Source organism: Streptomyces gilvus (assembly GCF_022513565.1).
In the GTDB taxonomy this organism is placed as follows: Bacteria; Actinomycetota; Actinomycetes; order Streptomycetales; family Streptomycetaceae; genus Streptomyces; species Streptomyces gilvus.
In genome coordinates this window covers 1-113311 of the sequence record NZ_JAKWBE010000025.1, presented here as the reverse complement: position 1 = coordinate 113311, position 113311 = coordinate 1, and the positions used below count along the sequence as shown (strand labels likewise).

The window sequence follows — 113311 nt, the reverse complement described above, 5'->3', positions numbered from 1 at the left end:
CGGACCTCGCGGTCCTGGACCGCAGTTGGGAGAAGTTCCTCGCCACGAAGGTGCTGCTGGCGGTGGCGGGTCTGTTCTTCGGCCCGTTCCTGTTCGCGGTCGTGTGGACGCTGGGCTTCGGCCACAGCCCGATCATCCCGGTCTGGCTGGCGCTGATGTTCGGTGCCGTCTTCTTCTTCCTGCCCGACCTGGAGGTACGGCGGGACGCGGCGGAGAAGCGGCGCGACCTGAGGCGGGTGATCGGCGCCTATCTGGACCTGGTCTCGATGAGCCTCGCCGGTGGCCGCGGTCTGCCCGAGGCGCTGATGGCGGCGGCCGAGGTCTCCGACGGCTGGGCCAACCAGCGCATCCGCAACGCCCTCGCCGACGCCCGTATCACCGGTGTCAGCCAGTGGCAGGCGCTCGGCGCGCTCGGCGAGGAACTGGGCGTCGAGGAGCTCAAGGACCTCTCCGCCTCGCTCGCCCTGGTCGCCGACGACGGTGCCAAGGTCCGAGAGTCCCTCGCCTCCCGCGCCGAGACCATGCGGCACCGCGAACTCGCCGAGATCGAGGGCAGCGCGGGCGAGAAGTCCCAGTCGATGCTCGTGGCCCAGCTGCTGCTGTGCGCGGGCTTCCTGGTGTTCCTGATCTTCCCCGCGGCGATGCGGGTGTTCCAGGTGCAATGACGAGATCCCGTACCACCAGCGCCATCCAGCCGGCGAACCGCTTCTGAGAGGAACAACTCACCATGAACACAAGGAACTTCACCACCGGCATCCCGGCCGTGGACTTCCTCGTCACCTTCCTGCAGGGCCGGGTGCAGCGCGCCCGCTCCGGCGAACTGGACCGCGGTGCCTCCGCGGTCGAGTGGGTCATCATCTCCGCGGTCGTCGTGGCGATCGTCGGCGTCGTGGCCGCCATCATCAACGCGGCGCTGAGCGACGGCGCCAACAAGGTCGGCAACTGCATCAAGGGTGCCCAGGCCAGCGGCACCTGCTGACAACGGGATGTTTTCACGACGGGGTTGAAGAGGATGCGGGCACACGTGGGCAGATGGACGCGCCGCAGGGTGGGGGCCGTACGAGAGGCGGCGGCAACCCGCGGCGACTCCGGCATGACCGCGATCGAGTTCGTGCTGCTCACGCCGGTCCTCTTCTTCATGATCTTCGCGACCGTGCAGTTCGCGCTGTACTTCTTCGCCGACCACGTGGCGCAGGCGGCGGCCCAGGCCGGCGCCCGCAAGGCCCGGGCCACGGCTCATGACGAGCCGGGCGGCTGGCGGGGCGAGGCAGGGGACGTGGTGGACAGCTACATCCGCCAACTGGGCCCGCAGCTCGTGCTGTCGCCGGACGTGAAGATGCTGCAGCCGGAGCAGAACACGGTGGGTGTGGAGATCACGGCACGGATCCCGACGGTCTTCCCCGGGCTGAACCTGACCGTGCACGCGCAGTCGGAGGGACCGGTGGAGCGGTTCGTGCAGGACAACGGGGGGAACTGATGAAGGGCCCGGAGAGCCTCAGAGGCGACGACCGGGGACTGTCCACCATCGAGGTGGTGATCCTCGCCCCGGTGATGATCCTGTTCATCCTGGTGCTGGTGGCCTTCGGTCAACTCGTCGACGGGCGTGGCGCGTTGGACGGCGCGGCGCGGGACGCCGCCCGCGCGGGCTCGATCCAGAAGGATCACGGGACCGCGATGGCCGAGGCACAGAAGGCGGCGGAGGCGGACCTCTCGGACGTCTGCTCCGGCCCGGTCTCCGTCGTACAGACCAGCCAGGGCTTCGAGCCGGACACCATCTTCACGGTCGAGGTCAGCTGTCAGGTCCGGGGCCTGGCGATGCTCGGCCTCGACGTCCCCACGACCCTTACGTCCAGCTTCAGTTCGCCCCTGGACCCCTTCCGGAGGACGGCGTGAGGAATGTCGTGCGCACATGGTGGTCCGCGCGCCGGGCGCGGCTCGACGACCGCGGCTCCGGCGCCGGCGCGGTCATCATCTTCGCCATCGTCTTCCTGTCCCTGTCCGCCTTCGTGATCGACGGCGGCCTGTCCATCTCCAAGCGCGAACGGGCCGCCGACATAGCGGAACAGGCGGCCCGTTTCGCGGCCCAGGACATCGACCGGGAGGCGCTCTACGACAACGCGGGCGGCCCCGCGCCGATCAACTACCAGGACTGCGACGCCCGGGTGAAGACCTTCGCCCGGCAGATGGACATGTCCGGCGCGGACATCGCCGCGACCCACTGCGTGGCGGCCGACGCCGAACAGGTCCAGGTAGAGGTCCAGTTGACGTACACGCCGGTCTTCACGGGGATGTTCTACGGCGGTGACGTGGTCGTTCACGGCCAGGCGGTGGCGCAGAACGAGGTCGGCTGAGGCGCGGGCCTCAGTGGTGCGGGTGTCGGTGCCCGGGTCCGGCCCCGTGTTCGTGCCCAGGTGACCCACCGCAGGTGTCGGTGGGATCAGGAGTGGGCGCGGGATCGGTCTCCGTGGGCGGGGTGACCGGGGGCGTCTCGCCGTCGTCCGGCGGGGGAGTGGTCTCGTCGACGGGCGGCGGGCTGTAGGTGGCCGGGGGCGTCGGTTCGTCGCTGGTTCCGCCCGTGGGCGGGGGAGCGGGGTCCGTCTCCTTCGGTACGGTCGTCGGCGTCGGCGTCGGGGCGGGCTCGCTCGGTGCGGCGGTCATGGGTACGTCCGTGGACGCGTCCCGGGGCTCCGAGACGGCCGTACCGGCGGCTGCCTTCGTCGCGGCGACCAGGTCCACCGGTGTTGAAGTGCCCGCAGCCTCCCCGGACTTCACCCGCCCCTTCTTCACCGACGGTCCCACCGGCGCGTCAGTCCCCGGCGTCCGCAGCGCCGGTCCGTCCGCCACCGGGATCCGGCCCGACGGAGCGGTGGGCGAGCCGCCGGTGTCGAGCACGAGGACGAGGACGGCCGCACCCACCACGACCACCCCGGCCGCGGCGGCCACGGGCTTGGACCCACCGCCCAACGCGTGCCGCACCCCGTGCAGCACGCCCTGGGCGCCCGTCGCGGAACCCGCCGTGGCGAAGGCGAGCAGGAACTTCCCCGCGCCGCCCATCGCCAGCACCAGCAGCGCGGGCCCGACCAGCGCGGGCAGGCGGTCGTTGGCGCTCATCAGTGCCGCGAGCCGCGCCCGGCAGTCCTCGCAGCCGTCCACATGCCCGAGCAGCCGCTCGGACTGGCGCGCGGAGGCCGCTCCGCGCACGTACGCCGGCATCCGAGCCCAGTGCACCTGGCACGCGGGATCGTCGGGCGCCCCGGTCTGCGCCCGCAGGAACGCCTGCCGCATACCCTCGCGCGCCCGGTGCAGCAGGACGGCGGTCGCCCCCTCCTTGGTGCCGAGCTGCGGCCCGATCGCCGCCAACGGCTGTCCCTCCGCCTCGGCCAGCCACAGCGCCTTCACCCACCGCTCGGGCAGCTGCTCCAGCACCCGTACGACGAGGTCCACGGAGGACACCCGCTCGGCCGGATCACCGCCCTGCGCGGGCACCTGCACCTGCTCGCCGCCGTGCGGATCCCGCGGAGTCTCGCGTACGGCGGTACCGGCGGCGGTCGCGAGATGGCGGACCGTCGTCATCAGGTACGCGGGGACGTTCTCGATCTCGTGCCCCTGGGCCAGCCGGCGCCAGACCCGGAAGTGAGCCTCGGCGACGAGGTCTTCGGCGGCATGGGCGTTGCGGGTGAGCGAGCGGGCGTACGCGACGAGGCGGGGTTGCTGCTCCTCGTAGACGCGGGCATACGCGGCCGTGGAACCGTCGGGCATGGCGGAACGCTCCAGTTGCTGCCTGCTGGGGGCGGGACGGGGCAGAAGGTTTGTAAGCCTAGATGGCCAAACTTTCAATCAAAGTTTCGCGAGCACCGTAAAGTGACGCACGTCACGCCGGAATCTTCCGTACCGGCGTAATGCGATCGCCACTTGCGTGCTCCAAGAAGTGCAAGGACTCACCGGCACCGCCGCCCGCGCCCGACCCCGACGGAGACCGCTCGTGTACATAGCCCTCGAACAGCCCACCGGCGCCCATCTGCTGACGCCCGACGACGAGGAACTGGCGGTCCCCGTGACCCTCCGCTACAGCTCCGAGGACCCGCTGGCCGTGCACCTCGTCTTCCCCGCCTGGATCTCCCTGGACGAGGAGGAGGTCACCTGGACCTTCGCCCGCGCCCTCCTGGAGGAGGGCCTGGACACCCCGGCCGGCCTCGGTACGGTCCACGTCCGTCCGTACGGCCCGACCGGCACGACGGTGGAGTTCCGCGCCCCGGAGGGCGTGGCGGTCGTCCGCTTCCGGACGTCAGACCTCCGCACGTTCCTCCACCGCTCCTACACCGTCACGGAGCCGGGCGGTGAACCCCTCCGGCCGGCGCTGGACCGGGGACTGGCGACGCTGTTCGGGGCGGCGTGAGGCGTCGGTCGGCCTGCCTGTGACCCTCAGTCTGCCTGGCTGTGCCCCTTGCCGCCGCCACTGGCCTGTCCCTCCGGACGGACTGCGTCCTCGGCCTTCTTCGCCAGGTCGACGTCGAGCTTCCTGAACTCCCGTACGACCGTGTCGGACATGTCGGCCAGGGCGTCCAACTGCTGGCCGATGTCCTCGCGTCCGTCCTCCCAGTTGGACTCGAAGTCACCGAGCGCGTCGTTGACACTGCCGTCGCCGATGTCGTCGCGGTAGGACTCGAAGAGCTTCTTGGTGTGGTTCAGTCGGGACTTGAGTGAGCGCAACTTGCCCCCGTACTCCTCGAGTTCGCTGAGCGGCAGCGCGAGGTCGCTCTTGCCCTTGCCCTTGCCCATGCGTCCGTCCCCCGTTCCGGCGATCTCGTAGTCTGGGCGCCACCGTACAACTCAACGATGTTGGCACGAGCGATCGAAAAGACTTAACGAAACGGGGGAACCGGATCCGTCATGGCCCGCTACATGGAGGCGCTGACCGTCGAGCGCGGAGGTTTCCGGATCAAGGTCCCCGAGTCGTGGTGGGAGTTCGACGTCCGCCCCGAGTCGCGCGACGACTCCATCCGCCTCATGGTGAGCGAACGGGTGCGGCAGCACCCGGAGTTGGCGCCGCACCGGGACACGTACGTCACCTTCCTGCGGAAGGCGGCGGCGGACGCGTGGAAGTCGGGTGCCCTGTACTGCGGTTGCATGGCGGAGAGCTTCGGCGGCGAGACGCCGATCACGGGTTCGGTGACGGTGTCCCTGGTCGGCGGCCGCACGCGTGAGGGCGCACCCCTGTCCACCGACCCCGCCGCGATCGCCGCGGGTCTCGCGCCCAAGGAGGCCAGGAAGGAGGGGGACTCCTGGCGGAAGGTGACGACGGTCGAGATCCCCGGCGTGGGCCCGGCGGCCCGCACCTACGGCATCGAGGACATCGCCGTGCCGGACGACGCCCTCAACCGCACCCTCCGCGCCGTCCTCATGCAGACGTTCATCCCCGTCCCCGGCCAGGAGGGCAAGGTCGCCCTGGTGGCGGGCAGCAGCCAGGTCCTGGACCTGGCCGACTCGTTCTTCGACATCTTCGACGCGATCACGTCGACGTTCCGCTTCACGGGGTGAGCCGGGTTGGGGCGGGTTGTGCCGGTTGAGCCGCGCCAGGAAACCGGGTTGACCGGGATCACGGCCGGACCTCCTTCACCTCGAACGTAAGTGCACGGTAAGTTCGCGTGTGCATACGGGTGTTGACGACGATGTGCGCGTGACGGGGGTTGCGGAATGGCGGGGCAGCGGCCACGGGACTGGTATGTCCTGGACCTGGACAGGGACCCGACACCGGGTGACCCGGACCGCGTACGGACGCTCGCCAGAACGCTGCACGAGTTCGCGGAGGACGTCTCCGGCGCGCTGAAGGTCGTCAAGAGCATGGCGGACGACGACGCGACACTGCAGTGGGCCGGCAAGTCCGCGGACGTCTTCAAGGAGGAGTTCTCCGGCGTCCCGAAGAACCTCAAGAAGCTGAAGAAGTCGTACGAGATGTGCGGCGACGCCCTCGCGGCGTACTGGCCCAAGCTGGAGCGTGCGCAGGCACTGGCGGACAAGGCGCTGGCGAAGGGCCGGGAGGCGCAGCACGACCTGTCCTCGGCCAAGTCCCGTCTGGCGTCCGCCGATTCCTGGGTGACCCGGGCCACGAAGGAGGCCGACAAGTACAAGGACGACCCCACCGGCAGCAGGTCCGCCGCCGACAGGCCCGACGAGTCCAAGGTCCGCGCCGCCACCCGCGACGCCCAGGCCGCGAAGTCCGCCCACACCAAGGCCCAGTCCGCCGTCACCGACGCCCAGGACGCCCTCTCCGCCGCCAAGAAGATGGCCGAGGACGCCCGCAGGATGCGCGAGGACGCGGCCCGCGAGGCGAAACAGAAGATCGACGACGCCTCGGACGCGGGCATCCAGAACCGCTCGTGGTGGGAGGACGTCGGCGACTGGTTCGAGGACAACTGGGACACCATCGTCACGGTCTGCAAGGTGGTCGTGACGGTCGTCGGCATCATCGCGATGATCATCGGAGGCCCGATCCTGGGCGCGATCGTCCTGGTGGCGGCCCTGGTCGTCCTGGCGGACACCCTCTACAAATACTCCAAGGGCCAAGCGTCCCTGTGGGACGTGGGGTTCGCGGCGCTGGACTGCATACCGGGGGGCAAGGGGATCACTTCGCTGGGGAAGCTGGCGAAGGGGATGAGAGCCTTCGGCAAGACCGGGCTGAAGGGCATGGCGCTCGGTGTCCGGGGCTTCGGCAAGACCGCCCGTGTCCTGGGCCGCCAGATGAAGAAGCTCATCACGCGCGGCGACCCGGTCGACCTGGCCACCGGCGAGCTGGTCATGTCGGCGACCGACGTGATGCTGGACGGTGTTCTTCCCCTCGTACTGGAACGCCACCACCGTACGAGCGTCCGCAGTGGCCGCTTGCTGGGGCCTTCCTGGACGTGCACGCTCGATCAGCGTCTGCTGCTCGACGACGGGGGCGTGCGGCTCGCCGTTGACGACGGCATGGTGCTGCACTACCCGGTCCCGGATCCGGACGTTTCCGTACTGCCGGTGGAAGGACCCGCCTGGCCGCTGAGTTGGGACGCGTCCGTCGAAGGCGGACTCGCCGTTCACCATCCGGAGACGGGCCGCACGTTGCGTTTCCGGCCGCTGCCGGACCACGCGTCGGCTGAACTTCCGCTGTCCACGATCAGTGACCGGAACGGCAACACCGTCACCGTGACCTATCGGGCGGACGGAACGCCTGCGGAGATCACCCATCACGGCGGTTACCGCATAGCAGTGACCTGCGAGAATGGCAGAATTACGGAACTGGCCCTGCACAGTCACCCCGAACGGCCGACCCTGGTCCGTTACGGTTACGACGACCACGGCAATCTCTCGGCCGTCCACAACTCCTCTGGGTTGCCCCTGCGGTTCGCCTATGACGACCACCGGCGCCTCACGCGCTGGGAGGACCGGAACCACGTCTGGTATAGCTTCGAGTACGACCGCGGCGGCCGCTGCGTGGCCGGCCACGGCATGGACGGATTCCTCTCCTACACCTTCGCGTACGACGACGAAGCTCACCGCACCGTCGCAGTCGACTCGTTGGGTCACGCCACGCACTACCAGTTCAACGATGCCTACCAACTCATCCAGGAGACCGACGCGTTCGGCCACACGGTCACACAGGAGTGGGATCACCGAGACCGTTTGCTGCGCCGCACAGACCAACTGGGCCGCTCGCTGACCATGGAGTGGGACCAGGCGGGCCGTCTCACCTCCGTCCAGCTGCCCGACGGCTCGGTCTCCACCACTCGCTACAACGACCTCGGCCTGCCGGAGGAGATCACCGAGTACGACGGTGCCGTCCTGCGGCAGGCTTGGGACGAACACGGCAACTGCGTATCACTGACGACCGCCGACGGGGCGACCACCGTCTTCACCCGCGAGCCGACAGGTGCCCTGGCCACGCTGACCGACGCGACGGGCGCCGTCCACCGCTTCACCAACAATCCTGCCGGACAGCCGACTTCCGCCACCGACCCGCTCGGCGCGACCTCCACCTACACCTACGATCCCTTCGGTCGGTGCGTCGCCGTCGTAGACCCGCTGGGTGGCCGGACCCTGCGAACCTTCTCCCCCGAGGGACTCCTGACCTCGCGAACGGGAGCCGACGGCAGCGTGGAGAGCTGGACCTACGACGGCGAGGGCAACCAACTCACCCACACCGACCCCCTGGGCCGCAGGACCACCTTCGCGTACGGCCCCTTCGACCTGCTCACCTCGCGCACGACGCCGGACGGCGTACGCCACACGTTCACCCACGACACGGAGTTGCGGCTGCTCCAGGTGACCGACCCGCGCGGGCTGACGTGGGACTACCACTACGACGCGGTGGGCAACCTGGTCTCCGAGAAGGACTTCGACGGCCGCACGCTCTCCTATACCTACGACCCGGCACGCCAGTTGCTGAGCCGCACCAACGCCTTCGGCCAGATGGCCGAGTTCGGCTACGACGAGGTCGGCAACCAGATCCGGGCGACGCTGGACGGCAGGACGACCACGTACTCCCACGACCGCGCCGGCCGGCTCGTCCAGGCAGTGGGACCGGACGCCACCCTCGTGTACGCATACGACCGGGGCGGCCGTGTCACCGCCGAGGCCGTCGACGGCAGGGTCCTTTCCACGGGCTATGACGTCCTGGGCCGCCCAGTGAGCAGAACCACACCGAGTGGTGCCGTCGCAGCGTACGGGTACGACGCGGCAGGACGTCGTACGGGCCTCCGAACCGCTGATCGCACCCTGGCGTTCGCCTACGACCACCTCGGCCGAGAGACGACCAGGTGGACCGACACCGGCGTCACGTTCGCACTCGCCTGGGATGCCGGGGACCGGCTCACCGCGCAGCAGCTCACCTCGCCCAGCAGTACGAGTCCTCTCCCGCACCGCAGCTACACGTACAGGCCGGACGGCCACGTGACCACGCTCGACGACCGAACGGCAGGACGCCGCACGTTCGAACTCGACGCCGAGGGACGGGTCCTCACCGTACGGGCGGAGGGCTGGACGGAGTCGTACGCCTACGACGAGCAGGGAAACCAGACACGCGCCGCTTGGCCGGACCGCTACTCCACCCAGGAAGGGCGTGGTGAACGCGTTCACCACGGCAACCGCGTCCTGCGCGCCGGAGGCGTCCACTACGAGTACGACGCCGCCGGACGGGTGGTGCTGCGCCGTCGCACACGGCTGTCGCGCAAACCCGACATCTGGCGCTACACCTGGGACGCGGACGACCGGCTCACCTCGGTGGTCACCCCCGACGGCACGGTCTGGCGCTATGCGTACGACCCACTGGGCCGCCGTGTCGCCAAGCGGCGTCTGAGCGCCGACGGGCGGAGTGTGACGGAGGAGACCTGGTTCACCTGGGACGGTCCGCACCTCGTGGAGCAGACCACGGTTCGCGCCGACTCCGCAGAGGTGTCCACCCTGACCTGGGACCGCGACGGTACCCGACCACTGACCCAGACGCAGCGCATGACGCTTGCCGACGCGCCGCAGGACGTCGTCGACGAGCGGTTCTACGCCATCGTCACCGACCTCGTGGGGACTCCGACCGAACTCGTCACGGACGACGGTGACATCGCCTGGCGCTCGGACGCCACGCTCTGGGGCCTGACCGCGCTGGACGGGGCGTACGACACGTCCACCCCCCTACGCTTCCCCGGCCAGTACTTCGACCCAGAGACCCAGCTCCACTACAACTTCTTCCGGTACTACGACCCGGTCGCCGCGGCCTACATCAGCGCGGACCCCCTCGGTCTGGAGGCGGGCCCGAACCCGCGCGCCTACGTACCGAACCCCCTGTCATGGCTCGACTACCTGGGCCTGCTCACCTGCGCCGAGAACGCCGACCTGCTGGCGAAGAACCTGGCGCGGGAGGGACGGGCGAAGAGCGCGGGCGAGGCGGCGGCTCACCTTGTGCCGTCGGGCATGAAACGGAACGGTGCGGCAGACGCTCGGGCTCTGCTGGAGAAATATGGGGTCGATATCAACGATGCCGCGAACGGGGTTCCGCTGGGGCATCCGCGGCCGCACAACTTCACGCATCGCAAGGTGTTCCTTGAGCGTCTCAATACGCATCTTCAGGTCATGACGGAGCGAATGACGAACAAGGGGTACGGAGCGCGTGCCATCCGCGGTGCGCTCCGTCGGGAATTGCGTTCCATCGGACAGCAGGTCCAGGGGGAACTGGCGGGTGGGCAACCGTCGGCGAATGCGGTATGGACGGCACCATGATGGGTGGTACCGGCGCAACAACGGATAAGGATGAGGTCGCAATGGCTGACGCGCCAGAGACGAGTATGTCGGTGTTCCGGCTGCTGCCGAGCTTGAGTGAATACCGACACCTGCAACTCAACAGTTTCGATTCGCGTCAGCTCATGCGCTGGCAGGATGGAGGAAGTGAGGCAGATCGGCTTGCTCAGCTGCGTGCCGGATGGACGGGTGAGAAACGCTGGGCCATGAGCGACTTCCCCTCCGGTTATCCGGGCGCTCCGGTGCTCAGTCGACGTCTCACGGAGGACTTCGGAGAGGATTTGTCGACTGCTGGCAGCCTGGTGCCTGTTGAGATCGATGGTGCGAGGGGCGACGAGTATTTCCTCTACATCGTGGACGCGGTGGTCGACTGTCTGGATCTCCGTAGGTCATCCAAGCCGAAGCGGCTGGATGGCGAAGTCAAGAAGCCGGTGTATCGTCCCGAGGCACTGCCGATGCATCTGCCAGCCTTCCGCTTGCCACAGTTTCCCACCGCCGTCCAGTGGAACAGCTGGGCGGCCGCCCGACTGGTCGAGCTCACCGGCGACCAGATCGAGGCACGTCTCACCTGGTCGCAGGATCCGGCGGCGAAGCCGCACCCCGATCCATGGGGCTTCTGAGGGCCGCGACGAACGCAGTGAAGGATCCGGCGGGGATGGAGAGGACGCCTCGGGAGGGGGCCTTGGAGTCGCGGATGGTTATGTGGTGCGGCGGATTGCCTCACAGCTCTTTCGCGAGGCTGCGGATGAGCGTCCGAAAGCGGCTGAGTTGTGCGTCGGCGTCGACGAACACCGTGCCATCCCCGCGTACACCATGTTGCTTCCAGCGCCGCCCAAACCGTCGAGGTCGAAGGGGAGGACGCGGACAGTGATGTGGTCGGCTTCGGAGAATTCCAGAATGCAGGTGAGTTTGACGAATATGGAACGTGACGTGATGACTGACGAGACCAAGGAGAGCCTGACGGTGTATCGGCTCCTGCCGAGCCTCAGCGAATACCAGGGCCTGCATCCTAATGGTTTCGATATCCTGCGGACCATGCGTTGGCAACGTGTGGGGGATGAAGCGGACCGGCCCACTCGGTTGCGTGCCGAATGGTTGGGCGAGCGATCCTGGTCCAAGAGCGAGTTTCCCTCAGGCAGCCCGAGCGCTCCAGTGCTCAGCCGCCGCCTCGTCGAGAGTCTCGGAGACGGGCTCCTGGCAGCCGGCAGTCTCGTACCGGTCGACATCGACGGTGCGAAGGACGACGACTACTTCCTCTACCTGGTGGAGCAGGTGGTCGACTGTCTGGACCTGCGCAGATCGTCCAAGCCGAAGACGGGGAGCGGCGAGGTCAAGAAGCCGGTGTACCGTCCGGAAGCCCTGCCGGCGCATCTGGCGGCCTTCCGCCTGCCGCAGTTTCCCCGTGCCGTCCAGTGAACGGCTGGGCGACCGACCGGCTCATCGAGCTCACAGGGGACCAGATCGAGGCTCGTCTGACCTGGTCTCAGGACCCGTCGGCGAAGCCTCACCCGGATCCCCGGGGATTCTGAACCGGTCGGGTCAGGCCGACGGACGTGCGGAGTCGGTCTTGAGAGACAAGACGAACGCCGTGAAGGACTTGGTGGGGAAGGAGAGGACGCCTCGGGCAGGGGTCTTGGAATCGCGTATCGCTACTCGTGTGCGCAGGTTCGCAATTTCTACGCAGTCGTTGCCCTCCCCGCCGCCTGAGAAGGACGACTTCCGCCACTGAGCGGGGGTGGTCATGGCTGGGTCCTCACAGTTCCTTGGCCAACCGGTGGATGAGGTCACGCGACCGCTGAGGGTCGAGTGATGCTTCCCTCACCCTACGGAAGAGTTTCCGAAAGTGCTCCAGTTGGGCCTGGGAGTCGACGAAGGCCGTGCCGTGCGGGGCGTCACGAACCACGGTGTCCAGGTGCGGGACGGCTCCTCCGAGGTACACCATCGCGCTTCCGGCGCCGGCGAAGTCGTCAAGGGTGAAAGGGATGACCCGTACGGTCACGTGGCCCGCCTCGGACAACTCCAGGACGCGGGTCAGCTGGGCTCGGAACGCGGGCCGGCCTGCCACCTTGATGCGGAGAGCGGCCTCATGAATGAGGGTCTCGTACGGGATGGGATCGGGACCCTCGATGATGGCCTTCCGCGTCATCCGGTGACTTACCCGGTGCTCCACCTCGCTCTGCGGGAACTCGGGGTTCATGTAGGAGAAAAGGGCCCGCGCATAGGCCTCGGTCTGGAGGAGTCCGGGTAGGTGGTTGACCGCCACGTCGTGGCGGAACCGTGCGTGGTGATCCAACTCGGCGAGGTCGAGGTAGGCGGCGGGCAGGACACCCCTGTATTCCTCCCACCACCCCCGGGTGCGGTCGGCGGCCATGGCGACCAAGGCACGGATCAACTCTTCATTCGAGCAGGCGTAGTTGGCCGCGAGTCGGCGGACGCGCTCCTCGCTGACGCCGGCCAGAAGGATCCTGCGGGTTTCACCCGTACTCTGCAGCACGTTCTGCATATCCCGATTCCGGAACCCCACGACTTCGCGGTACTCAACGGGGACCTGACGTAGATCGAACCGGTCGAGCGGCGTGTGGACACGTTGTTGCGGGCGGAAACGGGTGAGGGGACGTACCTGCTGGTCGTCGAGTCCCAGGGGAAACGGGACGAGGACAAGCGAAGCAGTTGGGCGTACTACCTCACGTACCTGTAAGCGAAGTACCGCTGGGAGCCTGTGTTGATCGTGCTGACCCAGAGCACGTCCACGGCGCGGTGGGCTGCCCGGCCCATCCGCCTGGGGCTGCCGGGGTGGCACTCGCTGACGGTGCGGCCGCTGGTGCTGAGCCCGGAGAACGTGCCGCTGATCGCCGACGAGGCAGATGCTCAGCGCGATGTCTTTCTCGCGGCCTTCTCGACGATGATTCATGGGAAAGGGCCGGGCGCCGCTGCCATACTGAAACCGCTGGCTGCGGCCTTGGCGATCACCGATACCGACAGTGCGGGGATGCTCGCGCAGTTTGTGGAGTCGTGCCTGGTCGACGACCGGGCCAGGCAGATCTGGAAGGAGCTGATGATGCCGGTCAACTACTTCTTCCGGCATGAAGTCGCTGAGAAGACCCGTGAGGAGGGCCGTGAAGAGGGACGGCTCGAAGATCGTGCGTTGATGGTCCTGCGGATCCTTGAGTGGCGGGGCATCGATGTGCCCGATGCCGTCCGTGTGCGGGTGGAAGGGTGCTCCGACATGGACCAGCTCACGGTCTGGGCGAGGCGGGCGGTGCAGGTGAGTGCGGCGGCGCAGCTGTTCGATGCCTGAGCTGTGGCGGACGCGGTGTGGAGACACCGCTCCATGAGGTGACCGAGGCGGCCGACCTCTTCGAAGCCGGCCGCTCGTACGTCAGCGGTTGATCGCCTGGATTTCCTGGACGTTCATGTCCTGGGTGGTGTCGAAGGTGCCGTCGGGGAGGTCGCCCCTCGTGCCGCCCGTGCCCTGCCAGGAGATCTGCCAGGTGATGCTGGCCTTCAGGTGGTAGGGCGTGCCGTTCGTGGCCTTGAGGTACGTGATGCCGCAGGGCGGGGTCTGGTTGGCGTCGCCCGGCTTGTACTCCGTGCCGATCGAGCCGTCGGCGTTGATGGTGCAGTCGCCGGAGGCCGGGAAGGTCGTCGCGTCTCCCGTACCCGGGTCCAGGTGGAGGGCGACCGGCTTGGCGGTCGTTTCGGCCCAGAGGTTGGTGCGGGGCAGCTCCGCGCGGACCTTGACCGCCTGGAAGGTGCCCTTGTCCAGCCAGACCCAAGTGGGCAGGTTGACCGTGGACTTGGCGGTCGGCTTCAGCTCGATCTCGGTGTCGGGGACCTTGATCTGGTTGTAGGCGTAGTCGGCGAGCATCTCCGGCGTGGGAGCGTGGGGCACCTTGGGAACGACGTTGGCGTCCTGCCAGAACATGATGCGGCCGCAGTCCCAGGAGTCCGGGTCGTTCGCGTCCGGTGCGACGCTGCGCCAGAAGTAGCCGTCCTTGCCTATGTTGTAGTTCTTGTAGCCATCGGCGACGCTGTTGGTGTCGTCGAAGTTGTTCTCCGGCTTGCCGTCCTGGTAGTGGTCGGTCCACAGGCCCTTGCCGTACCAGGACTCGTGAATGCCGACGTCACCATTGCCGTCGGTACGGTCCACGAAGTCCTTCAGTTCCTGGCCGGTGAACACGGGCTCGTACCAGCAGGCGGGGGGCTTCCAGCTGACGTCCACGGATGAGATGGCACCGCGCTTGCCGCCGGTGGGGCCGCTGACCTGACGGACCTTGATCGTGGAGTAGGTGGCGGAGGCGTAGATGTCGCTGCCGTTCTTACCGCCGGAGGAGTTGGAGGTGCCGGGGGAGCCGGAGGACGGGGGCGGGGTGTCGTTGGCGTGCGCGGTTCCGGCGCCGATCAGCACAAGGGTGACGCCGGCGGCCGGGAGCAGGCGTCCGAGGAGCGCGAGCCGCGTCACTTCTGGCACTCCTTCGCCCGCTCCGTGACATCCACGACCGATGTCTTCCAGATCTTGGTGGAACCGCTGGGCGGGAAAACGAGCAACTGGTACTTCACATAGCTGTCCGCGTTCTCGTCGGTGTAGAGGATCTTGCCGGTCTTGATCTCCTTGCTGAAGGACTTGCCCTGGTTCCGGCAGAAGGTGACGAGTTCACGCTTGCCGCCGCTCAGTGAGGTGACGTTGGCGTCGTAGTACTTGTCCGTGCCAGTGACCGTCCAACTGCCCTTCACCCAGGCCTGGATCTGCGACTTGGCATACTGTGCGGCCTGGCCGTTCGAGTAGTACTGGTAGGCCGGGTCGTTCGGATCCTGCTGGGCGATGCCGTGCTTCAGGGCCCGGATGAAGTTCTCCGCACCGGCGAGCGCCGCCGCCTGTTTGGCGTCGGACGGCGTCTCGAAGTCGAACACCAGGTGGAAGTCGCTGGGAACGCTGACGTCGGGAGCGTTCGCGTCGGACGCGGAGGCCGAAGCCGACGGGCTGCTGGAGCCCGTGTCTGCTCCCTTGATGTCGTCCGAGGACGACTTGTCGTTTCCGCCGCACCCGGTCAGCAAGAGTGCCGCCGCCACGGTGAGTGCGGCGGTTGTGGTCGTCAGTGCGTGGCGTGCCACGGTGTTCTCCCCCGAAGTCGGCTGTGTGCAACGGGGAACGAAGTTAGCAGGGGCGGGTAAGGGGGCCTTGAGCGGCGGTGGGGGATTGTGTGGGGAATGTGAGGAGTGGGGGTGTCGCGGACGCGAACGGGCCGATGATCCGGGGGAGGGGAGACCGGGGTGGGGACAGGGGCAGGTCTCAGTCCCGTATCCGGGCTGCGGCCTTGTGAATACGAGTCCATAAGATCTCTGTAGGCTCAGTACACCCAGGCAACCCACCCGCGCACCCGCACCCGCACGTCCCGCAGCACGCACAGTCACCGTCCGCACACGACCCCAGGACACCCGCCATGCCACGACGCCGCACCTCCAGCTCGTCCAGCTCGACGGGCAGGTCAACCGGCAACTCGACGGGCAGCCCGGCAGCGAACTCGTCGGCTCCCAGGAACCGGACCCCGCAGCCCGTCCGCATCCGGCGTCGCACCTTCGGGGACTTCGTCAAGGCGTTCTTCGCGTTGCTCGCGCTGCTCGTGCTGGTCGTCGGCGTGCCGGGTGCGCTCGCCGTCACCATCGGGTGGCCGCTGCCCAGCGGGGCGCCCAGCCTCGACTGGCTGCAGCAGGAGATCACCGTCTGGACGTTCATCCACATCCTGACCGTGGTGGTGTGGCTGGCCTGGGCGCAGTTCACCGCCTGCGTGCTGGTGGAGGTGAAGGCCGCGCTCAGCGGGGTCGGCGTGCCCGGGCGGGTGCCGGGGGCCGGCCCGAGTCAGATCCTCGCCCGGCAGCTCGTCGCCGCGCTGCTGCTCGTCGGCGCCACCGCCGCCAGCCTCACCCCGGGGCTGTCGCAGCTCGGCCACAGCCTGGAGGGGAACCAGAAGCCGACCGTGGCCGCCGCGCAGGCGACGCCCGGTATCTTCGCCCAGCAGCAGGAGCAGGCCGCGCACACCGCCGCCGCCCTCGCCGAACAGGCCTCCCACGCACAGGCCGACGTCGGCGCCAACGCCAGGCAGCACGGCGAGACGAAGTACTACCGCATCCAGCCGCCCGAAGGCCGTCACCATGACTCCCTCTGGGAGATCGCGCAGCGGCACCTCGGCGACGGACGCCGGTACAAGGAGATCTACGAGCTCAACAAGGACCGGGTGCAGCCGGACGGTTCCCGGCTGTCCGAGGCCAGTCTGATCCGGCCCGGCTGGATCATGGAGATGCCCGGTGACGCGCACGGCGGCGAGCTCGTCGAGATGCCGGACGCCAACGCGCATGTCTCGCCCGAGGCGCAGCAGCAGATCCACGACTACGCCAAGTCCGGTGCGCACGCGCAGCAGCAGGAAAGCGGTGGTCAGCAGGTCTCGGTGCCCCAGCAGCGGCCCGAAGCACAGCAGCAGGACCATCACCAGCAGCAGGCCACCGCTTCCGAGTCCGGCTCCCACTCCCACTCCGACTCCTTCGGTCTTTCCGAGGCCCTTCTCGGCGCCCCCCTTCTCGCCGCCGGCCTCCTCGGTGCCCTCGGCCGGCGCCGTCGGCAGGCGTTGTGGCAGTCGGCGTTCGGTGCCGTCGGTGGGCGGCGCGGTATGGAGCCGCCCACGCCGACCGGGGACGCCGCCGACGCGCAGGACGCGCTCCTCGTCGGCGCCGACCCCGAGGCCGTACGACTGCTCGACCGCTCCCTGCGCGGGCTGGCCGCACAACTCGCCGGGGAGTCACGGCCGTTGCCGACCGTGTACGCCGCCTGGCTCACCAACGGCGACCTGCATCTGCAGCTCGCCCAGCCCGCCGGGAAGCCGCCCGCGCCCTGGCAGCTCGGGCAGGACCAGACGTTCTGGATGCTGGCCCGCAGCGACGCCGAGCGGTACGAGGACGTCGACACGGCCGCGCCGTACCCCGGCCTCGTCAGCCTCGGGACCATGGACGACTCCCGGCTGCTGCTCAATCTGGAAGCCGTGCCGGGCATCGTCTCGCTGAGCGGGCGCGAGGCCGACCGGGCGGCCGTCTTCGCCTCCGTGGCCGCCGAGTTGGCGACCAACGGATGGTCGGACCGGATGACGATCACGCTCGTCGGCTTCGGGGAGGATCTCACTCCTCTCGCTCCCAACCGGCTCCGTCACCTCGACGGCATCGACGACCTGATCGAGACCATGGAGGCCGAGACCCGGCAGCGGCGCGGGGCCCTCGGGGCTGCCGGCCACGACTCCGTGCTCACCGGGCGTACCGGGCCCGCCCAGCACACCCGTTGGGCGCCGCACCTCGTCCTGCTCGCCGCGCAGCCCTCGCCCGAGGACGCCGTCAAGCTCGCCGAACTCGCCTCCGACGCCAGCCGGTTGGGCATCGGCTACCTGGTCGGCACCGAGACCGGCGATCTGCCCGGCGCCGCCTGGGAGATGGAGATCACCGGCGCGGGCAAGCTGCTCGCCCCGCTCCTCGGGCTCGAACTCGACGCCCAGCTGCTGCCGTCGGCCCAACAGCGGGCCGTCGTCGAGCTGTTCGTCGAGGCGGACCCCGAGCGCGATCCCCAAGGGCCCACGCCCACACCGCCGTTCCTCGTCGACATCAGCGAGCAGGGGCGGCCCGCGGTGTACGCGCGGCTTGTCGGGTCGTACGAGATCATCGGGCTGGAGACCCCGGACGGGGAGCGCAGCGCGCTGCTGCACGAGGCGCTCGCCCTGTTGCTGCTGCACCGCGAGGGCGTCCATCCGCGGGTGCTGGCCTCCGCGTTGTGGCCGCGGGGCGTCACGGAGGACGTGCGGGACGCGTTGCTGGAGCGGCTGCGGGTCTGGCTCGGTACCGATCCGGACGGCAGCCCCCGGCTGTCCGCCGACGCCACCGGGCGGCTCGTGCTCGCCAAGTCCGTCGTGTCCGACCTGGACGTGCTGCGCTCGCTGTACCACGAGGCCACCCAGGGCAAGGGCGTCGACAGCCGTGTCGTACGGGGGCGTCTGCTCACCGACGCGCTGGTCCTGGTCCGCGGTCCGCTGCTCGCCGACCGGCCCGAGGGTCGCTACCGCTGGCTCACCCACGAGATCATCGACGCCCAACTCCCGTTGCTGGTCGCCGACATCGGGCTCGCGCTGTCCGCGTTCCACCTGGAGAAGGACCGCGCGGAGAAGGCCATCGAGGCCCTCGACGCGGCCCTCAACTCCGCGCCCGCGGACGAGCGCCTGTGGAACGAGCTGCTGCGCGCCACCCACGCCACGGGTGACACCGACCGGCTGAAGTCGCTCGCCGCCGACCTCGTCAACCGCAGCGGTGCCCGCGGGCTGCCCGCGCGCACCGAGGCCCTCCTCGACGAACTGCTGCCGTCCTGGCGCACCGGCGTCGCCGCGGTGGGATGAGCGCCGGGGTGAGCACGGGGGCGCTGATCGCCGCTGCCGCGCTGTGGGGCGGGGCGGCGGGGTCGCTGCTGCCGAGGGCCGCGTACCGGTTCTCGGTCCCGTCGGGGGAGAGCTGGCGCGAGACCTGTCCGGGGGAGCACCGCATCGGCGGACGGCTCGGCGGATGGCTCGGCCGGGCCCGCTGCGGGCAGTGCGCGGACGCCGTCGCCGAAGCATCCGCCTGGTCCGGCGGAGCCGTAGAAGAGACTGCCCGGGACGCCGGACCAGGCTCCGCGCACCCCCGACAAGCCGATACAGCTGACGGGGATGCCGATACAGCGGCAGGGGCAGCTCAGACAGCCGCGCCGGCGCCCACGTACGGCCCCCGTACCCCCGCCCTCGTCCTCGCCACCGCCCTCGTCTGTGCCGCCCTCGCCGCCGCCACCGGGACGCGGCCCGAGCTCGCGGTGTGGCTGCTGCTCGCGCCCGTCGGGGTGCTGCTGGCCGTCGTCGACTTCCGGGTGCAGCGGCTGCCGGACCCGCTGACCCTGCCCCTCGCGGCGGCCGCGCTCGTGCTGCTCGGGCTCGTCGCCCTCGTACCGGAGCACGCCGGTGACTGGCCGACCGCGCTGTTCGGCGCCCTCGCGCTCGGCGGCGCCTTCTTCCTGCTGTTCCTCATCAACCCGGGCGGCATGGGCTTCGGGGACGTGAAACTGGCGCTGGGGCTCGGGGCCGTGCTCGGGTGGTACGGGTGGGCGACGGTGATGCTCGGGACCTTCGCCGCGTTCCTGCTCGGCGCGCTGTACGGCGGCGCGCTCGTCGTGGCGCGGCGGGCCGGACGCAAGACGGCGATCGCGTTCGGGCCGTTCCTGATCGCGGGGGCGTTCCTGGGGCTGCTCATCGGGGCGTACGCGGCCTGACGTCGGGGTTGTCGGAGGGCTGGCGTAGGCTGGTTCGGTCCGTGCACCGCGGACGCAGCCGTCCACAACCCTTGACGAAAGGGACGCCCGGTGACCGAGAAGGCCGACCTCCAGTCCGTGCTCGACCGTGCCGCCGCCGGTGGACGCATCACGCCGGAAGAAGCGCTCGACCTCTACCGCGACGCCCCCCTGCACGCGCTGGGCGCGGCCGCCGACGCCGTACGCCGCCGTAAGTACGCGGGCACCGAGCACATCGCGACGTACATCATCGAGCGGAACATCAACTACACGAACGTGTGCGTCACGGCGTGCAAGTTCTGCGCCTTCTACGCCGCCCCCAAGGACACGGACAAGGGCTGGACGCGCGACCTGGACGACATCCTGCGCCGGTGCGCGGAGACCGTCGAGCTGGGCGGCACGCAGATCATGTTCCAGGGCGGCCACCACCCGGACTACGGCGTGGAGTACTACGAGAAGCACTTCAAGGCCATCAAGGACGCCTTCCCGCAGCTGGTCATCCACTCCCTCGGCGCGTCCGAGGTCGAGCACATGGCCCGTATCTCCCAGGTGTCGGTGGAGGAGGCCATCACCCGTATCCACGCGGCCGGCCTCGACTCCTTCGCCGGCGCCGGCGCGGAGCTGCTGCCGGAGCGGCCGCGCAAGGCGATCGCCCCGCTGAAGGAGAGCGGCGAGCGCTGGCTGGAGATCATGGAGACCGCCCACCGGCTGGGCGTGGAGTCCACGTCGACCATGCTGATGGGCACGGGCGAGACCAACGCCGAGCGGATCGAGCACCTGCGGATGATCCGTGACGTGCAGGACCGCACGGGCGGCTTCCGGGCTTTCATCCCGTACACCTACCAGCCCGAGAACAACCACCTGAAGGGCCGTACGCAGGCCACGATCTTCGAGTACCTGCGGATGATCGCCATCGCCCGCCTCTTCCTGGACAACGTCCAGCACATCCAGGGCTCCTGGCTGACCACGGGCAAGGAGGTCGGCCAGCTGTCCCTGCACTACGGCGCCGACGACCTCGGCTCGATCATGCTCGAGGAGAACGTCGTCTCCTCCGCCGGCGCCAAGCACCGCTCCAACCGCCTGGAGATCATCGACCTGATCAGGAAGGCGGGGCGGGTTCCCGCCCAGCGCACGACGACCTACGAGCACATCGTCGTCCACGACGACCCGGCGAACGACCCGGTCGACGAGCGCGTGATGTCCCACATCTCCTCGACGGCGATCGCGGGCGGCACGGCCCACCCCGAGCTGAAGCTCCTCGCCTCCAACTGACCCGCCCGTCTGGACGATTCAGTGCTGACGATTCACGCGGCGGACGAGGTCCGGTACGGCACGGAGACGGTCAAGGGCGGTGCCGTGGCGGTCGAGGGGGGCAGGATCGCCGCGGTGGGTCCGTCGGAGGAGCTGCTGGAGCGGTTCCCCGGGGCGCGGGTGCGCGCGTGGCCGGGGGTGCTGGGGCCGGGCCGCGTCCACGAAGGGCCGCTGCCGGACGCCCCGAGCCCCCGCGAGCGCGTCCACGCGGTCCTGAAGTCGGGAGCGACGGCCGTCCTGCGGGAGTACGTCGACTCGCCCGAACTGCGCGCCGCGGCCGCCCGGAACGAAGTGCTGGTCCTGGCCTCCGCGCAGGCACCGGCGATCACCGTGCACGGCCGGGCGGACCTGGCCGTCTTCGACGGGACCGGCGCCTGCTTGGCGACGGTGTGCGCCGGTCGGCTGGTGCACAGGCGCCGTTAGAGCACTTGGGTCGCCTCAGCCCGCGAAAGCCTTCCCGAAAGCGCCCGAACTCTGCTTCACCCCACTGCAGTCGGTCGCCGCGTCCGAGCCGCCGCCCTTCGCGCACTGCTGGTCCCGGAACGTCGACCACATCGACACCCAGGCGACCCCCTTCTCCTCGGCGAACGTCCGCACCTGCGCCGCGTCGGAGAGGGTGAACGTCTCGCCGGCGACGTCGTTGACCCCGATCATCGAGGTCAGCGCCATGCCCTGCCAGGCACCGGCGGCGGAGAGCCCGAACACCTTCCGCAGCTGCGTGTGCGCGGCCTTCGCCGAGGTCAGCGCGTAGTCCCCCATGTCCCCGGCGTACGACTCGCCGTAGTTCATGGTCATGATGTTGACCGTGGAGACCTGGACGTCGTACTTGTTCGCGGACTCCAGCAACGCCAGGCTGTCGGAGTCCAGTCCGGACGGCATCACGGGGAGTGTGAAGGAGACCTCCAGGTCGGGCCGTTCCTTCTGCAGCGCCGCGATCGCCTGCGACCGCAGTGCGACCGTGTCCGCGTCGGTCAGTTCGTCGCCCTCGATGTCGAAGTCGGCCTGGCTGGAGCCGGCGGCGTCAAGTGCCGTGGCGTAGGCGGCCGTCAGCTTCGAGACGCTGTCGCAGGTCGTCGCCAGCTCCTTGCCGGAGGCTCCGCCGAAGGAGACCCGGACCGTCCCACCGTCCGCCGTGAGCTTCGAGATCCGGGACTTCACCGCCGTGTCCGCGATCGCGTCCTCCCCGTTCCACTTCGGCGTGCAGTCACTGCCGTCGGAGATCACGAAGGCCAGGTTGTACGTCGACGGCGACCCGCTGGAGTCGTTGGCGGAGGCCTCGGTCGCGCTGACGTAGGGGGCGTAGGAGGTGTCGCCGGCCGCCTGTCGGGAGGGCGACGCACTGGTCCGTTTCGACGGTCCGGGTGCCGCGTCCGTCGTACCGCCGGAGCCCGCGGAGCATCCCGCCGTGGCCAGGGCAAACAGACAAGTGAACCCGGCGGCCGGCCTCAGCAAACTCCGCATGGACATGCACCCGCTCTCGTGATTTCCGTCTCAGGTCCGAAACAAAGCCCTATTCAAAAGGAGAACGTCTCACACGAAGCTTGTGCTCACGAACTCGGGAAATCCATGGGGAGTTCATGGGAGACGTGGTATAAAGCGGGCCAACCGGGCGGAACGAAGGGGATGTTCGGCGCACTCCTCCCGAGGTGAACCGCGCAGGCATTCACAGAAACTCTCAGTCGGGGGACAGGGTGGGAGCCTTCTCATATGTGTCTCACAAGAAGTCGAGTATCGATCACATAAAGCCTGCCTAATGTCTGGGGAATGCATTCCGAGCCTGCCATCGAAAACCGCGCGACCACGGGCGGTCGCCGCCGCAAACGCGGCAACGGGTCCGTCGAGGGGCCCGTGTTCGTTGACAACTCCGGACGCCGTTCCAAGCTGCTGAAGCGGTTCGGCCTCCTCGTGGGCGTCCTGTGTCTCGGGTACGCCGTCGTCCTGGGCCTCGCCTTCATGGGCATCGGCACCTCGGTCACCCCCTCCTCGCTGCTGCCCTTCCAAGGCGGCCAGGCGGGCCCGGGCGGCAACGGCCCCGCCGGCTACCGGCAACAGGGCGGCATCGGCAACCAGGGCGCCCGGCCCAGTGACCTCCCCTCGGTGCCGCCGTCCGGCACGCCCACTCCGTCCGCGTCCGCGACGCCCACTGCGTCCCCGTCCGCCACCGCGGCCAACTGACCGGAGCGCACAGCCACATGACCACGACGACGTCCCCACGCGGCCGCCGGCGCGCCCCCACCCGTATCGAACGGGCGGCGGGCAAGGCCGCGGCCCTGCAGAAACCGCGCGTCATCCTCGCGCTGCTGCTCCTGCTCGCGCTGACCAGCATCATGCTGCTCGACGGCTATCTGCGCGCCGAGGTCGGCGGCGACGAGCGGGTGCGCGAGGGAGCGAGTTCCAGCAAGGTGCCGGACAGGATCCTCAACGGCGGCCCGATCCTGACCTTCCGCGGCGGACAGGCCACCACGCTGTCGGTGCCGGACAAGACCATCGCCCTCACCTTCGACGACGGCCCGAACCCGACCTGGACGCCCCAGGTGCTGGCCATCCTGAAGAAGTACGACGTCCCCGGCACGTTCTTCCTGGTCGGCTCTATGGTCTCGCGCTACCCGGGCATCGTGAGGACGATGGTCCGGCAGGGCAACGAGGTCGGCATCCACACCTTCACCCACGTCGACCTCTCCTACCAGAGCGCCACCCGGGTCAACCGTGAGATGACGCAGACCCAGCTCGCGCTGGCGGGTGCGGCCGGCATCACCACCACCCTGTTCCGGGCCCCGTACTCCTCCGAGACCGACGCCATCGACAACTACAGCTGGCCCGTCTACCAGCGGCTCGGCAAGGACGGCTACACCAGCGTCTTCGTCGACACCGACAGCGACGACTGGAAGAAGCCGGGCGTCTCGAAGATCGTCCAGTGGGCGACGCCGAAGAGCGGCAAGGGCGCGTCGGTCCTCATGCACGACGCGGGCGGCGACCGCTCGCAGACGGTCAGGGCGCTGCCCGAGTACATCGAGAAGATGAGGGCGAAGGGCTACACCTTCACCACCATCAGCGGGGTCATCGAAAAGGACAACGCCAAGAACCGGCCCGGGGGGACGACGGTCGCGGGAGGCGCCGAGGGCGCCACGGGGGCGCAGTCCGCGAACGGCCCGGGCACGGCGGCGAACAGCAGCGGCTCGAACGGTGCGAGCCCCTCCCGGCTCCAGGCCGCCCACCGCACCGCGACCGGCACCACCCTGTACGAGGGCAAGGCGCTCGTGTTCGCGGTCGCCGTCGCCGAGTGGACCGTGCCCACGCTGTCCGTGGGACTCGTCATCGTGGGGGTGGCCGTCATGGGCCGCTTCGGGATGATGCTGATCCTCGCCCGGCGCCACTACCGGCAGCGCAACAGACGCCGCTTCGGCTGGGGACCGACGATCACCCGCCCGGTGAGTGTGATCGTCCCGGCGTACAACGAGAAGGAGTGCATCGCCAACACCCTCGCATCGCTGGCGAAGAGCACCCACCCGATCGAGATCATCGTGGTCGACGACGGCTCGACGGACGGCACCTCCGAGATCGCCCGCAACGCCGCCATGGACCTGGGCATGGACAACGTCCGCGTCATCCGCCAGGAGAACGCGGGCAAGCCGGCCGCCCTCAACAACGGTGTGCGCAGCGCCAGTCACGACATCGTCGTGATGATGGACGGTGACACGGTCTTCGAACCGGACACCGTACGGCAGCTGGTGCAGCCCTTCGCCGACCCCGAGGTCGGCGCGGTCGCCGGCAACGCCAAGGTCGGCAACCGCGACACGGTCATCGGGGCCTGGCAGCACATCGAGTACGTCATGGGCTTCAACCTCGACCGGCGGATGTACGACCTGCTGCGCTGCATGCCGACCATCCCGGGCGCGATCGGCGCGTTCCGCCGGGAGGCGGTGCTGGGGGTCGGCGGGATGAGCGAGGACACCCTGGCCGAGGACACGGACATCACCATCGCCATGCACCGCGCTGGCTGGCGGGTCGTCTACCAGGAGCACGCACGCGCGTGGACCGAGGCGCCGGGGTCCCTGAAGCAGCTGTGGTCCCAGCGCTACCGCTGGTCCTACGGCACCATGCAGGCCCTGTGGAAGCACCGCAAGTCCCTGACGGACAAGGGGCCTTCGGGGCGCTTCGGCCGGGTCGGGATGCCGCTGGTGGTGATCTTCCAGATCGTCACGCCGGTCTTCGCCCCGCTGATCGACGTCTTCACCGTCTACTCGATGATCTTCGTCGACTTCCAGGCGGCGCTGTACGCGTGGCTGGCGGTCCTCGGCGTCCAACTGGTCTGCGCGGCCTACGCGTTCCGCCTGGACCGGGAGAAGTACCGCTACCTGCTGATGATGCCGCTCCAGCAACTGGCCTACCGGCAGATGATGTACCTCGTCCTCATCCACTCCTGCATCACCGCCCTGACCGGCGGCCGCCTGCGCTGGCAGAAGCTGAAGCGCACGGGCGAGGTCGGGACGCCGGCGGGGGTGAGCTGATGGGGGCGCACAGCAGGGGTGCGGTCAGGTCGGGTGCGGAGGGTGCCGTCAGACCGGGTGCACCGGCGGACACGGCTCCGTTGCCGCAGGCCGAGTCCCCGCCACCGGCGAAGGCCTCCGGCCGGGACCGTTACTTCGACACCCTCCGGGCCCTCGCGCTGATCCGTGTCGTCACGTACCACACCTTCGGCTGGGCCTGGGCCGGCATGGTCTTCCCCTCCATGGGGATCATGTTCGGCCTGGCCGGCACCCTGATGGCGAAGTCCCTGGAACGCCCGGCCGGCAAGGTGATCAGGAGCCGGCTGCGCAGACTGCTGCCGCCGTTCTGGTTCTGGGGCTTCTTCGTCGTGCTGGCGATGCTCGTGCACGACTGGATGCCGGGCTGGGAGATCGTCTACTGGGTCGTGCCGCTGGGCGATCCGCCGGGCAACGCGTGGGGCGAGCAGGCCTGGGAGATCCTCTGGTACCTGCGGACGTACCTCTGGTTCGTCCTGCTCTCCCCGCTGCTCCTGCGCGTCTTCCGGCTCGCCCCGATCCCCGTCCTGTTCCTGTCCCTCGCCCCGATCCTGGTCCTGAACTTCGTCTGGGCCGGCCCCGACAACCGCTTCGGCAGCGCCCTGTGGGACCTGTCGACGTACCTCTTCTGCTGGATCCTCGGCTTCGCCCACCGCGACGGTGTGCTGCGCCGGCTGCGGCCGGCCCTGGTCGTCGTGCTCTCCCTGACGGCGGTCGGGTACGGCGGCTGGTACGCCTTCGCCCACCAGGCCGACGCCGGCACCTACGACCTCGACGAGATCCCGCTCGCGCAGGCCTTCTGGTCGGCGGGTTACGTCCTGCTGCTGATGTGGGCCAAGGCGTACTTCAGGATCGACTTCGCCTGGCTCACCCGCTTCCGCCGCACCGACCGGCTCGTGACGGTCTTCAACGCGCGTGCCGTGACGATCTACCTCTGGCACGAGATCGCGCTGGTCCTGGCGGTCCCGCTGATCGACCGGTTCTGGAACGTCCCCGCGTTCGAGAAGTGGCTCCCGCTGGACAGCCAGTGGTTCATGTTCGGCATCGGCTGGATCCTGATCGCGGGGTTCGTCCTCGCGTGCGGATGGGTGGAGGACGTGGCCGGGAAGAAGAAGCCGACGCTGCTTCCCTGAGGGCGGGCTGCAAGAATGGCCGCGTGACCCGCGCATCCCTGGACAAGCAGCCGCACGAAGTCGCCTCGATGTTCGACCACGTGGCGGAACGGTACGACCTGACCAACGACGTGCTCTCGCTCGGCCAGGACCGGGCGTGGCGCAGGGAGGTGGCCAGGGCCGTCGACGCGCGACCCGCGCAGAAGATCCTGGACCTGGCCGCCGGTACGGCGACCTCCTCGCTGCCGTTCGCCCGCACGGGCGCGTACGTCGTCCCCTGCGACTTCTCGCTCGGCATGCTCCAGGTCGGCAAGCGCAAGCACCCCTGGCTGCCGCTGACCGCGGGCGACGCGACGAAGCTGCCGTTCAAGGACGACACCTTCGACGCGGTGACCATCTCCTTCGGCCTGCGCAACGTCCAGGACTTCGACGCGGCCCTGCGCGAGATGCACCGGGTGACCAGGCCCGGCGGGCGGGTGGTGATCTGCGAGTTCTCCCACCCGACCTGGGCGCCCTTCCGCACGGTCTACACCGAGTACCTGATGCGGGCCCTGCCTCCGGTCGCCCGCGCGGTCTCCTCCAGCCCCGACGCGTACGTCTACCTCGCCGAGTCCATCCGCGCCTGGCCCGACCAGCCCGCGCTGGCCGGGCACCTGCAGAAGGCCGGCTGGTCGAAGGTGGCCTGGCGCAACCTCACGGGCGGGGTCGTCGCCCTGCACCGCGGCTTCAAGCAGAGCTGACGACGACTTCAGGCGGAGCCCGACGCCTTCAGGCGGAGCCCGACGCCTTCAGGCGGAGCTGACGACGGCGTAGGGGTCGCCCGGCTCGTCCAGTTCGCGCTGCATCCCGCCGGTCGGGGGGCGCGGGATGCGCGGCTCGCGCACGCCTCCGCCGCCCTCGCCCTCACCGAAGTCGAACCACACGTACACCATGGAGTCCCGGGGCACCTCGGCGCCCGGTGCGGGGTACTGGCGGACGACGTACTCGACGGCGGTGAGATGGAAGTCGGGCCGGTCGGGCGCGTTGATGAACAGACCGCGCGACTTCGCCGCCTCGCGCGCGTCCATGGCCATCAGTCCGACGAGCCTCGGAACTCGTACTTCGGGTGTCTTGGGCGTTATGTGCACAGATGTCACCCCCAGCGATACTGGAAGGGTAACCGCGCGGGGGTGCCGACCGGAAGCCTCAAGTATCTTTCCGTAGCCATCCGTTACTTTGAGTAACGTCGCTACAGGTCCAGCCGGAAGCAGAGGGAGTCCTCCGGGAGCCGCGGGTGCGGAAACGTCTGCGCCAGTTCCATCCCGAGGCGCTGGGTGACCGCGATGGACCGTTCGTTTCCGGGTCTGACCATCGCCACCACGCTCGGCACCCCGGCCGCCCTGAGCCGGTCCAGCGTCATCCGCGCCGCCGCGGTCGCGTACCCCTTGCCCCAGAACTCCCGGCCGAGCCGCCAGCCGATCTCGATCTCGCCCGTGGGGCCCCACTCCCGCGGCCAGGGCTGGGCGCCGGTGAACCCGATGACCTCGCCCCGCTCACCGACCATGGTCCACAGACAGAAGCCCAGCTCCGCGTCGTGCCGGCGCTGGCGGGCGGTCAGCTCCTCGTACACCGACAGCTCCGCGGACCTGCCGCCGTGGAACTCCATGACCTCCGGGTCGTCGAAGACCCGGTACCAGGCGATCGCGTCCTCGTCGGTGGGGACGCGCAGGCTCACGACAGGCAGAGCTCGGTTCACGGGGCAGCCCTTCAGCCGGGTGATCAATTCTGCTGAATAGACTGCCCATGTCCAGTGCCGGTCGGCACGCAGATTTCGAACTTGGGGAGATCCCGCCGTGACCGTCGAGACTGAGCCCCTCTCCGAAAACACCGCCGACGTGATCGTCGTCGGCGCGGGGCCGGCCGGCTCCACCACCGCGTACCACCTCGCCAAGGCCGGACTCGACGTGCTCCTGCTGGAGAAGACCGAGTTCCCGCGGGAGAAGGTCTGCGGCGACGGCCTCACCCCGCGCGCGGTCAAGCAGCTCGTGGCCATGGGCATCGACGTCTCCGAGGAGGCCGGCTGGCTACGCAACAAGGGCCTGCGCATCATCGGCGGCGGCGTCCGCCTCCAGCTCGACTGGCCGGATCTGGCCTCCTTCCCGGACTACGGCCTGGTCCGCAAGCGCGACGACTTCGACGAGCAGCTCGCCCGCCAGGCCCAGAAGGCCGGCGCGCGGCTCTTCGAGCGCTGCAACGTCGGCGCCCCGATCACCGACGAGCGCACCGGCCGTATCACCGGCGTCCACGCCAAGCTGGGTGAGGAGAAGCGCGAGGTCACCTTCCACGCGCCGCTCGTGGTGGCCGCCGACGGCAACTCGACCCGGCTGTCCCTGGCGATGGGGCTGCACCGCCGCGAGGACCGCCCGATGGGCGTGGCGGTCCGGACGTACTTCGAGTCGCCCCGGCACGACGACGACTACCTGGAGTCCTGGCTGGAACTGTGGGACCGCCGCGGCGCCCAGGACCGGCTCCTGCCCGGCTACGGCTGGATCTTCGGCATGGGCGACGGCACCTCGAACGTCGGCCTCGGCGTCCTCAACACCTCCGACTCCTTCAAGGACCTCGACTGGCGCGAGGTCCTCAAGGCCTGGTGCGCCTCCATGCCGGAGGACTGGGGCTACACCCCGGACAACATGACCGGCCCGATCCGCGGCGCCGCCCTGCCGATGGCCTTCAACCGCCAGCCCCACTACACGCGCGGGCTGCTGCTCGTCGGCGACGCCGGCGGTCTGGTGAACCCCTTCAACGGCGAGGGCATCGCCTACGCCATGGAGTCCGGCCAGATCGCCGCCGACGTCATCGTCCAGGCCCACGCCCGCGCGACTCCCGCGGGGCGCGAGATGGCGCTCCAGCGTTACCCGCGGGTGCTGAAGGACACCTACGGCGGCTACTACACACTGGGCCGCGCCTTCGTGAAGCTCATCGGCAACCCGAAGGTCATGAAGATCGCGGCCCAGCGCGGTCTGACCCACCCGGTGCTGATGAAGTTCACCCTGAAGATGCTCGCCAACCTCACCGACCCGACGGGCGGCGACGCGATGGACCGCATCATCAACGGGCTGAGCAAGGTGGCCCCGAAGGCGTAGTCCGCGTCGCCGCGGCCGTGGGCGCCTACGGAAGCGGCAAACGAGAACACCGGGCACATACGGATCGCGTCAGGATCCGGGCCCGGGGCTCAACGGCCCCTGGCCCGGACCCGGGTGACGGCACACACTGAGAACAGCCCAGTAACCACCCGGCCCGGAACGCAGGTGTGGCACCCATGAAGACCCCGGCAGGCCTGGAAGTCCTTGTGCTCCTCGCCCTCGTCGTGGCGGTCCTGGTCGGCACGACGGTGTATGCCCGCCGTCGCAGCGACGGCGGGGGTGGCCGGACGGTCGTCCGCTGCCGCGAAGGGCACCTCTACACGACGATCTGGATCCCCGGGGTCTCCTTCAAGTCCGTCCGCCTCGGCCGGTACCGCTGGCAGTACTGCCCCGTCGGCAGGCACTGGACCATGGTCACGCCGGTACAGGACGATGAACTGACGCCCCGCGAGCGGGAACTGGCCGCCGCCCACCACGACCGGCGCGTGCCCTGACCCCGGCTGCCCGGCCGCCCGGCCGCCCGGCGCCGTCCCGTACGGCCGTCAGTCTCGGCTCAGTTCGGCCGTCCTGGCCGCGCGGCGGGCGAACACCTCGTCGCGTCGCTCCGCCATCCGCCTGAGTGCTTCCTTGCGCTCCCGCCCGGAGAGCCGGTCCAGGTAGACCTGGCCGTTCACATGGTCGGTCTCGTGGGCCAGACACCTGGCGAAGTACCCGGTGCCCTCGACGCGCAGGGCCTTGCCGTCCTTGTCGAGGCCGTGCACGACGGCCCGGTCGGGCCGCGGTACGTCCATCCAGCCTCCCGGTACCGACAGGCAGGCCTCGGGCTCGTCGAGCAGGCGCCTGTCGGAGGCGGGGAGGTGTTCCAGCACCGGGTTGACGACGTGCCCGACGTGGCGCACCCCGTCGTCGTCCGGGCAGTCGTACACGAACACCCGCAGATCGACCCCTACCTGGTTCGCCGCCAGTCCGGCCCCGTCCGCGACGTACATGGTCAGGAACATGTCGTTGATCAGCGCCGCGAGATCCGGCCCGAACTCGGTGACGTCCCGGCACGCCTTGTGCAGCACCTCCTCCCCGACCTCGGTGACGCGCCGCACCGTCCCGCGCCGTGCCTCCGGGGCGAGCGGTGGATACGAGTCGACGGGGCGGCCCTGAACGAAAACACTGGGCATCGCGTGGCTCCTTTGTCGTGTCTGCCGTGACGTCCGGCACTCATGACAACAGAACCCACCCAGCAGCCGCAGGCGAACTCCGGCCAGGAAACGGGACCCGAGAGGGTACGACGGAGGGCCGCTGCCCCCGAGCGGCTGCGGCCCTCCATGTCGTGCCGGGAGTCAGAGCACCCGCACCGCGCCGGTCGGCGGGTCGTACGACAGGGGCTTCTCGGCCACACCGGTCGACGGGTTCTGCGCGCCGACGAACATGCCGTCGCCGACGTACACCGCCACGTGGTAGGCGCTGCCCGCGCTGCCCCAGTACAGGATGTCGCCCGGCTGCAGGTTGCTCAGCGAGACCTGGGTGCCGGCCGTCGACTGGTCCTGCGAGACGCGCGGCAGGCTGATGCCGACCTGCTTGAAGGCGGTCTGCACGAGGCCGGAGCAGTCCCAGGAGTTGGGGCCGGTGCCGCCGGAGACGTAGGCGTCGCCGATCTGGGCCTTCACGAAGGCGATGACCGCGGCGGCCGAACCGGTGGCCGTCGAGGAGCTCGTGGAGGCGGTGCTGGTCGTCGTGGCGGCCAGCGTGGTCCGCTCGGCGCTGCGGGACGCGGCCTGCTCGGCGGCGGCCTTGCGGGCGGCCTCCGCCTTCTTCTTGGCCTCCGCCTTCTTCTTGGCCTCCGCCTTCTTCTTGGCCTCGGCGAGGTCCGCCTTGGCCTGCTTCGCGGCCTTCGCGGCGGCCGCGTCACGCTCCGCCTGCAGCTGGTAGTTCGCGGCCGCCTGCTGCGTGGCGTCCGCGGACTGGGCGACCTGAGCGGCCAGGTCGGCCGTCAGAGTGGGCAGTTGCAGGGTCTGCGTCGTCTCGGCGGCGCTCGCCGAGGCCGACGCACCCGCCGCCGCCATGCTGAGGACACCACCGGCAACTCCGGCACGCACCGCGAGACTCGTCGTCGCGTTGCGGCGGGGTTTCCGGTGGCTACGTATGTGAGCGGTGTGGGACATGAGAACAACCGGTATCAGGGGCTCCTCCATACCTTCAAGAAACGTGTGGTGCGCCACAGTTGCTCAATGGACGGCCCAATTTCCCCCTGCGGAGTTCTTTATTGACGCCGTAACGGACATTGTGGACGCCACCCATCAGGCCCGTGATCACGGTGTTTCGTCTATACGCCCGAATTGCCCGGCGCCTACCACCGGTTGGGACCGTTGGCCAAGCCCTCTTCTCAGGGGGCTCTTGTGAATGTGGCGGAGGTCACGCAACGGTCACGAGATCGCCCGCGTCCCGCGCGAAGATCACGACCTGATTGCGGCCGGATCGCGACAGGGACTCGCTCGTGAACGCGTGCACGCGTCCACACCGCACCCCGCACCTCCCTCTGATGTGTGAACGCGATCCTCTATCAGGACATCCGGTCCAGCACCAATTTGCATGCAAGGGAAGTCTCTTGATATTGAGACGCCCCTCCCGAACTGCGCCGACGAGCAGAAATGTCACCTCTGGTGATCAGTCGGACGCCTCTCGTGCGAAGATCACCGCTCATCCGACTTCATGATCCTTCGTCAGGTGGTGGAGATCACAAAGCTTGTGCAATACCCCGTGTCGCAGATCACAGAGCGTCGGGCATAAGATGCGTGGCAGTTGGGCTTGTGACCTGCTTCACATGTTCTCGATCTTCGCCGGGACGCAGCGGGGTGAGAGAGACGTATGAGGCCGGTGTGAGTCCGATGCCATCGCCAGCAGTCAGTGCCGACTGAGAGGAGCGAGGAGCGGTGAACGCCTATGCGCCCATCCTCGTACTGGGAGCCCTCGGGGCAGGCTTTGCGATCTTCTCCGTGGTCATGGCCACGCTGATCGGTCCGAAGCGGTACAACCGGGCCAAGCTCGAGGCCTACGAGTGCGGTATCGAGCCGACCCCCACGCCGGCCGGCGGCGGGCGCTTCCCCATCAAGTACTACCTGACGGCGATGCTCTTCATCGTCTTCGACATCGAGATCGTCTTCCTCTACCCCTGGGCCGTCACCTTCGACGCCCTGGGGATCTTCGGGCTCGTGGAGATGCTGCTCTTCGTGCTCACCGTCTTCGTCGCGTACGCGTACGTATGGCGGCGCGGCGGCCTGGAATGGGACTGAGGGGCCTTTAACGACATGGGACTCGAAGAAAAGCTGCCGAGCGGCTTCCTGCTGACCACCGTCGAGCAGGCCGCGGGCTGGGTGCGCAAGTCGTCCGTCTTCCCGGCCACCTTCGGCCTGGCCTGCTGCGCCATCGAGATGATGACGACCGGCGCCGGACGCTACGACCTGGCGCGCTTCGGCATGGAGGTCTTCCGCGGTTCGCCCCGCCAGGCGGACCTGATGATCGTCGCGGGCCGGGTCAGCCAGAAGATGGCGCCGGTGCTCAGGCAGGTCTACGACCAGATGCCGAACCCCAAGTGGGTGATCTCCATGGGGGTCTGCGCCTCCTCGGGCGGCATGTTCAACAACTACGCGATCGTCCAGGGCGTCGACCACATCGTCCCGGTCGACATCTATCTCCCCGGCTGCCCGCCGCGGCCCGAGATGCTGATGGACGCCATCCTCAAGCTGCACCACAAGATCCAGACCTCCAAGCTCGGCGTGAACGCCGAGGAGGCGGCCCGCGAGGCGGAGGAAGCGGCGCTCAAGGCCCTGCCCACGATCGAGATGAAGGGGCTGCTGCGGTGAGCGACGCGAACGGCACCGGCGCGAACGGTTCCGCGAACGGGGTGAACCCCGAGAAGGACCTCGGCGCCTCCAACCTCCCCGGCCAGCGCGGCGAGGGCGGCGAGGAGATCCGCGTCCAGCGCGGCATGTTCGGCGCCGGCAATGGCGGCGACACCTCCGGCTACGGCGGCCTGGTCCGCTCGGTCCGTCTCCCGGGACCGGCGGCCCGCCCCTACGGCGGTTGGTTCGACGAGGTCGCCGACGAACTGGAGGGCGCCCTGGAGGAACAGGGACTGCTCCCCGACAACGCCATCGAGAAGACGGTCGTCGACCGCGGCGAACTCACCTTCCACATCGAGCGCGAGCACCTGCTGCGCGTCGCCCGCACCCTGCGCGACGACCCGGCCCTGCGCTTCGAGCTGTGCACCGGCGTCAGCGGCGTCCACTACCTCCACGACAAGGGCCGCGAGCTGCACGCCGTCTACCACCTGCGCTCGATCACCCACAACCGGCTGATCCGCCTCGAGGTCAGCGCCCCGGACGCGGACCCGCACATCCCGTCCCTGGTCTCCGTGTACCCGACCAACGACTGGCACGAGCGCGAGACCTACGACTTCTTCGGGATCGTCTTCGACGGTCACCCGGCCCTGACCCGGATCATGATGCCGGACGACTGGCAGGGCCATCCGCAGCGCAAGGACTACCCCCTCGGCGGCATCCCCGTCGAGTACAAGGGCGCCCAGATCCCGGCTCCGGACCAGCGGAGGTCGTACTCGTGAGCACTTCGCACGCATCCGCCGCCTCGGCGCGCGAGACCACCGAGGGCACCGTCTACACGGTCACCGGTGGCGACTGGGACGAGGTCGTCCAGTCCGCCGCCCGCGCCGACGACGAACGCATCGTCGTCAACATGGGCCCCCAGCACCCCTCCACCCACGGAGTGCTGCGCCTGATCCTGGAGATCGACGGCGAGACGGTCACCGAGGCCCGCTGCGGCATCGGCTACCTCCACACCGGCATCGAGAAGAACCTCGAGTTCCGCACGTGGACGCAGGGCACCACGTTCGTGACGCGCATGGACTACCTGACGTCCTTCTTCAACGAGACCTCCTACTGTCTCGCCGTCGAGAAGCTCCTCGGCATCGAGGATCAGATCACCGAGCGCGCCAAGATCATCCGGGTGCTCCTGATGGAGCTGAACCGGCTCTCCTCGCACCTGGTGTGCATCGCCACCGGCGGTATGGAGCTCGGCGCCACCACGATCATGATCTACGGATTCCGTGATCGTGAAATGATTCTCGACATCTACGAGCTCATCACGGGCCTGCGCATGAACCACGCGTACATCCGGCCCGGCGGACTCGCCCAGGACCTGCCGCCCGGCGCGGTGGACCACATCCGCGAGTTCGTGAAGAAGATGAGGAAGAACCTCCCGGAGTACGACAAGCTCGCCACCGGGAACCCCATCTTCAAGGCCCGTATGCAGGACGTCGGCTACCTCGACCTGGCCGGCTGCATGGCCCTCGGCGCGACGGGACCGATCCTGCGCTCCACCGGCCTGCCGCACGACCTGCGCAAGGCACAGCCCTACTGCGGCTACGAGACCTACGACTTCGAGATCCCGACCGCCGACACCTGCGACTCCTACGGGCGCTTCCTGGTCCGCCTGGAGGAGATGCGCCAGTCGCTGGGGATCATCGAGCAGTGCCTGGACCGGCTGCAGCCCGGGCCGGTCATGGTCGCCGACAAGAAGATCGCCTGGCCCGCCCAGCTCGCCCTGGGACCGGACGGGCTCGGCAACTCCCTCGACCACATCAAGAAGATCATGGGCACCTCCATGGAGGCCCTGATCCACCACTTCAAGCTGGTCACGGAGGGCTTCCGCGTCCCGCCGGGACAGGCGTACGCGGCCGTCGAGTCACCCAAGGGCGAACTCGGGGTGCACGCCGTGTCCGACGGCGGCACCCGCCCCTTCCGGGTCCACTTCCGCGACCCGTCCTTCACCAACCTGCAGGCCATGGCGGCGATGTGCGAGGGCGGCCAGGTCGCCGACGTCATCGTCGCCGTCGCGTCCATCGACCCCGTGATGGGAGGCGTCGACCGGTGACCACCAGTTCTTCCGAGCGGGGCGTCAGCCTGGGCATGCCCGAACTGCCCGCGCCCGCCTACCCGGACGACGTCCGAGCCCGGCTGGAGACGGACGCGCGCGAGATCGTCGCCCGCTACCCCGACTCCCGCTCGGCCCTGCTGCCGTTGCTGCATCTCGTGCAGTCGGCGGAGGGCCATGTCACGCGCACCGGGATGCAGTTCTGCGCGGACGTGCTGGATCTGACCACGGCCGAGGTCACCGCCGTCGCGACCTTCTACACGATGTACCGGCGCAAGCCGAGCGGTGACTACCAGGTGGGCGTCTGCACCAACACGCTGTGTGCGGTGATGGGCGGCGACGCGATCTTCGAGGAGCTGCAGGAGCACCTCGGGGTCGGCAACGGCGAGACCACCGAGGACGGCAAGGTCACCCTGGAGCACATCGAGTGCAACGCGGCCTGCGACTTCGCGCCGGTGGTGATGGTCAACTGGGAGTTCTTCGACAACCAGTCCCCGGCCAGCGCCAAGCGCCTCGTCGACGACCTGCGCGCGGGACGGGAGGTCGAGCCCACGCGCGGGGCGCGCCTGTGCACCTTCAAGGAGACCGCGCGGATCCTGGCCGGCTTCCCCGACGAGCGGCCAGGGGCCGTCGAGGCAAGCGGCAGTGCGGGACCGGCGTCGCTGGTGGGCCTCCGCCTGGCAAGGGGAGAGACCGCACCCGCGCGCGTGGTCCATCCACGGGACGGCGGACCGCACGACGAGCAGGACAGGGCCGTGCACGAGCCCTCTCCGAGCGAGCACCTCAGCTCACACGACGCGCCACAGGACACGTCGGCCTCCGACCCCGCCCACCCGGCAGGGCCTGCCGCCGAGGAGGGGGAGTGATGACCTTGGCACCCGAACTCAAAGACACCAGCCCCGAGAAGCTGCTCGCACCCGTGCTGTCGGCCTTCTGGGACGAGGACAAGTCCTGGACGCTGGACGTCTACCGAAGGCACGAGGGCTACGAGGGGCTCCGCAAGGCGCTCGCCATGTCGCCGGACGACCTGATCGCGTACGTCAAGGACTCCGGTCTGCGCGGCCGCGGTGGCGCGGGATTCCCGACGGGAATGAAATGGCAGTTCATTCCCCAGGGTGATGGAAAGCCACACTATCTAGTTGTCAACGCCGACGAATCGGAGCCAGGGACGTGCAAGGACATCCCGCTCCTCTTCGCGAACCCGCACAGCCTCATCGAGGGCATTGTCATCGCGTGTTATGCCATCAGGTCGTCGCATGCCTTCATCTATCTGCGTGGTGAAGTCGTCCCCGTTCTGCGGCGGTTGCACGAGGCCGTGCGCGAGGCCTACGCGGCGGGCTACCTCGGCGAGAACATCCTGGGCAGCGGGCTGAACCTGGAACTCACCGTGCACGCCGGCGCCGGCGCGTACATCTGCGGTGAGGAGACCGCACTGCTCGACTCGCTCGAAGGCCGCCGTGGTCAACCGCGGCTCCGTCCCCCCTTCCCTGCGGTGGCGGGCCTCTATGCGTGCCCGACTGTTGTGAACAACGTCGAGTCGATCGCGTCGGTTCCCGCGATTCTGCATCGGGGCAAAGAATGGTTCCGGTCGATGGGCAGCGAGAAGTCCCCGGGCTTCACGCTCTACTCGCTCAGCGGCCATGTCGCGAGCCCCGGCCAGTACGAGGCCCCGCTCGGCATCACGCTCCGCCAGCTGCTCGAGATGAGCGGCGGGATGCGGCCGGGGCACCGGCTGAAGTTCTGGACGCCGGGCGGTTCCTCGACGCCGATGTTCACCGACGAGCACCTCGACGTGCCCCTCGACTACGAGGGCGTGGGCGCCGCCGGCTCGATGCTCGGCACCAAGGCCCTGCAGTGCTTCGACGAGACGACCTGCGTGGTCCGCGCCGTCACCCGCTGGACCGAGTTCTACGCCCACGAGTCCTGCGGCAAGTGCACACCGTGCCGTGAAGGCACCTACTGGCTCGTGCAGTTGCTGCGCGACATCGAGGCCGGCAAGGGCACCATGTCCGACCTCGACAAGCTGAACGACATCGCCGACAACATCAACGGCAAGTCGTTCTGCGCCCTCGGCGACGGCGCCGCCTCGCCGATCTTCTCCTCGCTCAAGTACTTCCGCGAGGAGTACGAGCAGCACATCACCGGCCGGGGCTGCCCCTTCGACCCGGCGAAGTCGACGGCCTGGGCCGACCGCCCGGAGGTGAACGCATGACCGTGACCACCAGCGCTCCCTCGGGAGGGGGAGAGGCGGCGGTCCCGCCGGAAGATCTCGTGACGCTGACCATCGACGGCGCCGAGATCAGCGTGCCCAAGGGCACCCTGGTCATCCGGGCCGCCGAACAGCTCGGCATCGAGATCCCCCGCTTCTGCGACCACCCCCTCCTCGACCCGGCCGGCGCCTGCCGCCAGTGCATCGTCGAGGTCGAGGGCCAGCGCAAGCCGATGGCGTCCTGCACCATCACGTGCACCGACGGCATGGTCGTCAAGACGCACCTCACCTCACCGGTCGCCGAGAAGGCCCAGCACGGGGTGATGGAGCTGCTGCTCATCAACCACCCCCTGGACTGCCCGGTCTGCGACAAGGGCGGCGAGTGCCCGCTGCAGAACCAGGCCATGTCGCACGGCCAGGCCGAGTCGCGGTTCGAGGGCAGGAAGCGGACGTACGAGAAGCCCGTCCCCATCTCCACGCAGGTGCTGCTCGACCGTGAGCGGTGCGTGCTGTGCGCCCGCTGCACCCGCTTCTCCAACCAGGTCGCGGGCGACCCGATGATCGAGCTGCTGGAACGCGGCGCGCTGCAGCAGGTCGGCACCGGCGAGGGCGACCCCTTCGAGTCGTACTTCTCCGGCAACACCATCCAGATCTGCCCGGTCGGCGCGCTGACCTCGGCGGCGTACCGATTCCGCTCCCGCCCCTTCGACCTGGTCTCCTCGCCGTCGGTCTGCGAGCACTGCTCCGGCGGCTGCGCCACCCGCACCGACCACCGGCGCGGCAAGGTCATGCGGCGCCTCGCCGCCAACGACCCCGAGGTCAACGAGGAGTGGATCTGCGACAAGGGCCGCTTCGCGTTCCGGTACGCGCAGCAGCGCGACCGGCTCGAGACGCCGCTGGTGCGCAACGCCGAGGGCGACCTCGAACCGGCCTCCTGGCCGGAGGCGCTGCAGATCGCGGCCCAGGGCCTGCTCGCCTCGCGCGGCCGCACCGGCGTCCTCACCGGCGGCCGCCTCACCGTCGAGGACGCCTACGCGTACAGCAAGTTCGCGCGCGTGGCGCTCGACACGAACGACATCGACTTCCGCGCGCGCGTGCACAGCAGCGAGGAAGCCGACTTCCTGGCGGCCCGGATCGCCGGGCACGGCCGTGACCTCGACGGTACGGGCGTCACGTACACCTCCCTGGAGGAGGCGCCGGCCGTCCTGCTGGTCGGGTTCGAGGCCGAGGAGGAGGCGCCCGGCGTCTTCCTGAGGCTGCGCAAGGCCTGGCGCAGGCACGGGCAGAAGGTGTTCTCGCTGGCCACGCACACCACGCGCGGCCTGGAGAAGGCGGGCGGCACCCTGCTTCCCGCGGCGCCGGGCACCGAGACCGAATGGCTGGACGCGCTCGCGAGCGGGGTCGGCCTGGACGGCGACGGTTCGACGGCCGCGGAGGCGCTGCGCGGCGAGGGCGCGGTCATCGTCGTCGGCGAGCGGCTGGCAGCCGTCGCGGGCGGCCTTACCGCCGCCGAACGGGCCGCCTCCGCCACCGGCGCCCAGCTGGTGTGGATCCCGCGGCGCGCGGGAGAGCGCGGCGCCGTCGAGGCGGGCGCGCTGCCGTCGCTGCTGCCCGGCGGACGCCCGGCGACCGACCCACGCGCGCGTGAAGAGGTCGCCGCGGCCTGGGGGCTCGCCGAACTCCCGCACCGCTACGGCCGCGACACCAGCCAGATCGTCGAGGCCGCGGCCAGCGGCGAACTGCAGGCCCTGCTGGTCGCGGGCGTCGAGATCACCGACCTGCCCGACCCGGCACGCGCACGTGAAGCCCTTCACGAGGCCGGGTTCGTGGTGTCGCTGGAGCTGCGGCCCAGCGAGGTCAGCGAACACGCCAGCGTCGTCCTGCCGGTCGCCGCGGTCGCCGAGAAGCCGGGCACCTTCCTCAACTGGGAAGGCCGCGTGCGCTTCTTCGAGGCCGCGCTCAAGCCCGACCAGATGACCCGGCGTCTCGCGCCGAGCGACGCGCGCGTGCTGCAGATGCTGGCCGACGCCATGGACGTCCACCTGGGCCTGCCGGATCTGCGCACCATCCGCGCGGAGATCGACCGGCTCGGCCCCTGGGACGGCCCGCGCGGCGGCGGATCCCTGGAGAGCGGGGGCGTACTGCCGCGGCCGGCGGCCGGAGAGGCCGTGCTCGCCGGCCACCGTCTCCTGCTCGACCTCGGCGTCCTCCAGCAGGGCGACGAGGCGCTCGCCGGAACCCGGCACGCCGCCCACGCGCGTGTGTCGGCCGCGACGGCTGCCGAGGCGGGCGTCAAGGACGGCGGCGTCCTCGCCGTGACCGGTCCCGCCGGAACGACCGAACTGCCCCTGCGGATCACGGAGATGCCCGACCGGGTGGTCTGGCTTCCACTGAACTCCGCCGGCAGCGGCGTCGCCTCCGACACCGGGGCGCTGCCCGGCGCCCTCGTCCGCATCGGCCCGGCGACGTCCGTCGGCGAGGCCCCGAAGGAGGTGGAGGCATGAGCCCGTACCTCGCCGCTGAAGACCTCTCGATGTTCGGCCGCGACCCCTGGTGGCTGGTCGTCGTCAAGGCCGTCTTCTGCTTCGCCTTCCTGATGGTGACCGTGCTGTTCTCCATCGTGTGGGAGCGCAAGGTCGTCGCCTGGATGCAGTTGCGCATCGGCCCCAACCGGCACGGCCCCTGGGGCATGCTCCAGTCGCTCGCCGACGGCATCAAGCTGATGCTGAAGGAAGACGTCATCGTCAAGCGCGCCGACAAGGTCGTCTACGTCCTCGCGCCGATCGTCGCGGCCATCCCGGCCTTCATGGCGATCGCGGTGATCCCCTTCGGCCCGGCCGGCAACGAGATCTCGATCTTCGGCCACCGCACCACGATGCAGCTCACCGACCTGCCGATCGCGATGCTCTACATCCTCGCGGTCGCCTCGGTCGGCATCTACGGCATCGTGCTCGCGGGCTGGAGCTCCGGATCCACCTACCCGCTGCTGGGCGGTCTGCGCTCCTGCGCGCAGATGATCTCCTACGAGATCGCCATGGGCGCCGCCTTCGCCTCGGTGTTCCTCTACTCGGGCTCGATGTCGACCTCGACGATCGTCGAACAGCAGCACGACCGCTGGTACATCCTGCTGCTGCCGGTCTCCTTCATCCTCTACATCGTCACCATGGTCGGCGAGACCAACCGCGCCCCCTTCGACATGCCGGAGTCCGAGGGCGACCTGGTCGGCGGCTTCAACACCGAGTACTCGTCGATCAAGTTCGCGATGTTCATGCTCGCCGAGTACGTCAACATGGTGACCGTCTCGGCCGTGTCGACCACGCTCTTCCTCGGCGGCTGGCGCGCCCCCTGGCCGATCAGCACCTTCTGGGAGGGCGCCAACCACGGCTGGTGGCCGCTGCTCTGGTTCGTGATCAAGGTGCAGCTGCTGCTGTTCTTCTTCATCTGGCTGCGCGGCACGCTCCCGCGGGTCCGCTACGACCAGCTGATGAAGCTCGGCTGGAAGGTCCTCATCCCCGTCTCGGTGGTCTGGCTGATGCTGGTCGCGACCGTGCGGGCGCTGAGGAACGAGAACTACGACTTCGCCGACATCGCCCTCTACATCGCCGGCGGCGTCCTCGCCCTGCTGCTCCTGTCCTTCATCGTCGACATGTTCCGCGAGAAGGCCAGGGAGAGCGAACAGCCCGCCGCGCAACCCGCCGGATTCGACCCCATGGCGGGCGGATTCCCCGTACCGCCACTGCCCGGACAGGAGCTTCCGCCCGTGCCGAGGCGCAGCCCGCGCCGGGAGCGGGAGCTCATTGTCAGTGGTGGGTCGGATACTGCCAGTGACGGATCTTCGGATGGAAAGGAGGCGTCCGATGGCTGAGGAGCCGAAGGAGACCAAGCCCGGTTTCATGAACCCTGTCGCCGGCTTCGGCGTGACCTTCAAGGCCATGTTCAAGAAGCGGCTGACCGAGCAGTACCCGGAGCAGAAGAAGACCACCGCTCCGCGGTTCCACGGACGGCACCAGCTCAACCGCCATCCGGACGGCCTGGAGAAGTGCGTCGGCTGCGAGCTGTGCGCCTGGGCCTGCCCCGCCGACGCCATCTACGTGGAGGGCGCCGACAACACGGACGAGGAGCGCTACTCGCCCGGCGAGCGGTACGGGCGCGTGTACCAGATCAACTACGCCCGCTGCATCCTGTGCGGCCTGTGCATCGAGGCGTGCCCCACCCGCGCGCTCACGATGACCAACGAGTTCGAACTGGCCGACTCCAGTCGCGCCAACCTCATCTACACCAAGGAGCAGTTGCTCGCCGGTCTGGAAGAGGGCATGGTCGACTCCCCGCACGCGATCTACCCGGGGACCGACGAACAGGACTACTACCGGGGCCTGGTGACCGAGGCCGCGCCGGGCACGGTGCGGCAGGTGGCGCTGTCCAAGGGCGAGGTCCCGCAGGAGGCCGCCTCCACCTTCGGCGAGGAAGAGCCCGCGTCGGAGAAGGTGATCGGCCGATGAGCCCGCTGCAGCTCGCCGCCTACTCCACCTCCACCGGAGAGGCCTTCCAGTTCTGGGTCCTCGGCACCGTCGCCGTGATCGGCGCCCTGTCCACCGTCTTCATGAAGAAGGCCGTGCACAGCGCGCTGTCCCTCGCCGGCACCATGATCGTCCTGGCGGTCTTCTACCTCGCCAACGGCGCCTACTTCCTGGGGATCGTGCAGATCGTCGTCTACACCGGGGCGATCATGATGCTGTTCCTCTTCGTGGTGATGCTCGTCGGCGTGACGGCCGCGGACTCGCTGAAGGAGACCATCAAGGGCCAGCGCTGGCTGGCCCTTCTGTGCGGCCTCGGCTTCGGCATCCTGCTGCTCGCCGGGATCGGCAACGCCTCCCTCAAGCAGTTCGACGGCCTGGCCGAGGCGAACGCGAACGGCAACGTGCAGGGCCTCGCCGCCCTGATCTTCACCAAGTACGTCTTCGCCTTCGAGATCACCGGCGCCCTGCTCATCACGGCCGCCGTCGGCGCCATGGTGCTCACCCACCGCGAGCGCACCGAACGCGCCAAGACCCAGCGCGAGCTGTCCGAAGAGCGCGTGCGCGAGGGCAAGCACGTGCCGCCGCTGCCGGCCCCCGGTGTGTACGCCCGGCACAACGCGGTCGACATCGCGGGTCTGCTCCCCGACGGCACCCCGTCGGAGCTCACGGTCAGCAAGACGCTGCGCGACCGCGGCCAGATCCGTGACGTGTCCGCCGAGGCGCTCAACGACCTGCGGGCGCTGGAGCAGCGCGCGCAGGAGCGCCTGGAGCGCACCGAGATCGAACCGGCCACCTTCAAGCGGGAGGAGGCGTCGAAGTGAACCCGGTCAACTACCTTTATCTCTCTGCCCTGTTGTTCACGATCGGTGCCACCGGCGTGCTGATCAGGCGCAACGCCATCGTGGTGTTCATGTGCATCGAGCTGATGCTGAACGCCTGCAACCTGGCGTTCGTCACCTTCTCCCGGATGCACGGCAACCTCGACGGCCAGGTCATCGCGTTCTTCACGATGGTCGTCGCCGCAGCGGAGGTCGTGGTCGGGCTCGCGATCATCGTGTCCCTGTTCCGTTCCCGCCACTCGGCCTCGGTCGACGACGCCAGCCTGATGAAGCTCTGAGGGGTCGCTGAATCGTGGAGAACCTGATTGCGCTGCTGGTGGCGGCGCCACTGCTCGGAGCGGCCGTACTGCTGTGCGGCGGCCGGCGGCTCGATGCCGTCGGCCACTGGATCGGCGTCCTGATGTCGACCGCCTCCTTCGTGTTCGCCGTCATCCTCTTCGCCGACCTGCTCGGCAAGGACGCCGAACACCGCACCCTCATGCAGCACCTGTGGACGTGGATCCCCGTCGAGAGCTTCCAGGCGGACGTCACCTTCCGCCTCGACCAGCTCTCGATCACGTTCGTCCTGCTGATCACCGGCGTCGGCTCGCTGATCCACCTGTACTCGGTCGGGTACATGGAGCACGACGAGCGCCGCCGCCGCTTCTTCGGCTATCTGAACCTCTTCCTCGCGGCGATGCTGCTCCTGGTCATCGCCGACAACTACCTGCTGCTGTACGTCGGCTGGGAGGGCGTCGGCCTCGCCTCGTACCTCCTCATCGGCTTCTGGCAGCACAAGCCCAGCGCGGCGACGGCGGCGAAGAAGGCCTTCCTGGTCAACCGCGTCGGCGACATGGGCCTGTCCATCGCGATCATGCTGATGTTCACGACGTTCGGCACCTTCGCCTTCGGACCCGTCTTCAGCCACGCGGGGGACGCCTCGGAGGGCAAGCTCACCGCCATCGCCCTGATGCTCCTGCTCGCCGCCTGCGGCAAGTCCGCCCAGGTGCCGCTGCAGTCCTGGCTCGGGGACGCGATGGAGGGCCCGACCCCGGTCTCGGCCCTCATCCACGCGGCGACGATGGTGACCGCGGGCGTCTACCTGATCGTGCGCTCCGCGTCGATCTTCAACGGCGCGCCGGACGCGCAGACGGCGGTCACCGTGGTCGGAGCCGTCACGCTCCTGTTCGGTGCGATCGTCGGTTGCGCGAAGGACGACATCAAGAAGGCGCTGGCCGGCTCGACCATGTCGCAGATCGGCTACATGGTGCTGGCGGCGGGTCTCGGCCCCATCGGCTACGTCTTCGCGATCATGCACCTGGTGACGCACGGCTTCTTCAAGGCCGGGCTCTTCCTCGGTGCCGGTTCGGTCATGCACGGCATGAACGACGAGGTCGACATGCGCAAGTACGGCGGCCTCCGCAAGTACATGCCGATCACCTTCATCACCTTCGGCCTCGGCTACCTCGCGATCATCGGCTTCCCGTTCCTGTCCGGCTTCTACTCCAAGGACAAGATCATCGAGGCCGCCTTCGCCAAGGGCGGCACCGAGGGCTGGATCCTGGGCACCTGCGCCCTGGTGGGCGCCGCCATCACCGCGTTCTACATGACGCGCGTGATGCTGATGACGTTCTTCGGAGAGGAGCGCTGGAAGAACCAGCCCACCCGCTCGCCCGAGGCGCCGAGCGCGGAGCCCGCCGCCGAGCACCGCGGCGAGCACGCCGAGCCGCACCCGCACGAGTCCCCGAAGGTCATGACGATCCCGATGATCGTGCTGGCTTTCGGCTCGGTCTTCGCCGGCGGGTTCTTCGGCATCGGCGACCGCTTCCTGCACTGGCTGGAGCCCGTCACCGGCCACAGCGAGGGCGACTCCCCGCTCAGCGCGGGGGCCGTCACCGGCGCGACGATGGTCTGCCTGGTCATCGGCGTCGGCATCGCGTACGCCATGTACGGCCGCCGCCCGGTGCCGTCCGTCGCCCCGCGCGGGTCGCTGCTCACCCGGGCCGCCCGGCGCGACCTGCTGCAGGACGACTTCAACCACGTCGTCCTGGTCCGCGGCGGCGAGCACCTCACCCGCTCCCTGGTGTACGTCGACCACACCCTGGTCGACGGCGTCGTCAACGGCACGGCGGCCTCGGTCGGGGGCCTGTCCGGACGGATGCGCAGGCTGCAGAACGGCTTCGCGCGCTCCTACGCGGTCTCGATGTTCGGCGGCGCGGCGATCCTCGTCGCCGCGACCCTGCTGATGAGGGCGGTCTGATACCGATGTCCTTTCCTCTGCTGACAGCGACGGCGGTGCTCCCGGCGATCGGCGCGATCGCCACAGCCGCCGTACCGGCCGCGCGGCGCACCGCCGCCAAGTGGCTGGCGCTGACCGTCTCGCTCGCCACCCTCGCCCTGGCCATCACCGTCCTGGTCCGCTTCGACCCCGACGGCGGCCGTTACCAGCTCACCGAATCCCACGCCTGGATCAAGGACTTCGGGGTCCGGTACGAACTCGGCGTGGACGGCATCGCGGTGGCGCTGATCGCGCTGACCGCCCTGCTGATCCCGTTCATCATCCTCGCGGGCTGGCACGACGCCGACCCGCTGGAGACCGGAAGCCGCCGCTGGCGTCCCACACAGGGCTTCTTCGCCCTGATCCTGGGCGTCGAGGCGATGGTGATCATCTCCTTCGAGGCCACGGACGTCTTTCTCTTCTACATCTTCTTCGAAGCCATGCTCATCCCGATGTACTTCCTCATCGGCGGCTTCGGGGACCGTGCCCACGAGCACGGCGAGGAGGCGGCGTCCACGCAACGGTCCTACGCGGCCGTGAAGTTCCTCCTCTACAACCTGGTCGGCGGCCTCATCATGCTGGCCGCGGTGATCGGCCTGTACGTGGTCGCCGGGAACTTCAGCCTCCAGGAGATCGCCCAGGCCCGCGCGAACGGCTCGCTCCACATGGCGACCAGCACCGAACGCTGGCTGTTCCTCGGTTTCTTCTTCGCCTTCGCGGTGAAGGCGCCGCTGTGGCCGCTGCACACCTGGCTGCCCAACGCCATGCAGGAGTCCACCGCCCCGGTCGCCGTCCTCATCACGGCGGTCGTCGACAAGGTGGGCACCTTCGCGATGCTCCGCTTCTGCCTCCAGCTCTTCCCGGAGGCCAGCAAGTGGGCGACCCCCGTGATCCTCGTCCTGGCGCTCATCAGCATCGTCTACGGCGCGCTGCTCGCGGTCGGCCAGCGGGACATCAAGCGCCTGGTGGCGTACGCGTCGATCTCGCACTTCGGCTTCATCATCATGGGCATCTTCGCGATGACCAGCCAGGGCCAGTCCGGCGCGACGCTCTACATGGTCAACCACGGGATCTCCACGGCCGCGTGGATGCTGCTGGCCGGGTTCCTCATCTCCCGGCGCGGCTCGCGGCTCATCGCCGACTACGGCGGGGTGCAGAAGGTCGCCCCGGTGCTCGCCGGCACGTTCCTGATCGGCACGCTGGCCACGCTCTCCCTGCCGGGGCTCGCGCCCTTCGTGAGCGAGTTCCTCGTCCTGGTCGGCACGTTCACGCGTTACCCGGCGATCGGCATCATCGGCACCTTCGGCATCGTCCTCGCCGCGCTGTACGCCCTCGTCCTCTACCAGCGGACGATGACGGGCCCGGTGAAACCGGAGGTCTCCGCGATGCCCGACCTCAGAGCCCGTGAGCTGGTGGTCGTCGCTCCGCTGATCGTTCTGCTGGTCTTCCTGGGCGTCTACCCGAAGCCGGTGACGGACATCGTCAACCCGGCCGTGAAGTCGACCCTGTCCGACGTACACAAGAAGGACCCCAAGCCCGAGGTGGAGGCGGTGGCCAAGTGAGCGCAGCAGCCGTCCACAGCCTGTGGACAACGGCGGCCACGGCGGCCGAACCGATCTCGAAGATCAACGCGCCGAAGATCGAGTACGGGCAGTTGTCGCCCACCCTGATCGTCGTGGGCGCGGCGATCGTCGGGGTACTGATCGAGGCGTTCGTGCCGCGCAAATCGCGTTACTACGCCCAGGTGTTCGTCTCCGCCGTCGCGCTCGTCGCCGCCTTCGCGGCGGTCGTGGCGCTCGCGGCCGACGGATACGGCACCACCAAGGCGCACATCGCGGCGATGGGCGCGATCGCGGTCGACGGACCGTCCCTGTTCCTGCAGGGCACGATCCTGCTGGCCGGCCTGGTCGGCCTGTTCACCTTCGCCGAGCGGCGCCTGGATCCGGCGGCGCACGGCAACCGGGTCGACTCCTTCGCCGCGCAGGCCGCGTCCGTGCCGGGCAGCGACAGCGAGAAGGCGGCCGTGAAGGCCGGGTTCACCACCACCGAGGTGTTCCCGCTGCTGCTGTTCGCGGTCTCCGGAATGCTGGTCTTCCCCTCGGCCAACGACCTGCTGACCCTCTTCGTGGCCCTGGAGGTCTTCTCCCTCCCGCTCTACCTGCTGTGCGCCCTGGCCCGCCGCAAGCGGCTCATGTCGCAGGAGGCCGCGGTCAAGTACTTCCTGCTCGGCGCCTTCGCCTCGGCGTTCACGCTGTTCGGCATCGCGCTGCTGTACGGGTACGCGGGCTCGGTGTCGTACGGGACGATCGCGCGGGTCGTCGACGGCACGGTCACCAACGTCGACCCGGCGCTCGCGGACACCATGGGCAACGACGCGCTGCTGCTGGTCGGCGGCGCGATGATCGTCATGGGGCTGCTGTTCAAGGTGGGCGCCGTCCCGTTCCACATGTGGACGCCGGACGTCTACCAGGGCGCGCCGACCCCGGTGACCGGGTTCATGGCGGCGGCGACGAAGGTGGCGGCCTTCGGCGCGCTGCTGCGTCTGCTGTACGTCGTCCTGCCCGGCCTGCGCTGGGACTGGCGGCCGGTCATGTGGGCCGTCGCGATCGTCACCATGCTGGGCGGTGCGATCGTCGCGATCACCCAGACGGACATCAAGCGGCTGCTGGCGTACTCGTCGATCGCGCACGCGGGATTCATCCTCGCGGGTGTCATCGCGACCTCGAAGGACGGCGTCTCGTCCGTCCTCTTCTACCTGGCCGCGTACTCCTTCGTGACCATCGGCGCCTTCGCCGTCGTCACCCTGGTGCGCGACGCGGGCGGCGAGGCCACCCATCTGTCCAAGTGGGCCGGACTCGGCCGCCGTTCACCGCTGGTGGCGGCCGTGTTCGCGGTGTTCCTGCTGGCCTTCGCCGGCATCCCGCTGACCTCCGGCTTCGCCGGGAAGTTCGCCGTGTTCAAGGCGGCGGCGGAGGGCGGGGCGGCTCCGCTGGTCGTGATCGGTGTGATCTCGTCCGCGGTCGCGGCCTTCTTCTACATCCGCGTGATCGTGCTGATGTTCTTCAGCGAGCCCAGGCCCGAGGGTCCCACGGTCGCCGTGCCGTCCCCGCTGACGATGACCGCCATCGGGCTCGGTGTGGTGGTCACGCTGGTCCTCGGTATCGCACCGCAGTACTTCCTGGACCTGGCGAGCCAGGCGGGAGTGTTCGTGCGCTGATCTGCCATGCGAGGGCGTGGGCCCCGGATCCCTTTCGCGGGAGCCGGGGCCCTTTGCCGTGCGCGGTCAGGCCGTCGGGCAGGTCACGTCGGGGTTCATCGGTGCGAACAGCCCCTCGGGGTTCGGCTGGTAGATCCAGGCGTGAAGAGTGAAGTAGCCCGGGCGTTGGTCCCGCTGGAAGGTCTGGCCGAACAGGGTCGGTGTGGCCTGCCCCGTGTCCTTGACGATCCACTCCACCGCGACGAGCCGGCGTGCGCTGCCGGTGCCCGGTCCCGCGTAGAGCAGAGCCGCCGGTGTGGCCGGATCGAGTGAACCGACGTACTGCGCATTGACGTAGTGGTAACCCGCGCCGCCCTCGGCCGAAGCGACGCAGTCGTCGGTGGGGAGGTATCCGCCGGCCTCGGCGAACGGCTCGTACGCGTACTGCGCCGTCGTTGTGTACGTCAGGGCCAGGCCGGGCCAGGCGGACAGGTCGGGATCGGGGTCGGCCTGCGCGGGAACGGCCGCGAGGAAGAAGGACGCGGCCGTCGCCACGGCGAGGACGGCTCTGCGGGGCCGAAAGGACATGCTGACACTCCTCTTGAGGTTCGGCGGAGCGGGCCCCCGGTCCCGCCCGAGCAGCTTGTCCCCCGTGGTGTGCGCACGCCACGTGACGACGTCCGTTCGAATGACCACCGAACGTCACCAGGGAGAGCCTGTGGACAACTCCATGACTGTCGGTCCCGGCCCCTATCGTGGAGGCAGTGGTCGAGGGACGACGTACGGGGGACAGGACTATGGGCGGGATGGGCGGGATCAGCGCGATGCCAAGGGTGACCGGGACGGCAGGGGCGACTGAGAGCGAGGCGCTGGCCACGCTGCACCGGGTCTTCGGGTACGAGGCCTTCCGCGGCGAGCAGGAGGCGGTGATCGAGCATGTGGTGGCCGGCGGCGACGCCGTGGTCCTCATGCCGACCGGTGGCGGCAAGTCGCTCTGCTACCAGATCCCGGCCCTGGTCAGGCCCGGTACGGGCGTGGTGGTCTCCCCGCTCATCGCGCTGATGCAGGACCAGGTGGACGCGCTGCGGGCGCTCGGCGTGCGCGCCGGGTTCATGAACTCCACGCAGGACTTCGACGAGCGCAGGGTGGTGGAGGCCGAGTTCCTGGCCGGGGAGCTGGACCTGCTGTACCTGGCGCCGGAGCGGCTCCGGCTCGACTCCACCCTCGATCTCCTCTCCCGCGGCAAGATCTCCGTCTTCGCGATCGACGAGGCGCACTGCGTGTCCCAGTGGGGCCACGACTTCCGCCCCGACTACCTGGCCCTGTCCCTGCTCGGCGAGCGCTGGCCGGACGTGCCGCGCATCGCGCTCACGGCCACGGCCACGCACGCGACGCACCAGGAGATCACCGAGCGGCTGCACATGCCGACGGCCCGGCACTTCGTGGCGAGCTTCGACCGGCCCAACATCCAGTACCGGATCGTGCCCAAGGCCGACCCCAAGAAGCAGCTGCTGGGCTTCCTCAGAGAGGAGCACGCGGGCGACGCGGGCATCGTGTACTGCCTGTCGCGCAAGTCCGTGGAGGCGACGGCGGAGTTCCTCAGCCGCAACGGCATCGAGGCGGTCCCGTACCACGCCGGCCTGGACGCGGGCACGCGCGCGGCGCACCAGGCCCGGTTCCTGCGGGAGGAGGGTCTGGTCGTGGTGGCGACCATCGCCTTCGGCATGGGCATCGACAAGCCGGACGTCCGCTTCGTCGCCCACCTCGACCTGCCCAAGTCGGTCGAGGGCTACTACCAGGAGACGGGCCGCGCGGGCCGCGACGGTCTGCCGTCGACGGCCTGGATGGCGTACGGCCTCAACGACGTCATACAGCAGCGCAAGCTGATCCAGCTCGGCGAGGGCGACGAGGCGTTCCGGCGGCGGGCCGCCGCCCACCTGGACTCGATGCTGGCGCTGTGCGAGACGGCCCGGTGCCGGCGCGGACAGCTGCTGAACTACTTCGGTCAGGAACCCGCCCCGGCCGGCTGCGGCAACTGCGACACCTGCCTGACCCCGCCCGAGACCTGGGACGGCACGGTCGCCGCGCAGAAGGTGCTGTCGACGGTGGTGCGGCTGCAGCGGGAGCGTGGGCAGAAGTTCGGCGCGGTGCAGATCATCGACATCCTCCTGGGCAAGCGCACCGGCAAGGTCATCCAGTTCGACCACGACCAGCTGTCCGTGTTCGGCATCGGCGAGGAGCTGACCGAGGGCGAATGGCGGGGCGTCATACGGCAGTTGCTGGCCCAGGGACTGCTCGCGGTCGAGGGCGAGTACGGCACGCTGGTGCTGACCGAGGCCAGCGGATCGGTGCTGCGGCGCGAGCGGGAGGTGCCGCTGCGCAAGGAGCCGAAGAAGCCGGCGACCTCGCGGTCGGCGTCCTCGTCCACCGGGCGCGGCGAGCGCAAGGCCAAGGCCGCCGCGGTGGAGCTGCCCGAGGCACTGCAGCCGGCGTTCGAGGCCCTGCGCGCCTGGCGCGCCGAGCAGGCCCGGGAGCAGGGCGTCCCGGCGTACGTCATCTTCCACGACGCGACGCTGCGGGAGATCGCCCTGGCCTGGCCGACGTCGGTACGGCAGCTCGGCGGCATCAGCGGCGTCGGTGAGAAGAAGCTGACGACGTACGGGGAGGGTGTGCTGGCGGTACTGGCCTCACTGGGCGATGCCCCGGGTGCGGCTCCGGCGACGGACGGTCAGCAGGCGACGGACGGCCAGGCGACGGACGACAAGCCGGCGGCGGACGACAGACAGACGCACGACGACTGGCCCGAGATGGACACGGAGCCGGAGCCGGACGACTGGATATAGGCGGCCGGGGTGCCGTGGGCTGCCGCCAGGTGACCGTCACAGCGCCCGCGCCGCGTACGCCCTGACGTCCGCGTCGGTGTCCGTCGTGGCCGTGGCGAGGGCCGCGTGGGCGTCGGCGGTGTCGTTGTGCCGGGTCAGGGCCAGTACGGCGGCCTTGCGGACGTCGGCGTTCGGGTCGGCGAGTGCCTTCGCCAGGGCGGGGACGGCCACGTCGGACTCGGCGGCGGACAGCGCGGTCGCGGCGCCCGACCGGACCTGCCACGCGGAGGCGGACAGGGCGGCGACGGCACGTGCGGCCAACGGCGGCGGACACCCGGTCGTACCGAGCGCCCCGTAGGCGGCCCCCTGGACCAGCGCGTCGGGGTCCTGGGCGAGGTCGGCGAGGGCGGCGAGGATGGTGGCCGACGGGCTGCCGGGCACGGTGTCGTCGGAATCGACGGTCCCTGCCGCGTCCTCCGCCCACACCGTCGCCAGTGCCCTGGCGAAGGTCACCCGGACCTCGCGGGACGGGTCGGCGGTGGCGGCCCGGGCCAGTTCCGTGGCGGCGTCGACCGAGACCAGGGCGCGGACGGCCTCGATGCGGACCGGGATCTCCGTGTCGGTCAACGCCCCGGCGAACAGCTCCGCGTCACCCAGGCGCAGGGCGCGCAGGACGTCCAGAGCGGCGGCACGGACGACCGGGTCGGCCACGGTCAGCGCGGCGGCGAGGCCGTCCCGGAGAGCGGCCTCCGCGGGCAGTGTCTCGACGAGTTCGCGGAGTGAGGCGGCGGCCGCGGCCCGCACCTCGGCGGCGCTGTCGCGCAGAGCCTCGGCGAGGGCGGGGCCCGTCCCCGGCGGCACCGTCTCCGTGAGGACGGCGACGGCCTCACGGCGGACGGCGGGCGCCGGGTCGGTCAAGTAGGGCCGCAGAGCGTCGAGTTCGGGTTCCTCCTCGGCGAGGGCGACGAGTTCGAGGAGGCGTGCCGAGGCCCGCTCGGGGTCATCGGGGGACGCGACGTCGGAGGCGGGGGCCGGCGGCGCCACCGACACGCCGCCAGTGACCGCACCCGCCGCCACCGGCACGTCACCTGTGACCGAGCCCGTCGCCACCGGTGCCACGTCCCGTGACCCGGCCGTGGCGACCTGCTCGGCGTGGACCTCGCCGAGGTGGCGGGAGGGGCCGCCCACCGGCGTGAACTCGTCGATGGGCACGAGGTAGGGAGCCACGGGACGGGCCGTGAACTCCATCGCACCGGAGGGGGACTTGTGGAGATCGAGATGGTGGAACCAGGAGGTGTCGTCGCGATGAGGATGGTCCAGGCGGTCGTGGTACAGGCCCCAGCGGGACTCCGTGCGGGCCAGCGACGCGCGCGCGGCCATCTCCGCGCAGTCGCGGATGAAGGTGACCTCGGCGCACCGCATCAGCTCGTGCGGGGTCCGTGCACCCATCGCCGCGATGTCGTCGCGCATCCGCTCGAAGGCCTCGAGGGCGAGCGAGAGCCGGGCACCCGACTTCGGCGGCGCCACGTAGTCGTTCACGAAGCGGCGCAGCTTGTACTCGACCTGGGTCTGCGGCGGGCCGTCCGGATTGCGCAGCGGGCGGTAGATCAGCTCGTGCGCCTCACGCAACTGGTCGGCGGACAACTCCCCTTCGTACGGGGAGTACTGGGCCGCGTCCGCCCCCGCGAGGTCACCGAAGACGAACGCGCCGATCATGTAGTTGTGCGGCACGCAGGCCAGGTCACCGGCGGCGTACAGCCGCGGCACGGTCGTCCGGGCGTGGTCGTCCACCCGTACCCCCGAGGCCGAGTGGCCGCCGCACAGGCCGATCTCGGAGATGTGCATCTCCACGTCGTGGGTGCGGTAGTCGTGGCCGCGGCCGGAGTGGAAGGTCCCGCGCGTGGGCCGCTCCGTGGAGTGCAGGATCGACTCCAGGGCGGAGATCGACTCCTCCGGGAGATGACTCAGCTTCAGGTACACCGGCCCCCGGTCGGACGCGACCTCCGCCGCGAACTCGGCCATCATCTGGCCGGACCAGTAGTCGGAGTCGACGAAGCGTTCGCCGTGCCGGTTGACCTGGTAGCCGCCGAAGGGGTTGGCGACGTAGGCGCAGGCGGGGCCGTTGTAGTCCTTGATCAGCGGGTTGATCTGGAAGCACTCGATGCCGGTGAGCTCGGCGCCCGCGTGGTACGCCATCGCGTAGCCGTCGCCCGCGTTGGTCGGGTTCTCGTAGGTGCCGTACAGGTAGCCGGAGGCGGGGAGTCCGAGGCGGCCGCAGGCGCCGGTCGCCAGGATCACCGCGCCGGCGCGCACCACGACGAACGCGCCCGTACGCGTGTTGAAGCCGACCGCCCCCACGGCCCGCCCGTCCTCGGGGGACGTCAGCACGCGCACCGGCATCACGCGGTTCTCGATGCGGATCCTCTCCCGCATCTCGCGCCGCCGCAGCTGCCGGTACAGGACCTTCTTGACGTCCTTGCCCTCGGGCATCGGCAGCACGTAGGAGCCGGAGCGGTGCACCTGGCGGACCGCGTAGTCGCTGTGCTCGTCCTTCTCGAACTTCACGCCGTACGACTCGAGCCGCTGCACCATGGCGAAGCCGCGGGTGGCGGTCTGGCGGACGGTGGACTGGTCCACGATGCCGTCGTTGGCGCGGGTGATCTCGGCCACGTAGTCGTCGGGCTCGGCGCGGCCGGGGATGACCGCGTTGTTGACGCCGTCCATGCCCATGGCGAGCGCGCCGGAGTGGCGGACGTGGGCCTTCTCCAGCAGCAGCACGTTCGCGCCGTGCTCGGCGGCAGTCAGCGCGGCCATGGTGCCGGCGGTGCCGCCGCCGACGACGAGGACGTCGCAGGAGATCTCCTCCGCCTCGTCGAGGGCGGGGATCTGCAGAGGGGTGTCCACCAGAGTGCCTTTCACCATACGAGTCACCGTCCGGGAAACCGTCCGAGTGCCGGTCCGGGTCACGTTCCGAGCGAGGAGAGGACGTCGCGGCGCAGGGCCACGCGTGCGGGGTCGTCGTGCACCGTGCGGTCACGCGGGCGCGGCACCTCACGCACGGCTGTCAGCCGGCCGTTGCCGAGCAGGGCCACGCGGTCACCGAGGAAGAGCGCCTCGTCCACGTCGTGGGTGACGAAGACGACGGTCGCGCCCGTGCCGCCGAGCACATCCACCAGCAGGTCCTGCATGCCGGCGCGGGTCTGGGCGTCGAGGGCGCCGAAGGGTTCGTCCATGAGGACGGCGCGGGGCGCCCCCGCGAGCGCGCGGGCCAGCTGGGCGCGCTGGCGCTGCCCGCCGGAGACGCGGTGCGGCAACTGCCGTGCGTGCGCGGCGAGTCCGACGCGGTCGAGCCAGGCGTCGGCCTGGGACCGGCGTTCGGTGCGGGACAGGCCCTTGATGGCGAGCGGGAGTTCGACGTTGGCGCGCAGGGTGCGCCAGGGCAGGAGGGCGTCCTCCTGGAAGACCAGGGCGCGGTCGGCGGCGGGACCGGTCAGCGGGCCGCCGTCCTGGGTGATCTCGCCGGCGAGCAGCGGCAGCAGCCCGGCCAGGGTGCGCAGCAGCGTCGACTTGCCGCAGCCGGAGGCGCCGACGACGGTGAGGATCTCGCCGGGGGCGATGTCCAGGTCGACGTCCGACAGGACGGCGGCGTCCGGACGGCCGAGGGCGGCGTGCCGGAGGGCGAGGCGCGTGCCCCGTACCGCGCCCGGCGCTTGCCCCTCCCTCTCCGGGAGGAGAGGGCGCGAGGCTTCGGGGCCGGTCACCTCCGGGGTGGTCACTTCCGTGTCAGACGAGGTGCTCATCGCGTGTCTCCTCGGTCGACGGGGCGGTCTCGGTCTTCGTGACCGCGGCGGCGGGGGACACCGGGACGGTCGCTCGGGGGCGTACGCCGGGGACGTAGGAGGTCCGCGGCAGCCACCGGGTGAGACGGCGGCCGAGCAGTTCCACGGCCGTGGAGGTGAGCCAGCCGAGTACGCCGATCGTGACCATGCCGACGAAGACGCCCGCGTAGTTGACGACCGTGTAGTCCTGCCAGGTGCGGTAGCCGACGCCGTACTGGCCGGAGATCATCTCGGCGGAGATCACGCAGATCCACGAGACGCCGATGCCGACCGACAGTCCGCCGAAGATGCCGGGCAGCGCGCCCGGCAGCACGACCGAGCCGAGGACCCGCCGCCGGCCGCCGCCCATGGTGAGCACCGCCTCCTCCCACACGGGCGTCAGCGCGCGGACCGCGTGCCGGGTGGAGACCAGGACCGGGAAGAAGGCGGCCGTGCAGGTGATGAAGACGATGCCCTGCTCGTTGGAGGGGAAGAGGAGGATCGCGACCGGGACCAGGGCGATCGCCGGAATCGGGCGGACGACCTCCAGCAACGGACCGAGCACGTCCTCGGCGAGGCGGGAGCGCGCCACGAGTACGCCCGTCGCCACACCCAGGACGGCGGCGAGGAGGAAGCCGGTGAGGATACGGGTCAGGCTGTCGGTGAGGTCCGTCCAGTAGTCGAGACCGGACAGCCGGTCGGCGAAGGCCCGGGCCACGTCGGCGACCGTCGGGAACTGCGAGAAACGCAGCCACAGATCGACGTTCAAGCTGGTCAGCAGCTGCCAGACCCCGAGGGCGACGGTGAGGGAGGTCACCCTCAGCGCATAGCGGGCGAGGGGCCGCCGGCTCACGACGCCCGCCCCAGCGCGTCCGCGTACGTCACGACCCGTGCGCCTCCGTGTGCGGCGACGTACGCCCGCGCCGTCTCCGGGGCCAGGAAGGGCAGGAGCTGCTTGCCGTCGGTCACCCAGATCGCCTTGTCGGCGAACCAGAGGGTGCCGGTGGTCGCGTCGGGGACGTAGGCGGCGCGGATGCCGTCCTTGTGCCGGGCCACGTAACTCAGCAGCTGGTCGGGCGTCTTGGAGCTCAGTGTCTTTTCGGCGCCCTTGGGCCAGACCTCGCCGGTCGCCGCCGGGGGCGCCGCGGCGAGCTGCTGGGCGTAGTCCGCGCCGAGGGCCTTCTTGACGTACTGGTCGTCGACGAAGGCGTCCACGTCGATGTCCCCGGTCAGCTTGGCCGACTTCAGGACCGAGACGTCCTGCTTCAGCGCGGAGACCAACTGCGGCTTGATCGCCGGGTCGAAGGTGGAGATGCCGTGGGCGCCGTTGTAGAGGTAGACGACCTCGGGCGGCAGTCCGGTGGCCTTGGCGACCGACTCGGCGGCGGCGACCGGGTGGGCGTCGAGGTAGTCGGTGGCCTCCGACTGGGCCTTGAGGAAGGCCTCCAGGACGGCCGGCCGCTGCTTGGCGAAGTCCTCGCGGGCGGTGACACCGTGGAAGGTGGGGAGGTTCAGCTCGGCGCCGTCGTACAGGGCCTTCGCCTTGCCCTGGAAGGCGAGCAGTCCGGGCCAGGCGACGAACTGGGACAGTGCGTCCGCACTGCCCGCCGACAGGGCCGAAGCGCCCACCGCGGGCTGCTGGTTGAGCTTCTCGATGCCCTTGTCCGGGTCGATGCCGGCCCGTTGCAGGGCCCGTACGAGCGTGCCGTCGGCCGCGGAGCCGACGCTGGTGGAGACCTTCTTGCCCTTGAGGTCGGCGAGGGAGGCCAGTTTGGAGTCGGGGGAGGTGACGATCGTGTTGAGGCCGCCGCGCAGGTTGTAGCCGGTGACGGCGACCAGGAGGGTCGGCCTGCCGAGCTGCTTGCCCCGGGCCGCGTTGATGAGCAGGGGGAAGTCGCCCATCGAGCCGATGTCGATCTTCCCCGCGGTCATCTGCGCGGTGATGGGGGCGCCGGTGGCGTAGTCCTGCCAGTCGACCTTGTAGGTGTGACCGTCGTTGAGGGCGTTGAGGTCGCGCTCGAAGTAGCCGAGGGAGCGCAGGAGGGTGCCCGCGGTGACCGTGTTGATGGTCTTGGACTGGTAGCCGACGGTGATGGTGACGTTCTTGCCGTCACCGGCCTCGGCACTGCCGCCGCAGGCGGTCAGGGGGAGCAACAGCAGGGCCGCGGCCACGAGAAGGGTGGTGCGCTTCACGAGTGGGTTCGCAAGTACGGTGCGTTTCACGGGAGTTCGGGCCTCTCACCGGAGCAGATAGGGCATGTTGACCGTCACGGCTCCGGTGGGACAGCGGGCCGCGCACGGGCCGCAGTACCAGCACTCGTCGACGTGCATGTACGCCTTGCCGCTGCTGTCGTCGATGGCGAGGGAGTCCAGCGGGCACATGTCCACGCAGAGGGTGCAGCCGTCGATGCACTTCGACTCGTCGATGGTCACGGGCACGTCGGCCCGCTGGGGCGCCAAAGGCATGGCTGTCTCCAGGAAACGGGTCAGGAAAGGGATGAGCGGTAAGGGGACTGGCAGAAGGGGGGACTGGCAGGAGGCGACTGGCAGGAGGCGACTGGCAGGACGGGAACTAGAGGGAGCGGTGCAGCAGGCCGCTCATGGTGATGCGGTCGCCGCGGAAGCGGATGAACTCCAGGTCGACCGGGCGGCCGTCGGCGAGGTGCGTGAGCCGGTCCAGCATGAGGACGGCCGCGCCGCGCGGTGCTTCGAGCACGGCGGCGGAGTGGGCGTCCGCGTTGACCGCCTCCAGGGTGATCTCGGCGTGGCCGAGCCGCCGGCCGGTGATGGCCTCGATGAGGCGGAAGACGTCGGTGTTCTCCAGGTCGGCGCCGAGCAGGGCGGTGCCGATGTCGAGCGGGATGTAGGTCAGGTCGAGGGAGAGGGGGATGCCGTTGAGTCTGCGCAGGCGTTCGATGTAGAGGACGTCGGCGCCGGCGGGGACCCGCAGGCGTTCGGCGACCGGGGCGGGCGCGGGGGCGGGGCCCATCGTGCGGACCTCGTTGGTGACCCGGCCGTGCTCGTGGAGGGTCTCGGCGAGGCCCATCAGCCGGTCGAGACCGTGCGGGTACTTCCGCCCCACTACGACGGTGCCGACCCCGGGCTGACGCTCGACGAGTCCCTCGGCCCTCAGCAGGTCCAGGGCCTGGCGGACGGTGTTGCGGGTGGCGCGGTAGTCCGCCGCGAGGGTCGTCTCGTGCGGCAGCGTGCCGTCCGGGAAGCCGCCGGCCAGCAGCTGCTGACGGAGCAGGTCGGCGAGCTGCCGTGCCTGGTCGGCGCGCAGCCGGCGCCGCGCACGGTGGGCTGCGACGGTGGTCGCGCCCTGTCCGGCGTAGTCTCGGATGCGGTCGCTCGGTGGCATGTCTCGAACCATACCGAGCAGGTAGGGAATGAAGTGTTGCGCCAGTGTTGCGCCACCTGTCGACCCGTCAGGCAAGGCACTGACCTGCGGAAACGGCTGGTGTGGGGCAAGATCTGCCAGTCAGGACAAGGCGGTCAGTCCGGGAGCGAACGTGATCAGCAGCGGCAGCAGCGGCACGAGCGCGGCCACTGTCGCCGTCAGCGCCCGGTGCCGCCGCCCCAGCCTCAGCGGCGGCTCCAGCAGCCGGTCCACCCGCTCGCCCAGCAGCCGGTGGCTGGAGGCGCAGGACAGCACCCCGCGGTGCTGGTTCAGCTCGATCAGTGCCAGCGCGGTCGTCAGGTGCCCGCACCGCCGTGACGCGGTGTCGTCCGCCGCCAGTTCCACCAGCCGGTGTGTCTGGTCGCAGAAGTGGGCGAACAGCGGCACCCGGGGAAACCCGGTGGCCAGCGCGGTCGACAGATGCAGCAGCCAGTCGTGGTGGGCCCGCGCGTGGTCCCGCTCGTGCGTGAGTACGGCGTCCAGCTGGTGGTCGGTGAGCCGGTGCAGCGCGCCCGTCGTCACGACGAGCTGCGGCGGGTGCCCCGGCATCCACCAGGCGTCGGGGTACTCGTCCTCCAGCACCAGCAGCGGCCCGCGCGCCGCCGCCTCGAGGCCGGCCGGCAGCTCGGGCGCCCGCTCGCGCAGATGCGCCCGGGTCACCCCGCGCCGCCGCCGCGCCTCGACCAGTTCGCGGCCGAGCATCGCGGTCGTCCAGGCGGCACCGCAGGCCAGCAGCACCGTGAGGGCGGCGGCCCACACGGGCGCGACGGACAGGTCGTAGGCGGCGGTGACCGCCGGTGGCGCGGGCGCGAAGAGCTGGGCGCGCACCGTGCCGAACACGGCCGCCGCGCCGAGCAGCAGCGCCGCCAGGCAGCACATCAGGACCGTGGCCACCAGGCACTGCCACACCCACAGCGCGACCACGGGCTCCCGCTCGGGCCAGCCGGCCCGCACCAGGGCACGCGGGACCGGCACGGCGGCCGTCAGGGCCACGACACTCAGCAGGAGCAGGCAGAAGGTCATGCCACGGGCTCCGGATCCTGGTCGGAGGAAAGGGGCGAGGGCGGGGCAACCGGCTCGGCGCGCAAGTCGCCCGCCGCCAGTATGACGGCGAAGGACGCCGGAGTCAGGAGACAAGAGCGACCCACTACGTCCCGTGCAGTCACCGTCACACCCCAACTCCCCGCCAGGCTCCGAAGATCCTCCCCTCGCCGAGCGGTCCCTCACCCACGACCGGCCTGTTCACAGGCTCCCTCGGCCGCATCACCCCGCCACGATCCGCCCCGTCACCTCGCCCAGACCCAGCCGCACCCCGTCCGGCCCCGGCGCCCACGCCGAGAGCGTCACCACGTCCCCGTCCTCCAGGAACGTCCGCTTGCCCTCCGGAAGTTCCAGCGGATCCCGTCCGTTCCAGGTCAGCTCCAGCAGCGACCCGCGCTGCGCCGGCTCCGGCCCGCTCACCGTGCCCGACCCGTAGAGGTCGCCCGTCCGCAGGGAGGCCCCGTTCACGGTCATGTGGGCCAGCTGCTGCGCGGCCGTCCAGTACATGGTGGAGAAGGGCGGCTCGGAGACGACATGGCCGTTGATCGCGACGGAGATCCGCAGGTCGTAGCCCCCGGGCTCGGCGTCCGGACCCGAGTCGTCCAGATACGGCAGCAACGCGTGCGTGCGCCGCGGCGGCGCCACACGCGCGTGCTCCAGCGCCTCCAGCGGAGTGATCCACGCGGACACCGAGGTGGCGAAGGACTTGCCGAGGAACGGGCCGAGCGGGACGTACTCCCAGGCCTGGACGTCCCGCGCCGACCAGTCGTTGAGCAGGCACAGCCCGAACACGTGCTCAGGGAACTCCGCGAGTCCCACGGGCGTTCCCATGGCGGACGGCACACCCACCACGAATCCCACCTCGGCCTCGATGTCGAGGCGGACCGACGGCCCGAAGACCGGCTCCGCGTCCCCCGGAGCCTTCCGCTGGCCCGAGGGCCGTACGACATCGGTGCCGGAGACCACCACGGTGCCCGACCGTCCGTGATAGCCGATCGGGAGGTGCTTCCAGTTCGGCGTCAGCGAGTCCGCCGCGTCGGGGCGGAAGATCTGGCCGACGTTCCGCGCGTGATTCTCGGAGGCGTAGAAGTCGACGTAGTCCGCGACCTCGAAGGGGAGGTGCAGGGCCACCGAGGACAGAGGGTGCAGGAAGCCCGCGATCGCCTCCTGACGCGCCGGCACGGTCACCCACTCCGTCAGCGCGCGCCGCACGTCCGACCAGACGGTGCTACCCGCGGCGAGCAGCGGGTTCAGCGAGGGCTGCGCCAGGAGCGAGGCGTACGGCGAGCCGAGCGCCCGCGCCGCCGCGCCCGCGTCCAGGACATGGTCGCCGAGCCGGACGCCGACGCCTCGCCGAGCCGAACCGGCGGGCGAGAACACGCCGTACGGAAGGTTGTGCGGACCGAAGGGATCGCCTTCGGGAACATCGAAGGGGGGCATGGGGTGCTGCCTCACTTTCGTGCGTTTCTGCTGGCCGTGCCACACGTTACGGCCGGGGCCGCCCTCTTGGGCAGTGTCTAAAGAGTTTGCAATGTCCGAATTGGCCTTGTCGGAGTGGGCAATTCCGGCTTAGCGTCCTTTGGGGGACACGGACGGGGTGGGTCCGGTCCGTAGGGGGGACACGTGGGGGGACCCGTGGCCAGGAGCACGAGCAGTGTGCCGTTCCAGGCGGACCGTGACGTGCCGGGCCTGATCGTCAAGTTCGGCGACTATCCGTTGCACCACGGCGGCGTGGGCGCGATCCGCAGTCTGGGCCGGCTGGGCATCCCCATGTACGCGATCACCGAGGACCCCTACACACCCGCCGCCTCCTCGCGTTATCTCAAGCGGGCCTTCGTCTGGCCGACCACCGGCACGGAGGACCCGGGCCACCTGGTGGAGGGCCTGCTGCGCATCGGGCGGCGCATCGGCCGCCCCACCGTCCTGGTGCCCACCGACGAGGAGGCCGCCGTCCTGATCGCCGAGCACCAGGGCGACCTCGCGGGCCGTTTCCTCTTCCCACGCGTGGAGCCCGACCTGCCGCGCCGCCTGGCGAGCAAGCAGGGCCTGCACGAGCTGTGCGTGGAGCACGGCATCCCCAGCCCGACGGCAGCGTTCCCGGGGTCGTACGACGACATCGTGGCCTTCGCCGAGAAGGCCCGCTTCCCGGTGGTGGCCAAGAACCGCGAGGCGTTCCTGCGGCGCAGGCGGCCCGCGGTGAACGGCACGACACGCATCCGCACCCGCGAGGGCCTGCTGCGGCTCGCCCGCGACTGGGGCCAGCGGCCCGGGGTGATCCTCCAGGAGTACCTGCCCAGGGAGGACGCAGAGGACTGGATCGTGCACGCCTACTTCGACCAGGACTCCACCCCGCTCGCCATGTTCACCGGCGTGAAGGTGCGCTCCTGGCCGCCGCACGCCGGAATGACGGCGAACGCGTACGTCGTCGACAACCCGGAACTCGCGGACATCGCCGCGCGTTTCATCAAACAGATCGGCTTCACCGGCATCATCGACCTCGACCTGCGCTTCGACCGGCGCGACGGTCAGTACAAGCTCCTCGACTTCAACCCGCGCGTGGGCGCCCAGTTCCGGCTCTTCGAGAACGAGTCGGGGGTGGACGTCGTCCGCGCCATGCATCTGGACCTGACCGGCCGCACCGTCCCGGAGGGGGAACAGCGAGCCGGTCACCGGTACATCGTGGAGAACATCGACCTGCCCGCCCTGCTCGCCTACCGCCGCAGCGGCTACACGACGCCGCACGCGCCGGCCCGTGCGAGCGGGACGGAGCTGGCCTGGCTCGCGGGTGACGACCCGCTGCCGTTCCTCACGATGCTCGCACGCTTCGCGCGGCCGGGCGCGAAGCACCTGTATCAGCTGTGGCGGACCAACCGCCGCGGCGGCACCACCAGTTCGGAGGGCTAGCCGACCGGTCAGCCGTCCGAGCCGAACCACACGAAGTGGCGAAATCAGCGTCCTGGGGAGGGACTTCGTGATTCAACCGGTTGCGATCATCGGCGCCGGGCCGTTCGGCCTGTCCACCGCCGCCCATCTGCGCGCACGCGGCATCCCGGTCCGCGTCTTCGGCGAGCCCATGGTCAGCTGGCGCGACCACATGCCCGCCCGGATGCTCCTGAAGTCGACGCCCGTGGCCTCCAGCCTGGACGCGCCGCAGCAGGGGCACACCCTCGCCGACTACTGCGACGCCGCCGGCGTCAAGCGGCTGGTGACGGACGAGGACATCATCCCGGTCGAGACCTTCATCGCCTACGGCGAGTGGTTCCAGCAGAAGCTGGTGCCCCAGCTGGAGCAGGTGCGGGTGGTCTCGGTCGACCGGGCGAGCGGCGGCGGCTTCGAACTGAAACTGGACTCCGGCGAGTTGTTCACCGCCCGCGCGGTCGTCGTGGCGACCGGCCTGCACGGCCTCGCCCACCTCCCCGCGGAACTGGCCGCGGCGCCGGACGGCCCCAGCCCCACGGGCCCGGTCTCCCACAGCTCCCAGCACCACGACCTCACGCGCTACGCCGGCAAGGACCTGATCGTGGTCGGCGCCGGCCAGTCGGCGCTGGAGACGGCGGTGCTGGCGGCGGAGGCGGGCGCCCAGGTGAGGGTGGTCTCCCGCGGCCGAGGCAAGGTCGCCTTCGGGGCACCGCCCTGGGACCAGCCCAGGCTGCGCCCCGAGTCGCCCTTCGGCCGTGCCTGGTCGCTGTGGGCACTGAGCTACTACCCGCACCCCTACCGCCGTCTGCCGGCCGGGGCGCGCCACTACCTCGTCCGCCGGGTCCTCGGCCCGCTCGGCGCGTGGTGGCTGCGCGACCGCTTCGAGGGCAAGGTGCAGGTCACCGAGGTCGACGGGATCGTGGCGACCCACGAGGACGGTGGCAGCCCGACGCTCACGGTGCGCACCTTCGGCGGTCAGACCGAGAAGCTGGCGGCGGACCACGTCATCGCGGCGACCGGCTACCGCGTGGACATCGCGGCGATGGACTTCCTCGGGCCCGAGCTGCGCACCCGTGTCGCCGTCAGCCGCGGCGCGCCCCGGCTGGGCGCCGGGTACGTGTCCTCGGTCCCCGGCCTGTACTTCACCGGCCTGCCGGCCGCGGCCTCGTACGGACCGGTGATGCGCTTCGTGTGCGGCACGGAGTTCGCCTCCCCGCGGCTGGCGAGGCACCTGGCGGCAGCACACGGCTGAACCGCCCACCGCCCACCGCCCACCGCCCACCGCCCACCGCCCACCGCCCACCGCCGACCGGCGAGGAGCGCGTGCGCCCGGCGCTCCTCGCGAGTTCGCCTACACCCGCCGACGACAAGGGAGTTGAGCGACACCTGCCGGGCATACGGGAGTTGACGCAGGGGCGGGGGAGAACGGACCGGTCGACCGGTTCGCGATGAGTCGGTGCGACGTGCGCTCCGTATTCTCTGATCATGGCCGCACCCACCGCATTTGCACTCATCGCCACCGACCTGGACGGCACCCTGCTCCGAGGTGACGACACCCTCTCCGACCGGACTCTCGCCGCCCTCGCGCGCGTGGCCGGCGCCGGTGTCCGGCACCTCGTGGTGACCGGCCGGCCGGCTCCCAGAGTGCGGCCGCTCCTCGACGACCTGGGCGGTCGGGGGCTCGCGGTGTGCGGTCAGGGCGCGCAGGTGTACGACCACCGCGCGGACCGTCTGCTGTGGTCCGTCACGCTGGACCGGGAGCTGGCCGAGACGGCGCTCGGCAAGATCGAGGCCGAGGTGGGCCAGGTGTACGCGGCCGTCGACCAGGACGGCGTCGACGGCCTCACACTCATCGAACCCGGGTACCTCATGCCGCACCCCACCCTGCCCGCCGTACGGGTCGGCCGGCGCGACGACCTGTGGTGCGAGCCCATCAGCAAGGTGCTGCTGCGCCATCCGGACCTGTCCGACGACGAGTTGGCGGCGACGGCGCGCTCGGTGGTCGGCTCGCTGGCCACCGTCACCATGTCGGGCCCGGGGACCGTGGAACTCCAGCCGTGCGGCATCACCAAGGCCACCGGCCTCGCGCTGGCCGCCGAACACCTGGGGCTCGGCCCGCGGCAGACCATCGCCTTCGGTGACATGCCCAACGACATCCCGATGTTCGACTGGGCCGCCCACGGCGTCGCCATGGCCAACGCCCATCCCGAACTCAAGGCGGTGGCCGACGAGATCACCCTGTCGAACGAGGACGACGGCATCGCCGTCGTCCTCGAGAGACTGTTCTGACCGGTCGGCTCAGTAGGCGCCGTACACGTTGTCGATCGAACCGTAGCGCGCGGCCGCGTAGTTGCAGGCGGCGGTGATGTTGGCGACCGGGTCGTAGGGGTCCCAGGAGGTGCCGGAGACGTGGTAGGCGGTGAAGGTCGGGTCGATGACCTGCAGCAGACCCTTGGACGGGGTGCCCGCGAGCGCGTTGGAGTCCCAGTTGTTGATCGCGTACGGGTTGCCCGAGGACTCACGGATCACGTTGCGGTAGATGCCGTTGTAGGTGCCCGGGATCCCGTGCTGCGCCATGACGTGGAGGGAGGCCCGGATCCAGCCGTCGAGGTTGTTGGCGTAGCCCAGCGAGGTGGCGGTGGCCACGGTGGGGGTGGCGGCGGAGGCGCTGGTCGCGCCCATGATCGGCAGGGCGAGGACGGCGGCACCCGTGCCGAGGACGGCGAGCTTGCGGACGATGCGGGAGCTTCTGGTACTGCGGTGCTGAGCGGCAGCGGACATGACGAGGTTCCTCTCCGTCGCCTGCGAGGTGAGCTGTCGGGTTCGGGCGGGAGATGCCCGGCCGCACCGCCGTACGGCGACACGACTTCACCCCGAGCCGGCCGGATGCCCTTCGACGTCCGGATCGGCGAACTACCTGGTTCCCCCGCTCCTGCCGTGCGTTCTCGGTTGGTGGAACGGGCGGCGGCAGGATTAGGCGTCCGCCCGACAGGCCGGGAACGTATGCGAGAGCACATGTCCGGAACAAGTCCCGGATTCACACATCACCCCTGTTGACCTTGGTCTGAGGCATATGGGGTGCTTGATCCTTTGCGTCTGCCAAGCCTCAACTCGGGCGTGGGCAAAGGCGGATCGGGAGAAATGCACCGGAATGCGGATCATGCTCAGGCGTGAGCCAAGTCACTGGTATAGACAAGAAAGGCAAAACGGGCAATGCCCTCAACTCGTAGTCAAACAGCCGCTCATGGGGCAGATCGTGGCGATCGCCCGTTCCGCCATTGGTGAGCGTGTCACCGCAGAGGAGCGTCAGACGGCCTGGCCGCCGAGGAATGCATGGTCGTCACCGGGGAAAGGTTGACTGCCGGGCTCGGCGTCGGTTCCTGTTCGGGACAGGCGCCACGGCTCCTCTTCGCGTCGGGTGCGCGAGTCGGTAAAAATCAGTTGATATCAGTTGATCAAAAACATACCGGCCGTGATCCGATACCGCCCGGCCTGGACGGGTGGGCGGCATCGGTGATCGAAAGGGGACCGGATACGCTGACTTGAGTGATGGCAGCGACCTATCGACAAACCGTGTAACCGCCAGTAGACACCAGCAGACAGGAGACCCCTCGTGACCGTCGTCGGGCCGTTCGGGCTGAGCGTGCGGGACCAGGCTCTGGAAGCCGATGTCCAGGCCGGACTGTCGGCCGTCGAGGAGGGGCTGCTAGAAGCCACCAAGAGTGAGGTCCCCTTCATCACGGAGGCCGCCCAGCACCTGGTGCGGGCGGGTGGAAAGCGCTTCAGGCCGCTGCTCGTGATGCTCGCCGCCCAGTTCGGCGACCCCTACGCGCCCGGAGTCGTGCCGTCCGCCGTGGTCGTGGAGCTGACCCACCTCGCCACGCTGTACCACGACGACGTCATGGACGAGGCGGCGGTGCGCCGCGGTGTGGACAGCGCGAACACCCGCTGGGGCAACTCGGTGGCGGTGCTGACCGGCGACTTCCTCTTCGCGCGTGCCTCGCACATCCTGGCCGACCTCGGACCGGAGGCCGTGCGGGTGCAGGCCGAGGCGTTCGAACGCCTGGTCACCGGGCAGATCCTGGAGACCGCGGGCCCGCAGGACGGACGCGACCCGGTCGACCACTACCTGGACGTGCTCGGCGGCAAGACGGGGTCGCTGGTGGCCGTGTCCTGCCGGTTCGGCGCGATGATGTCGGGCGCCGACGAGACGGTCGTGGACGTGCTCACCCAGTACGGGGAGCGGCTCGGGGTCGCCTTCCAGCTCGCCGACGACGTCCTGGACATCGCGTCCGACTCGCACGAGTCGGGGAAGACGCCGGGGACGGACCTGCGCGAGGGTATCCCGACCCTGCCGGTGCTGCGGCTGCGCGAGCGCGCGGCGCGGCTCGGGCTGGCCGAGGACATCGCCCTGTGCGAGCTGCTGGACTCCGACCTGACCGACGACGACCGGCACGCGGAGGCGCTGGCCGGGCTGCGGGCGCACCCCGCCCTGGAGCAGGCGCGGCGCGACACCGTGCGGTACGCGGAGGAGGCGCGCTCGGCGCTCGCGCCGCTGAAGGAGTGCGACGCGAAGCTGGCGCTGATGGAGATGTGTGACGCGGTGGTGCACCGCGCGGGCTGATCTGCCCACGCCGCCTCACCAGGGGGAATGCCCCTTTGGGTGCGGCAGGGGATCCGTCCCCTGCACCGCCGTCGGCCCGGAAGGGCCTCGTTCCCCGGATGCCGTACGGGCTACAACGGACGGACTGAGCCGGCCCTTCCCGGTGATGTGACGTGCATCACATGCTTGGACTGAGTCCAGTCTCAGATCGCTTCCGTACTCATACCCAGCAGGCCGACGCAGGGGGTGTCGGCCGGTCCACGGGGAGAAAACTGCATCATGGGCAAGAACACGACGTTCTCGAAGCGCCGTAAGAGCCTGATCGTCACCGCCCTCGCGGTGGCCACCGCCGGCGGTGTCGCCGCCGCCACGATTCCCGCCTCCGCCACCACGGGCACCCGCGCCGACCACGCGGGGTCCACCGCGACCCTGCTCGCCACCAGCCTGCGCGGCGCCAACGAGGTGCCGGTGCAGGGTGGCCCGGCGGTGGGGGACAAGGACGGCGCCGCGCTGGAGTTCGTCAAGGTCCAGGGCGACAAGGTGTCCGTCGCCGTGACCTGGCGCGGCACCGGCAGGCCGACCATGCTCCACATCCACCAGGGCGCCAAGGGCACCAACGGCGGCGTCAAGATCGACTTCAGCAGGCTCATCGCCAAGAAGGCCAAGGGCCACCACCTCACCGGCACCGTCACGGTCGACGACCCGGCACTGCTCGAGGCGTTGACCTCCGACCCCGGCTCGTTCTACGCCAACCTGCACACGTCCCAGTTCCCGGGCGGCGCCGTCCGCGGTCAGCTCCACAAGGTCACCGTCGCCGCCTTCGACTTCCGCGACGCCCTGCACAACTTCCAGGCGTCCGTGGTCAAGGGCAAGCAGATCTACGAGTGCAAGCCGGCCGACGGCGGCGGGTACGCCTTCGCCCAGCGGGACGTCAGCGCCCTGCTCGGCGGCGGCATCAGGCACTCCTTCGTGGCGCCCAACTCCGGTACCCCGCAGTGGGTCGCGCCCGACGGCAGCGCGGTGACCGGGGCCGTCCTGACCAAGACCCCGAACGGGAACGGCAACATCCCCGAACTCGACCTGAAGGCCGCGCAGTCCGGCAAGCACCGGGGCCTGCTCGCCGGCACCGCGGAGATCCTGCGGCTCAACACGGTCGGCGGAGTCGCTCCCTCCGGCAGCTGCACGCCGGGCGACATCGTCGGGGTCCCGTACCACGCGGACTACGTCTTCCTGCGGCGCTGACCCGCCGGTTGAGGCACTTCCCAGGGCGGCGCCCTCCCCGTCGCACCCGTACCCCTACGGGTCGGGGGAGGCGTCGCCCTCTCGTGTCATACCCCAGGAGTACATGGAGTTGCCTCCGAGGTTTGACGCTTCTCCCCCGTCGATTTGGTCAACTGGAAACCACGGAAAACACCACTCCTCACCGATTCGGGTGAGAATGGCGGCTCGGGGTGGAAGACGAGTGCTCACAGGCAAGTTGGAAGCCGCCGCCGACGACGGAGGTAGCGCACACATGGCACCGTACGAATCCGACGACAGCACGATCGCCGGCGAGGCCGACGACCTGCGCGCGGGCAGGCGCAAGGCCGCGCGGTACGTCGTCCCGGTCGCGGTGGTGGGGGTGGCGGCGGCGACCATCGGGCTCGTCCCGGCGCTCGCCGACTCCGGTGACCCCAACCTGCCCAAGATCAGCGCACAGCAACTCCTCGACAAGATCGCCAAGTCGGACGTGCAGCAGCTGTCCGGCACGGTGAAGGTCACCACGGATCTGGGCCTGCCGAACCTGGGCGGCTTGGAGAGCAGCCTGACCTCCGCTGCCGGACGCGGATCCGGTGACGGGTCCTCAGCCGACCCCACGTCCAAGCTCACCGAACTCGCCTCCGGCACGCACACCCTGCGCGTGGCGGCGGACGGCCCGGACCGGCAGAAGCTGTCCCTCCTGGAGAACGCGGCGGAGTACAGCCTCATCCACAACGGCAAGGACGTGTGGGGCTACGACAGCCAGTCGAACGAGGTCTACCACTCCACCGCCCCCGACGACGGCGCCGCCCGGAAGAAGCAGGAGCAGCCGCCCGCCACGCCCGACCAGCTCACCAAGGACGCCCTGAAGGCCGTCGACGACACCACTTCCGTGACCGTCCAGGGCACCGCCCAGGTCGCGGGCCGGGACGCCTACCGGCTGGTCGTCAAGCCGAAGGACTCGGGTTCGACGGTCGGTCAGATCACCGTGGCCGTGGACGCGAAGACCGGTCTGCCGCTGAAGTTCACCCTGACCCCGGCGAGCGGCGGCGCCGCCGTCGTCGACGCCGGCTTCACCCAGATCAGTTTCGCCAAGCCGGCCGCGTCGACCTTCGACTTCAAGGCTCCCAAGGGCGCGAAGGTCACCGAGGGCGACCAGGGCGAGCACGCGCACGGAAAGGCCAAGGGCGGCCTTAAGGGCGTTCCGAAGGGTGACGACCGGCACGGCACCCCCGGCAAGGACTCCGGCAAGGGGCCCGACGGGATGAAGGTCCTGGGCAAGGGCTGGGACTCCATCGCCACCTTCGACACCGGCGGCAAGGGCGTGCCCTCCGGCGCCGAGGCCGGCGGCCAGTTCGGCAGCTTCCTCGACTCCCTCGGCGACAAGGTCACGGGCAAGTTCGGTTCGGGCACGGTCTTCAAGACCCGCCTGATCAACGCCCTGATCACCGACGACGGCAAGGTCTACGTCGGCGCGGTCAGCAAGGACGCGTTGGTGAAGGCGGCGAACGCTGGGTAGCCGGGAACCTTGCGCGGCGGCCGTTCGTCATCACGGTGAGTAGTCGCCGCGCCACGCGGTACGAGCACGAATCGAGGGAGCCGATGGACGAGTCGTTCGCCCCGGAGCCGGACCGCGCTGCGCCGGGTGACAGTGTCATCGCCACCCATGCGCTCACCAAGCGCTACCGCGGCGGGCAGCTCGCCGTCGACGGCCTCGACCTGACCGTCCCGGCGGGCAGCGTCTTCGGCTTCCTCGGTCCGAACGGCTCGGGCAAGACCACCACCATCCGCATGCTGATGGGCCTGATCGAACCGACCTCGGGCACCGCCCGGGTGCTCGGCCGCCCCATGCCGAGGAGCTCGCGCGCCGTCCTCCCGCACGTCGGCGCGCTCATCGAGGGCCCCGCCCTGTACGGCTTCCTCTCCGGCCGCGACAACCTGATCCGTTACGACGCCGCCGACCCGACCGCCGACCCGCGCACCCGGCGTGCCCGCGTCGCGGCGGCGCTGGAGCGGGTGGGACTCATGGCGGCGGCCGGCAAGAAGGCCAAGGCCTACTCGCTCGGCATGAAGCAGCGGCTCGGCCTCGCCGCCGCACTGCTGCAACCGCGCAGACTCCTGGTGCTGGACGAGCCGACCAACGGCCTCGATCCCCAGGGCATGCGGGAAATCCGCTCCCTGGTCCGGGAGTTGGCCTCCGACGGCACCACCGTCTTCCTCTCCTCCCACCTCCTCGACGAGATCGAGCAGGTCTGCACCCACGCGGCGGTGATGGCACAGGGCCGCCTCATCACCCAGGGCGCGGTCTCCGACCTGGCGGCGGGCGCGCGCGGCCGACTGGTCGTCACGACTCCGGACGCCGGGGACGCGGCCCGCGTGCTGAAGGAACAGGGCGCCGCCGATGTCGTCGTCACCGAGGACCGGGTGACCGCGGAGCCCCCGGACCGGGATTTGGCCGAGGTGAACGCCGCGCTGGTGACGGCGGGTGTGCGCGTACGCGGCTTCGGAGTGGAGCGGGCCTCGCTGGAGGACGCGTTCGTGGCGCTGACGGGGGAGGGCTTCGATGTCGCGGGCTGAGACGGCGGTCCCACGGGAGTTGGGCGAGCTGCGCACGCCGAGCCCGCTGTGGACCTTCGGCCTGCTGCGCAGCGAGTTGGTCACCACCTTCCGCCGCTGGCGCACCCTCGCCCTGCTCGCCGTCCTCGCGGCCGTCCCGATCCTCGTCGGCGTCGCCGTCAAGATCGAGACGAGCGACGGCTCCTCGGCCGGTCCCGGCCGCGGTGGCGGAGGGGGCGGCCCGGCGTTCATCGCCCAGATCACCAACAACGGCCTGTTCCTGGTCTTCACGGCCCTCGCGGCGACGCTGCCGTTCTTCCTCCCGATGGCGGTCGGGGTCGTCGCGGGAGACGCGATAGCGGGGGAGGCCAACGCCGGCACCCTGCGCTACCTCCTGGTCGCCCCGGCCGGCCGCACCCGGCTGCTGCTCACCAAGTACGCGACGGTGCTGGCCTTCTGCCTGGTCGCCACCCTCGTGGTCGCGGCCTCGGCACTCGCCGTCGGAGCCGTCCTGTTCCCGCTCGGCGATCTGACGACCATCTCCGGCACCCGGATCAGCTTCGCCGACGGTCTGGGCCGGTCCCTGCTGATCGCCCTGGTCGTCGCGGCCTCGCTCATCGGCATAGCCGCGCTCGGCCTGTTCATCTCGACGCTGACCAACAGCGGCATCGCCGCGATGGCGACGACCGTCGGACTGCTGATCACCGTCCAGATCCTCGACCAGATACCCCAACTGCACGCCCTGCAGCCGTACTTCTTCTCCCACTACTGGCTGTCCTTCGCCGACCTGATGCGCGACCCGGTCTACTGGGACGACCTGACGAAGAACCTCGGACTGCAGGCCCTGTACGCGGCGGTGTTCGGCTCGGCGGCCTGGGCGCGGTTCACGGCGCGGGACATCACGGCGTAGCTCAGGCGGCGGCCCGGGTCTCGTGGGGGAAGCGGGCGAGCGGCGGCTCCTGCGCGAAGAAGGTCTTGGCGCGGGCGAGGGCAGCGGTGTCGTGGAGCACGTCGCCGCGTCGGCTGCCGTTGCCGAGCAGCACTCCGCCGAACCGCATGCCGAGATAGGCGGCCGAGTTGTTCAGTGTGCCGATCAGCGGGTCGGCGACGGACGGCTCGCTGTCGGCGAGCGCGGCGACACCCCAGAGTGTGCGGCCGGCCATGGCCGCCTTGAAGTCGAGACCGGGGGTGCGCAGCCAGCCCGACCAGTAGTCCAGGTAGCGCTTGGTCAGACCGGAGACCGAGTACCAGTACAGCGGGGAGGCGATCACGATGTCGGTGGCAGCCAGCGTCGCGTCGAGAAGGAGGGCCGGGGCAGTGCCGGCGGGCGGGTGGACATGGTCACTGTCGCGTCGCAGGTCCACGAAGTCGGGCAGGGGCTGCTCGGCCAGGGAGATCCACTGCTGCCCGACATCGGCGGGCAACTGCTCGGCGGCCCGGCGGGCGAGGAGTTCGGTGTTGCCGTCGGCGCGGCTGCTGCCGAGCACGAAAAGGAAGCGACGGGTCATGAGGTCCCCCAGAGGAAAGCGGTGTGCGACGATTACTCGCACGTGCATTATATGCATACGCAAGTAGCTGTCCATGGGGTGGCGGGGCGACGCCCGGAGGGCGCGGGTGGGGTGTGGCTGATCGCGCCCACGCGGCGGTAGCCCCCAGTGGGCGGGACTCAGCCGCGCCGTCCGGCCGCCGCCCCCGTCAGCCGGGCCAGCGTCTCCGTCTCGCGGGGCGGGCGGCCGCCGAGGTCGCCGAGCCGCCAGTCGGGGACCCAGGGGACGCGGTAGACGTCGATGACCTGCTCCAGCAGCCGGATCTGCCGGTCGAGCGGGCGCGGCAGCCGGCCCGGCGCGTCCGCCACCAGGACGAGGGCGTCCAGGTCGAGCCCCTGGGGCGCCTGGCCGCGCCGGAACACCTCCAGGGCGCGCAGGGCCGCGGCAAGTCCGGAGGCATGGGTGCGCGCGACGAGCAGGACGGAGCGCGGGTCGTCCGGTCCGGGCCACTCCCGGCCGCAGTCATGACCGCCGTACACAGCGGCGAGGGTGGAGACGCCGGCGCCGCCGTGGGTGCCGACCCAGGAGTAGCGCCGGGCGGTGGCGACGGCGTGCGCGGGCTCCTGGGGGCCGGGCTCCGACGGGGCGACCGGTCCGCGGAGCCAGATCTCCGGTCCCTGCTGCATGTCCGTGCGCATGCCCGCTCTCCTTCCTCGCCAAGCCCATGGATCCGCGCGGTGCCGGGCGGCCCGCGAACAGCGCCGATCGCTGGGACGAGTCTGTGACGCGACGGTGACGTGAGAACCGGCAGCGACCGGAGAGACTCGACAGTACGTGAACGACCGGATCTTGACGCCGGGGTGGCGGGACCCGACGGCGGGAGGGAGCACCATGGAACCCGAACGCGCCGTCCGCTCCACTTCCGACGCATCCGAGTGAGGGAACCGATGTCTCGACTCAGCCGCGAGAAGAAGCGGGAACAGAAGGGGGCCGCGCTCCCCGCGGCCCTGGTGGCGGCACCGATCGACGTCCGGGTCCCCGCGGGCGGTCCGGGAGCGGGGAGTGCCTCGATCGGCGGCGTTCCGGTCGTTCCGGCGGCCGGTGAGGAGATCCAGCAGGCCGTCCTCGACCACCTCCACCGCATCGCCCTCGCCACGGGTCACCCCGTCCGGGCCACGATTCACGACGAGCGCATCGGCTGCGTCGTACACCTCCAGGTGGCGGCCGACGGTTCGAGCACGTTCACGGGGGAGCCGGTACGGATGCCTCCGGCGGTCGAGCGGGGGGAGCGAGCGGGGGGTGAGGCCCGGCACCGGGAGGACGTGGTGCCGTCGGCTTCTGCGGTACGGGAGTCGGTCCCGGCGACGGCGGGCGGTGGAGGTCTGCCGGGGGACGCGGCGGCGAAGGAGCACCCTGCGGAACCGTCCGATCCCCGGTCCGGGCTCACGCCGTACCGCGACAAGCCCACCCACCTGCTGCGACCCGCCTCGGAGCCCGTACGGGACGCCGCCCCGACCTTCCCGCTGCGGGCGGTGTCAGAGCCGCTGCCTCGCGGCGGGGATGCCGCGAGCGTCGCGGAGCCGCGGCCCTTCGGGGAGGACGCCGCGAGCGACTCGGAGTCGTCGGCCTTCGGCGGGAACGCCGCGAGGGTCGCGGAGCCGCGGTCTTCCGGCGGGGATGCCGCGAGCGTCGCGGAGCCGCGGCCCTTCGGGGAGGACGCCGCGAGCGACTCGGAGTCGTCGGCCTTCGGCGGGAACGCCGCGAGGGTCGCGGAGCCGCGGTCTTCCGGCGGGAACGCCGCGAGCGTCGCGGAGTCGCGGCCCTTCGGCGGGAATGCCGCGAGCGGCTCGGAGCCGCTGCGTCTCGGCGGGGACCTTCCGAGTGAGTCCGTGCCGACGTTCACTCTGCGAGCGCTGCCGGAGCCGCCTCAGGACCGCGCACCCGGCACGGTCGCACCGCCGACGGGACAGTTCGGTCCGCCGCCACCCATGGACGCGATCCCGCGGCACACGGTCGCCGGGGCCGACCAGGCGCCCAGGGCCGACCAGGCCCTCGGAGCCGATCAGGCCCTCGGAACAAGGGCCGACCGAGCCGCCGTACCCCCGCACATCGCCGATCCCCACCCGCTCCCCGCGAGCCCCTCAGCAGCCCCGGCCCCCAGTCCCCTCCCCGCGCCCTCCTCCGCCCTCGCCCCCAACCCCCTCGCCATCCCGCCCCTCGACCCCGGTCCCGAGCCCACCCCGACCCCCGCCCGTGGCTTCGATGCCGTGGCCGAGGCTGTGCTCGGGGACGAGCCGTCCACGGCCACCGGGGTTCTCGCGGAGCCGATGACACGGATCAACGAGGCCGTGAAGGCGGGGCGGATAGCGGAGGCGGACGGGTTGGCGGCGGGAGCCGTCGGGGAGGCCATGGCGGTGCTCGGGCCGGAACACGGCGAGGTGCTGAAGCTGCGCGAACTGACCGCCTACATCGCCTACTTGGCGGGCGACCCGGTGCGTGCCTTCCGGCTGTCCCTCGATCTGGCCCGGACCTACCGACGCAAGGGTGACGCGGAGGGGGCGTACGGCAACGTCCAGAGCGGCGCCTCTGCCTGGCGTGCCGTACGCGACCCGCACCAGGGGCTGGAGCTGGGGCGTGACCTGATCGGCCTGTGGACGGAGCTGACGGCTGAGGACGGGCCGGCCGCCGACGACATCGAGGAACTGGAGTCGGCCCGCGCCCGCATGGGCCGACTCACGGAACGCGCCCGCAAGTCGGCCCGGTGACGACGGGAACAAGCCGGACTTGCACGCCCCCCGAGACGCCGCAAGAGGGCCGCGCGTTCACGCCATCGACACGCCGTAACAGGAGCCGCATCCACGCCCCGCCCCCACCCCGCCGCCAGCAACTCGCGTAACTACGAAGCCAGCTCCCACACCGCGTACGCGATCGCGTCGCTGTTGCGGTTCAGGGCCGTGTCGTTGATGTTGGACGCCGTGTCGCAGGACCGGTGGTAGCAGCGGTCGAACGCCTGCCCGGACGTCCCGCCCCACTTGGTCGCCTGGGCCGCCGTCTTGATGTAGTCGGCGCCGCTGAACAGCCCGCCGACCGGCACACCCGCGTTCTTGAACGGGGCGTGGTCGGAGCGGCCGTCGCCCTCGGTCTCCGGCTCCGTGGCGACACCGAGCCCGGTGAAGTAGTTCTGGAAGGTCTTCTCGATCGCCGGGTCGTCGTCGTAGACGAAGTAGCCGGGGTTGGGCGAGCCGATCATGTCGAAGTTGAGGTAGCCGCTGATCTTCGAACGGTCGGAGGGGGAGAGGTTGTTGACGTAGTACCGCGAGCCGACCATGCCCAGTTCCTCGGCACCCCACCAGGCGAAACGCAGATGCCTGGCCGGGTGGTAGCCCGTGCGGGACACGGCGAGCGCGGTCTCCAGGATGGCGGCCGAACCGGAGCCGTTGTCGTTGATGCCGGGCCCGGCGCTGACGCTGTCGAGGTGGGAGCCCACCATCACGACCCGGCCGGTGTCCCCGCCCGGCCAGTCGGCGACGAGGTTGTAGCCGGTGCGCCCGGAGGACGTGAACTGCTGGACGGCGGTGGTGAATCCGGCCGCGTCCAGCTTGGCCTTCACATAGTCGATCGAGGCCTTGTAGCCGGCGCTGCCGTGCGCGCGGTTGCCGTTGTTGGCGGTGGCGATGGACTGGAGCTGGGCGAGATGGGCCTTGACGCCCGCGACCGGGATGTCCGGCGCGGCGGCCGCCGTGGGGGCGGACCCGGGCGCAGCGCCGGCTATCGATCCACCAGTCAGGAGCATGACAGCCGAGACGGTGACGGCCGTCGCCGCACGCCCGGAAACGGAGAGCTTCATGTGGGGGCTCCGCATTCCTCGTTCCACGGGAGCACCGGGTTCACCGGGGCCCCATGGGGTGAATTGGGTCTCCGGATGGTGAAGCCTTTACCAACGGCCCGTCAAGGGTGCTATCTGGACAGGGAGTTCGCATACCGGAACAACCCTGCCCGCATCGGCCTGGTCGGATGTCACCGCCGCCAGTCATCGCGCGCTCAGGCGTCCACCGGAGCCGATCGTCGCGTGGTCAGGCGTCCACCGGAGCCGATCGCCGAGCGGTCAGGCGTCCACCGGAGCCGACGGTGCCACCTCGACCCGCGGCGCCTCCACCAGCCGCCGCCTCGTCTCCCGCGCCGCCCGCCACGCGTCGAAGGTGAGCAGGCACAGGGCGCCCCACACCAGCGCGAACCCGGCCCACCGCTCGACCGGCATCGCCTCGTGGAAGTAGGCGACCCCCAGCAGGAACTGGAACACCGGCGCCAGATACTGCAGCAGCCCCAGGGTCGACAACGGCACCCGGATCGCCGCCGCGCCGAAGCACACGAGCGGCAGCGCGGTCACCACGCCGGTCGCCGCGAGCAGCGCCCCGTGCCCGGGCCCCTCGGTCGTGAACGTGGAGTCACCGCGCGAGGTCAGCCACAGCAGATAACCGACGGCCGGCAGGAACTGGATCGCGGTCTCCGCGGCCAGCGACTCGATCCCGCCCAGATTCACCTTCTTCTTCACAAGCCCGTACGTGGCGAAGGAGAAGGCCAGCGTCAGCGAGATCCACGGCGGCTGGCCGTACCCGACGGTCAGCACGATCACCGCCGCGAGGCCGATCCCGACCGCCGCCCACTGCACGGGCCGCAGCCGTTCCTTCAGGAGCAGCACGCCCATGGCGATGGTGACCAGCGGGTTGATGAAGTACCCGAGCGAGGCCTCGACGACATGGCCGCTGTTGACGGCCCAGATGTACACGCCCCAGTTGACGGTGATGACCGCCGCCGCCACGGCGACCAGCGCCAGCCGCCGCGGCTGCCGCAGCAGCTCACCGGCCCAGGCCCAGCGCCGTACGTAGACAAGGGCGACGGCGACGAAGACCAGCGACCACACCATGCGGTGGGCGAGGATCTCGACCGCGCCGGCGGGCTTGAGGAGGGGCCAGAAGAGGGGCACCAGGCCCCACATCCCGTACGCCGCGAAGCCGTTCAGCAGACCTGTGCGCCGCTCGCCCTTCGACTTCCCGCTCACGGGCACCTCCTCATCGACGAAACCCGTCCCGCTCACCCTGCCGCTCGACGCGCTCGCGCCGTCGCACAGGTGTGCAGGCAAGAAGGTAACGCCGAAGACCCCCGCCTGTCATGCCCGTATCGCTATACGGTCATGACAGGCGGGGGTGGTGCGTCCGAGGGCCCGACGGGGGAGTACGGCCCTCGGACCTCCGGGGAGGTCAGCCCTTGAGCGCGGCCGTGATCGCGTCGGCGATCGTGCTGGTCGGACGCCCGGCGAGCCGCGAGAGGTCACCGCTGTCGACGACCAGCTCGCCCTTCTCGATCGAGGCGTCGACGCCCGCGAAGACGGCGGCGAACGACTCGGGCAGCCCGGCGCCGGTCAGGATGCCGGTGTAGGCCTCGACGGAGACGGGGTTGTAGACGATCTCCTTGCCGGTCTGCTTGCTCAGTTCGGCCGCGTACTCGGCGAAGCTCCACGCCTCGTCGCCACCGAGCTCGTACGTCTTGTTCTCGTGGCCCTCGCCGGTCAGTACGGCGACCGCGGCGGCCGCGTAGTCGGCGCGGGAGGCGGAGGAGACGCGGCCGTCACCGGCGGCCTGGACAACGGCGTTGTACTCCAGCACCGGGGCGAGGTTCTCGGTGTAGTTCTCGTGGTACCAGCCGTTGCGCAGCAGGACGTACGGCACGCCGGAGCCGACCAGGATCTCCTCGGTGCCGCGGTGGTCGTCGGCGAGGGCGGCCTTCAGGGAGCCCGGGGCGCTGGTGTAGGCGAGCAGGGCGACGCCGGCGGCCTTGGCGGCCTCGATGACGACCCGGTGCTGGCCGACGCGGTCGCCGCCGGCGTCGCTGCTGCTGATGAGCAGCACCTTGTCGCCGGCGGAGAAGACGTGGTCGTAGGTCTCGGGGGCGTTGTAGTCGGCGACCGCGAGCTTCACGCCGCGCTCGGCGAGGTCGGCGGCCTTGGCCTCGTTGCGCACGACGGCGGTGACCTGCTCGGCCGGGACCTTCTCCAGCAGCTGCTCGATGACGTGGCGGCCGAGGTGTCCGGTGGCTCCGGTGACGACGATGCTCATGATGTGCGATCTCCTTGTGGGGTGCTGTTGCCACTAACTCTAGGGGGAGCGCTAACTCCGCGAAAGTACCCACTTTGAAGTAAGGTACTGGCATGGCCGTAAGTACAGTGGACTCCAAAGCCGCCCAGTACGACACCGGCGAGGCGATGTGCCCGTACCGCCTCGTCCTGGAACACGTCACCAGCCGATGGGGCGTCCTCGTCCTGATCGAGCTCCTCGACCGTCCGTACCGCTTCAGCGAACTGCGCCGGGCGATCGGCCGCGTCAGCGAGAAGATGCTGACCCAGACCCTCCAGACCCTGGAACGCGACGGCCTGGTCCACCGCGACGCCAAGCCGGTCATCCCACCCCGGGTCGACTACTCCCTGACCGACCTCGGCCGCGAGGCGGCGGAACAGGTGAGGGGGCTGGCGGTGTGGACCCAGGAGCGGCTGGGAGAGGTGCTGGAGGCGCGGGAGGTGTACGACGCACGGAAGAGCGGCTCTGAGCAGGAATGACACGGCCGCACGCGCCGCGTTGAACGTATGGTGAAGGCGCTCGCTGGGCACATTGACGTCAGGGTGTTGGTTGGCATGTGTGATACGTCCTTCCATGCGCCCCCTTTCCGCCTCCCGCGCCGACTTGAGCCGCCCGGCATGCTGGGGGCGAAGCGCTGCGCCCACCAGCGCGCCGGTCCTCGTGCCGTCCACGAGGCCACCGACCGGCGGTCGGACGCCTGACTCGGGGGTTTCCGCCTTGGCCACAGAGAACCCGGATGCACGAAGGATCGATCCTGCAGAGGAGAACGGGCGCCAGGAGGAACTCCTGGCGGGGCTGCTCCGGCAGTTGACAGCCCTGACCGAGGAGATCCGCAACGCGAATCTGATCCAGTTGCACCGCATCATGGCGGAGCAGACCGGACGGGCCCTCGTGGATCCCGCGCTGGCGGAGGCCATGAGTACGCTGCCCGGCCTGTCGGAGAGCAAGCGCCGGCAGGTGCTCTTCGTCAACGCCCACTACAGCGCCATCATGCTCAACCACCGCCTGGGGTCCATCGACTGGGACGAACTGATCGGGCACATGAGGGTCTGGTGCGTGAACCGCGTTTTCCAGGAGTACTGGGAGATGACGGGCGACCACCGCAAGAGTCTGCCGCGGGAGTCACTGGAGTCGCGGGTGGGGCGAGTTGTCGACGCCATGATGGAGGAGCTCGCCGATGGCCGTGAGGAGTGGTGGGTCGTAGGTCCGTCCGAGTGAAGTAGGTTTGCCGCCCGTGGCCTGAGGGGAGCCTGATAAGTTTTGCCGGGCGACGCTTCAACTTCCCATCCCAGGGCCGGTCTTCGTTGCACTCGGCCATAGACAGAGGGCACCTGCGTGTACAGCGAACTCCCCGCCGCCCGTATCGTCCGCCGTCTCGGGGACTCGCCCCGCCAACGAGGCAGCCTGTCGGGCGAGACGTGTCCCGACCTGTTCGAGTTGAGCGACGGGAGCTTCGCCGTCATCGGGACCGACCGGACCGACGAACTCGACGCGATGCTGCCCGCGGACGCCGCCCGGGCCGACTACGAGCGGATCGTCGTCATCACCCGTGACACTCTGCTGCGGGCCAAGAGGGACATCCCCGACGCCTGACCCGGCAGACGCCGAGGGCCCGGATGCCGTACGGAGCATCCGGGCCCTGCGTGCCTCACGGCGGCGGTCGTCAGCCGACCACCGTCCAGGTGTCGCCGCCCGCCAGCAGCGTGGCCAGGTCGCCCTTGCCGTTCTGTTCGACGGCGGTGTCCAGCTGGTCGGCCATCTGGGTGTCGTACACCGGCCGGTCCACCGAGCGCAGGACGCCGATCGGCGTGTGGTGCAGGGTGTCCGGGTCGGCCAGGCGGGAGAGGGCGAAGGCCGTGGTGGGGGACGCCGCGTGGGCGTCGTGGACCAGGATCTGGGACTCGTTGTCCGGCGTTACGTCGACCACCTTCAGATCCCCGGTGACCGCGTCGCGGACGACGCCCCGCGAACGGTCCGCCCCGAAGCGGATCGGCTCACCGTGTTCGAGCCGGATCACCGCCTCCTCCGCCTGCTGCTTGTCCTTGAGTGCGTCGAAGGCGCCGTCGTTGAAGATGTTGCAGTTCTGGTAGATCTCGATCAGCGCCGTACCCGGGTGGGCCGCGGCCTGGCGCAGGACCTCGGTGAGGTGCTTGCGGTCGGAGTCGATGGTGCGGGCGACGAAGGACGCCTCCGCGCCGAGGGCGAGGGAGACGGGGTTGAAGGGGGCGTCCAGCGAGCCCATCGGCGTCGACTTCGTGATCTTCCCGACCTCGGAGGTCGGGGAGTACTGGCCCTTGGTCAGGCCGTAGATCCGGTTGTTGAACAGCAGGATCTTCAGGTTCACATTCCGGCGCAGGGCGTGGATCAGATGGTTTCCGCCGATCGACAGCGCGTCGCCGTCGCCCGTGACCACCCACACCGACAGATCCCGCCGCGAGGCCGCGAGCCCCGTCGCGATCGCCGGCGCACGGCCGTGGATGGAGTGCATGCCGTACGTGTTCATGTAGTACGGGAAGCGGGACGAGCAGCCGATGCCCGAGACGAAGACGATGTTCTCCTTGGCCAGGCCCAGCTCCGGCATGAAGCCCTGGACGGCCGCCAGGATCGCGTAGTCACCGCAGCCGGGGCACCAGCGCACTTCCTGATCGGACTTGAAGTCCTTCATGGACTGCCGGGCCGCGGCCTTGGGGACGAGGGTGAGCGCCTCGATCGTGCCCGTGCCTTCCGTGGACGTCTCAGCCATCGATGGCCTCCTTGAGAGCCGTGGCGAGCTGCTCAGCCTTGAACGGCATACCGTTCACCTGGTTGTACGAGTGGGCGTCGACCAGGTACTTCGCCCGGATCAGCGTGGCGAGCTGACCGAGGTTCATCTCGGGGATCACCACCTTCTCGTAACGCCCGAGCACCGCGCCCAGATTCCGCGGGAAGGGGTTGAGGTGGCGCAGATGCGCCTGCGCGATCGACTCGCCGGCCGCCCGCAGCCGCCGTACCGCCGCCGTGATCGGTCCGTAGGTCGAGCCCCAGCCGAGCACCAGGGTGCGTGCCTCGTGCGGGTCGTCGACCTCCAGGTCGGGGACGTCGATGCCGTCGATCTTGGCCTGCCGGGTGCGGACCATGAAGTCGTGGTTGGCGGGGTCGTAGGAGATGTTGCCCGTGCCGTCCTGCTTCTCGATGCCGCCGATGCGGTGCTCCAGGCCGGGCGTGCCGGGGACGGCCCAGGGGCGGGCGAGGGTCTGCGGGTCGCGCTTGTAGGGCCAGAAGACCTCGCTGCCGTCCGCCAGCGTGTGGTTGGGGCCCTGCGCGAACTGCACCGTCAGATCCGGGAGTTCGTCCAGTTCCGGGATGCGCCAGGGCTCGGAGCCGTTGGCCAGGTAGCCGTCGGACAGCAGCATCACGGGGGTTCTGTACGTCAGCGCGATACGGGCGGCCTCCAGGGCCGCGTCGAAGCAGTCGGCCGGCGTGCACGGGGCGATCACCGGGACCGGCGCCTCGCCGTTGCGGCCGTACATCGCCTGCAGCAGATCGGCCTGCTCGGTCTTGGTCGGCAGGCCCGTGGACGGACCGCCGCGCTGGATGTCGATGACCAGCAACGGCAGCTCCAGGGAGACCGCCAGACCGATGGTCTCGCTCTTGAGCGCCACACCCGGACCGGACGTCGTCGTCACGCCCAGCGAGCCGCCGAAGGCCGCGCCCAGGGCCGCGCCGATGCCCGCGATCTCGTCCTCGGCCTGGAAGGTGCGCACGCCGAAGTTCTTGTGCCGGCTCAGCTCGTGCAGGATGTCCGAGGCCGGAGTGATCGGGTACGAGCCCAGGAACAGCGGCAGATCCGCCTGGCGCGAGGCCGCGATCAGTCCGTAGGCGAGCGCGAGGTTGCCGGAGATGTTGCGGTACAGGCCCGGCGGGAACGCGGTCGTCGCCGGGGCGATCTCGTAGGAGACCGCGAAGTCCTCGGTCGTCTCGCCGAAGTTCCAGCCCGCGCGGTAGGCCGCCAGGTTCGCCTCGGCGATCTGGGGCTTCTTCGCGAACTTCGTCCGCAGGAACTTCTCCGTGCCCTCGGTCGGCCGGTGGTACATCCAGCTCAGCAGCCCCAGCGCGAACATGTTCTTGCTGCGCTCGGCCTCTTTCCGGCTGAGGTCGAAGTCCTTGAGGGCCTCCACCGTCAGCGTGGTCAGCGGCACCTCGTGCAGGCTGTAGCCGTCCAGCGAGCCGTCCTCCAGCGGGGAGACGTCGTAGCCGACCTTCTGCATCGCCCGCTTGGTGAACTCGTCCGTGTTGACGATGATCTCCGCGCCGCGCGGCAGATCGCCGATGTTCGCCTTCAGCGCGGCCGGGTTCATCGCGACGAGCACGTTCGGCGCGTCGCCCGGAGTGAGGATGTCGTGGTCGGCGAAGTGGAGCTGGAAGGACGACACACCCGGGAGGGTTCCGGCGGGGGCGCGGATCTCGGCGGGGAAGTTCGGAAGGGTGGAGAGGTCGTTTCCGAAGGACGCCGTCTCCGAGGTGAAGCGGTCACCGGTGAGCTGCATCCCGTCACCCGAGTCTCCCGCGAACCGGATGATCACCCGGTCCAGCCGGCGGACGTCCTTCGTCCCCGCCGGCCTGCGCTGCTCTCCTACGACGGCTCCGTCCGCCGTGTCCGCTTCTGCCTGCTCCGCTGTCCTGCTGACCTGGCTGGTCACTGAACTGGACCTCCCTCGAGGCGGCTGTCGGGGACCGGCCTTCCCGCAGGCCATCCCAGGATCAACCCTACGTCCGTTAGGGTCGCCTTCCCTCGGCCATTCGCATGATGGACATGATTCTGAGACGGTCCGACGCCCTGAATTGTCATGATCCCTCGCCCCCCGGCGCTTGCTCTGAAGACGCTCCCCGCGATTCTTCGGTTCTGGGGCTGGACGGACGCCGGCCTGACGGCCGAGCGCGCGGCCACCGGTCCGGTGTCAGCCGGTCATGAGTTGAGGTAGGTGAGGACCGCGAGAACACGCCGGTGATCCCCGTCACTCTGCGACAGCCCGAGCTTCAGGAAGATGTTGCTGACGTGCTTCTCCACGGCGCCGTCGCTGACCACGAGCTGCCGGGCGATCGCGGAGTTCGTCCGTCCCTCGGCCATCAGTCCCAGCACCTCCCGTTCCCGCGGCGTGAGCCCGGCCAGCACGTCCTGCTTACGGCTGCGTCCGAGCAGCTGCGCGACCACCTCCGGGTCCAGCGCGGTACCGCCCCGGGCCACCCGCACCACCGCGTCCACGAACTCACGCACCTCGGCCACCCGGTCCTTGAGCAGATAGCCGACGCCGTGACTGGACCCGGCGAGCAGCTCGGTGGCGTACCGCTCCTCCACGTACTGCGACAGTACGAGTACCCCGAGACCGGGATGTGCCTTCCGCAGTTGTACGGCGGCGCGCACCCCTTCGTCGGTGTGCGTCGGCGGCATCCGCACGTCCGCGACCACCACGTCCGGCAGCTCGCCCTGCCCGTCGAGCTCCGTGATGGTCTTGATCAGCGCCTCCCCGTCCCCGACCCCGGCGACGACGTCGTGCCCCCGGTCGGTCAGCAGCCGCGTCAGCCCCTCCCGAAGGAGCACCGAATCCTCGGCGATGACCACCCGCACCCTGTCCTCCACGATGTCCGGCCCCCCACGCCCTGTTCCGTCTGCCAGTAGTCCAGCATTCCAGCATCCGGACCCGGAGGGGCCCCGGCAACGCGATTCCCGGGCCAATCAGCGGGAACAGCCGCACGGCAGGACCGGTTCCGGCCTGCCGTGCGCGTGATCACGATCATCGGGCGTACTTCGGGGTGGGGCATACGGGTCGGGCGGGTGGGGATCGGGTGTACGGGAATCAGGCGTACGGAATCGCGCGTACGGGACGCGTCACCCCAGCGAGCGCTCCCCCCGCCACGGCAGCTCCGCCGTCACCCGGGTCGGCCCGCCCGTCGGGGAGTCCACCACCAGGATCCCGTCCACCGCGTCCAGGCGTTCCGCGAGCCCGGCCAGGCCCGAGCCGGAGGAGGCGTCGGCGCCGCCCACGCCGTTGTCGACGACCTGCACCATCAGCCGGCCCTCGACCCGCCACACGTCCACCGCTGCCCAGGTGGCCCGGGAGTGCTTGCTGATGTTCTGCAGCAGCTCCGACACCGTGAAGTAGGCGATCCCCTCGATCGCGGGCGCCGGCCGCTCGGCCAGATCCACCTCCACCTGCACCGGCACCGTGCAGCGGGAGGCGACGGCGGACAGCGCCGCGTCCAGTCCCCGGTCGGTGAGTACGGCGGGATGGATGCCCCGCGCCAGGTCCCGCAGCTCCTGCAGCGCCGTCTTCACCTCGCCGTGCGCCTCGTCCACCATCCGCGCCGCCGCCCGCGGATCCTCCGCCAGCTTCTCCTTCGCCAGCCCCAGATCCATCGCCAGCGCCACCAGCCGCGCCTGCGCCCCGTCGTGCAGGTCCCGCTCGATCCGCCGCAGGTCGGCCGCCGCCGTGTCCACCACGACCCCCCGGTCCGACTCCAGCTCCACCACCCGCGCCGACAGCCGCGACGGCCCCAGCAGCCCGTGCACCATGACCCGGTCCACCAAGGTCAGCGCCCGCACGATCCACGGCGTGGCCAGCGTGAACAACAGCCCCACCAACGCCGTGACGGTGATCTCGAACGCGTTGTCGAGGTAGACCGAGTGGTGCGCGTCGCCGTACAGCTGGAGCCCGCCCTGACCGGCGTACACCGGGAAGACCCAGAACCACAGCGGGTACGTCAGCAGCGCCCACCCGTACGCCCAGAAGTTCACCGCGACCACGAACGAGAACACCGACCAGGGGAACTGCAGCAGCGCGTACAGCAGCGTCCGCCACGAGGTGCCGCTCTTCAGCACGGCCCCCATCCAGGCCATCACCCCGGGCTTCCTCATCCGCAGCGGCTCCGGGTCCCCGACCTCCAGCCCCAACATGCCGCGCGCCCGTGCCCGCTCCAGCGCCCCGAACCCCCGGCAGCCGGCCAGCCCCGCCGCCAGCACCGGGATGCCGAGGAACGTCACCAGCAGACCGGCGCCGAGCGCCACCATCGTCACGGCGTACGTGAAGAGCATGATCCCGATCGGCAGGCTCAGCAGCACATATCCGAACTCCCGCCAGCTGCGCGCCTCGAACGGCGCCCGCAGCCCGGCCGGCAGCCGGCGCCGGCGCGGCTCGGCGAGCCCGAACCCGCTGTCGTACCCGTGCCCGTAGCCCTGTCCGTACTCCGTGGCCATCGGCGTCGTCCGTTCTACTCGTCCGTTCCTCGTGCGGCTTCTCCCGCCCTACCTCCACCCTGCTGCGCCGCAGGTCCACGGACCATGGAGTCCGTCGGCATCTTCGGCGGGGGGTTTTCCCTACCCCCCGGCCCTGGAACGGTCGCGCCAGGGCAGTTCCGCCGTCACGACGGTCGGCCCGCCCTGCGGCGAGTCGACGACGAACAGCCCGTCGACCGCGTCCAGTCGCTCGGCCAGCCCCTGCATACCGGTACCGCCGTCCAGCCGCGCACCGCCCCGGCCGTCGTCCTCGACCTGGATGAGCAGCCGGTTCTCCGCCCGCCACACCTCGACGACCGCGTTCCGTGCCCCGCTGTGCTTGCTGATGTTCTGCAGCAGCTCCGAGACGGTGAAGTAGGCGATGCCCTCGATGGCCGCGGCCGGCCGGGACTCCAGATCCACCGTCACCTTGACGGGCACGGTGCAGCGGGAGGCGACGGCGGACAGCGCCGCGTCCAGTCCCCGGTCGGTGAGTACGGCGGGATGGATGCCCCGCGCCAGGTCCCGCAGTTCCTGCAGCGCGAGCTTCACCTCGCCGTGCGCCTCGGCGACCATCTCCGCCGCCGAGTCGGGGTCCTCCAGGAGCTTCTCCTTCGCCAGGCCCAGCCCCATCGCCAGATTGACCAGCCGCGCCTGCGCCCCGTCATGCAGGTCGCGCTCGATGCGCCGCAGATCCGCGTTGGCCGTGTCCACCACGACCCCGCGGTCCGACTCCAGCTCGGCGATGCGCCGCTCCAGCTCGTCGGACGGCGACAGCAGCCCGCGCACCATCGCCCGGTCCGCGTTGGCCAGCCCTCGCGCGATGAACGGCAGCACCGGCCACAGCACGAACAACGAGGTCAGCGTGGTGACGAAGGTGAGGATGCCCCACGGCAGCCGGATGAAGTCGTACAGCACCGTGCGCCAGGCGACCGGGTCCTTCACCGCCATCCACAGCCAGGGCAGGAAACCGCCCGCCGCCGCACGCCGGGGCAGCGGACTCGGCTCGTCGACACGCACCCCGAGCAGCCGCCTGGCCCGCGCCCGTTCCCAGCGACCCCAGCGCCGCGCCCCCATCAGCCCGGCCGCCAGCAACGGGAACCCGATCACCGTCACCGTCAGCCAGAAACCGGTCCACAGCACCGTCACGACGTAGACGAACCCGAACACCGCCAGCGGAAGGTTCGCCAGCAGATGCGCGATCTCCTTCCAGGTGTGCCCTTCGTAGGCGAGACGGGCGGGCGGCAGACGGTCGTCGGCGCCTTCCGGGGCCCGGGCCGGGCGCGAGAATCCTTCGGTCATATGGGCTAGCGTGCCGCGCGCCGGGCGCCCGCGCCATGAGGTCGGCCGCCCCCGTCCGCTGGGGAAAACCCCACCTCGGCATCACGTGCCGATCTCAAGGCCTGACGGGCTGCTTACCGTCCCTTTATCAGGGCCTAGACTCCCTGCGTACAGATCGTCGAACAGCAGCGAGTGAAGCGAGTGAGGGGACGGACGTGCGGGAACCGACCGTCGTCATCGCGGCGGGCTACTTCCGGTCGTACTCGGTCGTCGGACTGCTCGCCGTGGTCGGCGTGCTCTTCGTGGCCGTCGCCTTCGGCGCGGGCCGCCTGCTGCGGCCGGTGGTCCCCACCCCGGAGAAGCTCCTGACGTACGAGTGCGGGGTCGACCCCGTCGGCGAGGGCTGGGCCCACACCCAGGTCCGCTACTACGTCTACGCCTTCCTGTACGTCGTCTTCGCCGTCGACTCGATCTTCCTGTTCCCCTGGGCTACGGTCTTCGCCGCCCCGGGTTACGGCGCGACGACCCTGGTCGAGATGTTCATCTTCCTCGGCTTCCTGGCCGTGGGGCTGCTGTACGCATACAAGAAGGGCGTTCTGGCATGGACGTGAGGCCAGACACCGACGTCACCGCCGCCGAGGGGCAGCCGCCGGTTCTGCCACCGGAGCAGCGGTTGCCGGAGCAGCCGGTTCTGTTGCCGGAGCCGAAGCGGCTCGGCGCTCTCGCGCGCCTCGCGCCCGAGCCGATGAAGGTGATCCTCAACTGGGGCCGCCGCTACTCCCTCTGGGTCTTCAACTTCGGCCTGGCCTGCTGCGCGATCGAGTTCATCGCCGCGTCGATGGCCCGCCACGACTTCATCCGCCTCGGCGTGATCCCCTTCGCCCCGGGCCCGCGCCAGGCCGACCTGATGGTCGTCTCGGGCACGGTCACGGACAAGATGGCCCCGGCTGTGAAGCGCCTGTACGAACAGATGCCGGAACCGAAGTACGTCATCTCCTTCGGCGCCTGCTCCAACTGCGGCGGCCCCTACTGGGACTCCTACTCCGTCACCAAGGGCGTCGACCAGATCATCCCGGTCGACGTCTACGTCCCCGGCTGCCCACCCCGCCCCGAAGCCCTCCTCCAGGGCATCCTCAAACTCCAGGAGAAGATCGCCAGGGAGTCCCTGGGCGAACGGTACGGCGCGGTCGACACGGGTGGCCGGGCGTCGGTGGGGGCGCTGCAGAGCGGGTTGGTGAGGGGGCCGGCTTCTGGCACACGGGCCTCATCAGAGGCCGGGACTTCGTCTTCGGAGGCCGGTGTTTCCGATGCCGACGCCGACGCCGATTCCGCTGCCGATGACTCTCCGGCTTCCGACCCTCCCGCTGCAGAGGAGGGCCGATGAACACGGTCGGCTGGCTTCCCGCCCCGGTCGAGGAACTGTTCGGTACGGAGGCCACGGCGGACCTGTCCTATGACGTCCTGACCGTGGACGTACCGCCCGCCTCCTGGCTCACCGCGCTGGCGGTGGCCCGTGACCAACTGGCCTGCACCTACTTCGACTGGCTGAGCGCGGTCGACGAACCCGGCACGGGCTTCCGTGTCTCCGCACACGTCGTGGCCCTCGCCCCGGTCCGCCGCCTCCTCCTGCGTACGACGGTCCCGCACGAGGCGCCTGCGCTCCCGAGCGCGGTGAACCTCTACGCGGGCGCCGCATGGCACGAACGCGAGACCCACGAAATGTTCGGCGTGACCTTCGAAGGCCACCCGGCACTGGACCACCTCCTCCTCCCGGAGACCTTCGAGGGCCACCCCCTCCGCAAGGACTTCGTCCTCGCCGCCCGAGTCGCCAAGGCCTGGCCCGGCGCCAAGGAGCCCGGCGAATCCGACCACGGCGGCCCCAAACGTCGCCAGATGCTCCCCCCGGGCGTCCCCGACCCCAACGAGTGGGGCCCCCTGAAGGGCCAACTCCCCCCGGCCCCGTCCCGCCCCACCCGAGCAGCGGGCCGCACGGCAGCGGACCGGACTGCGCCAGACCGCCCGACCCGTACCGCAGCCGACCGCCCGCCCCGCCGAACCCGCTCGGCATCCGAAGGCTCCGCCAGCCAGACAAACACCCCCACGGAGAAGCCCGAGCCTCCAACGCCGGCACCCAACCCTCCGACGTCCGCCACACGCCGCACCCGCACGACAGCCGAGGGCTCGGCGAGCCAGACGCCAGGCGCGTCGGGGGCAGGCCCGCGGCGTGCGCGTTCGGCGGCTGAGGGCTCGGCGAGCCAGACGAGGACGTCGGAGGGGGCAGAGTCCCGGCGTGCGCGTTCGGCGGCTGAAGGTTCGGCGAGTCAGGCCGAGACGGTGGTCGGCAAGACCCCCGCTGCAGATGCCCCGTCGACCACCACACCCCGGCGTGCGCGTTCGGCGGCTGAAGGTTCGGCGAGTCAGGCCGAGACGGTGGTCGGCAAGACCCCCGCTGCAGATGCCCCGTCGACCACCACACCCCGGCGTACCCGCTCGGCGACCGACGGTTCCGTGAGTCAGACGGCGGCGGGCACCCAGAGCGCGGCGGAGGGGTCAGCGCCTCGGGCTGAGGACGTGACGCCTGCCGCCGAGCCCGCAACCCCCGCAGCCGAGGCCGCCGAGCCCGCAGCCGAGGCCGCCGAGCCTGCAGCCGAGGCCGCCGAGCCCGCAGCCGGGGCTGCCGAGTCCCCGACCGGCGCCTCGGAGCCCCCTGCCTCTGAGCCCCCCGCCCCAGCGGCGCCCACCGCCCCCCGGCGGTCGCGGAGTTCGAGCCAGGGCTCGGCGAGCCAGCGGGGCTCGGCGTCGACCGACCAGGGCGCCCGGTCACGGCCCACCTCGACCACACCCGAACCGAAGGCGCCCACGGCCCCGCGCAGCCCGGACGCTCCCTGGCACCACGCCCGCCCAGCCTTCGACGACCCCGCCCCATCCGCCCGCCCGGCCCCCAAGCCCCGGCCGCAGGAGGGGGCCGACCAGCCGACCCCCGCTCCGGCACCGGAGCCGACCACCCCCGAGCAGACCGGACAGAACAGGCCCGCGTCACAAGAACCCGCCCGCGACACCCCCAGCCCCGACACCCCCAGCCCCGAAGACCCCGCAGGAGGCACGCAGTGAACGGCGCTCTCGACGTCGCCCTGCGACTCCTGGTCGTGTTCGTCGTCTTTCTCACCTTCCCCCTGATCGTCGGTCAGACCGAGCACAAGGTGATGGCCCACATGCAGGGCCGCCTCGGCCCGATGTACGCGGGCGGATTCCACGGCTGGGCCCAACTCGTCGCCGACGGCGTGAAGTTCGCCCAGAAGGAAGACGTCGTACCGGCCGGCGCCGACCGCCGCGTGTTCCAGCTCGCCCCCGCCGTCGCCCTCCTCCCGTACCTCGTCGTCCTCCTCGCCATCCCCATCGGCCCCGGCGAGGGCGCCGTCGGCCAGGTCCTGGACGCCGGCATCTTCTTCGTCCTCGCGGTGATGGGCGTCGGCGTCCTCGGCTCCCTCATGGCCGGCTGGGCCTCCGCCAACAAGTTCTCCCTCCTCGGCGGCCTCCGCACCGCCGCCCAGCTCCTCGCCTACGAGCTCCCGATGCTCCTCGCCGCTGCCTCCGTCGCGATGGCGGCCGGCACCGTCTCCCTCCCCGGCATCCTCGACGCGTTCCACTGGTGGTGGCTGCCCTGGCAGATCGTCGGCGCCGTCGTCTTCTTCGTCGCCGGACTCGCCGAACTCCAGCGGCCGCCCTTCGACATGCCCGTGGCCGACTCGGAGATCATCTTCGGCGCCTACACCGAGTACACCGGCCTCCGCTTCGCCCTGTTCCTCCTCGCCGAGTACGCCGGGATCATCGTCCTGTGCGGCCTGACCACCGTCCTCTTCCTCGGCGGCTGGCACGGCCCCTGGGGCGCCGACGGCCTCGGCTGGGTGTGGACCCTGTTGAAGACGGCCGTCCTCGCCTTCGTCGTGATCTGGCTCCGCGTCACCTACCCCCGCCTGCGCGAGGACCAGCTCCAGAAACTCTCCTGGACTCTCCTCGTCCCCCTCTCCCTCGCTCAGATCGCCCTCACCGGCATCGTCAAGGTGGTGATCCAGTAGCCATGGCCGAGCCCGTCCCGTCCACCCGGCGTGGCGTTGCCCCGCCGGCCCGGCCCCGCTTCCCCGGCTCCGGCCTGGCCAAGGGCCTGGCCGTCACCCTCCGCACGATGACGAAGAAGACCGTCACCGAGCAGTACCCCGACGTCCAGCCCGACCTTCCGCCCCGCACCCGAGGCGTGATCGGCCTGTTCGAGGAGAACTGCACGGTCTGCATGCTGTGCGCCCGGGAGTGCCCGGACTGGTGCATCTACATCGACTCCCACAAGGAGACCGTCCCGCCGGCCGCCCCCGGCGGACGCGAGCGCAGCCGCAACGTCCTGGACCGCTTCGCCATCGACTTCTCCCTGTGCATGTACTGCGGTATCTGCATCGAGGTCTGTCCTTTCGACGCCCTGTTCTGGTCACCGGAGTTCGAGTACGCCGAGACCGACATCCACGAACTCACCCACGAACGCGACAAGCTCCGCGAGTGGATGTGGACGGTCCCGGCCCCGCCCGCTCTCGATCCCGGCGCGGAGGAGCCGAAGGAGATCGCCGCCGCCCGCAAGACCGCCGAGAAACTGGCGGCGGCGCAGACGGAGCCGACCGAGCCGCAGGGACCGACCGAGCCGCAGGGAGAACAGCCGTGACCCTCTCCGCCGCGGAACACGGCTTCCTCTCCCCGACCGGAGTCGAGATCGCCTTCCTCCTCGTCGGCCTGGTCACCTTCGGCGCCGCGCTCGTCACCGTCACCACCCGACAGCTGGTGCACGCCGCCCTCTGGCTGGTGGTCACCCTGGGTGGTCTGGCCGTCGAATACCTCCTGCTCACCGCCGAGTTCATCGCCTGGGTGCAGGTCCTCATCTATGTCGGTTCCGTCGTCGTGCTCCTCCTCTTCGGTCTCATGCTCACGAAGGCCCCCATCGGCCGATCGCCGGACGCCGACTCCGGAAACCGCTGGGCCGCCCTCACCGTGGCCGTCGCCGCGGCTGCCGCCCTGGTCTGGGTCGTCGTCGACGCCTTCCGCACGACCTGGGTCGACCTGGACGGCCCCGCCTCCGGATCCACGGCCGTGACCGGCGCCAGCCTGTTCCAGAACTGGGTCCTTCCCTTCGAGGCCCTCTCCGTCCTCCTCCTCGCCGCACTGGTCGGCGCCATCGTCCTGTCCCGCAAGGCGAAGGCCGAGTCGAGCTCTCCCCCTGTGAACTCCCGGGCCGTGACCGGTGGTTCCCCATCCGTCCCGGATTCCCGGAATCACCCGATCGGGGGACAGGCCCCCGCCGGGCAGTCGAAGTCCGCCGTGCAGCAGAGCCCGGCCGAGCAGGAAGGCGCCCGCTGATGCACCTCGCCTATCCCGCCGTGCTGGCCGCCCTCCTCTTCTGCACGGGCCTGTACGGAGTCCTCGCCCGCCGCAACGCGATCCTCGTGCTCATGTCGGTCGAGCTGATGCTCAACGCCGTCAACCTGAACCTGGTCGCCTTCGACGTCTGGCTCAGCCGGACCACCCGGGACACCCTGCACTCCGGTCAGGCCCTGACCCTGTTCACCATCGCCATCGCCGCCGCCGAGATCGGCATCGGCCTGGCGATCGTCCTCGCCGTCTACCGCAACCGCGGCACCTCGGACATCGACAAGCTCCGGGACACCGCCGAGGGCCACGAGACCGACGGCCCCGACAGTGACGCCCTCGCGGCCGAGCAGGCCGGCCGGGCCGGGAAGACCGAGGCCACCGCGTGACCACGACCACCCTCGCCGTCCTCGTCCCCCTCCTGCCCTTCCTGGGGGCGGTCGCAGGCCTGCTGCTGGGCCGTACGACTCCCGGCTTCGTCCGGCCGCTGGCCGTTGTGCCGACCCTCGCGGCCCTCGTCCTCGCCGTCCTCGTCGCGGCGGACCAAGGCGGCGGACGGGCCGTCGACGCGGCCACCGAGCTGACCCCCACCGGCTCCGTCCCGATCGAGCTCTCCCTCCACCTCGACGGCTTCGCCGCTCTCGTCGCCGTCCTGGTCGGCGTGGTCGCGACCTGCGTGCAGATCTACTCCACGGGCTACCTCCGCGACGACCCGCGCTACCCCTCGTACGCCGCTCTCGTCTCGCTGTTCACCTCCGCGATGCTGCTCGTCGTCTACTCCGGCGACCTGATCGTGCTGCTGGTCGGCTGGGAGATCATGGGCATCTGCTCCTACTTCCTCGTCGGCCACTACTGGGAGACCCCGGAGGCCCGTGCCGCCTCCATCAAGGCCTTCCTGGTGACCAAGCTCGGTGATGTCCCCTTCCTGATCGGTCTGTTCGCGCTCGCCACCGAGACCGGCTCCTTCCGCATCACCAAGGTCCTCGGCGCCGTCGCGCACGGCGGACTCGGCCACCCGACCGTCATCGCCCTGCTGCTTTTGGCAGGCGTGGCGGGCAAGTCGGCGCAGTTCCCGCTGCACAGCTGGCTTCCCGACGCGATGGCGGGCCCGACGCCCGTCTCCGCACTGATCCACGCGGCGACCATGGTGGCCGCCGGTGTCTACTTCGTCGCCCGTCTCCTCCCCGTGTTCGAGGCCAGCCGGGCCGCGATGGTCGTCCTCGCCGTCATGGCCGCCGTCACGATGCTCGGCTCCGGTCTCGCCGCGCTCGCCCAGGACGACATCAAGCGGGTCCTCGCCTACTCGACCATCGGCCAGCTCGGCTACATGACCGGCGCCCTCGCCGTCGGCGAGCGCGGGGCCGCCGTCTTCCACCTCCTCACGCACGGCGCCTTCAAGGCACTGCTGTTCCTGGCCGCCGGCGTCGTCATCCATGCCGCCGGCACCAACTCGCTGGCCGCGATGTCCCGCGTGAGCAACCTGCGCGACCGCGTCCCAGACGCCTTCTGGACCATGACCGTGGCGCTGCTCGCGCTCGCCGCGATCCCGCCCTTCAGCGGCTTCTTCTCCAAGGAGTCCGTCCTGGGCGCCGCCGAGCACGTCGTCACCGGCCACACCGAGCACGTCCCCGCAGCCTCCGGCTGGATCACCCTCGTCGCCGGTCTGCTCACGGCCCTGCTCACCGCCGCGTACGCGACGCGCCTGTGGCTGCTGGCCTTCCACGGCCGAGGCGCCGAGGCCCCCGACCACGGCAGGCAACCCCTCACCATGACCGTCGTGCTGTGGGTGCTCGCCGTGCCGTCCCTCGCGCTGGGCGGGTTCACCTTCCGCCTGCTGCCGGACTGGTTCGACGGCCACGACCTCACCCCGACCCTGACCACCTCCGTCGTCGGCACGGGACTGGCCCTGGCCGGCGTCATCGTCACCTACGCGGCCTGGCGCCACACCACCGCCCTCGCCGCCCGCGTTCCGCTGGGAGCGGTCGCGGCCCACCCCGAGGGCGACGCCGGGCTGGTAGAGGCCGAGGCGATCGCCAGCCACGCGCCCGCGTACGGGGGAGTGGCCCACGCGCCCGATCCCGCCGACCCCGGACGGCTGCTGCTCGGTCCCCTGCACCGGCACGCGGCCGTCGGCTTCCACCTCGACGCCGTGTACGCGACCCTCTTCGTCCGCCCGGTCCAGGCCGGAGCGAGCCTCGTGCGGTTCCTGGACCGCGAGGTCGTCGAGACATACGTACGCGGTGCGGGCGCCCTGCCCCGGCTGCTCGGAGCCGCCGTACGCCGTGCCCAGACCGGCAATGTGCAGACCTATGTGAGCGCGCTGCTCGCCGGCACCGTCGTCCTCGCGGTCGCCGTTCTCCTCGTCGCCACGGGAGCGTGAGCAGGCGTGATCGATATCAACGAGTCCGTGATGCAGTTCCTTCTGGCGTTCGTCGTCGTCGCCCCGCTCCTCGGCGCGGTCGCGGCTCTCCTGCCCGCACCGCCCGGACTGAAGGGGAAGTCGCCCGGGCAGGCCGTGCTCCGGCACGGCGTCACCGTGACCGGCGCGGTCCTCATCGCGACGATCGTCCTCGCGCTCGGCTTCGACCACGACCACCCGTCGAAGATGCAGGCCACGACCGACATCAGCTGGATCCCCGCACTCGATGTGCGCATCCACCTCGGCATCGACGGCATCTCCCTCCCCCTTCTGGTCCTGACCGCGCTGCTGACCTTCCTCTGCGCGCTCTACTCGTACTTCAAGATGCCCGCGGGCCCGACCCCGAAGGCCTTCGTCGCCCTGCTGCTCGTCCTCGAGTCCGGCACGCTCGCGACCTTCGCCGTCCTCGATCTGCTGCTGTTCTTCCTGGCGTTCGAGATGGTGCTCATCCCGATGTACTTCCTCATCGCCCGCTGGGGCGGCGAGGGCAGGACCCGGGCCGCCTGGCGGTTCATCCTCTACACACTGCTCGGTTCGGTCGTCATGCTGCTCGGCCTGCTCCTGATCGGGATCAAGGCCGGCACCTTCGACATGGTGGCACTCGCCACTGACAACGGCCGGTCACTCACCACATCCGTGCAGGTCATCGCCGTTCTGGCGATCGGGATCGGGCTCGCGGTCAAGACACCGATGTGGCCGCTGCACAGCTGGCTGCCCGACGCCCACACCGCCGCCCCGACCGTCGGTTCGGTCCTGCTGGCCGGTGTCCTGCTGAAGATGGGTACGTACGGGTTCGTCCGGATCCTCCTCCCGATCGCGCCGGACGGCTTCCACACCTTCGCCCCCTATCTCGCCGCCTTCGCCGTCGTCGGCATCATCTACGGATCCCTGGCCTGCCTGGCCCTCGCCAAGCAGGGCGCCAAGGGCGACCTCAAGCGGCTCATCGCCTATTCCTCCGTCGGCCACATGGGCTTCGTCCTGCTCGGCATCGCGACCATGACCCCGACCGGCGTCAACGGCGCCCTGTTCGCCAACATCGCCCACGGCCTCATCACCGGCCTGCTGTTCTTCCTGGTCGGAGGGCTCAAGGACCGCACCGGCACGACCGACCTCGACACCCTCGCCGAGGAGAGCGGCGCCGCGCTCTACGGCAAGGCCCCCCGCCTCGGCGGCCTCCTCGCGTTCGCCGCGGTCGCCTCGCTCGGCCTGCCGGGACTGGCCGGGTTCTGGGGCGAGATGCTGGCCCTGTTCGGCGCCTTCAAGCCGGCCGCGGACCTCAGCCGCCCCGCCTTCCTCACCTTCATGGCGATCGCCGCCTTCGGCACCCTCCTCACCGCCGCGTACATGCTCGTCGTCGTCCGCCGCGTCTGCATGGGCGCCGTACCGCAGGAAGCGCCGGAACTCGCCGACGTCCACACGTACGAGTTCGCGGCCTGGACTCCGCTCGTCGCCCTCACCGTCGTCGCCGGGCTGTGGCCCAGGGCCCTTCTCGGCCTGACCGACCCGGCCGTGCAACAGCTCCTCGCAGGAGGCACCCGATGAGCGCCCTGGCCGCGAACCTCGTCCAGTCCGTCGACTGGCTCGCCATCGCGCCCCCCACCATCGCGGCGGCCGTCGGACTCGTCGTCCTCGTCGCCGACCTGTTCGTGCCCGAGGCACGCAAACCGCTCCTCGGCTGGGTCTCCGTCGCAGGCCTCGCCGCAGCCGCAGTGATGCTCCTGCCGCTGCTGGACGGCGACCGTGCCACCTTCTGCGTGAACGGCACGCACGCGTGCAGCTACACCGCGGACCGCTTCACCCTGGTCATCCAGTTCCTGGTCCTCGGCGGAGCCCTCCTGGCCGCCCTGCTGTCGGTCACCACCCTCAAGGACGCGGACAGACAACTCCCCGAAGGGGAGTACTGGTTCCTCCTGCTGTCCTCCGCAGCCGGCGCCGCCCTCCTGCCCGCCTCCCGCGACCTCGCGACCCTCGTCGTCGCCCTGGAGGTCGCCTCCCTGCCGGCCTTCGCCCTCGTCGGCATCCGGCACGGCGACAAGAAGTCCTCGGAAGCCGCCCTGAAGTTCTTCCTGTCGTCGGTCACCGCGACCGCCGTCAGCCTCATGGGCATCAGCTTCGTGTACGCCTCCACCGGCACCCTCTACCTCACCCAGGTCGCCGACCGCATCCAGCACGTCGACGGCCAGCTCCACACCCTCGCCCAGACCGGCGTCGTCCTCACCCTCGTCGGCTTCGCCTTCAAGACCGCCGCCGTACCCTTCCACTTCTGGGTCCCCGACACCTATGTAGGAGCCCCGCTCCCGATCGCCGCCTACCTGTCGGTCGTCGGCAAGGCGGTCGGCTTCACCGGCCTGATCCTCGTCACAGTGGTCGCCTTCCCGTCGTACGCCGACGTCTGGGGTCCCGCACTCGCCGCCCTGGCCGCCCTCACCATGACCGTCGGCAACGTCGGCGCCCTGCGCCAGCAGGCCACGCGCGCGTACAGCGCCGTACGCCTCCTCGCCTGGTCCTCGGTCGGCCAGGCCGGCTACCTCCTCGTACCGATCGCCGCGGCCGCCTACTCGAACGACGCCGAACGCTCCATCGGCTCCACGGTCGCCTACGCCCTCATGTACGCAGCCGTGAACCTCGGCGCCTTCGCCGTGGCCGCACTGGTGGGCCGCACCAGGACCGCCAACCGCATCACCGACTACCGCGGCCTCTACGCCACGAACCCGTTCGCCGCCCTCCTCCTGGCCTTCTTCCTGCTCTGCCTCGCCGGACTGCCCCCGGGCATCATCGGCCTGTTCGCCAAGGTCACCGTCTTCTCCGCCGCCGTGAACGCGGGCCTGGGCTGGCTGGCCGTCGTCATGGCCGCCAACGTCGTGATCGCCCTCTTCTACTACCTGCAGTGGACGGCCCTGCTGTTCCGTGCCCCCGAGGGCGAGCCCGTCAGACACCGCCTCCCGGCGCCCCTCACCGCCGCGATCACCCTCACCGGCGTCCTCGGCATCGCCCTCTCCGGAGCCCCCCAACTGGTCCTGCGATTCGCCGGCACCGGCCTCTTCTGAACCTCCGCCGGGCCCGTCACCCGCACGGCCGAGGCATGCCGCCGTACGCACAAGGGAACTAGTGACCCGCGCCTGGCGTTGAGCTGGGCGGGAGGATCCACTGGACGTGTCACCACGGGCCAGTGGCGTCAACGACAGCAAGCACGATCCGCAAGCAAAGGGTTCCCCTGCTGCACGACTTGGAGGGCGTACCGTGCACCGCCGGCACAACGGGCTAAGGACCGCAGTACTCCTCGGAGGACTGTCCGCCCTCATCATCGTCATCGGCAGCTTCTTCGGCCGCATGGGGCTCGTCGTAGCGGTTCTCGTCGCGCTGGGCACGAACGCGTACGCGTACTGGAACAGCGACAAACTGGCTCTACGCGCGATGCGCGCGCGCCCGGTGAGCGAGTTCGAGGCCCCTGCCCTCTACCGCATGGTCCGCGACCTCTCCACCCAGGCCCGCCAGCCCATGCCGCGCCTGTACATCTCCCCGACGGAGGCCCCCAACGCCTTCGCCACGGGCCGCAACCCCCGCAACGCCGCCGTGTGCTGCACGGAAGGCATCATGCGCCTCCTGGACGAGCGCGAACTGCGCGGAGTCATCGGCCACGAGCTCAGCCACGTCTACAACCGGGACATCCTCATCTCGTCGGTCGCCGGAGCCCTCGCCTCGGTGATCATGTTCCTGGTCAACTTCGCCTGGCTGATCCCGATCGGCCGTTCGGACGACGACGACGGCCCCGGCATCCTCGGCATGCTGCTCATCATGATCCTGGGCCCGCTCGCGGCCACCCTCATCCAGCTGGCGATCAGCCGCTCACGCGAGTACGAGGCCGACGCCTCCGGCGCCCAGCTGACCGGTGACCCGCTCGCCCTCGCCAGCGCGCTGCGCAAGCTGGAGACGGGCACTCAGCAGCTGCCGCTGCCGCCCGAGCCGCGCATCGAGACCGCGAGTCATATGATGATCGCGAACCCCTTCCGTCCTGGTCAGGGACTCTCCAAGATGTTCTCGACACATCCGCCGATGGCGGACCGCATCGCCCGCCTCGAGAAGATGGCAGGTCGCCCCCAGTGAAAACCATCCTGAACGTCATCTGGCTGGTCCTCAGCGGCTTCTGGCTGTTCCTCGGTTACGTGGCCGCGGGACTCCTGCTCTGCATCACGATCATCGGCATTCCCTTTGGAATCGCCGCGTTCCGTATCGGCGTCTACGCCCTGTGGCCCTTCGGGTACACCACGGTCGAGCGCCGTGACGCCGGTGCGCCCTCATGCGTGGGCAACGTCCTGTGGCTGGTCCTCGCGGGCTGGTGGCTGGCGCTGACGCACATCGTCACCGGCATCGCGCTGTGCATCACGATCATCGGCATCCCGTTCGGCATCGCCAATTTCAAGCTGATCCCGGTTTCCCTGCTGCCGCTCGGCCGCGAGATCGTACGCACGGACGAGCCCTTCGCGACCCGCTGATCGCCTCGCCCCTTTCGGCAACACGGCACACCCCTGCTCCTCCTACCCGCGGCCCGAACGGAAGACCGGCGGCTTCGCCGGACCCCCGCCCGGGCCGCCGCGTTTTCCACAGCCGATTTTTTCCACAATCCCGAGGTTTTCCACAATCCCGAGGTTGTCCACAGGCCCGCCCGATTGTCAGTGGCGGCTTGCATCATGAACCCATGACCGAGAACGAGCAGTTGCTGGCACGGGTGGCCGCCAAGGCACGCAACACCCGCCCCTGGGGCTGGCCTTCCCTCCCCGAGCCCGCCGACGAGGCGACGCTGGCCCGCGCCGAGGCCGCCCTGGGCTTCCCCCTTCCTCACTGCTCTCCGACCTGTACCTGCGGATAGGGGACGGCGGATTCGGCCCGGAATACGGCCTGTTGCCCCTGCTCGACAGTTCGCCGGCCGGTGAGCCCGCCGCCGTGGTGCAGTACCTGGCCAACCGCGACAGCGGCCGCAAGGACCCCGACTGGCCCTGGCCCGAGGGCATCCTGCCGATATCCCACTGGGGATGCGCCATGTACGCCTGCGTGGACTGCCGCTCCCCGCAAGCCACGGTCCTGCTGTTCGAGCCCAACCCGGGCGACCCCGACCATGCCTGGTTCGTGGACACCCCTGACCTCGCGGACTGGCTGAGGGCCTGGGTCGACGGCACAGGCTGGTACGACGTGATGGACGACGAGTTCCAGATGCCTGCCTGGACCGACTTCCGCATACGTACGGCGGCGCAGGCGCCGACCTCCTGACGCCGCCCCCGCACTCGACGACCGCCTACGTCTCGCGCCGCCCCGTCACCCGCCGACGCATCCCGTACGCCAGCGCACCCACCGCCAACACCGCCGCGCCCACGACCGTCGAGACGCCCGGCAGCGAGAACGCCAGTACCACGCAGCCGACGAGTCCCACCGCCGGCAACAGGCGCGCCTTCGGGGCCGGATCGAGGGTCCAGGCGGAGGCGTTGGCCACGGCGTAGTACGCCAGCACACCGAAGGAGGAGAACCCGATCGCGCCCCGGACATCCACCGTGGCGGCCAGGACGGTGACGACCGCGCCGACAGCCAGTTCGGCCCGGTGGGGCACCTGGAAGCGCGGATGCACGGCCGACAGCGCGCCGGGCAGATGCCGGTCCCGTGCCATCGCCAGCGTCGTCCGTGAGACACCCAGGATCAGGGCGAGCAGCGAACCCAGCGCGGCCACCGCGGCACCCACCCGCACGACCGGGACCATCCCCGGCACCCCGGCAGCCCGCACCGCCTCGGCCAGCGGGGCCTCCGCCCGCCCGAGACCATCCGCCCCCAGCACCGAAAGGACGGCCACCGCCACACACACGTAGACCGCGAGCGCGATGCCCAGAGCCACCGGGATGGCTCGGGGGATGGTGCGCGCAGGATCCCGTACCTCCTCACCGAGGGTCGCGATGCGGGCGTATCCCGCGAACGCGAAGAACAGCAGACCGGCCGCCTGCAGCACCCCGCCCACACCGCCCGACGTCCCGACGCTCAGGCGCGCGGCCTCGGACGTCCCCGACCCCAGGCACACGACCACCACGGAAGCGAGGACCGCCAGCACCACCGCCACGATCGCCCGCGTCAGCCAGGCGGACTTCTGGATGCCGCCGTAGTTCACCGCCGTCAGCGCCACCACGGCGGCGACCGCCACGGCATGAGTCTGCGCAGGCCAGACGTAGGCGCCCACGGTCAGCGCCATCGCCGCACAGGAGGCCGTTTTCCCGACGACGAACGACCAGCCCGCGAGATAACCCCAGAACGCACCCAGCCGCTCGCGCCCGTACACATACGTGCCGCCGGAGGCCGGATACCGCGCGGCCAGCCGCGCCGACGAGGTGGCGTTGCAGTACGCGACCACGGCGGCGACCGCCAGGCCGACCAGCAGCCCCGAACCTGCGGCGCGTGCCGCCGGCCCGAGAGCGGCGAAGATGCCCGCCCCGACCATCGAGCCGAGCCCGATGACCACGGCGTCCCCGACACCCAGGGTGCGGCGTAGCTCGGACGCGGCGCCGGAATGCGTCATGTCCGGCACCCTACTGATCGCCGCAACCGAGGAGTGCCGCCGTGACGTCCTCTATCCCAACAGAGCACGAACAGGCGCGCGACGAGCCGGTCGTACGGACCGACCGGCACCCGGCCCGCGCGCCACGGACGCACGACGCGCGGCGCACAGCAGGTCCGCACCGAAATCACACCGTACGGACAGTGCAAGCACAGTGCGGAGGGGCAGGTTCACGGCATGACGATCATCAGCTGGATCATTCTGGGGCTGTTGGCCGGGGCCATCGCCAAGTTCCTGCTGCCGGGCCGCGACCCGGGCGGCTTCATCGGCACGACGCTCATCGGTATCGCGGGCGCCTTCATCGGCGGCTGGATCTCGGCCCGCTGGCTGGACCATCCGATCACCAAGAACTTCTACGACGGCGCCACCTGGGCAGCGGCGATCGGCGGCTCGCTGGTCCTGCTGATCGTCTACCGCATCCTGTTCGGCAACTCGCGCGACTGAGCACCACCGAGTACACCCCCGGACCGCAGCCAGCAGGGGAGAAGGGTGGGCACCGACGGGTGCCCACCCTTCTCGTACGCCGGAGAAGTCAGCGACTGCCTGATGTCGCCGACGTCACCTGTCCCACCGGTGTCACCGGTAGTTCACGAACTGGAGCGCGAAGTCGAAGTCCTTGCCCTTCAGAAGGGCGATGACGGCCTGCAGATCGTCCCGGCTCTTGGAGCTGACCCGCAGCTCGTCCCCCTGGACCTGGGCCTTCACGCCCTTCGGACCCTCATCGCGGATGATCTTCGCCACCTTCTTCGCGTTCTCCTGGGAGATGCCCTCCTCGATCGACGCGAAGATCTTGTACTCCTTGCCCGAGAGCTGGGGCTCGCCCGCGTCCAGCGCCTTCAGGGAGATCCCGCGCTTGATCAGCTTGGACTGGAAGACGTCGAGGACGGCCTTGACCCGGTCCTCTGAGTTCGCCTCCATGAGGATCTTGTCACCGGACCACGAGATCGAGGCTCCCACGCCCTTGAAGTCGTAGCGCTGCGAGATCTCCTTGGCGGCCTGGTTGAGGGCGTTGTCGACCTCCTGCCGCTCGACCTTCGAGACGATGTCGAAACTGGAGTCGGCCATGTCCTGTGGCTCCTTGTATCGGGGTAGGTGTGGGGTGCGGATCGGCGGGCGTGGGGGTGACCGCCGAGCCCGGCGTGTTGCCCGGGCTGCATCCGCACAAGCCTAGCCACCCCTGGTCCTCCGAGCGCAGATCAATCGGGTGGCGAAGCACCCCTCGGCATCGGGTATTGTTTACGTCGTTGCCACGGAGCACCGCCGAAAAGCGGTTCGAACGGCAGCAACCCCGGCGGTGTGCCCGAGCGGCCAAAGGGAGCAGACTGTAAATCTGCCGGTTCTACCTTCCCAGGTTCGAATCCTGGCGCCGCCACGCTGAGAGAGACCCCCTCCATTCTGCGGAGACGCAGAGCGGAGGGGGTCTTTGCGTGCAGGCGGTGGGTGTGGACGGCGGATGTGGGCTGCGCGGGCCGGGCTGACCGCCCCGCCCGGTGGGCGGCCGGGCAGTCCCGGTCGGCCACCCTCGCCCGCCCGCTTTCGCCCGCCCACCTCCGCCCGCCCACCCTCGCCCGCCCACCTCCCCCCTCCCTGAACTACTCCGGGCTGTGCGTGAGTTCGATGTCGTGTTCGTCGGCGTCGCTTCCCGAGACCGTCACCGTCGCCGCGCGCGGCGGGTACCCCGTCGCGATGACCGTGTACGCGCCGCTGTCCAGGTCGGAGAAGGCGTAGGCGCCGTCCAGGTCGGTGCGGGTCGTGGCGATCACGTTGCCCGCCGCGTCGACGAGGGTCACGCGGGCGTCGCTCAACGGGGCGCCGCCTCCGCGGACCGTGCCCCGGACGTGGGCGCCCGGCCGGAGTTCCACCTCGACCCGCGTGGCGCCCGTGGAGCCGATCTCGACGGGCAGGGCCAGCGGCCGGTGCTTGGGGGAGTTGACGGCCAGGGTCACCGTTCCCGGCACCAGGTCGGTGACCGTGAACTCGCCCAGCACGTCCGTCCGTCCGGTGGCCAGCACCTCCCCGCGCACATCCGTCACGATGACCACCGCGTCGGCGACGGGCGCCCCGCTGTCCGCGGACCGCACCAGACCGGCGAGTCCACTGGTGCCGCTCAGCAGGACGTCGTACGACACCGGGACGTCCGTGACGACGAGCGTCGAGGCCTGAGGCTGGAACCCCTCGGCGGAAGCGATCAGCACGTACGAGCCGGCGCTGGGCGCCTCGACGCCGTACGAACCGTCCTGCCGCGAGACCGACCGGCTCAGTTGTTCGCCGCCGAGGGAGATCAGGGTGACCGCGGCGGTGGCCACCGGTACGCGCTCGGTGGCGAAGACGTGCCCGGTCACGGGGATCCCGCCGGCGTTCGGGCGGGCGAGCGGGCCGAGGCCGTCCCCGGTGCCCGAGTCCGACGGGACTCGACCGAGCGTGTCCATGCCGGCGCCGCCCACCGACGAGTCGTACGCTGCCGCACCGACGACCGCGCCTGCCGGGCTCGGTGCCGCCACCACTGCGGCGCCCGCAGCCGCCGTAGCTCCACTGCCCGACGCACCCTCGACCGACGTCCCGCCGCCAGAAGCCGTAGCCACGTGCCGCGGAATGAACGAAGCCACCGCGAACGCCAGCAGAGCGGCGCCGCCGCCCACCGCGAGGACCGTCTTGAAGCCGTTCTCGGAGGGGACGGAGAGGGGGCCCAGGCGGGTGGTCATCTGGGAGAGGATGACGCCGGCGACGGCACTGGCGGTCGAGGTGCCGATGGACCGCATCAGTGTGTTGAGGCTGTTGGCCGCGCCGGACTGCGAGGGCGGCACGGCGCCCATGATGAGCGAGGGCATCGCGCCGTACGTGAAGCCGATACCGGAACCGATGACGCAGGAGACCAGTACGAACTGCCAGACCTCCGACATGAGCAGGATCTGCAGGCCGTAGCCGGCCGCGACGATCAGGGACCCGAGCATCAGGCTCGCCTTCGGGCCCTTCGCCTTGGAGAGGGCGGCGGAGACCGGCGCCACCGCCATCATCACCAGACCCGACGGGGCCATGACCAGACCGGCGGTGAGCAGCGACTTGCCCAGGCCGTAGCCGGTCGCCTCAGGCAACTGCAGCAGCTGCGGAAGCACCAGGGACATCGCAAACATGCCGAAGCCGAGGGCGACCGAGGCGAGGTTGGTGACGAGCACCTGGCGGCGCGCGGTGGTGCGCAGGTCGACCAGCGGCTGCTCGGCCCGCAACTCGTACCAGCCCCACAGCAGCAGTACGACGACGGACGCGCCGAACAGGCCGAGCGTGGTGCCGCTGTCCCAGCCCCAGTCGCCGCCCTTGGAGATGGGGAGAAGGAGACAGACCAGGCCGGCGGCCATTCCGACGCCCCCCACGACGTCGAAGCGACCGCCCGTGCGCACCTTGGACTCCGGCACCACGAACAGAACCAGCAGCAGCGCCAGGACCCCCATCCCGGCCGAGCTCCAGAACAGCACGTGCCAGTCGAAGTTGTCGGCGATCAGCGCGGCCGCGGGCAGTCCGAGCGCCGCGCCCACACCGAGCGAGGCACTCATCATCGCGGTGGCCGAACCGAGGCGTTCCGCGGGAAGTTCGTCCCGCATGATGCTGATGCCGAGCGGGATGACACCGCCGGCCGCGCCCTGCAGCGCCCGCCCGATGATCATCGGGGTCAGCGAGTCGCTGAGCGCGGCCGTCACCGAACCCGCGACCAGCAGCACCAGGCTCGTCAGAAGCAGGCGGCGCTTGCCGTACATGTCGCCGAGCCGCCCCATCATCGGGACGGCGACGGCCGCGGCGAGCAGCGTGGCCGTGACGGCCCAGGCGGTGTCGGACGCCGGGGCGTTCAGGAGCTTCGGCAGCTCCGGGACGATCGGGATGACCAGGGTCTGCATCAGCGAGACCACGATCCCGCCGAGTGCCAGGACCGCTACGACGGCTTTGGCCCGCGGCGCTGCGGACACCACCCCGTCGTCGGCGGGTCGGGGGAGTGCGTGGGACATGGTCGGGCCTCCGTGGGCGACGTTGGGCATCGGGCGTGCACGACCCGACAACGCTAAGTCAGTTGATTGACTTAAGCAAGAAGGGGTCAGGCGGGCACGGCAGTCGGATTTCGTGAGGGCCCAGTGGAGGACCGACGGGAGACCCGGCGGAGGAGACCCCCAAGGGATCCCGGTCCGCGAGCGGGGTCGGAATGCGGGTATGTACGGCCCATGGGCCGCACCGATTACTTCCACGACCCGGACGCCCCGCCGGCCACCTCCGTGGTGCCCGCCGTCGTCGCCTTCGTACGGGACGACGCCGGGCGCATCCTCCTGGTCCAGCGCGCCGACAACGGCCGCTGGGCGCTGCCCGGAGGCGGCCACGACCTCGGCGAGTCCATCAGCGACACGGTCGTGCGCGAGGTGTGGGAGGAGACCGGGATCCAGGTCGAGGTCGTCGACCTGTCCGGCATCTACACCGACCCCGGGCACGTCATGCGGTACGACGACGGGGAGGTCCGTCAGCAGTTCAGCCTCTGCTTCCGGGCCCGCCCCACGGGCGGCGAACTGCGCACCAGCAGCGAGACCACCCAGGTCCGCTGGGTCGACCCGGACGCCCTCTGCGAACTCGACATCCACCCGACCATGCGCCTGCGCATCACCCACGCGGCGGACCGGACGCGCACGTCCCCCTACATCGGCTGACGATCAACTCGGCGGGGACCGGGGCACACTGACCCCATGTCCACTCGTCGCAGACACTGCCCCGAATGCCGGCGCGAGATCGCCGTCGTCGCCGGCCGGTTCGCCCGGCACGACCCGCCCGGCACCCGCGGGACCGGCGGACTGGTCTCCTGCCCCGGCTCGCGCCGACCGGCCCAACCGGACGCCGCCCAACCGTCGTTGGACGGCTACGTCATCCCCGAGATGCCCGGCCAACTGCCCCTGTTCTGAGCCACATCTGATCGTTTACGACCGCCTGCTCGGCCGGGACCTCCCGCGTCCGCCATCCTCAATTCCCGGCGACCGACTTCACCGCCACCGAGACCGGCGTCGCCCCGCCGACCAGCTCCAGGGTCAGCCCCGCCGTCGCGGGAGTATCCACCAACTCCGCCAGTACGGCGGCCACATCGTCGCGCGGGATCGCACCGCGGCCCGTGTCCGCCTCCAGCCGTACGAGACCGGTGCCGGCGTCGTTCGTCAGCGAACCGGGGCGCAGGATCGTCCAGTCGAGCGCGTCCAGACTCCGGACATACGCGTCCGCCGCGCCCTTCGCCCGCAGATACACGTCGAACACGTCGTCCCCTCGGTGCGCCGGATCGGCTCCCATGGACGAAACGATCACATGCCGTCGTACGCCCGCCCGAACCGCCGCGTCCGCGAACAGGACCGCCGCCCCCTTGTCCACGGTGTCCTTACGGGCCACTCCGCTGCCGGGACCTGCGCCCGCCGCGAAGACCGCCGCGTCGGCGCCGCGCAGGCACTCGGCGACCTCCTCGACCGAGGCCGACTCCAGATCCAGCAGCACCGGTTCGGCGCCGGCCGCTCGCAGGTCGTCGCCCTGCTCGGCGTGCCGGATGATCCCCGCGACCTCGTCTCCGCGCGCGGCGAGCAGCCGCTCCAACCGCAGCGCGATCTGACCATGACCTCCAGCGATGACAATGCGCATGTCTCCGACCGTACGCCCGGACGGCCGCATCCGCCGCACGACTTGAGCCACGCCCCAGGGCGCACGCCCGCAGCGCAGGCGCGGGGCCGAGGGGGCTGGGAGTACAGGGGGCCATCCAGGCGCGTGGCGGGCGCGCGGGTGAGGCGTACGAGCGGGCATTGTGCCCGCCAGGCGGGCGAGCTGATGCGTGTGCGCCGGGTGCGCACCGGTTCGGATTGCGCGCGCCCAGCACACGGTCCTGTCGCGTGTGCGCCGGGCGCCTGAGCTCAGCGCCGCGTGCGCCTGGCGCGTACGCGGACAGCGTGCGCTCGGAGCGCGTGAGCTGTGGCTGCCCGCGCCCTGTCGGCGAGGGCAGGCGGGGGTGCCGCCCGCGAACGCTCAAGCCGCACGCGGCTCACAGCGCTGACACCCACGCCGGGGGCGTGTGCTGACAGCACGCAGACCCACATCGCACACCCCAGCCCGCCATGCACGCCCCGAGCGCGCCCCCACTTCGTGCGCCCCCAATGCACACGCACGCTCCGGCGTACGCCCGTCAGCGCAACATCCAGTGCCCCACAACCCCCGGCAATCCGGGGGCAGGCTCCTGCGGCTGCCCCGTTCCCAGCACGCCCTCCCGGCCGCCCCTCCCAGCAGCCCCCTCCCGGCTGTCCGCCCCCTCATGACAACCCACGCCCCTGCCGAGGCAACCCCAACTCCACCGCGGCGGCGGAGCTGCAGTACTCCCGTACCGCGCTGGTGCGGGCCACCACGCGCCCCCGGTGCACCACGATCCGGCTGTACGCGAGGGACAGGGCACCGGGCAGCGAGTCCCCCCTCACCGCCAGCAGTTCGGCCGGGAATCCGGCCTCCACGCGGACCTCGGGCAGGCCCAGGACCGCACGCGCCGACGAGCTGATCGCGTCGTACGCGTCCTCGGGGCGCAGGCCATAACGAGAGGACAGCAGGTACGCGGCCTCCAGGGGATCACCGCGGCCGACCGGATTCGACACGTCCCGCAACGCGCCGCTGCCCGCCGCGACGCGCACCCCGGCAGCGCGCAGCAGCCGTACCGGAGCCGTGCCGCGGTGGTCGGTGGCACCGCAGCCGCCCTGGGGGAGGCACACCACCGCCACCCCGGCGGCGGCGAGCTGGTCGGCGGTGCGGGTGGCCGCCTCAGTGGGGAGACGGGCCAGGGCGCCGCACGGCCCGAGGGTCACGCCCGGCCGTAGCCCCCCGGCCATCGCGGCGAGACGGGCGAGGCGGGCCGGGTCGGCGGCGTCGGTGTGCAGGTCCACGGGACAGCCGTGCTCGGAGGCGACTTCCAGGACCGCCTCCACATACCCCGTCGGATCCGGGTCCAGGTCCGGGCAGCCGCCCACCACGGACGCCCCCATCTTCACGGCGTCCCGCAGCACGGCCAGTCCGTCGGCCCCGGCGACCCCGGTCAGCAGCCGCGGCATCGCCACGGCGCTCAGTTCCGTCAGCCCGCGCAGCGAACGCCGGGCCTGCAGTACGGCGGCCAGCGCGCCGAGACCCTGCACGTCACCCACGCGCACGTGTGCCCGCGACGCGGTCGCCCCGTGCCCGAGCTGCAGCAACGCGGCCTCGGTGGCCCGGCGTTGGACGTCCTGGGGGTCGTGGGAGGCAGGGCCGTCCCCGTCGGCCGAGAGGGCGGTGTCGCCGTGGATGTGCGGTTCGGCGGGGGCCGGCAGGAGCAGATAGCCGCTGAGATCCACACGCGCACCACACGCGCGCGTACCGCCCACCGCCAGGCTCCCCGCCGTACCGACCGCCTCGATCCGCCCACCGCCGAGCCGTACGTCCACGGTGCGCCCATCGGTCAGCCGCGCCCCGGACAACAGGAGCGCCCCCGAATCACTCGGCCCCGAGGAACCCAAGGGCCCTGATGCACCAGACGACGAAGACGAAGACGACGACGAAGAAGACGACGAGTGGGGCGGCTGCGGCTGGCTGTCGGGCATCGCGCTCCAGGGGCTCGGGACTGCGCTGGGGGACGCAAGATCACGCAGAGTGAGTCGAGCCTAGGGTGGCGATCCGCCCATGACGGGGAGGAGCGCAATAGTCGTACTGGTGTGGTCCGCCGTACGAAAGAGGCCTGGAGAGGCTGGTGGGAGGGCGGTCGGACGGGCCGCGGCGCACCCCACCCCCACCGACCGGACAGGCCGGTACGGGGGCCGCGAAACGGATTTGGGTGAACGGCGGCGGACCGTGTAATGTCTTCATCGCTCGCCCCAATAGCTCAGTCGGCAGAGCGTCTCCATGGTAAGGAGAAGGTCTACGGTTCGATTCCGTATTGGGGCTCTGGTGTGTGAGGTTCCCGTCGCGAGGCGGGAACGGATCGCATCGCAGCGGTGTAGCTCAGTCGGTAGAGCAAGCGGCTCATAATCGCTGTGTCACCGGTTCAAGTCCGGTCACCGCTACTGACAGTAGCCGATTGCGGGGTCGGTCCTTCGATCGGCTATTCTTCTATGCGTTAAACCGTCCCATCCGTTCGTCAAGGAGCACTCACGTGGCTGCCACCGACGTCCGCCCGAAGATCACGCTGGCCTGCGTGGAGTGCAAGGAGCGGAACTACATCACCAAGAAGAACCGGCGCAACAACCCGGACCGTCTTGAGATGAAGAAGCACTGCCCGCGTTGCAACGCGCACACCGCGCACCGCGAGACGCGATAAATCAGGCTCGTTCGCGAGGCCGCCCCCAATAGTCGGGGGCGGCCTCGCGTCGTTTGAGCCTCGGTTACCGACCGGTTCCGACTGGTCACAAGCCACCGGCCATAGGCCACAGACCACCGGCCACAGACCACCGGCCACAGACCACCGGCCACCGGCCGCCGAGCCACCCCGCACACACCAGGCAGACATCAGCAGGAGGTAGCGAGCCATGGCGCTCGACCAGTCCTTCGTGGGGCGGAGCTACCCGCCCACCACCCCCTATGAGGTGGGCCGGGAGAAGATCCGCGAGTTCGCCGAGGCGGTGGGGGACACCAACCCCGCGTACACGGACCCGGAGGCGGCCAAGGCGCTCGGTCACCCCGACGTCATCGCCCCACCGACCTTCGTGTTCTCCATCACCTTCAAGGCCGCCGGACAGGTCGTCCAGGACCCCCAACTCGGCCTGGACTACAGCCGCGTGGTGCACGGCGACCAGAAGTTCTCCTACGTCCGCCCGGTGCGGGCCGGCGACCGGCTCACGGTCACCTCCACCATCGAGGCGATCAAGTCCCTGGCCGGCAACGACATCCTCGACATCCGGGGCGAGGTCCACGACGAGGCGGGCGAGCACGTGGTGACCGCATGGACGAAGCTGGTCGCGCGCGCGGCAGAGGAGGCGTGAGCATGACGGCGAAGATCGCATACGACGACGTCGAGGTCGGCACCGAACTGCCCGCCCAGTCCTTCCCCGTGACCCGTGCCGCGCTCGTCCAGTACGCGGGCGCCTCCGGGGACTTCAACCCGATCCACTGGAACGAGAAGTTCGCCAAGGAGGTGGGCCTGCCGGACGTCATCGCGCACGGCATGTTCACGATGGCCGAGGCGATCCGGGTGGTCACCGACTGGGCCGGCGACCCGGGCGCGGTCGTCGAGTACGGCGTCCGCTTCACCAAGCCCGTCGTCGTCCCCAACGACGACCAGGGCGCCCTGATCGAGGTCAGCGCCAAGGTGGCCGCCAAGCTCGACGACAACACCGTCCGCGTGGACCTCACCGCGACCAGCGCCGGCCAGAAGGTGCTGGGCATGTCACGGGCGGTCGTACGCCTGGCATGAGACACACGTGCGTGCCGCACACGCGCGTGCCACACGTGCGTGCCACACGTGCGTGCCGCACAGCGCGGGCCGCACACGCGCGTGGCGCGAGTAAGGGGCGCCTCCAACGGAGGACGCCCCGTCCCCCCTTGACGTAGTTAGTGATTGAGTACTAACTTACTCCTCATGGCAAGGATGAGCGCAGAAGAGCGACGCGAGAGCGTCATCCGCGCGGCGACCGCCGAGTTCGCCCGCGGGGGCTACTACGGCACCTCGACCGAGGCGATCGCCAAGCGGGTGGGCGTCTCGCAGCCGTACCTCTTCCGGCTCTTCCCGGGCAAGAAGGCGATCTTCCTCGCGACCGCCCAGCGCTGCGTGGAGGACACCATTCGCACGTTCGAGGAGGCGGCCAAGGGGCTGGAGGGCGAGGAAGCCGTCCGGGCCATGGCCAACGCGTACACGAAGGTCATCGCCGAGCGGCCCGAGATGCTGCTGATGCAGATGCAGATGTACGTCACGGTGGCCGCCGCCGAGCAGGCCGGCGACCACGAGCTCGGCGAGGAAGTGCGAGCGGGCTGGATGCGCCTGTGGGACACGGTTCACGTGCCGCTGGGCGCGGACGTCGGCGAGACGACGACGTTCCTGGCGTACGGCATGCTCATCAACTGCCTGGTGGCCATGGGTTTCCCGCCCGAGCACAGGGTATGGGAGGGCCTCTACCCGGAGGCCCAGCTCAAGGGCCGCCTGGAGAAGTAGACCAAGCGGAAGGCGCGTACGAACGCGCATTCCCCTACCCGCAAAACTTAGTGATCAATAACTAATCAAAAAACCGGCACCACCCAACCACAGCCCTCTGGGGGAGCGATGTCAGAGCAGCACACCGCAACACCGCACCATCGCGGGGGAACCGTCTGGGCCCTCGTCATCACCAGCGTCGCCGGATTCATGGCGGCCCTCGACAACCTGGTGGTCACCACCGCCCTCCCCTCGATCCGCAAGGACCTCGGCGGAGCCCTGGGCGACCTGGAGTGGACGGTCAGCGCCTACACCCTCACCTTCGCCGTCCTCCTCATGTTCGGCGCGGCCCTGGGCGACCGCTTCGGCAGGCGCCGTATGTTCCTCGTCGGCCTCACCGTCTTCACCGGCGCCTCCGCCGCGGCCGCCATGGCCACCGGCATCGACTCCCTGATCGCGGCCCGCGCCGTCCAGGGCGTCGGCGCGGCGATCATGATGCCGCTCACCCTCACCCTGCTCACCGCCGCCGTCCCGGCCGCCAGGCGTGGCATGGCCTACGGCATCTGGGGTGCCGTCAACGGCCTCGCCGTGGCCTCCGGCCCCCTCATCGGCGGCAGCCTCACCGAGCATGTCTCCTGGCACTGGATCTTCTGGCTCAACGTCCCGCTGGGCATCGCGGTCCTGCCCCTGGCCCGCCTCCGCCTGAACGAGTCGTACGGCACCGGTGCCCCCCTCGACATCCCCGGCACCCTCCTCGCCAGCGGCGGCCTCTTCGGCATCGTCTACGGCCTGGTCCGCGGCCCGGCGGACGGCTGGACCAGCTTCCTCGTCCTCACCGGCCTCTTCGCCGGCGCCGCGCTCCTGACCGCCTTCGTCCTCTACAGCCTGCGCGCCAAGAACCCGATGCTCCCGATGCGACTGTTCCGCTCCCGGGCCTTCTCCGGCATCAACGCGGCCAGTCTCCTGATGTTCCTCGGCATGTTCGGCTCGATCTTCCTGCTCAGCCAGTTCATGCAGGGTGTGCTCGGCTACTCGCCCACCGAGGCGGGACTGCGGATGCTGCCCTGGACCGGCATGCCGATGCTGGTGGCGCCCATCGCCGGCATCCTCTCGGACCGCATCGGCGGCCGCCCCGTAGTGGCGACGGGCCTCTTCCTCCAGGCTCTCGGCCTCGGCTGGATGGCGACCGTAGTGACGCCGGGCGTCTCCTACGCCACGCAACTGCCCGCCCTGATCGTCAGCGGCATCGGCATGGGCCTCTTCTTCGCCCCCGCCTCCAACCTGGTCATGTCCAGCGTCCGCCCCAGGGAACAGGGCGTGGCCTCCGGCGCGAACAACGCCCTGCGCGAAGTGGGCGGCGCGCTGGGCATCGCCATCATGTCCTCGATCTTCTCGTCGCAGGGCGGCTACGCCACCGCCCAGACCTTCGTCGACGGCCTGCAGCCGGCCCTGGTCACCGGCTCGGCAGTCGTGGCCGCAGCGGCCGTGGCGACCCTGCTGATCCCGAGGAGGAGCACGGCGAAGACCACGACCTCCTCGAAGAAAGCAACTCCGGAGCTGGAAACGGTCTGACCCGAGAGCCGCCGATGGCCCCGTCCCAAG

Annotated in this window: 104 protein-coding genes, 3 tRNA genes, 2 pseudogenes and 1 riboswitch (1 of these 110 cut by a window edge); of the genes and pseudogenes, 72 read left to right on the top strand and 37 right to left on the bottom strand. The window is 70.2% G+C overall.

The window, feature by feature from the left end; genetic code table 11:
* From MKW14_RS30635 to MKW14_RS30615, 5 genes are all read left to right on the top strand, one after another.
* Nucleotides 1–665: the 3' portion of a type II secretion system F family protein gene (locus tag MKW14_RS30635; RefSeq protein ID WP_240868007.1), read on the top strand. It extends 259 nt beyond the left edge of the window; 665 of the gene's 924 nt are visible here — the last part of the coding sequence; the start codon falls outside the window, past its left edge; its stop codon occupies nucleotides 663–665.
* A gap of 62 nt (nucleotides 666–727) precedes the next feature.
* Nucleotides 728–979, top strand: a complete 252-nt coding sequence (locus tag MKW14_RS30630) for a hypothetical protein (protein ID WP_240868004.1) — start codon at nucleotides 728–730, stop codon at nucleotides 977–979.
* Nucleotides 980–1012: 33 nt separating this feature from the next.
* On the top strand, nucleotides 1013–1477 hold the full coding sequence (locus MKW14_RS30625; protein WP_240868002.1) for a TadE family protein: 465 nt from the start codon (nucleotides 1013–1015) through the stop codon (nucleotides 1475–1477).
* On the top strand, nucleotides 1477–1893 hold the full coding sequence (locus tag MKW14_RS30620; RefSeq protein WP_240868000.1) for a TadE/TadG family type IV pilus assembly protein: 417 nt from the start codon (nucleotides 1477–1479) through the stop codon (nucleotides 1891–1893). Before MKW14_RS30625 ends, MKW14_RS30620 begins: the two co-directional genes overlap by 1 nt.
* A complete protein-coding gene (locus MKW14_RS30615) occupies nucleotides 1890–2351 on the top strand; it encodes a TadE/TadG family type IV pilus assembly protein (protein WP_240867998.1) in 462 nt (153 codons plus the stop codon). Before MKW14_RS30620 ends, MKW14_RS30615 begins: the two co-directional genes overlap by 4 nt.
* A 10-nt stretch (nucleotides 2352–2361) precedes the next feature.
* Here the strand turns inward: MKW14_RS30615 and MKW14_RS30610 are convergent, their stop codons facing one another.
* Nucleotides 2362–3759: a sigma-70 family RNA polymerase sigma factor gene (locus tag MKW14_RS30610; RefSeq protein ID WP_240867996.1), complete on the bottom strand. Its 1398-nt coding sequence runs from the start codon at nucleotides 3757–3759 to the stop codon at nucleotides 2362–2364.
* Between the two features lie 223 nt (nucleotides 3760–3982).
* Between MKW14_RS30610 and MKW14_RS30605 the strand changes: the two genes are divergently transcribed.
* Nucleotides 3983–4396, top strand: coding sequence for an SsgA family sporulation/cell division regulator (locus tag MKW14_RS30605; protein ID WP_240867994.1), 414 nt, complete (start codon nucleotides 3983–3985; stop codon nucleotides 4394–4396).
* Nucleotides 4397–4422: 26 nt separating this feature from the next.
* Here the strand turns inward: MKW14_RS30605 and MKW14_RS30600 are convergent, their stop codons facing one another.
* On the bottom strand, nucleotides 4423–4779 hold the full coding sequence (locus MKW14_RS30600; protein ID WP_240867990.1) for a hypothetical protein: 357 nt from the start codon (nucleotides 4777–4779) through the stop codon (nucleotides 4423–4425).
* 111 nt (nucleotides 4780–4890) lie between these two features.
* Here MKW14_RS30600 and MKW14_RS30595 point away from each other — a divergent pair, with 111 nt between their 5' ends.
* The 3 genes from MKW14_RS30595 to MKW14_RS30585 all read left to right on the top strand — a co-directional run bounded on the left by MKW14_RS30595 (nucleotide 4891) and on the right by MKW14_RS30585 (nucleotide 10880).
* Nucleotides 4891–5538: a hypothetical protein gene (locus tag MKW14_RS30595; protein WP_240867989.1), complete on the top strand. Its 648-nt coding sequence runs from the start codon at nucleotides 4891–4893 to the stop codon at nucleotides 5536–5538.
* Between the two features lie 156 nt (nucleotides 5539–5694).
* Complete coding sequence (locus MKW14_RS30590) at nucleotides 5695–10242, top strand: DUF6531 domain-containing protein (protein ID WP_240867986.1); 4548 nt, start codon at nucleotides 5695–5697, stop codon at nucleotides 10240–10242.
* Nucleotides 10227–10880: a hypothetical protein gene (locus tag MKW14_RS30585; protein WP_240867984.1), complete on the top strand. Its 654-nt coding sequence runs from the start codon at nucleotides 10227–10229 to the stop codon at nucleotides 10878–10880. Before MKW14_RS30590 ends, MKW14_RS30585 begins: the two co-directional genes overlap by 16 nt.
* Here the strand turns inward: MKW14_RS30585 and MKW14_RS41645 are convergent.
* Nucleotides 10825–10956 carry a DUF397 domain-containing protein gene (locus tag MKW14_RS41645; protein WP_374116615.1) on the bottom strand — a complete coding sequence of 44 codons (132 nt, stop codon included), beginning with the start codon at nucleotides 10954–10956 and terminating at the stop codon, nucleotides 10825–10827. The genes MKW14_RS30585 and MKW14_RS41645 overlap by 56 nt on opposite strands.
* A gap of 237 nt (nucleotides 10957–11193) precedes the next feature.
* Here MKW14_RS41645 and MKW14_RS30575 point away from each other — a divergent pair, with 237 nt between their 5' ends.
* Nucleotides 11194–11676, top strand: a complete 483-nt coding sequence (locus MKW14_RS30575) for a hypothetical protein (protein WP_240867981.1) — start codon at nucleotides 11194–11196, stop codon at nucleotides 11674–11676.
* A 123-nt stretch (nucleotides 11677–11799) separates the two neighbouring features.
* Here the strand turns inward: MKW14_RS30575 and MKW14_RS30570 are convergent, their stop codons facing one another.
* On the bottom strand, nucleotides 11800–12003 hold the full coding sequence (locus tag MKW14_RS30570) for a DUF397 domain-containing protein (RefSeq protein ID WP_240867978.1): 204 nt from the start codon (nucleotides 12001–12003) through the stop codon (nucleotides 11800–11802).
* Between the two features lie 10 nt (nucleotides 12004–12013).
* On the bottom strand, nucleotides 12014–12763 hold the full coding sequence (locus MKW14_RS30565) for a DUF5753 domain-containing protein (protein ID WP_276622221.1): 750 nt from the start codon (nucleotides 12761–12763) through the stop codon (nucleotides 12014–12016).
* Here MKW14_RS30565 and MKW14_RS30560 point away from each other — a divergent pair.
* Nucleotides 12659–13558, top strand: a pseudogene (locus MKW14_RS30560) (hypothetical protein). The gene MKW14_RS30565 and the pseudogene MKW14_RS30560 overlap by 105 nt on opposite strands.
* Nucleotides 13559–13639: 81 nt before the next feature.
* On the opposite strand, the gene MKW14_RS30555 reads toward MKW14_RS30560, so the two are convergent.
* Both MKW14_RS30555 and MKW14_RS30550 read right to left on the bottom strand, forming a co-directional pair.
* A complete protein-coding gene (locus MKW14_RS30555; protein ID WP_374116614.1) occupies nucleotides 13640–14668 on the bottom strand; it encodes a hypothetical protein in 1029 nt (342 codons plus the stop codon).
* 50 nt (nucleotides 14669–14718) lie between these two features.
* Nucleotides 14719–15372 (bottom strand): hypothetical protein, encoded by a 654-nt coding sequence (locus MKW14_RS30550; RefSeq protein WP_240867975.1) that lies wholly within the window; start codon nucleotides 15370–15372, stop codon nucleotides 14719–14721.
* A 329-nt stretch (nucleotides 15373–15701) separates the two neighbouring features.
* Here MKW14_RS30550 and MKW14_RS30545 point away from each other — a divergent pair, with 329 nt between their 5' ends.
* The 4 genes from MKW14_RS30545 (at nucleotide 15702) to MKW14_RS30530 (ending at nucleotide 21331) form a co-directional block, all read left to right on the top strand.
* A complete protein-coding gene (locus MKW14_RS30545; RefSeq protein WP_240867971.1) occupies nucleotides 15702–18680 on the top strand; it encodes a BTAD domain-containing putative transcriptional regulator in 2979 nt (992 codons plus the stop codon).
* The gene (locus MKW14_RS30540) at nucleotides 18677–19579 is read left to right on the top strand and encodes a prepilin peptidase (RefSeq protein WP_240867968.1); all 903 of its coding nucleotides are present in this window, start codon (nucleotides 18677–18679) and stop codon (nucleotides 19577–19579) included. Before MKW14_RS30545 ends, MKW14_RS30540 begins: the two co-directional genes overlap by 4 nt.
* A gap of 90 nt (nucleotides 19580–19669) precedes the next feature.
* Nucleotides 19670–20869, top strand: coding sequence for a cyclic dehypoxanthinyl futalosine synthase (gene mqnC / locus MKW14_RS30535; protein ID WP_240867966.1), 1200 nt, complete (start codon nucleotides 19670–19672; stop codon nucleotides 20867–20869).
* A 21-nt stretch (nucleotides 20870–20890) separates the two neighbouring features.
* The gene (locus MKW14_RS30530) at nucleotides 20891–21331 is read left to right on the top strand and encodes an imidazolonepropionase-like domain-containing protein (protein ID WP_240867964.1); all 441 of its coding nucleotides are present in this window, start codon (nucleotides 20891–20893) and stop codon (nucleotides 21329–21331) included.
* Between the two features lie 15 nt (nucleotides 21332–21346).
* Here the strand turns inward: MKW14_RS30530 and MKW14_RS30525 are convergent, their stop codons facing one another.
* Nucleotides 21347–22369, bottom strand: a complete 1023-nt coding sequence (locus MKW14_RS30525) for a chitinase (protein ID WP_240867962.1) — start codon at nucleotides 22367–22369, stop codon at nucleotides 21347–21349.
* A 303-nt stretch (nucleotides 22370–22672) separates the two neighbouring features.
* On the opposite strand from MKW14_RS30525, the gene MKW14_RS30520 reads away from it, so the two are divergent.
* Genes MKW14_RS30520 through MKW14_RS30505 form a run of 4 tightly spaced genes read left to right on the top strand, consistent with a single transcriptional unit; the run spans nucleotide 22673 to nucleotide 27283 of the window.
* Nucleotides 22673–23083: a hypothetical protein gene (locus MKW14_RS30520; RefSeq protein WP_240867961.1), complete on the top strand. Its 411-nt coding sequence runs from the start codon at nucleotides 22673–22675 to the stop codon at nucleotides 23081–23083.
* 17 nt (nucleotides 23084–23100) lie between these two features.
* Complete coding sequence (locus MKW14_RS30515; RefSeq protein ID WP_240867959.1) at nucleotides 23101–25416, top strand: bifunctional polysaccharide deacetylase/glycosyltransferase family 2 protein; 2316 nt, start codon at nucleotides 23101–23103, stop codon at nucleotides 25414–25416.
* Nucleotides 25416–26564, top strand: a complete 1149-nt coding sequence (locus MKW14_RS30510; RefSeq protein ID WP_240867957.1) for an acyltransferase family protein — start codon at nucleotides 25416–25418, stop codon at nucleotides 26562–26564. Before MKW14_RS30515 ends, MKW14_RS30510 begins: the two co-directional genes overlap by 1 nt.
* A gap of 23 nt (nucleotides 26565–26587) precedes the next feature.
* Entirely contained in the window at nucleotides 26588–27283 is a 696-nt protein-coding gene (locus MKW14_RS30505; RefSeq protein WP_240867955.1) for a demethylmenaquinone methyltransferase, read from the top strand.
* A gap of 48 nt (nucleotides 27284–27331) precedes the next feature.
* Here MKW14_RS30505 and MKW14_RS30500 read toward each other — a convergent pair whose 3' ends face one another.
* On the bottom strand, nucleotides 27332–27670 hold the full coding sequence (locus MKW14_RS30500; RefSeq protein WP_308314652.1) for a PASTA domain-containing protein: 339 nt from the start codon (nucleotides 27668–27670) through the stop codon (nucleotides 27332–27334).
* A gap of 101 nt (nucleotides 27671–27771) precedes the next feature.
* Entirely contained in the window at nucleotides 27772–28278 is a 507-nt protein-coding gene (locus MKW14_RS30495) for a GNAT family N-acetyltransferase (protein WP_240867949.1), read from the bottom strand.
* A gap of 97 nt (nucleotides 28279–28375) precedes the next feature.
* On the opposite strand from MKW14_RS30495, the gene MKW14_RS30490 reads away from it, so the two are divergent.
* Nucleotides 28376–29668 (top strand): geranylgeranyl reductase family protein, encoded by a 1293-nt coding sequence (locus MKW14_RS30490; RefSeq protein WP_240867947.1) that lies wholly within the window; start codon nucleotides 28376–28378, stop codon nucleotides 29666–29668.
* 176 nt (nucleotides 29669–29844) lie between these two features.
* Complete coding sequence (locus tag MKW14_RS30485) at nucleotides 29845–30162, top strand: hypothetical protein (RefSeq protein ID WP_240867944.1); 318 nt, start codon at nucleotides 29845–29847, stop codon at nucleotides 30160–30162.
* A gap of 48 nt (nucleotides 30163–30210) precedes the next feature.
* On the opposite strand, the gene def is transcribed toward MKW14_RS30485, so the two are convergent.
* Nucleotides 30211–30840, bottom strand: coding sequence for a peptide deformylase (gene def, locus MKW14_RS30480; RefSeq protein ID WP_240867942.1), 630 nt, complete (start codon nucleotides 30838–30840; stop codon nucleotides 30211–30213).
* A 162-nt stretch (nucleotides 30841–31002) separates the two neighbouring features.
* On the bottom strand, nucleotides 31003–31824 hold the full coding sequence (locus tag MKW14_RS30475) for a C40 family peptidase (protein ID WP_240867940.1): 822 nt from the start codon (nucleotides 31822–31824) through the stop codon (nucleotides 31003–31005).
* Nucleotides 31825–32592: 768 nt separating this feature from the next.
* Here MKW14_RS30475 and MKW14_RS30470 point away from each other — a divergent pair.
* Genes MKW14_RS30470 through nuoN form a run of 14 tightly spaced genes read left to right on the top strand, consistent with a single transcriptional unit; the run spans nucleotide 32593 to nucleotide 48647 of the window.
* Nucleotides 32593–32952, top strand: a complete 360-nt coding sequence (locus tag MKW14_RS30470; RefSeq protein WP_003992243.1) for an NADH-quinone oxidoreductase subunit A — start codon at nucleotides 32593–32595, stop codon at nucleotides 32950–32952.
* Nucleotides 32953–32967: 15 nt separating this feature from the next.
* Entirely contained in the window at nucleotides 32968–33522 is a 555-nt protein-coding gene (locus tag MKW14_RS30465; protein ID WP_043442859.1) for a NuoB/complex I 20 kDa subunit family protein, read from the top strand.
* On the top strand, nucleotides 33519–34280 hold the full coding sequence (locus tag MKW14_RS30460; RefSeq protein ID WP_240867936.1) for an NADH-quinone oxidoreductase subunit C: 762 nt from the start codon (nucleotides 33519–33521) through the stop codon (nucleotides 34278–34280). The genes MKW14_RS30465 and MKW14_RS30460 overlap by 4 nt, the downstream gene beginning before the upstream one ends.
* On the top strand, nucleotides 34277–35608 hold the full coding sequence (locus MKW14_RS30455) for an NADH-quinone oxidoreductase subunit D (protein WP_240867935.1): 1332 nt from the start codon (nucleotides 34277–34279) through the stop codon (nucleotides 35606–35608). The genes MKW14_RS30460 and MKW14_RS30455 overlap by 4 nt, the downstream gene beginning before the upstream one ends.
* Nucleotides 35605–36474 (top strand): NADH-quinone oxidoreductase subunit NuoE, encoded by an 870-nt coding sequence (gene nuoE / locus MKW14_RS30450; RefSeq protein WP_240867933.1) that lies wholly within the window; start codon nucleotides 35605–35607, stop codon nucleotides 36472–36474. The genes MKW14_RS30455 and nuoE overlap by 4 nt, the downstream gene beginning before the upstream one ends.
* Entirely contained in the window at nucleotides 36474–37820 is a 1347-nt protein-coding gene (gene nuoF, locus MKW14_RS30445) for an NADH-quinone oxidoreductase subunit NuoF (protein WP_276622216.1), read from the top strand. Before nuoE ends, nuoF begins: the two co-directional genes overlap by 1 nt.
* A complete protein-coding gene (locus MKW14_RS30440; protein ID WP_240867927.1) occupies nucleotides 37817–40321 on the top strand; it encodes an NADH-quinone oxidoreductase subunit G in 2505 nt (834 codons plus the stop codon). The genes nuoF and MKW14_RS30440 overlap by 4 nt, the downstream gene beginning before the upstream one ends.
* Complete coding sequence (nuoH, locus tag MKW14_RS30435; RefSeq protein ID WP_240867922.1) at nucleotides 40318–41682, top strand: NADH-quinone oxidoreductase subunit NuoH; 1365 nt, start codon at nucleotides 40318–40320, stop codon at nucleotides 41680–41682. Before MKW14_RS30440 ends, nuoH begins: the two co-directional genes overlap by 4 nt.
* A complete protein-coding gene (gene nuoI, locus MKW14_RS30430) occupies nucleotides 41675–42316 on the top strand; it encodes an NADH-quinone oxidoreductase subunit NuoI (protein ID WP_240867919.1) in 642 nt (213 codons plus the stop codon). The genes nuoH and nuoI overlap by 8 nt, the downstream gene beginning before the upstream one ends.
* Nucleotides 42313–43155: an NADH-quinone oxidoreductase subunit J gene (locus MKW14_RS30425; protein WP_240867917.1), complete on the top strand. Its 843-nt coding sequence runs from the start codon at nucleotides 42313–42315 to the stop codon at nucleotides 43153–43155. Before nuoI ends, MKW14_RS30425 begins: the two co-directional genes overlap by 4 nt.
* Entirely contained in the window at nucleotides 43152–43451 is a 300-nt protein-coding gene (nuoK, locus tag MKW14_RS30420) for an NADH-quinone oxidoreductase subunit NuoK (protein ID WP_016437642.1), read from the top strand. Before MKW14_RS30425 ends, nuoK (MKW14_RS30420) begins: the two co-directional genes overlap by 4 nt.
* A 14-nt stretch (nucleotides 43452–43465) precedes the next feature.
* The gene (gene nuoL / locus MKW14_RS30415; RefSeq protein ID WP_240867914.1) at nucleotides 43466–45412 is read left to right on the top strand and encodes an NADH-quinone oxidoreductase subunit L; all 1947 of its coding nucleotides are present in this window, start codon (nucleotides 43466–43468) and stop codon (nucleotides 45410–45412) included.
* A 5-nt stretch (nucleotides 45413–45417) separates the two neighbouring features.
* Nucleotides 45418–46992, top strand: a complete 1575-nt coding sequence (locus MKW14_RS30410) for an NADH-quinone oxidoreductase subunit M (RefSeq protein WP_240867912.1) — start codon at nucleotides 45418–45420, stop codon at nucleotides 46990–46992.
* Entirely contained in the window at nucleotides 46989–48647 is a 1659-nt protein-coding gene (gene nuoN / locus MKW14_RS30405) for an NADH-quinone oxidoreductase subunit NuoN (protein ID WP_240867910.1), read from the top strand. Before MKW14_RS30410 ends, nuoN begins: the two co-directional genes overlap by 4 nt.
* Before the next feature lie 66 nt (nucleotides 48648–48713).
* Here nuoN and MKW14_RS30400 read toward each other — a convergent pair whose 3' ends face one another.
* Nucleotides 48714–49214 carry a hypothetical protein gene (locus MKW14_RS30400; protein ID WP_240867909.1) on the bottom strand — a complete coding sequence of 167 codons (501 nt, stop codon included), beginning with the start codon at nucleotides 49212–49214 and terminating at the stop codon, nucleotides 48714–48716.
* A 209-nt stretch (nucleotides 49215–49423) separates the two neighbouring features.
* Here MKW14_RS30400 and recQ point away from each other — a divergent pair, with 209 nt between their 5' ends.
* Nucleotides 49424–51469, top strand: a complete 2046-nt coding sequence (recQ, locus tag MKW14_RS30395; protein WP_240868055.1) for a DNA helicase RecQ — start codon at nucleotides 49424–49426, stop codon at nucleotides 51467–51469.
* 36 nt (nucleotides 51470–51505) lie between these two features.
* Here the strand turns inward: recQ and MKW14_RS30390 are convergent, their stop codons facing one another.
* The 8 genes from MKW14_RS30390 to fahA form a co-directional block, all read right to left on the bottom strand.
* Entirely contained in the window at nucleotides 51506–54370 is a 2865-nt protein-coding gene (locus MKW14_RS30390; RefSeq protein WP_240867907.1) for a fumarate reductase/succinate dehydrogenase flavoprotein subunit, read from the bottom strand.
* A 41-nt stretch (nucleotides 54371–54411) separates the two neighbouring features.
* The gene (locus tag MKW14_RS30385; RefSeq protein ID WP_240867905.1) at nucleotides 54412–55248 is read right to left on the bottom strand and encodes an ABC transporter ATP-binding protein; all 837 of its coding nucleotides are present in this window, start codon (nucleotides 55246–55248) and stop codon (nucleotides 54412–54414) included.
* Nucleotides 55232–56119, bottom strand: coding sequence for an ABC transporter permease (locus MKW14_RS30380; protein ID WP_240867903.1), 888 nt, complete (start codon nucleotides 56117–56119; stop codon nucleotides 55232–55234). Before MKW14_RS30380 ends, MKW14_RS30385 begins: the two co-directional genes overlap by 17 nt.
* Complete coding sequence (locus MKW14_RS30375; RefSeq protein ID WP_240867901.1) at nucleotides 56116–57459, bottom strand: ABC transporter substrate-binding protein; 1344 nt, start codon at nucleotides 57457–57459, stop codon at nucleotides 56116–56118. The genes MKW14_RS30380 and MKW14_RS30375 overlap by 4 nt, the downstream gene beginning before the upstream one ends.
* 45 nt (nucleotides 57460–57504) lie before the next feature.
* The gene (locus tag MKW14_RS30370) at nucleotides 57505–57732 is read right to left on the bottom strand and encodes a 4Fe-4S dicluster domain-containing protein (protein ID WP_016437651.1); all 228 of its coding nucleotides are present in this window, start codon (nucleotides 57730–57732) and stop codon (nucleotides 57505–57507) included.
* Nucleotides 57733–57838: 106 nt separating this feature from the next.
* A complete protein-coding gene (locus tag MKW14_RS30365) occupies nucleotides 57839–58627 on the bottom strand; it encodes a GntR family transcriptional regulator (protein WP_240867898.1) in 789 nt (262 codons plus the stop codon).
* A gap of 120 nt (nucleotides 58628–58747) precedes the next feature.
* Nucleotides 58748–59689, bottom strand: coding sequence for a M56 family metallopeptidase (locus MKW14_RS30360; protein WP_240867895.1), 942 nt, complete (start codon nucleotides 59687–59689; stop codon nucleotides 58748–58750).
* Between the two features lie 240 nt (nucleotides 59690–59929).
* A complete protein-coding gene (gene fahA / locus MKW14_RS30355) occupies nucleotides 59930–61147 on the bottom strand; it encodes a fumarylacetoacetase (protein WP_240867893.1) in 1218 nt (405 codons plus the stop codon).
* 195 nt (nucleotides 61148–61342) lie between these two features.
* Between fahA and MKW14_RS30350 the strand changes: the two genes are divergently transcribed.
* From MKW14_RS30350 to MKW14_RS30340, 3 genes are all read left to right on the top strand, one after another.
* Nucleotides 61343–62611, top strand: a complete 1269-nt coding sequence (locus MKW14_RS30350; protein WP_240867892.1) for a carboxylate--amine ligase — start codon at nucleotides 61343–61345, stop codon at nucleotides 62609–62611.
* A gap of 67 nt (nucleotides 62612–62678) precedes the next feature.
* Nucleotides 62679–63878 carry an NAD(P)-binding domain-containing protein gene (locus MKW14_RS30345; RefSeq protein ID WP_240867889.1) on the top strand — a complete coding sequence of 400 codons (1200 nt, stop codon included), beginning with the start codon at nucleotides 62679–62681 and terminating at the stop codon, nucleotides 63876–63878.
* A 233-nt stretch (nucleotides 63879–64111) separates the two neighbouring features.
* Nucleotides 64112–64915, top strand: coding sequence for an HAD family hydrolase (locus MKW14_RS30340; protein WP_240867887.1), 804 nt, complete (start codon nucleotides 64112–64114; stop codon nucleotides 64913–64915).
* Between the two features lie 9 nt (nucleotides 64916–64924).
* Here the strand turns inward: MKW14_RS30340 and MKW14_RS30335 are convergent, their stop codons facing one another.
* On the bottom strand, nucleotides 64925–65407 hold the full coding sequence (locus MKW14_RS30335) for a transglycosylase SLT domain-containing protein (protein WP_240867884.1): 483 nt from the start codon (nucleotides 65405–65407) through the stop codon (nucleotides 64925–64927).
* Between the two features lie 3 nt (nucleotides 65408–65410).
* Nucleotides 65411–65600: riboswitch (cyclic di-AMP (ydaO/yuaA leader) on the bottom strand.
* A gap of 639 nt (nucleotides 65601–66239) precedes the next feature.
* Here MKW14_RS30335 and MKW14_RS30330 point away from each other — a divergent pair.
* From MKW14_RS30330 to MKW14_RS30310, 5 genes are all read left to right on the top strand, one after another.
* The gene (locus MKW14_RS30330; RefSeq protein WP_240867883.1) at nucleotides 66240–67250 is read left to right on the top strand and encodes a polyprenyl synthetase family protein; all 1011 of its coding nucleotides are present in this window, start codon (nucleotides 66240–66242) and stop codon (nucleotides 67248–67250) included.
* 258 nt (nucleotides 67251–67508) lie between these two features.
* The gene (locus MKW14_RS30325; RefSeq protein WP_240867881.1) at nucleotides 67509–68471 is read left to right on the top strand and encodes a CHRD domain-containing protein; all 963 of its coding nucleotides are present in this window, start codon (nucleotides 67509–67511) and stop codon (nucleotides 68469–68471) included.
* A gap of 271 nt (nucleotides 68472–68742) precedes the next feature.
* Complete coding sequence (locus tag MKW14_RS30320; protein WP_240867880.1) at nucleotides 68743–69987, top strand: LolA family protein; 1245 nt, start codon at nucleotides 68743–68745, stop codon at nucleotides 69985–69987.
* An 83-nt stretch (nucleotides 69988–70070) separates the two neighbouring features.
* Complete coding sequence (locus tag MKW14_RS30315; protein WP_240867878.1) at nucleotides 70071–71045, top strand: ABC transporter ATP-binding protein; 975 nt, start codon at nucleotides 70071–70073, stop codon at nucleotides 71043–71045.
* Nucleotides 71032–71934 carry an ABC transporter permease gene (locus tag MKW14_RS30310; protein ID WP_240867876.1) on the top strand — a complete coding sequence of 301 codons (903 nt, stop codon included), beginning with the start codon at nucleotides 71032–71034 and terminating at the stop codon, nucleotides 71932–71934. The genes MKW14_RS30315 and MKW14_RS30310 overlap by 14 nt, the downstream gene beginning before the upstream one ends.
* Nucleotide 71935: 1 nt before the next feature.
* Here MKW14_RS30310 and MKW14_RS30305 read toward each other — a convergent pair whose 3' ends face one another.
* Both MKW14_RS30305 and MKW14_RS30300 read right to left on the bottom strand, forming a co-directional pair.
* The gene (locus MKW14_RS30305; protein WP_240867874.1) at nucleotides 71936–72532 is read right to left on the bottom strand and encodes a flavodoxin family protein; all 597 of its coding nucleotides are present in this window, start codon (nucleotides 72530–72532) and stop codon (nucleotides 71936–71938) included.
* A gap of 158 nt (nucleotides 72533–72690) precedes the next feature.
* On the bottom strand, nucleotides 72691–73209 hold the full coding sequence (locus MKW14_RS30300) for a DUF6668 family protein (protein ID WP_240867871.1): 519 nt from the start codon (nucleotides 73207–73209) through the stop codon (nucleotides 72691–72693).
* A 249-nt stretch (nucleotides 73210–73458) separates the two neighbouring features.
* Here MKW14_RS30300 and MKW14_RS30295 point away from each other — a divergent pair, with 249 nt between their 5' ends.
* A complete protein-coding gene (locus MKW14_RS30295) occupies nucleotides 73459–75276 on the top strand; it encodes a tetratricopeptide repeat protein (protein WP_240867869.1) in 1818 nt (605 codons plus the stop codon).
* 131 nt (nucleotides 75277–75407) lie between these two features.
* Here the strand turns inward: MKW14_RS30295 and MKW14_RS30290 are convergent, their stop codons facing one another.
* The 3 genes from MKW14_RS30290 to MKW14_RS30280 form a co-directional block, all read right to left on the bottom strand.
* On the bottom strand, nucleotides 75408–76358 hold the full coding sequence (locus MKW14_RS30290) for a M28 family metallopeptidase (RefSeq protein ID WP_240867866.1): 951 nt from the start codon (nucleotides 76356–76358) through the stop codon (nucleotides 75408–75410).
* Nucleotides 76359–76616: 258 nt separating this feature from the next.
* Nucleotides 76617–77570, bottom strand: a complete 954-nt coding sequence (gene rarD, locus MKW14_RS30285) for an EamA family transporter RarD (RefSeq protein WP_240867863.1) — start codon at nucleotides 77568–77570, stop codon at nucleotides 76617–76619.
* A 199-nt stretch (nucleotides 77571–77769) separates the two neighbouring features.
* Nucleotides 77770–78624, bottom strand: coding sequence for an SDR family oxidoreductase (locus tag MKW14_RS30280; RefSeq protein WP_240867861.1), 855 nt, complete (start codon nucleotides 78622–78624; stop codon nucleotides 77770–77772).
* A gap of 92 nt (nucleotides 78625–78716) precedes the next feature.
* On the opposite strand from MKW14_RS30280, the gene MKW14_RS30275 reads away from it, so the two are divergent.
* The 3 genes from MKW14_RS30275 (at nucleotide 78717) to MKW14_RS30265 (ending at nucleotide 80235) form a co-directional block, all read left to right on the top strand.
* Nucleotides 78717–79121 (top strand): winged helix-turn-helix transcriptional regulator, encoded by a 405-nt coding sequence (locus MKW14_RS30275; protein ID WP_240867859.1) that lies wholly within the window; start codon nucleotides 78717–78719, stop codon nucleotides 79119–79121.
* Between the two features lie 238 nt (nucleotides 79122–79359).
* Complete coding sequence (locus MKW14_RS30270; protein ID WP_240867856.1) at nucleotides 79360–79860, top strand: DUF6082 family protein; 501 nt, start codon at nucleotides 79360–79362, stop codon at nucleotides 79858–79860.
* A gap of 117 nt (nucleotides 79861–79977) precedes the next feature.
* Nucleotides 79978–80235 (top strand): hypothetical protein, encoded by a 258-nt coding sequence (locus MKW14_RS30265; protein WP_240867854.1) that lies wholly within the window; start codon nucleotides 79978–79980, stop codon nucleotides 80233–80235.
* 70 nt (nucleotides 80236–80305) lie between these two features.
* Here MKW14_RS30265 and MKW14_RS30260 read toward each other — a convergent pair whose 3' ends face one another.
* The 5 genes from MKW14_RS30260 to MKW14_RS30240 all read right to left on the bottom strand — a co-directional run bounded on the left by MKW14_RS30260 (nucleotide 80306) and on the right by MKW14_RS30240 (nucleotide 87193).
* Nucleotides 80306–81385 carry a 2-oxoacid:ferredoxin oxidoreductase subunit beta gene (locus MKW14_RS30260; protein WP_240867852.1) on the bottom strand — a complete coding sequence of 360 codons (1080 nt, stop codon included), beginning with the start codon at nucleotides 81383–81385 and terminating at the stop codon, nucleotides 80306–80308.
* Nucleotides 81378–83321: a 2-oxoacid:acceptor oxidoreductase subunit alpha gene (locus MKW14_RS30255; RefSeq protein ID WP_240867851.1), complete on the bottom strand. Its 1944-nt coding sequence runs from the start codon at nucleotides 83319–83321 to the stop codon at nucleotides 81378–81380. Before MKW14_RS30255 ends, MKW14_RS30260 begins: the two co-directional genes overlap by 8 nt.
* Nucleotides 83322–83587: 266 nt before the next feature.
* Nucleotides 83588–84247 carry a LuxR C-terminal-related transcriptional regulator gene (locus MKW14_RS30250; protein WP_308286707.1) on the bottom strand — a complete coding sequence of 220 codons (660 nt, stop codon included), beginning with the start codon at nucleotides 84245–84247 and terminating at the stop codon, nucleotides 83588–83590.
* Between the two features lie 261 nt (nucleotides 84248–84508).
* On the bottom strand, nucleotides 84509–85873 hold the full coding sequence (locus MKW14_RS30245; protein WP_240867847.1) for a sensor histidine kinase: 1365 nt from the start codon (nucleotides 85871–85873) through the stop codon (nucleotides 84509–84511).
* A gap of 120 nt (nucleotides 85874–85993) precedes the next feature.
* On the bottom strand, nucleotides 85994–87193 hold the full coding sequence (locus MKW14_RS30240) for a sensor histidine kinase (protein WP_240867844.1): 1200 nt from the start codon (nucleotides 87191–87193) through the stop codon (nucleotides 85994–85996).
* A gap of 194 nt (nucleotides 87194–87387) precedes the next feature.
* Here MKW14_RS30240 and MKW14_RS30235 point away from each other — a divergent pair, with 194 nt between their 5' ends.
* The 13 genes and pseudogenes from MKW14_RS30235 to MKW14_RS30175 all read left to right on the top strand — a co-directional run bounded on the left by MKW14_RS30235 (nucleotide 87388) and on the right by MKW14_RS30175 (nucleotide 100259).
* Nucleotides 87388–87783, top strand: a complete 396-nt coding sequence (locus tag MKW14_RS30235) for an NADH-quinone oxidoreductase subunit A (protein ID WP_240867840.1) — start codon at nucleotides 87388–87390, stop codon at nucleotides 87781–87783.
* Nucleotides 87774–88556, top strand: a complete 783-nt coding sequence (locus MKW14_RS30230; protein ID WP_240867837.1) for an NADH-quinone oxidoreductase subunit B — start codon at nucleotides 87774–87776, stop codon at nucleotides 88554–88556. Before MKW14_RS30235 ends, MKW14_RS30230 begins: the two co-directional genes overlap by 10 nt.
* A complete protein-coding gene (locus tag MKW14_RS30225) occupies nucleotides 88553–90283 on the top strand; it encodes an NADH-quinone oxidoreductase subunit C (RefSeq protein ID WP_240867835.1) in 1731 nt (576 codons plus the stop codon). Before MKW14_RS30230 ends, MKW14_RS30225 begins: the two co-directional genes overlap by 4 nt.
* On the top strand, nucleotides 90280–91248 hold the full coding sequence (locus MKW14_RS30220) for a complex I subunit 1/NuoH family protein (protein ID WP_240867833.1): 969 nt from the start codon (nucleotides 90280–90282) through the stop codon (nucleotides 91246–91248). Before MKW14_RS30225 ends, MKW14_RS30220 begins: the two co-directional genes overlap by 4 nt.
* Before the next feature lie 2 nt (nucleotides 91249–91250).
* On the top strand, nucleotides 91251–91877 hold the full coding sequence (locus MKW14_RS30215) for a NuoI/complex I 23 kDa subunit family protein (protein WP_240867830.1): 627 nt from the start codon (nucleotides 91251–91253) through the stop codon (nucleotides 91875–91877).
* Nucleotides 91874–92566 (top strand): NADH-quinone oxidoreductase subunit J family protein, encoded by a 693-nt coding sequence (locus MKW14_RS30210; RefSeq protein ID WP_240867827.1) that lies wholly within the window; start codon nucleotides 91874–91876, stop codon nucleotides 92564–92566. The genes MKW14_RS30215 and MKW14_RS30210 overlap by 4 nt, the downstream gene beginning before the upstream one ends.
* Nucleotides 92566–92964 carry an NADH-quinone oxidoreductase subunit NuoK gene (nuoK, locus tag MKW14_RS30205; protein ID WP_240867823.1) on the top strand — a complete coding sequence of 133 codons (399 nt, stop codon included), beginning with the start codon at nucleotides 92566–92568 and terminating at the stop codon, nucleotides 92962–92964. Before MKW14_RS30210 ends, nuoK (MKW14_RS30205) begins: the two co-directional genes overlap by 1 nt.
* Entirely contained in the window at nucleotides 92961–94955 is a 1995-nt protein-coding gene (locus MKW14_RS30200; protein ID WP_240867820.1) for an NADH-quinone oxidoreductase subunit 5 family protein, read from the top strand. Before nuoK (MKW14_RS30205) ends, MKW14_RS30200 begins: the two co-directional genes overlap by 4 nt.
* Nucleotides 94956–94961: 6 nt before the next feature.
* Nucleotides 94962–96536, top strand: a complete 1575-nt coding sequence (locus MKW14_RS30195) for an NADH-quinone oxidoreductase subunit M (protein WP_240867819.1) — start codon at nucleotides 94962–94964, stop codon at nucleotides 96534–96536.
* Entirely contained in the window at nucleotides 96533–98041 is a 1509-nt protein-coding gene (locus MKW14_RS30190) for an NADH-quinone oxidoreductase subunit N (protein WP_240867816.1), read from the top strand. The genes MKW14_RS30195 and MKW14_RS30190 overlap by 4 nt, the downstream gene beginning before the upstream one ends.
* 193 nt (nucleotides 98042–98234) lie before the next feature.
* The gene (gene htpX, locus MKW14_RS30185; protein ID WP_240867812.1) at nucleotides 98235–99098 is read left to right on the top strand and encodes a zinc metalloprotease HtpX; all 864 of its coding nucleotides are present in this window, start codon (nucleotides 98235–98237) and stop codon (nucleotides 99096–99098) included.
* A complete protein-coding gene (locus MKW14_RS30180) occupies nucleotides 99095–99487 on the top strand; it encodes a YccF domain-containing protein (RefSeq protein ID WP_240867809.1) in 393 nt (130 codons plus the stop codon). Before htpX ends, MKW14_RS30180 begins: the two co-directional genes overlap by 4 nt.
* 203 nt (nucleotides 99488–99690) lie before the next feature.
* Nucleotides 99691–100259: pseudogene (locus MKW14_RS30175) on the top strand (SMI1/KNR4 family protein).
* A 25-nt stretch (nucleotides 100260–100284) separates the two neighbouring features.
* On the opposite strand, the gene MKW14_RS30170 reads toward MKW14_RS30175, so the two are convergent.
* Nucleotides 100285–101544, bottom strand: coding sequence for an APC family permease (locus MKW14_RS30170; protein ID WP_240867805.1), 1260 nt, complete (start codon nucleotides 101542–101544; stop codon nucleotides 100285–100287).
* A gap of 216 nt (nucleotides 101545–101760) precedes the next feature.
* Between MKW14_RS30170 and MKW14_RS30165 the strand changes: the two genes are divergently transcribed.
* Nucleotides 101761–102027, top strand: coding sequence for a GlsB/YeaQ/YmgE family stress response membrane protein (locus MKW14_RS30165; RefSeq protein WP_240867802.1), 267 nt, complete (start codon nucleotides 101761–101763; stop codon nucleotides 102025–102027).
* 132 nt (nucleotides 102028–102159) lie between these two features.
* Here the strand turns inward: MKW14_RS30165 and MKW14_RS30160 are convergent, their stop codons facing one another.
* Nucleotides 102160–102648: a YajQ family cyclic di-GMP-binding protein gene (locus MKW14_RS30160; RefSeq protein ID WP_019756392.1), complete on the bottom strand. Its 489-nt coding sequence runs from the start codon at nucleotides 102646–102648 to the stop codon at nucleotides 102160–102162.
* Between the two features lie 225 nt (nucleotides 102649–102873).
* On the opposite strand from MKW14_RS30160, the gene MKW14_RS30155 reads away from it, so the two are divergent.
* Nucleotides 102874–102955: transfer RNA gene (locus MKW14_RS30155), tRNA-Tyr, on the top strand.
* Between the two features lie 220 nt (nucleotides 102956–103175).
* Here the strand turns inward: MKW14_RS30155 and MKW14_RS30150 are convergent.
* Nucleotides 103176–105578 (bottom strand): MFS transporter, encoded by a 2403-nt coding sequence (locus MKW14_RS30150; protein WP_240867800.1) that lies wholly within the window; start codon nucleotides 105576–105578, stop codon nucleotides 103176–103178.
* Between the two features lie 210 nt (nucleotides 105579–105788).
* On the opposite strand from MKW14_RS30150, the gene MKW14_RS30145 reads away from it, so the two are divergent.
* On the top strand, nucleotides 105789–106262 hold the full coding sequence (locus tag MKW14_RS30145) for an NUDIX domain-containing protein (protein WP_240867798.1): 474 nt from the start codon (nucleotides 105789–105791) through the stop codon (nucleotides 106260–106262).
* Between the two features lie 36 nt (nucleotides 106263–106298).
* A complete protein-coding gene (locus tag MKW14_RS30140) occupies nucleotides 106299–106511 on the top strand; it encodes a hypothetical protein (RefSeq protein WP_240867795.1) in 213 nt (70 codons plus the stop codon).
* A 58-nt stretch (nucleotides 106512–106569) separates the two neighbouring features.
* Here the strand turns inward: MKW14_RS30140 and MKW14_RS30135 are convergent, their stop codons facing one another.
* Both MKW14_RS30135 and MKW14_RS30130 read right to left on the bottom strand, forming a co-directional pair.
* Complete coding sequence (locus MKW14_RS30135) at nucleotides 106570–107226, bottom strand: SDR family oxidoreductase (RefSeq protein ID WP_240867792.1); 657 nt, start codon at nucleotides 107224–107226, stop codon at nucleotides 106570–106572.
* 659 nt (nucleotides 107227–107885) lie between these two features.
* Nucleotides 107886–109190, bottom strand: a complete 1305-nt coding sequence (locus tag MKW14_RS30130) for an amidohydrolase family protein (protein ID WP_240867789.1) — start codon at nucleotides 109188–109190, stop codon at nucleotides 107886–107888.
* 267 nt (nucleotides 109191–109457) lie between these two features.
* Between MKW14_RS30130 and MKW14_RS30125 the strand changes: the two genes are divergently transcribed.
* From MKW14_RS30125 to MKW14_RS30095, 7 genes are all read left to right on the top strand, one after another.
* Nucleotides 109458–109530, top strand: a tRNA-Thr gene (locus MKW14_RS30125).
* A 46-nt stretch (nucleotides 109531–109576) separates the two neighbouring features.
* Nucleotides 109577–109649 (top strand) — tRNA-Met (locus MKW14_RS30120).
* An 89-nt stretch (nucleotides 109650–109738) separates the two neighbouring features.
* Nucleotides 109739–109903, top strand: a complete 165-nt coding sequence (rpmG, locus tag MKW14_RS30115) for a 50S ribosomal protein L33 (protein WP_003948671.1) — start codon at nucleotides 109739–109741, stop codon at nucleotides 109901–109903.
* A gap of 208 nt (nucleotides 109904–110111) precedes the next feature.
* On the top strand, nucleotides 110112–110564 hold the full coding sequence (locus tag MKW14_RS30110) for an FAS1-like dehydratase domain-containing protein (RefSeq protein WP_240867786.1): 453 nt from the start codon (nucleotides 110112–110114) through the stop codon (nucleotides 110562–110564).
* A gap of 2 nt (nucleotides 110565–110566) precedes the next feature.
* Entirely contained in the window at nucleotides 110567–110995 is a 429-nt protein-coding gene (locus tag MKW14_RS30105; RefSeq protein ID WP_240867782.1) for a MaoC family dehydratase, read from the top strand.
* Nucleotides 110996–111160: 165 nt separating this feature from the next.
* On the top strand, nucleotides 111161–111730 hold the full coding sequence (locus MKW14_RS30100) for a TetR/AcrR family transcriptional regulator (protein ID WP_240867779.1): 570 nt from the start codon (nucleotides 111161–111163) through the stop codon (nucleotides 111728–111730).
* A 108-nt stretch (nucleotides 111731–111838) separates the two neighbouring features.
* Entirely contained in the window at nucleotides 111839–113281 is a 1443-nt protein-coding gene (locus MKW14_RS30095; protein ID WP_240867776.1) for a DHA2 family efflux MFS transporter permease subunit, read from the top strand.
* Nucleotides 113282–113311 lie beyond the last annotated feature (30 nt).

Bases quoted from the DNA above. Each gene is read 5' to 3' on its own strand.
- MKW14_RS30630 (WP_240868004.1), top strand. From the start codon at position 728: ATGAACACAAGGAACTTCACCACCGGCATCCCGGCCGTGGACTTCCTC.
- MKW14_RS30625 (WP_240868002.1), top strand. From the start codon at position 1,013: ATGCGGGCACACGTGGGCAGATGGACGCGCCGCAGGGTGGGGGCCGTA.
- MKW14_RS30620 (WP_240868000.1), top strand. From the start codon at position 1,477: ATGAAGGGCCCGGAGAGCCTCAGAGGCGACGACCGGGGACTGTCCACC.
- MKW14_RS30610 (WP_240867996.1), bottom strand. From the start codon at position 3,759: ATGCCCGACGGTTCCACGGCCGCGTATGCCCGCGTCTACGAGGAGCAG.
- MKW14_RS30600 (WP_240867990.1), bottom strand. From the start codon at position 4,779: ATGGGCAAGGGCAAGGGCAAGAGCGACCTCGCGCTGCCGCTCAGCGAA.
- MKW14_RS30595 (WP_240867989.1), top strand. From the start codon at position 4,891: ATGGCCCGCTACATGGAGGCGCTGACCGTCGAGCGCGGAGGTTTCCGG.
- MKW14_RS30590 (WP_240867986.1), top strand. From the start codon at position 5,695: ATGGCGGGGCAGCGGCCACGGGACTGGTATGTCCTGGACCTGGACAGG.
- MKW14_RS30585 (WP_240867984.1), top strand. From the start codon at position 10,227: ATGGACGGCACCATGATGGGTGGTACCGGCGCAACAACGGATAAGGAT.
- MKW14_RS30575 (WP_240867981.1), top strand. From the start codon at position 11,194: ATGACTGACGAGACCAAGGAGAGCCTGACGGTGTATCGGCTCCTGCCG.
- MKW14_RS30570 (WP_240867978.1), bottom strand. From the start codon at position 12,003: ATGACCACCCCCGCTCAGTGGCGGAAGTCGTCCTTCTCAGGCGGCGGG.
- MKW14_RS30565 (WP_276622221.1), bottom strand. From the start codon at position 12,763: ATGCAGAACGTGCTGCAGAGTACGGGTGAAACCCGCAGGATCCTTCTG.
- MKW14_RS30545 (WP_240867971.1), top strand. From the start codon at position 15,702: ATGCCACGACGCCGCACCTCCAGCTCGTCCAGCTCGACGGGCAGGTCA.
- MKW14_RS30540 (WP_240867968.1), top strand. From the start codon at position 18,677: ATGAGCGCCGGGGTGAGCACGGGGGCGCTGATCGCCGCTGCCGCGCTG.
- MKW14_RS30525 (WP_240867962.1), bottom strand. From the start codon at position 22,369: ATGCGGAGTTTGCTGAGGCCGGCCGCCGGGTTCACTTGTCTGTTTGCC.
- MKW14_RS30520 (WP_240867961.1), top strand. From the start codon at position 22,673: ATGCATTCCGAGCCTGCCATCGAAAACCGCGCGACCACGGGCGGTCGC.
- MKW14_RS30515 (WP_240867959.1), top strand. From the start codon at position 23,101: ATGACCACGACGACGTCCCCACGCGGCCGCCGGCGCGCCCCCACCCGT.
- MKW14_RS30510 (WP_240867957.1), top strand. From the start codon at position 25,416: ATGGGGGCGCACAGCAGGGGTGCGGTCAGGTCGGGTGCGGAGGGTGCC.
- MKW14_RS30485 (WP_240867944.1), top strand. From the start codon at position 29,845: ATGAAGACCCCGGCAGGCCTGGAAGTCCTTGTGCTCCTCGCCCTCGTC.
- def (WP_240867942.1), bottom strand. From the start codon at position 30,840: ATGCCCAGTGTTTTCGTTCAGGGCCGCCCCGTCGACTCGTATCCACCG.
- MKW14_RS30475 (WP_240867940.1), bottom strand. From the start codon at position 31,824: ATGTCCCACACCGCTCACATACGTAGCCACCGGAAACCCCGCCGCAAC.
- MKW14_RS30465 (WP_043442859.1), top strand. From the start codon at position 32,968: ATGGGACTCGAAGAAAAGCTGCCGAGCGGCTTCCTGCTGACCACCGTC.
- nuoF (WP_276622216.1), top strand. From the start codon at position 36,474: ATGACCTTGGCACCCGAACTCAAAGACACCAGCCCCGAGAAGCTGCTC.
- MKW14_RS30440 (WP_240867927.1), top strand. From the start codon at position 37,817: ATGACCGTGACCACCAGCGCTCCCTCGGGAGGGGGAGAGGCGGCGGTC.
- nuoH (WP_240867922.1), top strand. From the start codon at position 40,318: ATGAGCCCGTACCTCGCCGCTGAAGACCTCTCGATGTTCGGCCGCGAC.
- nuoI (WP_240867919.1), top strand. From the start codon at position 41,675: ATGGCTGAGGAGCCGAAGGAGACCAAGCCCGGTTTCATGAACCCTGTC.
- MKW14_RS30425 (WP_240867917.1), top strand. From the start codon at position 42,313: ATGAGCCCGCTGCAGCTCGCCGCCTACTCCACCTCCACCGGAGAGGCC.
- MKW14_RS30410 (WP_240867912.1), top strand. From the start codon at position 45,418: ATGTCCTTTCCTCTGCTGACAGCGACGGCGGTGCTCCCGGCGATCGGC.
- MKW14_RS30400 (WP_240867909.1), bottom strand. From the start codon at position 49,214: ATGTCCTTTCGGCCCCGCAGAGCCGTCCTCGCCGTGGCGACGGCCGCG.
- recQ (WP_240868055.1), top strand. From the start codon at position 49,424: ATGGGCGGGATGGGCGGGATCAGCGCGATGCCAAGGGTGACCGGGACG.
- MKW14_RS30390 (WP_240867907.1), bottom strand. From the start codon at position 54,370: ATGGTGAAAGGCACTCTGGTGGACACCCCTCTGCAGATCCCCGCCCTC.
- MKW14_RS30385 (WP_240867905.1), bottom strand. From the start codon at position 55,248: ATGAGCACCTCGTCTGACACGGAAGTGACCACCCCGGAGGTGACCGGC.
- MKW14_RS30370 (WP_016437651.1), bottom strand. From the start codon at position 57,732: ATGCCTTTGGCGCCCCAGCGGGCCGACGTGCCCGTGACCATCGACGAG.
- MKW14_RS30365 (WP_240867898.1), bottom strand. From the start codon at position 58,627: ATGCCACCGAGCGACCGCATCCGAGACTACGCCGGACAGGGCGCGACC.
- MKW14_RS30360 (WP_240867895.1), bottom strand. From the start codon at position 59,689: ATGACCTTCTGCCTGCTCCTGCTGAGTGTCGTGGCCCTGACGGCCGCC.
- fahA (WP_240867893.1), bottom strand. From the start codon at position 61,147: ATGCCCCCCTTCGATGTTCCCGAAGGCGATCCCTTCGGTCCGCACAAC.
- MKW14_RS30340 (WP_240867887.1), top strand. From the start codon at position 64,112: ATGGCCGCACCCACCGCATTTGCACTCATCGCCACCGACCTGGACGGC.
- MKW14_RS30335 (WP_240867884.1), bottom strand. From the start codon at position 65,407: ATGTCCGCTGCCGCTCAGCACCGCAGTACCAGAAGCTCCCGCATCGTC.
- MKW14_RS30325 (WP_240867881.1), top strand. From the start codon at position 67,509: ATGGGCAAGAACACGACGTTCTCGAAGCGCCGTAAGAGCCTGATCGTC.
- MKW14_RS30320 (WP_240867880.1), top strand. From the start codon at position 68,743: ATGGCACCGTACGAATCCGACGACAGCACGATCGCCGGCGAGGCCGAC.
- MKW14_RS30315 (WP_240867878.1), top strand. From the start codon at position 70,071: ATGGACGAGTCGTTCGCCCCGGAGCCGGACCGCGCTGCGCCGGGTGAC.
- MKW14_RS30310 (WP_240867876.1), top strand. From the start codon at position 71,032: ATGTCGCGGGCTGAGACGGCGGTCCCACGGGAGTTGGGCGAGCTGCGC.
- MKW14_RS30305 (WP_240867874.1), bottom strand. From the start codon at position 72,532: ATGACCCGTCGCTTCCTTTTCGTGCTCGGCAGCAGCCGCGCCGACGGC.
- MKW14_RS30300 (WP_240867871.1), bottom strand. From the start codon at position 73,209: ATGCGCACGGACATGCAGCAGGGACCGGAGATCTGGCTCCGCGGACCG.
- MKW14_RS30295 (WP_240867869.1), top strand. From the start codon at position 73,459: ATGTCTCGACTCAGCCGCGAGAAGAAGCGGGAACAGAAGGGGGCCGCG.
- MKW14_RS30290 (WP_240867866.1), bottom strand. From the start codon at position 76,358: ATGAAGCTCTCCGTTTCCGGGCGTGCGGCGACGGCCGTCACCGTCTCG.
- MKW14_RS30280 (WP_240867861.1), bottom strand. From the start codon at position 78,624: ATGAGCATCGTCGTCACCGGAGCCACCGGACACCTCGGCCGCCACGTC.
- MKW14_RS30275 (WP_240867859.1), top strand. From the start codon at position 78,717: ATGGCCGTAAGTACAGTGGACTCCAAAGCCGCCCAGTACGACACCGGC.
- MKW14_RS30260 (WP_240867852.1), bottom strand. From the start codon at position 81,385: ATGGCTGAGACGTCCACGGAAGGCACGGGCACGATCGAGGCGCTCACC.
- MKW14_RS30245 (WP_240867847.1), bottom strand. From the start codon at position 85,873: ATGGCCACGGAGTACGGACAGGGCTACGGGCACGGGTACGACAGCGGG.
- MKW14_RS30240 (WP_240867844.1), bottom strand. From the start codon at position 87,193: ATGACCGAAGGATTCTCGCGCCCGGCCCGGGCCCCGGAAGGCGCCGAC.
- MKW14_RS30230 (WP_240867837.1), top strand. From the start codon at position 87,774: ATGGACGTGAGGCCAGACACCGACGTCACCGCCGCCGAGGGGCAGCCG.
- MKW14_RS30225 (WP_240867835.1), top strand. From the start codon at position 88,553: ATGAACACGGTCGGCTGGCTTCCCGCCCCGGTCGAGGAACTGTTCGGT.
- MKW14_RS30215 (WP_240867830.1), top strand. From the start codon at position 91,251: ATGGCCGAGCCCGTCCCGTCCACCCGGCGTGGCGTTGCCCCGCCGGCC.
- nuoK (WP_240867823.1), top strand. From the start codon at position 92,566: ATGCACCTCGCCTATCCCGCCGTGCTGGCCGCCCTCCTCTTCTGCACG.
- MKW14_RS30190 (WP_240867816.1), top strand. From the start codon at position 96,533: ATGAGCGCCCTGGCCGCGAACCTCGTCCAGTCCGTCGACTGGCTCGCC.
- MKW14_RS30170 (WP_240867805.1), bottom strand. From the start codon at position 101,544: ATGACGCATTCCGGCGCCGCGTCCGAGCTACGCCGCACCCTGGGTGTC.
- MKW14_RS30165 (WP_240867802.1), top strand. From the start codon at position 101,761: ATGACGATCATCAGCTGGATCATTCTGGGGCTGTTGGCCGGGGCCATC.
- MKW14_RS30160 (WP_019756392.1), bottom strand. From the start codon at position 102,648: ATGGCCGACTCCAGTTTCGACATCGTCTCGAAGGTCGAGCGGCAGGAG.
- MKW14_RS30150 (WP_240867800.1), bottom strand. From the start codon at position 105,578: ATGTCCCACGCACTCCCCCGACCCGCCGACGACGGGGTGGTGTCCGCA.
- MKW14_RS30145 (WP_240867798.1), top strand. From the start codon at position 105,789: ATGGGCCGCACCGATTACTTCCACGACCCGGACGCCCCGCCGGCCACC.
- MKW14_RS30140 (WP_240867795.1), top strand. From the start codon at position 106,299: ATGTCCACTCGTCGCAGACACTGCCCCGAATGCCGGCGCGAGATCGCC.
- MKW14_RS30135 (WP_240867792.1), bottom strand. From the start codon at position 107,226: ATGCGCATTGTCATCGCTGGAGGTCATGGTCAGATCGCGCTGCGGTTG.
- MKW14_RS30130 (WP_240867789.1), bottom strand. From the start codon at position 109,190: ATGCCCGACAGCCAGCCGCAGCCGCCCCACTCGTCGTCTTCTTCGTCG.
- MKW14_RS30110 (WP_240867786.1), top strand. From the start codon at position 110,112: ATGGCGCTCGACCAGTCCTTCGTGGGGCGGAGCTACCCGCCCACCACC.
- MKW14_RS30105 (WP_240867782.1), top strand. From the start codon at position 110,567: ATGACGGCGAAGATCGCATACGACGACGTCGAGGTCGGCACCGAACTG.
- MKW14_RS30100 (WP_240867779.1), top strand. From the start codon at position 111,161: ATGGCAAGGATGAGCGCAGAAGAGCGACGCGAGAGCGTCATCCGCGCG.
- MKW14_RS30095 (WP_240867776.1), top strand. From the start codon at position 111,839: ATGTCAGAGCAGCACACCGCAACACCGCACCATCGCGGGGGAACCGTC.